This is a genomic window from Kangiella sp., assembly GCF_048265365.1.
Lineage (GTDB): Bacteria > Pseudomonadota > Gammaproteobacteria > Enterobacterales > Kangiellaceae > Kangiella.
The window spans coordinates 230,687-346,029 of the sequence record NZ_JBLXBT010000002.1 but is presented as its reverse complement, the minus strand read 5'-3'; the positions used below and the strand labels follow the sequence as shown (position 1 = coordinate 346,029).

Here is a 115,343-nt window from a genome sequence, read left to right as displayed (position 1 = left end):
AGTTTTAATAAGCCATTCGCCAGAAAACCAATCAGTTTAATGACCGGCGAAAAAAGCGCGGACAGTGGTTTTAGAATCGGTGCTGCAAAAAATGCAATTCGTTCTGGATAAAGTGCTGCTAATGTTTTGGGAGTCACTTCGGCGAAGATTAAAACTACGACGGTCAACATTAATGTTGCAGCAAATATTCCGCCTTCTCCCCAAAAGCGAATGGCAATAACTGTCGCAATGGCCGAAGCCAAAATGTTAACAATGTTGTTGCCGAGCAATATCAGCCCGAGGAGTTTGTCTGGACGCTTGAGCATGTTGTAGACTCGTTTGGCAGCGTGGTCACCATTTTTTGCTCGGTGCTTCAATCGATAACGGTTGAGGGACATCATTCCCGTCTCTGAGCTTGAGAAAAAGGCTGAGAGAAGGATCAGTAAACCAAGAATGATAAACAGGGTGCTGGTCGACAGGGTTTCCAAACACTAACCTCGCTGAAGAATGTAGTCTAGCACCAGCTTACTGCCTACAAATCCAACTGCCAGAATAATAAAGGCAACAATGCATAGCCGAGCAAAGCGAATACCACTTAAACGGGATAATTTATACCCGAGGTAAAATGTACAGAAGCTGAACCAAGCCAAAGCTGAAAGAATAATTTTGTGCAGTGACTGAGCTTTTAGTGCGTCATTGGGTTGCATAAAGCCAAGTACCAGAGCGATGCCCAAACTGATGATGCCCGACAGTACCAAGGCCGAGAGAAATTGCTCCATCTGCATAAGCGGTGGTAATAGCGGGTGAATGGATGCTGGCTTACTACGCAGTTTTTTGTGCAGGAACAGGACTAAAGCACTTTGAAAAGTTGCTACCAGAAGCAAACTAAATCCAATGACAGAGAGCCAGATATGCCAGAAGCCAAGTGCATTACCGGACAAAACTAAAATATTGGGCTTTTCCGGAAGTACATTAAGTAACGACACCACTCCGGCAAATAAGCAGGCGTAAAGCATTAGGTGCGGGGTCTGATGACTTAATCGATAAATGGCTACCAGCAACACCATGATCAGAGAAATAAGCGATAAGGTATTAAGCAGTGATAAATTCTGACCAGCACCAGTTTCTATCGCCAAATAAAGCGCGTACAGATGCAAAGCAATGGGTGCCAGCGGCAACCATTTTCCCCATTCTGGAACTTCTTTGGCCGGGTGGTTAAGGCGGAGAATAAAAAATACCGCCAATACAAGATAAGAAAGCCCGGTAATTATATCGATTAACACTGCCTTAAGGCCTTTAGTTTGTTAGAGTTTTCTTAATCCGCCATTTTAGAGCAAATTAACACTGAAACAAGCGCTATCTATGAGAAATACTACAACAAAGCCACTTGCTTTTCGTTATAATGCCCCTAATTTAATAAAAGCCATTAATTTGAGATAAGCAACAATGTTTGACAGTTTAAGTGATCGTCTCTCCGGTGCCCTGAAAACGCTAAAAGGGAAGGGCAAAATCAGTGAAGACAATATTAAGGATACGTTACGTGAAGTGCGCATGGCCTTGTTGGAGGCTGATGTTGCATTGCCGGTCGTTAAAGCCTTTATTGGTGACGTCAAAGAGCGTGCGTTAGGCGCTGAAGTTGGCAAAGCACTCGACCCTGGTCAGGCTTTCATCAAAATTGTTAATGATGAGTTGGTCAAAGCGATGGGCGAGGCCAATGATGGTTTGAACCTGAGCGCGAAGCCACCGGTTGTTATTTTAATGGCAGGTTTACAAGGTGCCGGTAAAACAACCAGTGCCGGTAAACTGGCTCATTTGTTGCAAACCCGAGAAAAGAAATCGGTAATGGTTGCCAGTGCTGACGTTTATCGTCCGGCAGCAATTAAACAGCTGGAAACAGTAGCTGGTGAAGTGGGCGCTACCTTCTTCCCAAGTACAACCGAACAAAAGCCAATCGATATTGCCAGCAACGCAATAAAAGAAGCGAAAAAGCAATTCATCGACGTGGTCATTATTGATACTGCAGGTCGTTTAGCGATTGATGAAGCCATGATGGATGAGATCAAAGCGCTTCATGCTGCCATCGAACCAACCGAAACCCTATTTGTGGTTGACTCAATGACCGGTCAGGATGCGGCTAATACTGCTAAGGCTTTTAACGATGCCTTGCCATTAACCGGTGTCATTCTGACCAAGGCTGATGGTGATGCTCGTGGTGGTGCTGCGTTATCGATTCGTCACATTACGGGTAAGCCCATCAAGTTTATCGGTATGGGCGAGAAAATCGATCAGCTCGAACCATTCCACCCAGAGCGCGTTGCTTCAAGAATCCTTGGCATGGGTGACGTCTTAAGCTTGATTGAAGAAGTCGAACGCACAGTCGATAAGAAAAAAGCTGAGAAAGTCGCCAAGAAAATTATGAAAGGTAAAGGTTTTGATCTCGGTGACTTCCGTGATCAGCTTTTACAAATGAATAACATGGGTGGTATGGCTGGCCTAATGGATAAGCTACCCGGTATGGGACAAATTCCTGAAGCAGCCAAGAAGAAAGCACTCAATAACAAAATGACCGATCGCATGATCGCCATGATCAATTCAATGACCCCTAAAGAACGCGCGCGCCCAGAGCTGATCAAAGGTTCTCGTAAAAAGCGAATCGCCAATGGTTCCGGCACCCAGATTCAGGATGTTAATCGCCTGCTCAAGCAATTCAATCAGATGCAAAAGATGATGAAGAAGATGAAAGGGCCAGGTGGCATGATGAAGATGATGCGCGGAATGAAAGGAATGATGCCTCCGGGAGGAGGAGGGCCTGGTGGGATGCCCCCATTCGGTCGTTAATCTCTAGTGACTAAAATCACTAATTACTTTATTAAAAACCCTTTTTAACCTGGTTTCTTACTGATGTAAGCGCCCATTTTGAAAAGGGTTTGCCTCGTACTTAGCGATTTTATCTTGTTAGAAAGGTGCTTTTGCGGTATTTTGTGATTATTTTTCTTCTGTAATAATCACTGTCCCTTTTTTCCTTTCCTCTTCGATATACTCTTCCATAAGATCGATATTAGCCTTCATTTTCTTGAGGTTTTCGGGCTGGATTTTGGTTGCAAACTCTAGACAGGCTTTACCAAAGCTACTTGCAAGATCTGGAATTGTGTTGCCCCCCCAAACACTATTTAGGTTGCATGTTACTTGGATTTTTTCACAAGCATTCATATTTACTCTAAGTCTGCTTCCAGTACATTTTGGAAATTCTTTCTTAAGGTATGAAAGATAGCTTTCCGCAACGGCAAGATTGCTGTATTTTTTATAAATATCAGAGGATTCCTTGACGATTGCTTCTTTGTTTTCGGGAGGGATAAGTGATTTCACATACTCAAAATGCTTAGTGAGTAGCTTGCTATTCTCTTCTTTTGCCACTCTTGCCCAAGCATAAGCCTTTCCTAGGCTTTGTTCTCCAGTAAGCCCATTTAAGTAAATAACGGATAAGACATACTGAGCATATTTGTCGCCCGCTTTGGCTAACTTTGAGTATAGCTGTTGTGATTCTGTGTATTGCTCCTTTTGGAACAGCTCATCTGCTCTTGCTATATCGGATTCATTAACCACATAAAACTCTTGGTTATTACCAAAAGTGGCTGAAGAGCAACATAGTAAGACGATAGTTAATAGTAATTTTTTGGTTAGCATAGTCCTTTTTTCCTTTGCTTATTGATTAATTATCATCCCTAAGACGATATTGGAATGAGGAAGGTGACAAAGAAACTCTATTCATGCGCTCCTTGCCTTAACGCATTAAAATATAAGCACCTTATCTGAACTGATTGTTAAGTCAGCCAATTCGTCCATGGTGCTACGTTTGGCTCCTTTTAAAACTTCATCGTCTGTTAGTCCCCGTGCATCCATACAGGTACCGCATAAAAGTACATCGCCTTTTGTAAAAACGCGTTTTAGCATTCTCTCCACATTATAGTAACCGTCTGGGGTTTTTTGACCGGATTTTGCGCCGGATACTGCGTCTGCCATGAGAAACACTGTGACTTTGTGTTCTTTATTGATCAGTGTATGAGCTAAGCGAAGTCCATTAAAGAGGCGCTCGGTGCCGTACGGTGGGTCGTTAATGATGATTAAGTAGGACATGTTCATCTCCGTATTGATTAGCTTCTTACTGAGTATAAAGGCTTTTGTGGTGTATAAAACTGATAGAAGTCATTATTCACCAAGTTAGCCGAGAACAATAAATAGATCTTTTAAATCATATAGATAGTCTTCATTTTAGCTGACTTCATTTTGAAGCTCATAGAGAATTTAATGTGTGTTTAGGCAAGCCGGGAGTATGCCTATTTTGTAAGTGACTCAGATGTTCTGATTCAAATACTCAGAGCATGCTGTAAACTAGCGGAGAAATAAGGATTTTTTAGGTAAAATCGTTTCCAAATGACGTGTATTTAATGTAAAATTCGCGCTCTTAAAATTTTGAAAGCCTTCAAAAGCCTCGATTTATGGCGCTTTTAGGGCTGTTTTGTACTTAAAACAGAGGATTTGAACGATATGGTAACCATTCGTTTAGCTCGTGGTGGTTCTAAAAAACGCCCATTTTACCACGTTGTAGTTGCTGATGTTCGCGCTCGTCGCGACGGCCGTTTCATTGAGCGTGTAGGTTTCTTCAACCCGGTAGCTCGTGGTAATGAAGAGCGTTTACGCCTTGATAATGACCGTATCCAACATTGGATCGGTGAAGGCGCGCAAACTAGTGACCGCGTAGCTGCTTTAATGAAACAAGCTGCAAAAGCTTAATTAAATCGTTCTAACAGACTGATTTAATAGGGTTTTCTATGTCACAAGCTTTTAAGCCGCTAATCGTCGGTAAATTAAACGGAGCTTCTGGCATAAAAGGGTGGGTAAAAGTTTATTCTTATACCGATCCCAAGGAAAATATCCTGAATTATAGTCCCTGGTATTTGAAGCTGGATGGCCAATGGCAAGAGGCTTCAATTATCAATGGACGTGAGCAGGGAAAGACTGTGGTAGCTCAATTGGAAGGTTGCAATGATCGCAATACTGCTGAGAGTTATCGTGGCGTTGAGATTGCTATTGACGAATCTCAACTGCCTCAACTTGAGGAAGGTGAGTATTACTGGCGTGACCTGGTTGGGTTAACGGTAGTGAATGTCGCTGGAGACAAGATGGGAACAGTCGATAAAATGATGGAAACGGGTGCTAATGACGTATTAGTGGTCAAAACTGCTTCGAAAGAAGAATTGCTAATACCTTATGTTCCCGAGTATAGCGTGATGAAGGTTGATCTGGAGTCTAAGCAGATTACGGTTGACTGGGAGTTTGAAGACCAGTCATGAATCACATGAGGTTCAGCGCATGAACATTCATGTGATTTCTTTGTTTCCGACCATGTTTGATGGAGTGATGGAGCAAGGCGTAGTTGGCAGAGCGGTTAAACAGGGCAAGGTACAGTTTGCCGTGACTAATCCGCGAGACTTTACAATGGATAAGCATAGAACCGTTGACGATAGACCTTATGGTGGTGGGCCAGGCATGTTGATGATGACTGAACCGCTAGCTGAAGCAATCCGTTATGCCGAGACTCGTATGAGTCTTGAGACACCATCAGAACCTGTTTACAAAGTGTATTTGTCCCCACAAGGACGCCGCCTGAATCATCAGGTGGTTAAAGAGTTGGCCGGAAAGCCAAACCTGCTATTCGTAGCGGGACGCTACGAAGGGATTGATGAGCGAGTGATTGAGTCAGAAGTTGACGATGAAATCTCGTTAGGCGACTTTGTTCTTAGTGGTGGTGAGATTGCAGCTATGGCTGTGATCGATGCAGTAGTCAGAATGCAACCGGGTGTGCTCGGGCATGAAGACTCTGCAAGGGAAGACTCTTTTGCGGAAGGTTTGTTGGATCATCCGCATTATACAAGGCCTGAAATTTTTGAGGGCCAGCAGGTCCCGCCCATATTGCTCAGTGGCGATCATGAGAACATTCGTCGCTGGAGGCTGAAGCAATCTCTGGGGAGAACCTGGTTGAGACGTAAGGATTTGTTGGACGGCATTCAATTGAATGATGAGCAACAAAAACTCTTACAGGAATTTATTGAAGAATACCAAGCAAACGCTAACAAGTAGTCTTCGACCGATTAATTTTGAACGAGCGAGAGCTCGAATGAGGAGCATACAGCCATGAGTAACATCATCCAGCAATTAGAAGCTGAGCAAATGAACAAAGAGATCCCGACTTTCGGTGCCGGTGATACAGTTATTGTTCAAGTTAAAGTTAAAGAAGGTAACCGTGAGCGTTTACAGGCTTTTGAAGGCGTTGTTATCGCAAAGCGTAACCGTGGTCTTAATTCTGCATTCACCGTGCGTAAGATTTCTTCTGGTGTAGGCGTTGAGCGTACATTCCAATCTTACAGCCCAATGATTGACAGCATTGAAGTTAAGCGTCGTGGTGATGTTCGTAAAGCGAAAATCTACTACTTGCGCGAGCGTTCAGGTAAATCTGCACGTATTAAAGAAAAATTGGTTCTTAAAAAGTAATAACCGTTTTTCGCCAAAAAAGCAGTCCATTGGGCTGCTTTTTTTATGCCTGAAACTTTTATTCTGGTAAAGTTGAAGCTCATTAGGTTTTCGTTGTGGCAATATGAGCGAATCGATTATTGAGCAGTTTTGTGACCAGGTCTGGATGGAGCAGGGGTTATCCGATGCAACCTTATCTAGCTATCGGAGCGATCTCAAACTGTTTAATCAATGGCTACATAAACAAGGAAAAGATCTGGTTAGTAGTTCGGCTTATGATATTCAGCAGTATTTAGCTGAGCGCTATACTCAGCAATACAGTAGCCGTTCTACTGCACGTTTTTTATCTTCGGCTCGAAAGTTTTACCGCTATCTTTTGCAGTTAAATCAAATCAAGGTGGACCCGACTCAGCAAATCGACAGTCCTAAAATTCAACCTCCTGTGCCTAAATCGTTAAGTGAAGATGAAGTGGATAACTTATTGAGTCAGCCTAACCTGGATACAGCTTTGGGTTTGCGTGATAAAGCCATGCTGGAGCTTTTATACAGTAGTGGTCTGCGTATTACAGAGCTGATTTCGGTAGAGATGAATCAGATCGGCTTTCAGCAAGGCGTTATGCGAGTTATTGGTAAGGGTAACAAGGAACGCCTGGTTCCAATTGGTGAGGAAGCGCTGCAGGCGATAGCACAGTACATTAGGCATGGGCGAGCTGAGCTGGCTCATGAGAAGGTTTGTGACTGGTTGTTCTTAAGCACCCGAGGGCAACGAATGACCCGCCAGACTTTTTGGCATCGGATTAAGGTTTATGCCAAAACGGCTGGCATCAGAAAGCACCTTTCCCCGCATACCTTACGCCATGCGTTTGCCACCCACTTATTGAATCATGGTGCTGATTTACGTACATTACAGATGCTGTTGGGGCATAGTGACCTATCAACAACGCAAATCTATACCCATGTTGCTAAAGAGCGGCTCAAGCAATTACACAGTGAGCATCATCCTCGCGGATAGGGCTCTGGTACTCAGTCATCGATACTCTTAGGGTGTAAAGGTTTGTAAATCGGCTTAAAACCCTGGCCGCAGCTCGCTAGAATGAGGATGTTTACAATGCGTCTGTAATCTAAAATGTAGCGGGCGTACATACCAAATTGACTGAACACCTTGGAGTTTCGAACACGATGAAAAAGCTGTTTATTATATTGATGTTAAGCTTGAGCATTCCTCTAGCTTCAGCGGCCAGCAAAGCACTGAGCGAAGACGAAATTAGAGTAATGCTGGAAGCACGCTTTCCTGGCGCATCAATAGACCACGTTGCTCCCTCCGAGGTGGACTCGCTCTACTCCTTTATCCTGCAAGGTGATCTTTATTACATTTCCAACGATGGCAAATATTTGATTGATGGCAAAATGCTGGATATCTCAACAGAGCAAATTCGTAATATCTCGCAGGAGCGAATTTCTCAGCTCGATCAAATGAAATCACCGATGCGCAAGCGTGAAATTGCTAAATTGAAAGATGACGATATGGTTATCTTTAAAGCTCCGAATGAAGAGCACGTCATTAGTGTTTTCACTGATATTGATTGTGGCTATTGTCAGAAGATGCACCGTGAGCGAAATGATTATTTAAGTCGTGGTATCACCATTCGTTACCTGGCATTTCCTCGTTCGGGAATTAATTCACCTTCCGGTGAAAAGCTGAAAGGAATCTGGTGCTCAAGCGACCCTCAAACGGCTATGACCGAAGCCAAGCTAGAGCGTAAATACCGTGAGGGCAATTGTGCGACACCATTCGCTGAGCATATGAGCTTGGTCAGAAAGTTTGGAATTCGTGGAACACCAGGTATTATCCTTGAAAATGGTGATTTAGTGGGTGGTTATTTACCAGCAGAAATTATGCGCCAACGCCTGGATGAGCTTAAGAAAGACAGCAAATAAGTCTAAAACAGACTGATTCTAAGCCTGCTTTGTCCTGTGATGAAGTGGGCTTTTTTATTGCTTCGATTTATGGGTTTAAAGGTTTTAATAGCTTGTTAAGGATAGAGTATAGCCAAAACTTTGCGTCCATCGCTTGCTAGAATAGTGAATGTTCGACAAGCAGCATCGGTTGCCATAATTTCGAGCGGTGTTCCCATTATCTGCGCTTGCTCTAATAGATCCCAGGAGGGAAATTGCTGAGTTTCGCCAGTGCCTAAAATCACCACTTCATAATCGGTAATCTTTAACTCCTCCAGCAATTCTTTATTTAGCTCGCCTAAATCCATCGGCAGCTGATTCTCACGCAACACTTCAAGCCCTACAATAATGGGGTCCTGATATGTCGCATCATTGATGATAATAGAACCTGGGCTATAAGAGCGTATCTTGTAGCGACCAGTGTTATTATCCAGCGAAAGGTCCATGGGTGGTTTTCATCTGTTGAAAGGAGTCCCTATAATAGCAACTCATCGGACGATGGATCAAAGTGTGAATTCGACAATTAGTGATAACTCTATGAAAAAAACGATTCGACAACGACAACCACAAGCAAGCATAAAGCCTTTGACCTCAAGTTCTGTGTTAAACCGAATTTATTCCAATCGAGGAATACAGGATCCTGCTGAGCTTGATTATAATTTAAGCCAACTACTGCCTTATCATGAACTGAAGGGAATTGATGCAGCAGTGGATTTATTGGTCGAAGCCATTACTGAGCAGAAGCGCATATTAATTGTTGGTGATTTCGATGCTGATGGCGCTACCAGTAGCGCCTTAGCCAAACTGGTGTTATCTGCCTTTGGTGCGAAGCAGGTGGAGTATTTAGTGCCTAATCGGTTTGAGTTTGGTTATGGTTTGTCGCCTGAATTGGTCGAAGTTGCCAAGGAATTGAATCCTGACTTGATCGTTACCGTTGATAATGGGATTTCCAGTATCGCTGGGGTGGAAACAGCGCAAGAGGCGGGCATTAAAGTGTTGGTCACCGACCATCACCTGGCGGGCGGTGAGTTGCCGCAAGCTGATGCTATTGTGAATCCAAACCAGCCGAGAGACACTTTTCCCAGTAAGAATATGGCTGGTGTCGGTGTTGTTTTTTATGTTTTATTAGCCTTGCGTGCCCGCTTGCGCGAAAACAATTGGTTTGTATCACAAGATATTGAAGAGCCTAACTTAGCTCATTATCTAGACATTGTTGCGCTGGGAACGGTTGCCGATGTTGTACCGCTTGATAGCAATAACCGTTTGTTGGTGCACAATGGCCTGCGATTGATTCGAGCCGGTCGCTGTCGGCCTGGTATTAGTGCTTTATTACAGTTAGCCAAGCGCCAGTTGGACAAGGTGACAGCCACAGACTTGGGCTTTGCGGTAGGGCCTAGACTTAATGCGGCCGGACGACTGGATGATATGTCGATAGGGATTGAGTGTTTGTTGGCGGAGGACAGCAAAACAGCTAAAGAGCTAGCGGATATGTTGCACAGTTTAAACAGCGACCGCCAACAGGTTGAACAGGAAATGCAGGATGAGGCGCTTTCAAAACTTGAAGAAGTTGACTGGCATACTGGTGAGTTTGCTCATTCCGTGTGTCTGTATGAACCGCATTGGCATCAGGGAGTGGTGGGTTTATTAGCCTCGCGCATTAAAGAAAAAGTGAACAAGCCTTGTATTGTGTTTGCCAATGCTGATGAAACCAGCATTAAAGGCTCAGCCCGCTCGGTAAAGGAGGTGCATATTCGTGATGCTTTGGCGCTGGTTGATAGCCGCCATCCTCAGTTAATTGAAAAGTTTGGCGGCCATGCTATGGCTGCGGGCTTATCATTGGCGCTTGATAAATTAGCAGCATTTCAACAGGCTTTTGAGCAGGCGGTAACAGACTTGCTGAATGGGAAGGCGATCGAGGATGCGATTGAAACGGATGGCGAACTGGAGTCAGGTGAACTAACCATTGAAACCGCTTTTGAATTAACTCAGGCAGGCCCCTTCGGACAGGGATTTCCTGAGCCAGCATTTGATGGTGAGTTTGTGGTGTTAAACCATCGAATTGTCGGCGAAAATCACTTAAAGCTGACCTTGCGTAAATCAGATGAGCAAGCAGCAGTACAGGCTATTGCATTTAGAATCGATGTGGAGGATTGGTTGTCACAGCCCGCACAAACCATACGAGCTGTGTATAAGCCTGATATCAATGACTATTATAATGTGCCAGAATTACAGTTGCTTATTCAATATTTCGAGCGTCTGTCTTAAGCTTGATAAGCCTCTAATTAAGACTCACGCTCAGGAATAGCTGTGTCGCAAGCTTCGGCATCACCGGTCCAGTTAGAGGTGACTACACGACCTTCTTGGTTGTAACCCACCTGCACCCGACAATGAACTTCTTTACGACCACCAAACAGAGTGGTGCCAATACTACCGAAGAAGTTACCACCAAATCCACCAACACCGACGCGCATGGAAGGCTTGTTTTTAATGTCTCGGGTATTCCACTCGGCGTAGGTTAAATTATTAACTTGTTGCTCGCCTGTTGGCAGGCCCCAGGTCTGAACCAGGGTTTCAATATCAGCACCTTGCCAGGCTGTGAGCTTGCTATCTACCTCTGCGGGTTGGACGGTGCTACAGCCTGATAGCATGACTATCAGAGTTGCACTTATAAGGCTCAGTTTTATGGAGGATTTATTCATCATACAAACTTCCAATTGGTTGCTTTTGATACAAAGAGTGTTGCACGAGATATGGTAACTTGCCAGTATTTGCTTGATATTTAGCGCCATTGCGTGACATTTTTGTAAATTTTGCACACGAAGTTCGCAACTTTAATTATCCTTCGCTAGAATGTCCTGCAGAAATTAACAAGATTAAAATCAAGAGGTTAACAATGCAACTACCTGTGGATACAGAACAATTAACAAGTTTTGCTGAGAGCAGCTGGCAAGTAATGCTCGACTATACTCCTAAGCTGATTTCTGCACTTGTGGTCCTGCTGGTTGGTTTGATCCTTATTCGGATGATAGTTAACGCCATTCGCAAAGGCTTTGAGAAGAAGAATTTTGACATTACCCTGCAACGCTTCCTCCTGAGCATGATTGGCATTTTGCTTAAAGCAGCACTGGCCATTACGGTAATTGGTATGCTTGGTATTCAGATGACTACCTTTGTTGCCATGTTGGGTGCCGCCGGCTTGGCGATTGGTTTGGCTTTGTCTGGTACTCTGCAAAACTTTGCCGGTGGCGTGATTCTGTTGATTATCCGCCCCTACAAAGTAGGCGACTTTATTGAGCTACAAGGTCATTCGGGTACAGTCAAAGAAATTCAGATATTTAATACTATTCTGACTACACCGGACAACAAGGTGATCATCATTCCAAACTCGCCTATTTCAACTGGCTCAATGATCAATTACAGCACCATGCCAACCCGCCGTGTCGATTTTACTATTGGTATTGGTTACGACGACGATATTGATACAGCACGCGATGTGATTCTTGCTGTTATCGCCAAAGATGACCGCATTCATCAAGAGCCGGTGCCGTTTATCGCAGTAAAGGAATTAGCAGACAGCTCTGTGAATTTTGTCCTACGTGTTTGGGTTGATAGCGCAAATTACTGGGGTGTGTATTTTGAAAACCTGGAAGCTATCAAAAAGGCGCTAGATGCCAACAATATTAGCATCCCATACCCTCAGCGAGATGTGCACTTGCATACTGTTGAAAAATAGGTAGTTTCAGTGATTAATAAAGGCGCTTTCGGGCGCCTTTTTTTGTGCGGGCATGAAAATCCATTGCAAAAGGTAGTGCCAATAACGGCTAGAAACTGTACAATTGTCGCCCAATTTTTATCGGGTAGAGATGTCTTTCTCTGCCGAAGTTTGTGAAACGAGTCAGGTGGTTATGCAGGTACATTTAAGCGCGTTAGGGTGTCGATTGAATGAGGCGGAGCTTCAAAACTGGGCGAATTCCTTCCAGCGTTTGGGCTTGTCTTTAACTTCTGAGGTCGATGCTGCGGATTTGATTGTATTGAATACTTGCGCAGTAACTGCTGAAGCTGCTCGTAAATCTCGTCAAACAGTTCGTCGTTTCCACCGCGCAAATCCACAGGCTCGTAAGGTTGTTACCGGCTGCTATGCTTCATTGGAGCCAGAGGAAGTTGCCCAGATTATGGGCGTTGATCTGGTGGTCGCTAACGAAGATAAAGATATTTTAGTGGAGCAGGCTAAGCAATTACTGGATATTCCAGCGATGCCAGAGTTTGCCACTGAGCCTGGCGAAAGTGCATTATTTGCCCGCAATCGTGAGCGGGCTTTCATCAAAATTCAGGACGGTTGCCGTTACCGTTGTACCTACTGCATTGTGACGGTAGCACGTGGTGAAGAGCGCAGTCGCACTATTCAAGACTTAGTGGACGAAGTGAATCAGTTACATGCCGAAGGCGTGCAGGAGATTGTCTTAGCTGGTGTCCATGTTGGTGGTTATGGCTCTGACATAGATTCAAGTTTATATGAGCTAGTGGAAGCCATATTGCGTGAAACCGATATGCCGCGGATTCGTTTTGCTTCGGTTGAGCCGTGGGATTTAGGCGAGAACTTTTTTGAATTATTTGCTAACCCGCGCTTAATGCCACATATGCACCTTCCCATTCAAAGTGGTGCTGACACCGTCCTGCGACGTATGTCCCGTCGCTGTAAAACCTCCACTTTCAGTGAGCTTGTGAACCAGGCAAAAACTCAGGTTGCAGGCTTTAACGTGACTACTGATGTGATTGTCGGCTTCCCTGGCGAGACTGACGAAGAGTTTGAGCAAACCATGCAGTACATTGAAGAGGTGGGTTTCGGACATATTCACATCTTTACCTATTCTGATCGTGAAGGAACCAAAGCCGCTCGATTGCTGGGGAAAATTACTAAAGAGGTCAAGAAAGAACGTAGCCATCGATTACATGAATTAGCGGCTAGACTTAAAGTTGAAGAGCTTGGGCGTCAAGTGGGCCAGACCGTTCCCGTGCTGTGGGAGAGTTCCAATCAATACACTGAAGAAGGTAAGCAGCGTTATTTTGGCTATACGCCGAACTATCATAAAATTGCTGTAGAAATTCCTCCAGGGTTGAGTCCTGAGAGAACGATTCTCAATACTAAAATTGAAAGTGTTGATAGTGAAAACGGATATTTAAATGGTGTCATTCTGGATGAGATTCCGCAGCAGGAATCGCCAGCGATTGAGGTTAAAACGATTGGATGATTTGTCACTGTTTTGGTGATTTGAAAAAAGGGGCTGATTTCAGCCCCTTTTTAGTGTGAGCTTCTAATATTTAACTATCTGCTGCCTCGGGTTTCTCTGGATTTAAGAAACGCTCTGCTTCTTTATTGATGATTTCCAGTTCGGCCAGTAGCTGTTCGTGTAATTCTTCCAGCTTGTTGTATTGCTGTTTCTTTAATCGAGTTTCGTAAACATTACTCAGGTGTTTGAGTTTTGGGGTGCCAACGTAACAGCTGGCCCCGTGAAGTTTATGAACATGTTGCAATAATTGATCGAAATCTTGAGACTGATAAGCAGCATGGATATTGCGACCAGTTTCAAAGTTTGAATCTACCAACATTTTAAGCATATCTATGGCCAGTTGTTCATTGTTGTTGGCCAGTTTTAAACTCAAGCTCCAATCCAGAGTTTGGTCCTGTTCTGTTTCGTCCAGTTTCCTTTCTTCGGGCTCTCTTGGTGTGAGGTCGGAAGCTGCTTGTGTCCATTTGAGCAGTAAGTTGATTAAAGCCTGCTCTGACACGGGTTTGGTCATGTAGTCATCCATTCCAGCTTCGAGCAATTGTTCGCGTTCGCTAGCCATGGCATGTGCGGTTAGTGCGATAATCGGAGTAGTCAAATTTGTGCGGTTAGCTCGAATGGTTCTCGTTGCCTCCAGGCCATCCATTTCTGGCATTTGAATATCCATCAGGATGGCATCGTAAACTTTGTTTTTACTTAAGGATACGGCCTGCATACCGCTTTCTGCTGCATCAACTTTGATGTTCAGATCTTGAAGCAAAGTGGTAACTAAGCGAAGATTTGAGGGATTGTCATCAACCGCTAACACATAAATATCTTTTAGTAAGCTGGCATCGCCAACGACGGTTGGAGCAGGTTCTTTGCCAGAAGAGGTTAGCGGTGTTTTAAGTAGTTCGATCAATGAATTATAGAGTGCGCGGTGGGTAACCGGTTTGGTCATAGCGCGAGTTACGCCAATTGAGTGCAGGTGTTCCAGGAAATCAGCGTTGCCAGCCGTACTAAAGGTAATGACCGGGCAGAGTAGCTGAGTCTGGGCCTTATTGCAGATGTACTCAAGCTGTTGTTGGCGACGACGGAAACGCTGACCGCCAATCACTATAAGTTCAATACTTTTACCGCTTTGGCTATACAGATCAATTTCTGTCATCAGGTCATCAATCTTGTCGAAAGAGCGTACCAACATGCTCCAGTCTTCAAGAATTTGAGTAATCGATAATCGGGTCGAAGGATGGGGATCAAAAACCAGCACGGATTTGTTGGCCAGGAACTCGCCTGTCAGGCCATCTTCTGGGAGAGAGTCTGTACGCTCGCATTGCAAAGTAAACCAGAAAGTTGAGCCATCGCCAGCGGTGCTATTTACACCAATATTGCCACCCATCTTTTCAACTAGAGATTTAGATATAACCAATCCCAAACCAGTACCGCCAAACTCACGTTTCGTAGAACTGTCAGCCTGACTGAACGCCTTAAACAGGTTGCGCTGCTGTTCCTGAGTTAAGCCGATACCAGAATCTTTAACCTGAACTTTAAGCTTAAGCCCTTTTTGATTTTCCGATTCAACTTCGGCATACAGCTCAACACTTCCGGACTTGGTGAATTTAATAGCGTTGTTAACAAGATTGGTAATAATCTGTTTGATTCGAATGGGGTCGCCCAGCAAAGCTTTAGGGACATCGGAATAAATAAGCGAAACCAGCTCAATGCCTTTTTTATTGGCGTTAGGGCCTAGCATTCTGAAGATATCATCGACACACTCGCGTAAATCAAACGGATAGCGCTCGAAAGACATTTTGCCCGCTTCAATTTTTGAGTAATCTAGAATGTCATCAATAATTGACAATAAGCTGGTGGCCGAGCGTTTAATATCAAACAGGAAGTCTTTTTGTTTATTGTTAAGCTCCGTTTTCAATAACAGTTCAGTGAAACCAATAACGCCATTCATTGGGGTGCGAATTTCATGGCTCATATTGGCCAGGAATTCTGTTTTAATACGACTGGCTTCCAATGCCTGACGACGTGCAATATCCAGCTCGAGGTTATTCACTTCCAGAGTTTCTAAGGTTTCGCGTAAATCTTCGGTCGCCTGATCAACTGCCAACTGCATCTCTTCCTGATAGTGCTCCATGTTCTCGGCCATCAGGTTGATTCCTTCTTGCAGAGTTAATAGTTCAGCAGTTGCTTCGGACTCAAGACGCGTATCAAGACGGCCGTCTTTGATGCGATTGATGCCTTCGACCATCTTTTCAATTGGTGTGGTGACGCTCATCGACATTCTACGGGCGAGGAAGCCACCAATTAAGAGTCCAATGATGGTAATGAATAAGGTGGTTAAAATAGTGTTGTAACGACTGATTGCAGAAAACTCGTTGGTCATCATCACCGCAACATAACCTAACAGTTGGGCGTTAGCCTGACTGTAATTCTGCCAGGATTCATAATTTTCTGGGAACTTGGAAATGATCGGAGCATAAAACAGTTTGCCATGTTCGCTGTCAGAGGTGCGGGCAAAGCGCATTAAATTATTAGAAGAGCCAGATCTTGCCAGAGAGTAGGGGTTGTCATAACTCATTTCACTGAGCATCTCAGCGGCCCCCACTGATGCCAGAACACGGTTGTTCTGATCATAAATGGCGACTGCCATTAAGTCTTTGTCATTATCGCGCGCAGCTTGCGCCATTTCTGCCAGATTCTTTTCATCCAGCGTAATCAGGCCATATTCGCTGGCTAGGGCAAGGTGAGTGGCGATGGTTTTTCCGCGAGCGGTGAGGGAATATTTACTGTCGTTGATATGGTTGCTGATGAAGAGGGTTCCTAACAATAAGGCAACCAAAATAGTTGGCGTTAACGCCAAAGTCATAATCCTTTTACTGATTCCCCACTCTTTCATCTATTGTTCCATCTCATAATATACATTTTCTAACATCTCGATCTGACCAATTAACTCACCCAAAGTCAATTCTGAAAAGCCGAGTAGTTTGGCAATCCGGCGATTGGCATCCAGTACAAATTTGTCTGGATATTGGTACCGCTCTTTAATTTGCCCCTTTTCAATCTGATATATTAAATCAGCCGTTTGTTCGCCTATTGTATAGGGCTTACTAAATAATGCCAGCATCGCGCCTTCCTGCAACATATTCTGTGAGTTTCCTATTACTATCAGTCTGTGGCGGAAGCTGTTGATCAGCAAGGATTTTCGCGAACGGCCGGGCGGATAAATCCGATCCGTATCATGCAGCATAATACGGCAACAGCTGATTAATTGATTAATGGCATCCAGCGTTTTTAATTGCGGATTAACCACTAATGGTTTGTAAGGTAAATTAAAGAAGCGTGATAGTTGCTGGTAGCGTGTCTTCAGATAGCTGTTCTGGTCGCTGAAAAATGACGCGGTTTGTGCCTGATAAATGTTAAGACTTTTAATCAAAGCAAAGTAGCGAATAAGTGGCTGCTCATGTGTGATGGCATAAAAGTTGTCATGAGGGTGTTGACGCAGTATTTCGATGCTATCTGCGGTATTCATCAGAGCTATAACCGGACGATCTGTTTGCACCCTCATCACTCGGTCTAAGGCTTCCTGACCAACAGTGATAATATAATCTGCTTCCGTATTCTTTATGTAGGTTGCCCAATTGGGTTGTCTTTGCCAGAACAGCAGATTTTGCTTGAGGCTCAGGTCATATTTATCGAGCAGGTTTTGCTTAAGGCTGAACAGTAATTCCTGTTCTTGTGGGCTTGAGTAAGGGCCTAAAACATCAACCGAAATAACCTTGCGAGTTGGGTGTTCGGCCACAGCAGAAGGGCTCTGTAATAACAGGCTAAAGATCAAAGCCGCTGTGTAGAACCACTGCAAAGGTTTCAAAGATGATTTCTCCAAGCTTTTTCTGACAAAGTCGTTATAATGTGGGGCTTTCGTTGCATAATCTACCTTGCCCCATGGATATAGGCAAGTAAAGGCCTTAAGCTCTTACGCCCGAGGTCAGATAACGGCCAGAAAAAGGCTAAATAAGCAGACAGACATTATGAATATATTTGTATTTGATATCGAAACGATCCCTGACATTGAAACCGGCCGTTTGCTGAACGAATTTGAAGGTTTGTCCGATGAAGACGTGGTCACTGCGATGGAGCATTTGCGCTATCAACAAACCGGTAATACCTTCCAGCCTTTGTATTTGCAAAAGGTCGTTGCGATTTCAGCAGTATTTCGTCATGGCGATAAGTTAACGGTCTGGTCTTTGGGCGATGAGCAGGCGGATGAGAAAGAAATCATTCAGCGCTTTTTCGATGGTATAGACCGTTTCACGCCGACTATCGTGTCCTGGAATGGTTCTGGCTTTGATTTGCCAGTCTTACACTATCGTGCCATGAAGCATAATATCGCCGCTCCAAAATATTGGGACACCGGCGAAATGGATAGTCAGTTCAAGTGGAACAACTATATTAGCCGTTATCATAGTCGCCATCTGGACTTGATGGATGTGATCGCTTCTTATAATCCGCGCGCCAATGCACCGCTGGATAAAATCGCCAGTATGTTGGGCTACCCCGGCAAAATGGGCATGAGCGGCGCCAAAGTATGGGAAACCTTCCATAAGGGTGATCTAAAAGCTATCCGCGATTATTGCGAAACGGATGTGCTTAATACTTACCTGGTGTATCTGCGCTTTGAAGTGATGCGTGGCAATTTAAGCCAGCAAGATTTGGAAGCAGAAGAGCAAAAATTAAAAGAGTATTTAGCCAGCGAAAACCAACCGCACTTTACTGAATTTCTCGAAGCCTGGATCTGATCCAGACTCAGGCTTTCCTTTTACTGAATTTTATCAATTGATCTGAGAGTTAATCATGGCAAGAAGACGTCGTAGAAAGCCGTTACCGACCGAACCCGTTAATGCAACCATTCATGCGTTCTCGCACGAAGGTCGCGGGATTTGTAGCGTAGAAGGCAAAACGGTTTTTGTAGACAATGCGCTTAAGGGCGAAGAAGTGTCATTCCAGTACACCGAAAAGCGTGGCAAGTTTGATGAAGGCGTTGCGATTGAGATTCACAGTGCCTCGGAAGACCGCGTAACCCCGCCGTGCGACCACGCAGATATTTGTGGCGGCTGTAGCTTGCAACACATGAGTAACCCAGCGCAGATAGCTCACAAGCAAAATGTATTGGTCGAGCAGCTAGAGCATTTCGGTGGCCACTCGCATAAAACCGGTGATTATGAATTAGTTGAGCCGCTGCAGGCAGATGTTTTAGGCTATCGTCGAAAAGCGCGACTGGGCGTTAAATTTGTGCCTAAGAAAGGTGGAGCATTAGTCGGCTTCCGTGAAAAGCGCAGCAGCTTCTTAGCCACTATTGATTCCTGTGTGGTGCTTGATCCGCGAGTAGGGCAACTGATCACGCCACTGAAAAACATGATCAGTGAACTCGATAGTAACGATAAAACTGCGCAGCTTGAAGTCGCCATGGGCGATGACCAGGTAGCCTTAGTGGTACGTCATCTGGTGCCATTAACCGAAAAAGATCAGAACCTGTGGATTGAATTCGGAAAAGAACATGGCCTCTATATTTACCTGCAACCGAAAGGCCCAGATACGGTTCATTTGCTCTACGGTCCAGATACGCGCGACTGGTTATCCTATCGATTGGATGACTATGATGTGGAAATGCTGTTCCACCCCATGGACTTCACCCAGGTTAACGCCAGCATTAATTCGAAAATGGTTAAACGCGCCATTGAATGGCTAGAGCCAAAAGCAGATGACCGAATTCTAGATCTATTCTGTGGTTTAGGGAATTTCACCATTCCGTTAGCGACTCAGGTACAAAACGTGGTCGGTGTCGAAGGCAGCGAAGCCATGGTTGAGCGTGGACAAATGAACGCCAAACATAACGGTTTGAGCAACGTAGAATTTTACGCCACCAACTTGCAAGACGACTTCACGCAAGAAGAATGGGCACAACAAGGTTTCAACAAAATCCTTATTGACCCACCACGCAGCGGCGCACTTGATGTAGTGCAAAACATCACTCGCTTCAACCCAGAACGCATCGTTTATGTATCCTGTAACCCAGCGACTTTAGCGCGTGACGCAGGTGAGTTGAAGGAGAAAGGGTATAAGTTGGTGAAGGCGGGGGTTATGGATATGTTTCCGCATACCTCCCACACAGAATCCATCGCTCTGTTTGAAAGGGGCTAGTTTTAAATAGTCTTTTCCTTCCAATACTGCGTTATAAGACTTATTTGAGGTGCTCACGGACGACTAGTCCGCTCCGCGCCTCAAAAAGTCTCATGTCTTGTCTTGAAAGAAAAAACCTGCTTTAAAACCCTGTCGGAGAGTGTGTTGCTAGCTTTTTTATGCTTTGTTAAAGAGTTGCTCAAGATGCTCAATGACCTACTAGGTCACCTCCGCTCTTTCGCAACTTTTTGCCGCGAACTTAAGCATTTTAGTTCTTTCTGGTAGCGTTTAGTTAAGGGTTAAAGCTACTAAAAAAATAGGCCTCGTTACTTACTAATTGTAAACTCCCTCGCCAGTTTTTCATTTTACCCCGCCTGTTAGGGGGGAATTCTTTATCGTAACCTAAAAATACTACTTTAATGGATTGCTGGGGTGGATATAACGGTTATTGATCTCAAATATTAATTTATCACTGAAATAACAAGATGTTTTTTCAGTGATAACAGGGTCACCATTGATAAATGAAAGAACTCGGTATTGAGGGTTGAAGAAGTGACCATCTCCAATTGGTAATGGTAAAGTAAACTCCGAACTTACTTGGTTTGTGCTAGTTTGTTCTTTGGGGTTACCTAGGTTTGCTGGATGTGAAGACTTGATCGTACATTTTATTTCTTTATTTTCGGTCATCCCAGTATAATCAAAAGAAAAACCATGCCAAGTACAGGGCTTTACTTGCTTGTTATAAACACACTTTCCTTGTCCTGTTATATATATGTCATTTGTTTCATGGCAAATCCAACCAAATGTTTCACCATCAGTACAGGCTAGGCCTGCTTTAAAGTTTGTTATTTCCACTGATTTAACTGAACTAATTAAAGTTAAAAGTGCTATCAAGATTAACGTTTTCATGAAAGTCCTATTTAAATATTATTCGACACTAGAACTATAGCTTATTATATGTGTAAGAAAAGTACGTTAACTGAAAAGGAGATTAGCTACCTGCGATCCAGTAAGCACCAAAACACTTACTTACACCCTGATTACTTTTCTGTACTTCCAATAAAAATCAATGCTGCTAATATAGGTCTTTCGTCATTGTAGATGGTCCCTGAATTAGAACTATTCCAAGGATAGAATAAGCCTCCAGATTATGAAACGTAAAGATCACGATATATTTGAGCTGGTTGAGAATTCTCAGTTTTCGTTTGAGCAGTGGCTTGAGCTGAATCAACTGACGGTTGATGGTAAGCCTAAGTCTAAGCTGGAGAAAGCGGTGACTATGGCCCAGCAGAATGTATCTGTGACTCCTGTGCTTAAGCTGAACACTTTGGCGGCAGGTCTTGAGCTGGCGGAGGTTTTGACTCATTTCAATGCTGATGCGGACACTCTCACGGCAGCTGTATTATTACCTTCTGTGATTGCCGGTTCGGTTAAAATAGAAACCATCAAAGATAAAGTGGGTTCAACCATCGCTGGACTGGTGGAAGGTGCTGGCCAGATGGAGGCTATGCGTAGCTTGCAACAGGAAACTGGTGCTGAAAATGACCATCAGCAGGTGGAAAGTCTGCGTAAGATGCTACTGGGTATGGTGAACGATGCGCGAGTCGTCTTGTTAAAGCTCGCTGACCGCGTTGTCTCGCTTCGTCATATCAAAGATACTAGTCGTGAAACTCAATTAACTTTTGCCCGCGAAACTAAAAATATTTTTGCCCCTCTGGCAAACCGTCTTGGAATTGGTCAGCTGAAGTGGGAGCTGGAAGATTTGGCGTTCCGTTATCTCGAGCCGGAAGCTTATTTGTCGATTGCTAAAAATCTCAAAGAAAAACGAGTCGATCGCGAAAGGTATATCGAAGATGTTACTCAGTTGCTTGAGAAAAAACTTAAAGAAGAAAATATCAAGGGCGAAGTCAGCGGTCGGGTAAAGCATATTTACAGCATCTGGAAGAAGATGACCCGAAAAAATGTGGGCTTTGAGGAAATTTATGATGTTCGTGCTGTGCGAATTCTGGTTGAACGGGTTCAGGATTGTTATGGGGCGCTCGGCATTGTGCATGGCGAGTGGCAACATATTCCGAAAGAGTTTGATGACTATGTAGCAACACCAAAAGAAAACGGCTATCGCTCGATTCATACCGCGGTGGTGGGACCGGAAGGCAAAATCCTTGAAATTCAGATCCGTACTTTCCAGATGCATGAAGAATCGGAAAAAGGGATTGCCGCGCATTGGGCTTATAAAGAAGGTGCCAACTTAGCCAAAGTAGGTGTCGACGATAAGATTGCCTGGATGCGGCAATTGCTGGAATGGCAAAGTGAACTAGCGGATGTGAATGCTGATGAATTGATGCATGAGTTCCAAAGCTCGGTTTCCGAAGACCGCGTATTTGTGTTTACGCCACAGGGAAAGGTTATCGATTTACCGGCTGGCAGTACGCCGATTGACTTTGCATATCGTATTCATAGCTCAATTGGTCATCGGTGCGTGGGTGCTAAGATTAATGGCCGAATTGTACCGCTGACCTATCAGGTGCAAACTGGCGAAGTCATTGAAATCATGACGCAGAAAGAAGAGTCGCCAAGCCGCGATTGGTTGATTCCACACAATGGTTATATTAATAGCAGTCGCACCCGCCATAAAATCCAACAGTTTTTTAATAAGCTGGATCAAGAAGATAATGCCAATGCTGGCCGTCAGTTATTGGAAAAAGAGTTGGCGCGTAATCATTTGACCAATGTGCCGCATCAAGAACTGGCGCAAAAAATGCACCTGGCCAGTGATGTGGAAATGTATACCAAGATTGGTACTGGTAACCTGGGTATTACGCAGGCTATCAATCGTGCTAAAGAGCTGCTCGAATCCAAGCAGCCGCAACGAGATATTCAGCCGACCCTGCGCAAAAAATCAAAGCGTAAATCTTTCAGTGATGTATCAGTGTCAGGAGTCGGCGATCTGCTGACCAGTATTGCCAGATGCTGTAAGCCCGTGCCGGGTGAAGATATTATCGGTTACGTCACTCAGGGGCGAGGCATCGTCATTCACCTGAAAGACTGTACTCACGCTAGAAAGGCTTTGCGCGATAAGCCCGAGAGAATTATTCCGGTGCAATGGGAGGCTGAATCAACCAATGCCTATGCTGTCGATTTGGTGATTGTGGCGATGGATCGGAAAAGCTTGCTCAAAGACATCACTACTGTTCTTGCTAACGAAAATGCTGGTGTAACAGACTTATCCACTAGCAAACGCAACGAACAGGTGCAGATTTCGATAGAAATTGAGTTGTCGCAGCTTGAAGATCTACAACGTATTATTACACTACTTAAGCAATTGCCCAATGTATTAAAAGTTGAAAGACGACGCGGATAAATAGTTAACTTATGAGTGATACAACCGTTCTTACTGCACTTCCACAAACGCAACGACTGATGACCATCATGCAAGCTTTGCGTGATCCTGTTTCGGGCTGCCCCTGGGATCGTAAACAAACTTTTGAAACCATTGTTCCTTATACGCTGGAAGAAGCTTACGAAGTGGCGGATGCTATTGAGCGTGGCGATTTTAAGGAGTTACATGGCGAGCTGGGTGATTTATTGTTTCAGGTTATTTTCTATGCTCAGATAGGCCAGGAAGAAGGGCGCTTTGATTTTGAGTCTATTGCCGAAAAGGTCTCTGACAAGTTAGTCAGTCGTCATCCCCATGTGTTTGGTGATAAAGAATTTACCACTGATGAAGAACTGAAAAAGAACTGGGAGCAACAAAAGCATCAAGAGCGGCAAGGTAAAGATGAGTCCAATACCAGCTTGCTGGATGACCTGCCTAAACACTTTCCAGCCTTGTCCCTTGCCCAGAAAATGCAAAAGCGTGTTGGTCGTCATGGCTTTGACTGGCCTGAAGTCAGTGGTGTGATTGAAAAAATAGAAGAAGAAATCGAAGAACTCAAACAAGCTATTGCTAACAATGACCAACAAAACATTGAAGAAGAAATCGGTGATTTACTATTTTCCTGCGTAAACTTGTCGCGCCACCTTAAAGTTGATGCCGAAGCAGCATTGCGTAAAAGCGCCCGCAAGTTTGAGAGTCGGTTCAGAAAGCTTGAAGACTATTTAGCAGAAAGAAAGTTGACGGTAGATAGCGCGACTCTTGAACAGTTGGATAAAGGTTGGTGTGCAGTTAAACAGTTATAGCAAGCCATCCATTTTCTATCCCTTAACCCTTCGCTAAAATCCTATCCAAATGATTGGCAAAACTCATGCGGTCACTTTGGCCAAGCGGTGGTGGTCCGCCGGTGTGAATACCACTGGAGCGCATGGTATCCATAAAGTCTCGCATATTGAGCCGTCCTCGAATATTATCCTTTGTAAAGAGCTCACCGCGTGGACTTAATGCCTGGCAGCCTTTTTCAATGACCTCGGCAGCCAATGGAATATCCGAAGTAATGACCAAATCACCTTTCTCTGCACGTTGCACGATTTCATCATCAGCCACATCAAAGCCAGAGCTGACCTGTATTGCCTTGAGATAAGGCGACGGAGGCGTGCGAATAAACTGATTTGCGACCAGTGTTAGTGGTGTTTTGGTGCGCTCAGCTGCGCGAAACAGAATATCTTTGATGACTACGGGGCAGGCGTCAGCATCAACCCAGATTTTCATGATGATTCCAGCAATTTAATATTTATTCTATTTTACACCATTTAATGCCAAGTCACTGTTTTATTGAGTAAAAGAATATCTCTGTCATTGAGTGTCGTAGGTGTTGCCGTAAAATTGTCGTAACTATTGTGCCCAAATTTCTTTATATTAGAGCTTCATTCAGGGAATAAGAGTTAGCTAGATGAGAATCAATTCAGAATTGGTTAAACAATTACGTGCGGATAGACATTGGTCGCAGCAGCAACTAAGTGATGCATGTGGTCTTAACTTAAGAACCATTCAGCGCTTAGAGAGCTCAGGGAAGGCTTCTATTGAGACTGTCCGAGCTTTGGCCGCAGTTTTTGAGGTTTCGCCGGATGACTTAACTTTTCCCGAAAGCGGGCAGGCTGAAAGCGACAAGCTCGAAACCGGTGAGCCTCCGATGTCTCTCTTTTCGGCAGCTAAACACTGTCTTATCAATTATGCGAACTTTGAAGGCAAAGCTTCCAGAGCTGAGTATTGGTGGTTTTTCCTGTTTGTTTTGCTCATTGCGGCTGTTTCGAAAGTCCTGCATGAGAAGTTGTACCTGATTATTGCCATTTTAGCTCTGTTACCATTGTTAGCTGCTGGTACCAGGCGTTTTAATGACGTTGGCCATAGTGGCTGGTGTCAGCTATTGTTTTTAGTACCTTTCGGCTTTGTGCCTGTGTTTATTATGTTAGCTTTGGAGAGTAAACCTCAAGAGCAGGAAGTTGCCAGTGAGGAGGGCGTGACCTTGAAACCCTGATCTTGAAACTCTGACTTAAGAAAGGCCATTGCCCCCTAAATGGCCTTCATCACAAGCCCTCAATCTCCAGGCACTCAATTTTAGGCTCAAGTAAATTTACAAAAACTCCTCGCCAATGCTCCGACCTTTTTGATATACTGCCTTCCCGTCTTGAGACCCTTTCTTCTCATCGACATTTGGCCGAGTTCCTTGGTCGATTTAAAGTGTGTCAGAATTCGAAAAGCTACGATATATAAGGCCTCCAGGCCCATTTTCGCATTGGCGAATTTTGTATATTGTTGTTTATGGTGTTTTTGAGCAGGGCTAGCTGCTCGCAATTATTTAAGTTGGGTTAGGCTTATGACCAAGTACGTATTTGTTACCGGTGGTGTTGTTTCTTCTTTGGGTAAGGGTATCGCAGCGGCTTCGATTGCTGCACTTCTAGAGTCGCGTGGTCTAAAAGTGACCATGTTGAAACTGGACCCTTATATTAACGTGGATCCCGGCACTATGAGCCCATTCCAACACGGTGAAGTGTTTGTGACTGAAGATGGCGCAGAAACCGATATGGATTTGGGCCACTATGAGCGTTTCGTGCGTACACGTATGCATCAGCGCAACAACTTCACCACTGGCCGTGTCTACTCGGACGTTTTGAAGAAAGAACGTCGCGGCGACTATCTGGGCGGAACCGTTCAGGTTATTCCTCATATCACTGACGAAATTAAGCATAAAATCATCGAAGGCGCCAAAGGTGCTGATATTGCGATGGTTGAGATTGGTGGTACCGTAGGTGACATCGAGTCATTGCCTTTTATGGAAGCAATTCGTCAGTTGCGCTTTGAAGTAGGCAAGGAAAATGCCATGTTTGTGCATTTGACCTTATTGCCTTATATCGCCACCGCCGGCGAGTTAAAAACCAAGCCTACCCAGCACTCAGTAAAAGAATTACGTTCGATTGGTATCCAGCCAGACATGTTGATTTGTCGCTCTGATCGTTCCATCCCAGCCAGTGAGCGCGGCAAAATTGCCTTGTTCACTAACGTTAAAGAGCGCGCTGTAATTTCTTTGCAGGACGTTGACAGTATTTACCGTATTCCTGCGATTCTCTTGAATCAGCACGTAGATGACTTTATTTGTGAGCGCTTTGAAATCACTGTGCCAGAAGCGAATTTGTCTGAGTGGGAAGAAGTCCTGTACCGCGAAGCCAATCCAAAAGGCGAGGTTAATATTGCCATGGTTGGAAAATATATGGACCTGACCGAAGCCTACAAATCCTTGACCGAAGCTTTAAAGCACGCTGGTTTGCATACCCGTCAATCCGTAAAAATTCATTATATCGACTCTCAGGATATCGAAAAGAAAGGCACTGTTTTACTAAAAGACATGGATGCCATCCTGATTCCTGGTGGATTTGGCGAACGTGGCGTTGAAGGCAAGATTGCTACCGCCAAATATGCACGTGAAAACAAAATTCCTTATCTAGGCATCTGCTTAGGTATGCAAGTGGCTGTGATTGAGTATGCCCGTCATAAAGCTGGCCTTGAAAATGCTAATAGCTCAGAGTTTAACCCTGAAAGTCCTTACCCTGTTGTTGGTTTGATTACTGAATGGATTAACCGTGATGGCTCTAAAGAAGAGCGTGCGGATGACTCTGATTTAGGCGGCACTATGCGACTTGGCGCACAGCCTGCGGATATCAAGAAGGGAACTAAAGCCTTCGAAATCTACCAAAGTGAAGTAGTCAATGAGCGCCACCGTCACCGTTACGAAGTTAACAATAACTTGCTGCCAAAGCTTGAAGAAGCTGGCCTTGTGGTATCATGTACCTCTACTGAAAAGCATTTGGTAGAGATGGTAGAGCTGAAAGATCACCCTTGGTATGTGGCTTGTCAGTTCCACCCGGAGTTCACTTCGACGCCTCGCGATGGACATCCTTTGTTCAGTGCATTCGTGAATGCGGCGAAAGATTACCACGCGAAACAAACAGCTGGTTAATCAAATAGTTACTAAGGTGAGACTAGTTATTAAGGTGAAAGTATGAAATTACTGGATTGGGAAGTTGGTCTGGATCAACCGTTTTTCTTGATTTGTGGTCCCTGTGTCATTGAAAGCGAACAGCTGGCGATTGATACTGCGGGCTTCATGAAAGAAATTACCGACAGATTGGGCATTCCTTATATTTACAAATCATCGTTTGATAAAGCGAATCGCTCATCCAGTAAAAGCTTTCGTGGGCCAGGCCTTGAAGAAGGCTTACGTATCCTGCAAAAAGTCAAAGATCAGGTGGGCGTTCCGGTACTAACCGATGTCCACGAAGACACACCGATGCAAGAAGTGGCGGATGTGGTTGATGTGATGCAGACGCCTGCTTTCCTGTGCCGTCAAACTAACTTCATTCGTAAAGTGTGTGAGCCGGGTATTCCGGTTAACATCAAAAAAGGTCAGTTTTTATCGCCATGGGATATGAAGAACGTGGTTGATAAAGCGCGCGAAACCGGTAACCAGAACATTATGGTTTGCGAGCGCGGTGTTTCCTTTGGTTACAATAATCTGGTATCAGATATGCGTTCGCTGTCGATTATGCGCGATACCGGTTGTCCAATCGTTTATGATGCGACCCATTCTGCGCAACTGCCGGGTGGTCAAGGTTCTACTTCTGGTGGCTTGCGTGATGTGATTCCTGTGTTGGCCCGTGCTGCGATTGCTGCTGGCGTTTCTGGTGTATTTATGGAGTCACACCCGAATCCTGAAGTGGCTAAGTGTGATGGCCCGAACTCTTTCCCCATGTATCGCATCGAAGAAATGCTACGTGTTATGAAAGAGTTGGATGATGTGGTCAAAAAGACTGGCTATATTGAGGACTCGATCCACGAATTTGGTAAGGGCGACTTGCTCTAAGTTTCTAACACTCCTGTTCTGAGGAGTGTTTTTTTATGTCTATTCGATTTTTTCTTTATTTTGGTTTTGGTTGAAACAATTTAAGAGGGTATTGGCTTGAAAATTACAGATATCATCGGTCGCGAAGTATTGGACTCACGCGGCAATCCAACAGTTGAAGCAGAAGTGGTGTTAGAGAATGGCGTGCGCGCTATGGCATGTTCACCATCAGGTGCATCAACCGGTTCACGCGAAGCATTGGAATTGCGTGATGGTGATAAGTCTCGTTACCTGGGTAAGGGCGTGTTAAAAGCCGTTGGTCATGTTAACAATGAAATCAAGTCAGCCTTAGTTGGCAAAGATGCCACTGACCAGGTTGCTATCGATCAGGTCATGCTGGATCTGGATGGCACAGAAAATAAAGAAAAACTCGGTGCAAACGCGATTCTTGCTGTTTCTTTAGCGAATGCTAAAGCTGCAGCGCAGGCATTGGGCAAGCCTTTGTATGAACACATCAGCCGTGATGGTAAATTCTCTATGCCGGTACCAATGATGAACATCATCAATGGTGGTGAGCACGCGGATAACAATGTTGATATTCAAGAGTTTATGGTCATGCCTGTTGGTGCACCAACTTTCTCAGAAGCATTACGTATGGGTGCGGAAATTTTCCATCACTTACGTAAAGTATTGCAGGAAAAAGGTTTGAACACTGCGGTGGGTGATGAAGGTGGTTTTGCTCCAGATTTAGGTTCAAATGAAGAAGCGATTCAAGCCATTGTTGAAGCGGTTGATCGTGCTGGTTATAAGTTGGGTGACGATGTTGCATTAGCATTGGATATTGCTTCAAGCGAGTTCTACAAAGACGGCAAGTATCACTTGTCTGGCGAAGGTAAAGTATTAAGCTCAGCTGAGTTTACCGATTATTTAGCAGACTGGGTTGAGCGTTACCCAATCGTGTCGATCGAAGACGGTATGGACGAAAGTGACTGGGAAGGTTGGAAGTTACTGACTGATAAGGTTGGCAGCAAGTGCCAGTTAGTTGGTGATGACTTGTTCGTTACTAACACTAAGATCTTGTCAAAAGGTATTGAGCAGGGCGTAGCCAACTCGATTCTTATCAAGGTAAACCAGATTGGTACCTTGACTGAAACTCTAGCAGCGATTGATATGGCGCATGCGGCGGGTTACACCGCTGTGATTTCACACCGTTCGGGTGAAACAGAAGATACGACTATTGCTGATTTAGCTGTGGCAACTGCTGCTGGTCAGATTAAAACCGGTTCATTGTGCCGCTCTGATCGTGTTGCCAAGTACAATCAATTGTTGCGCATCGAGTCAGCTTTAGGTGAAAAAGCACCTTACCCTGGCAAGAAAGCCTTCAAGTTCTAATAAACTATAGCCTTATGGGGCAAGTAAGTACTATCATAACTACTTTATTTGCCCCCTATTTTCTGGCATTGTTACGTTTATGAAATGGGTTGCCCTGACATTACTGGTCATTTTGACTAGTCTTCAATACCGAATGTGGTTCGGGCAATCTTCTTTTCGTGAAATAAGGCAACAGGAAGCCAGAGTCGAATTAGTCAAATCTGAAAACGCTGAACTGGCATTACGCAACCAAAAGATTCTCGCTGAAATTCATGACTTGAGAGAAGGAACCGACGCTATAGAAGAGCGTGCGCGTTATCAATTAGGCATGATCAAAGAAGGTGAGACCTTCTTCCGCATTCTCGACTCGAGAGAAGACTCTCGCCAAGAGAGCCGCCAAGGCTCTTCTCAAGAGCAACGTTAAGACTGATCAAAAACAATATGAATGAGAATAAAACCAAGATTTGGGCACTGATTCCAGCCGCGGGAATTGGCAGTCGCATGAAAGCTCAATTACCTAAGCAATATCTCGAAATCGATGGTAAAACCATTCTCGAGCATAGCCTCTCCAAGTTTCTCGAACATCCTTCCATTGAAAAAGTCGTAGTTGCTTTACATCCGAATGACCATCATTGGTCAATGCTTAAAATCGCTCAGCATCCTAAAATCATTACCGCTGAGGGTGGTGAAACGCGGGCAGAGTCAGTGCTTAATGGCCTACATGCCATTAAGCAGCAGAAGGCTGGCGATGATTGGGTGATGGTGCACGATGCCGCCAGACCGTGCCTTGATGCAGGTAGTATTGATGCGCTGATACAGGCAGGTAAAGACTCGAAACATGGCGCTATTCTGGCTATTCCCTCAGTGGATACGGTCAAACTCGCAAACGCCAATCAAACGATTGAGAAGACACTTAACCGTGAAGAAATCTGGCTAGCCCAAACACCACAATACTTTCCCGTTGAAGCCTTAGCGACAGCAATCGAGGCAGGTTTGCAGCAAGGATTGCCCATAACTGATGAAGCCTCCGCTATTGAAGCGCAAGGTATGAATCCAGCATTAGTTATTGGTACCCGCAAAAATATTAAAGTCACTGAGCCAGAAGATATGCTGCTCGCTTCTGTCTGGTTATCCCACCAGTAAATAAACCCAACTTTAAAATTACCCCTATCTGGAGCGCACCAATATGGTGCGCCCATATTAAATAACCATATTGCAATCTGGTCAGACCACGCTTTTAATAAAAGTCATCGCAAGAAATTTCAAATTTGTTTTTTATTTGGGGGGAAAGCATGGATTTGTCTCTGGTTGCCAGTCAGACCGTTTCTGAGCTGAGTTACGCATTAAATACCTTTTATATCTTATCTTTTGCTGTGCTTGTTATGTGGATGGCCGCTGGTTTCAGCATGCTTGAAGCGGGCTTGGTAAGATCAAAAAACACCGTCGAAATATTGACTAAAAATATCGCTCTTTACTCGATCGCTAGCCTTTCTTATTTACTCATTGGCTACCAACTAATGTATCCCGAGTCCGCCCTGAGTAGTTGGTTTTCTGGATTTGCTTCGCCTGATTTTTCAGATTTGAGTGCTGAGCAAATTAGCCCTGAGGGTTACTCGAAAGTTGCTGGAATCTTTTTTCAGTTGGTGTTTGTGGCAACGGCCATGTCTATTGTTTCTGGGGCGGTAGCTGAGCGAATGAAATTATGGTCCTTCCTTTTGTTCTGCTTCTTTATGACTGCGTTTATCTACCCTATTCAGGGCTACTGGAAATGGGGATTGGGATTTTTAGAGACGGCAAAGTTTTATGATTTTGCTGGAGCAGGGGTCGTACACCTGTGCGGGGCCATAGCTGCTTTAGCAGGGGTTTTGCTGTTAGGATCAAGAAAGGGTAAATATGGCCCAGGAAAAATGGTTAATGCATTTCCCGGTGCAAACATCCCAATGGCTACACTAGGAACCCTGATACTGTGGATGGGCTGGTTTGGCTTTAATGGGGGCTCGCTACTTAAAATGTCAGACTCAGCAAGTGCTAATGCTGTGTCCTTGATTTTATTAAACACCAACACGGCTGCTGCTGCAGGTGGGTTATCTGCATTGATATTTTCCAAGCTGCGTTATGGTCGGGCAGATTTAACCATGATTTTGAATGGTGTTTTGGGCGGACTGGTTGTCATTACAGCTGATCCATTATCACCAACTCCTATTCATGCATTACTTTATGGAGCGGTAGCAGGCGTCTTGATCATGGTGTCGATTGTAACGTTAGATCGATGGAAAATTGATGATCCGGTGGGTGCTATTTCAGTGCATGGACTCGGTGGAATAGTGGGCTTATTGCTGGTCCCTATAGCTAATGGTGATGCAAACATCTTAAGCCAGTTGCTGGGCATTGGAGTGATAGTTGTATGGACTTTCATTGTCAGCTTTATAGTTTGGTATCTGATTAAGTGGCTTGTCGGAATAAGAATTGATGATGAGTTCGAGTATACCGGCGCCGATCAGGAAGAGTGTGGTTTGGAAGCATATCCAGAATTTACCAAAAGTTAGGAGTTAGCAATGAAATTGATTACTGCAATAGTAAAAACCTTCAGGCTGGATGATATTCGCCAAGCGTTGACGGACATTGGTGTTACTGGAATGACCATAACTGAAGTTAAAGGTTTCGGTCGACAAAAAGGGCATACAGAACTTTATCGTGGGGCAGAGTACACTTTAGACTTCTTGCCTAAAACTAAAGTCGAAGTTGCCGTTGAGGAAGATGAGGTTGATCGAGTGGTTGAAACCATCATCAACACCGCTAAAACCGGAAAGATTGGTGATGGTAAGATTTTTGTAGTCAACCTCGATACCGTCATTAGAATTAGAACAGGCGAGATGGGGAGTCACGCTCTGTAATTGGATGAATGCAAAATATGAGTTCAATTCGATGTTGACACGACGATGGTTATGGGTTTAAATCAGCCACATGAAAACAGTAATGACGCAAATTCACCACCATCACCACCATTCAGACCGATTGGCGGTATTGCTTTATGTGTGAAGTTTACTGATTAGGAATTTCTAAAAGCCCCGCCAAAAGCGGGGCTTTTTTTATGCTTGTAACTTTTAACCGATTATTTATAACTGACGACTAAAACTGATTAACTGAGATAAAAACATGTTTTTAAACAAGAGCTTACATCATCACCATCATCATACACTGCGCGAGCGACGGTGGCGGTGCTTTTGTTTAAGACTTTATCAGGATTCAGTTTAAACAGTTAAGACACCCAGGTATAAGAACCCCGTTGCTCCGCAAGGTCAACGGGGTTTTTTATTGGCTTTAATAAATGATGATTTTGAAACTTTAACAATTTGAAACTTTAGGAGAAATGACATGGCTTTAAAAATGGTAATCCCAAAAGGTAAGTTATATGACAAAGTGGCTGAGCTACTTTCTGATATTGGCCTGACGCTGGTTGGCGACAGTCGCAATTATCGCCCTCAATTATTTGGCTGTGATATCGAGGTTAAGTTACTGAAAAGCCAGAACATTCCAGAAATGGTGGCGTTGGGGCAACACGATATTGGCTTTGCCGGTATGGATTGGGTTTTGGAGCAGGAAGCGGACGTTGAGGTGCTTGAAGATTTAGGATTTAACCCGGTTCGCTTGGTTTCCTGCATTCCTGAAGATTGGGATTGGAACGAAGTGCAACAACGGAAAATCATTGTCGCTTCTGAGTACAAAAAGATTTCAGCTAAGTACCTCGATAAGTTAGGCGTTCAATATCAACTGCTCCGTGCTTATGGCGCGACCGAAGTATTCCCGCCTGAAGATGCGGACATGGTGATTGATAATACTAGTACCGGTTCAACCATTCGTGCCAATCGTCTGAAGATTGTGGATACCGTGATGGAAAGTTCAACCCAGCTTATTGCCAATAGAAACGTACTTAATGATCCAGAAAAGCGACAGCAGATTGATGATTTATTGTTGTTAATGCGCGGTGTTTTGAATGGTCGTAAGCGTGTCTTGTTAGAGATGAACTGTTCAGAAGAAAGCATTGACCGAGTAGTTGACTTACTACCAGCAATGCGTGCACCAACTGTAAGCCGCTTATATAACGCTGACGGTTTTGCCATTAAAGCTGCCATTGAGCGTAAGCTAATTAAAGATTTGTTGCCAAAGCTGATTACTGCCGGTGCGACGGATATTTTAGAAACGCCAATTCGCAAAGTGCTGTAGCGTCTGCTTAAAAGGATAAGTGTGATGAATATGAAAGAAATCAAAACTGAGCCTTTAAAGCTCGATTTTAATGAGCGGGCGGATCGTTTTCCTGAGTGGCTGGATATCAGCAAACTATCGCCACAAAATTATTGGCGCTATCCCGATCAGTCACAGTTGAAGTTAGCCATGAGTAAGCAGTTGGGCTTGGCCCCTGAACAGGTTTTAGTAACCAATGGCGGTGACGAGGCGATTGAACTGATGTTCAAACTGGCAACCCTAGAGCAGCGAGAGTTGGTCATTCCTATGCCCGCTTTTAGTCAATACTTATCTGGTATCAAGGTCTGGAACAGTAAAGCAAAGCTGATTCCTGCCAAACCGGATTTGAGCATTGATTTAGAAGCAAGTTTGAATGCGCTAAGCGAGAACTCGATTCTGGTGTTGACCAGTCCTAATAACCCTACCGGGGAAACATTAGAACTGGATGTGTTAAGAGACGCCTGCAAACGCGCAAAAGCTATTGGTGCGGAAGTGTTTCTTGATCAGGCTTATATTGAGTTTACAGGACAGGCAGAAGAGTCTCTTTGTTTGCTAGAAGATTTCGACAATCTGGTGCTGCTACGCACTTTATCCAAAGCCTATGGGTTGGCAGGCATTCGTTGTGGCTATCTATTGGGCAACGAAGCTTTTATTCAGCGATTTGCTGAGCGCAAGATGCCATTCAATGTTCCGCAGCCAACATTGGATATCGCACTCCAGGCATTCTCTCAAGCTGCACAGCGTGATGTTGCAGACTTTACTCAACGCATCGCAGAGAACCGTGATTTGTTAGTGCAGTTTTTGCGTCAGCGTGGTTTGAACGTGTTAGACAGCCAGGCCAATTTCATTCTGATTGTTGATAACTCGCAACGACTGCAACTGATAACGGCGGCTTGCCAGCAATATAATATTCAGATCAAAAGTGATTTAGTTGGACTTGAGTTACAGAAACGGGGTTTGCAGGAGCAGTCAGCCATTCGTATAGCCATACCTTATGAATTTGAACCGCTGAGACAGGCTTTGATTTTGGCGCTTAAACCTGAATTGATTTGCTTTGACATGGATGGTGTCTTGATCGATACCAGTAAGAGCTATGATGCTGCAATTAAACAAACCGTAGAGTTTTTTACCAAAACAAAAACTGAGCAGGAAGAAATCGATAGATTACGTTCACGTGGTGGCTTCAATAATGATTGGGTGCTGACTTATGAATTAATAAAGTTGCAATCGGAAGGGCCATTGCCAGACTACGTTTCAGTGGTGGAACAGTTCCAACAGTTTTACCTGGGTAACGGTGAGCAGGCAGGACTCAATCAATTAGAAGAGGCGCTATTAAGCGCAGATCTTTGTACCCAATTATTTGTGCAGAACAGCAAGCAGTTTAAAACAGCAGTGGTGACGGGGCGTCCTCGTGGAGAAGCGGAAATTGGTCTGAAGCTTTTGGGTATTCGAAATACCTATCTGGTCAGTGATTGTGATGTTATTGAATCGAAGCCGGCACCAGAGGGCATCAATCAATGCAAAACCTATTACGGCGCAACTTACTGTTGGATGCTGGGTGATACACCAGATGATATTCAGGCAGCTAAAGCTGCGGGCGCACTGGCCATCGGTATTGCCGAAAGCGAGAGCGCAAACAATTTATACCAGGCGGGGGCCGATCTTGTTGTGGCTTCTGTTAATGAATTAGAGAGGTTGTTATGACAGAACAAACTAAAAATCCGGCGATAGTTTCAATTGTCCGTCAGACTAAAGAAACAGCGATTCGATTAGAGCTGAATATTTATGGCGCACAGCAACTCAAAATCAATACCGGTTTACCTTTTTATGATCACATGCTGACTCAGTTAGCGCTTCACGCTGGCTGGGATTTGCAGCTTGAAGCAAAAGGCGACTTAGAGGTTGATGATCACCACCTGATTGAAGATGTAGCGATTTGCTTAGGCCAAGCTTTGCAGCAGGCATGGCGTCAGCAGGAATCGATTACTCGTTATGGCCAACGTCTTTTACCAATGGATGCCAGTCTGATTATGGTTGCGGTAGATGTCTGCGGTCGAGGGTACGGTGTGACTGATTTGCCTTTTACGCGTGAAATGATTGGCAAGATTGCTACCGAAATGTGGAAACACTTTTTCTACACTTTTGCGATAAACGCACAAATCAGTCTGCACATTAAAGCAGAGTATTTTGATAATAATCATCACTTGATTGAAGCCAGCTTTAAAGGCTTGGCTTTTGCATTACAAGAGGCTTTAACTCCCAAGCAGGGTGTTAACAGTTCAAAGGGTTGTTTATGAGTGATTCGTCAATGACAGAAGCAATACAAAAAGTCGGAGTCATCAATACTGGTGCCGGCAACTTGTATAGCTTGAATGGTTGTTTACGTCGCATTGGTTTTTATCCGGTTACTATCAATCAATCAAGTGATCTGGAGCGTTACGACATTTCGGCTTTGGTGATTCCAGGGCAGGGTCGCTTTGGTACCGTGATGGCCAATTTGAATATCAGTGGTTTGGATGAGGTTATAAAGAGATGGTATCACGACCACAAAAAACTGATCGGTATCTGTGTCGGCTTACAGATTATGTTTGAGGAGTCAGAAGAAGATCCCGATGTTTCAGGGCTGGGATTATTGCAGGGTAAAGTCACTCTCCTACAAAGTCCAAAGCAGCCGATGGTGGGATGGGCCGATGTTCAGTCTAGTGAAAACTGGCTCAACAACCAGACGCTTTATTTTGTGAATAGTTATGGAGTTAGCACCAGCGATAAATCCATTGCCAAAGTGACTTATGGCGAAACATTTGTGGCTGCTGTTGCGAGCAATAATATGATTGCATTCCAATGCCACCCAGAAAAATCGGGTATAGCGGGCGAAGAGGTATTAAAGCAATGTCTGAGTTAAGCAAAAACAGTGAGCAAGGACTCAAATCGCGCGTCATTGTTTGTCTTGATGTAGCCCATGGTCGTGTGGTGAAAGGTGTCAATTTTAAGGGCTTGCAGGATATGGGTGACCCCGTTGAATTAGCAATTCGTTATCAGGAGCAGGGCGCTGATGAGATTGTATTTCTTGATATCAAAGCGACTCTTGAACAGCGCGCTAATGCCTTAGAAACGGTAACCAGAGTAGCAGAAAATTTGTCGATCCCTTTTACCGTCGGCGGTGGACTCAATACTTACACCGATGTTGCGCAGTTCCTGAATGCAGGTGCCGACAAAGTGACGCTGAACAGTGCTGCAGTCAAGAACCCTGATTTGATCAATCAGATTGCAAAAGGTTTTGGTTCGCAGTGTGTAGTTGTGGCTGTCGATTTGAATCAAGTGCAGGACCGGCAAACAAAAGATGTAGGCGAATATCGAGTCTTTATTAATGGTGGCAATACCCCAACCAATTTAGATGCCATCCAGTGGCTTACAGAAGTCGAGCAACGCGGAGCGGGAGAAGTGTTGCTGACAGCGATGCACCGCGATGGCACTGGCCTGGGTTTTGATAATAAGTTGATGAGCACGGTCAGCCAGCAACTTGGTATTCAAGTGATTGCTTCGGGTGGTGCGTCAAAACCTGAACACTTTACCGAAACCTTTTTGGCTGGCAGCGATGCAGCGCTTGCTGCAGGTATGTTCCATCGTGGTGAGTATACGGTTGGGCAGGTTAAAGATGAATTATTGAGAAACGGTGTTGCCGTTCGAAACGAATACTTAAAAGGTTAAAATTATGTTGATTCCAAGTATTGATTTATTAGATGGCAAGGCAGTGCAATTGCAGCAGGGCGATGCTAGCCGAAAGATTGTTGAAAAAGATAATCTGTTCGAACTGCTGGAAGAGTTTTCTTTGTTTGGCGAAGTGGCCATCATTGATTTAAATGCCGCATTGGGGAAGGGCGACAATAAAACATTAATTAAGCAATTAATTAAGAAGTTCCCGTGTCGTGTGGGTGGGGGGATTCGAGATTATGATACAGCGAGAGATTATCTTGCCAGTGGTGCTAAAAAAATTATTTTAGGGACTTGTTGTCGCGAAGACTTTGTTAAGAAGTTGCCTAAATCTCAACTGATCTTTGCTATTGATGCAAAAGGCGATGATTGGGTGACCCACGGTTGGCAATCATCATCCAATAACAAAGTTGCAGCCATGATTGATGAGTTGCAGCAAAACTGCTCAGAGTTTCTTTATACCCAGGTGGAAAAAGAAGGCATGATGCAGGGCATTGATCGCGAGCGTATTGAGCAGGTGATCAAACAGTCGAATATTCCGGTAACAGTCGCTGGCGGTATCACTGATCTGGATGACATCAAGTATATTAACAAGCTGGGTGCCAACAGCCAGCTCGGCATGTCGATTTACACTGGCAAGTTGAAACTGGATGAAGCAGTTATTGCCTGTCTTGATTTTGAGAAAGCGCCATTGATTCCAACTATTGTACAAGATGTGGAGACCAATAAAGTGTTAATGCTGGCTTACTCTAATCAAGAGTCATTAGAAGCTGCTATTGGTAAGCGTGCGGGAGTTTATTTCAGTCGTTCGCGTAATGAGTTATGGGAGAAAGGCTTAACCAGTGGCAATCAACAACAACTGGTGAATGTCGATTATGACTGCGATGGCGATACTTTATTGTTCAAAGTCAGACAAACCGGTAATGCTTGTCACCTCGAACGCTACAGTTGTTTTGCTGGTCAATCAGCTTCCTTTGAGCTGGACACTTTGGATCGCATTTTTGAACAACGCATGCAAAATCAGGAAATAAAAACCTTTAGTCAAAAGCTATTAGCTAGCGATGCTCTGCAGCAAGAGAAGTTACGCGAAGAATGCGAGGAGTTAATTGAGGCTGATGAGCAGGGTGAAGTACGCTGGGAAGCTGCTGACCTGATTTTCTTTGCCTTGGCTCGCGCTAAGTCTAAAGGTGTTTCATCAAGCGATATTATTAATGAATTAGGAGCGCGTAATGGCGGGTAAATCTTATATAGAATGCTCCACTAATTGGAAGCGTCCCAATCTCACCCAATCACCAGAATTGTTTCAGCAAGTGGCAAAACTGTTGCAGGAAGTTGAGACCGGTGGCGATTTAGCTATTGATAGTTTGAGCAAACGTTTTGATGGCTTTCAACCGCGAAGAATTGCACTGAAACCTTATCGTGATTATGCGCTCGATCCGCAACTGTTGAATTCAATTGAGCAGGCTGCGCAACGCATTGAAGCTTTTTGCACTTTGCAGAAAGAGACCTTGCAGCCGCAGCAGATTGAAGAAGCCAATGGCGTGTTTGGATTTCAGTACAGTCCAATTGAAGCGATTGGTGCTTATATTCCTGGGGGGCGTTTCCCACTAATCTCTACCGCTTTGATGACGCTGATGCCAGCACGTGTCGCAGGTTGTGAGCGCCGAGTTGCCTGCTCGCCATCAGTGCACCCTGCAATTTTGGCAGCGGCTTCACTGGCTGGAGCTACTGAGTTCTGGCACATTGGCGGAGCGCAAGCCGTTGCTGCCATGGCATTTGGTTATCAAAACCTGCAACCCGTGCAGATGATCGTTGGGCCGGGCAATCAATACGTCAATGTTGCAAAGCAGCTGTTGCAAAGTCGTATCAAAATTGATGTTGCTGCAGGCCCCAGTGAGTTGCTGATTTTAGCTAATGCAGAGGTTAATCAGGAGTGGTTGATCGCTGATATGGCAGCGCAGGCGGAGCATGATCCACAGGCGCAAAGTTTATTGGTTAGCGACGATGATTCTTTCTTGAGATCCATCGAGCAGCAGTTAATGAACAGCGACGAGTTACGCGCTTTGCTCGCTAGTGAGCAGATTGTGTTATTACAGGCGAGGCATGTCGATGACATGATTAAGTTCAGCAATCGTTATGCGCCAGAGCACTTGTTGCTGGCCGATGCAAGGATTCAAGCAGAGCAATTGAAGCACTATGGCTCACTCTTTATTGGCCAGAACAGTGCGGTGGCTTTCGGTGATTATTGTGCAGGACCTAACCACACCTTACCGACCATGGGCAGCGCTAACCGTTCCAGTGGTTTGTGTGTGCAAAGCTTTATGAATATTCAGTCGTACCAGCAAGTGACTGATGCGGGGTGCAAGCAACTGGCTGAAATTGGTCGCCCATTAGCCGAGGCGGAGCAATTGGTTTGGCATGAACGCAGTATGCAGGTAAGATCCTAGCATTCAGTTTTTGTCAAAGCGCAAGTGCTAGGATTTCTATGTTTCGAATTGGTCATGGTTATGACGTTCATAAATTTGGTGGCGATAGCCCATTAATTTTGGGCGGTGTCGAATTTCCGGGTGAACAAGGTTTGCTCGCTCATTCGGATGGCGATGTGGTGTTGCATGCAGTTTGTGATGCGCTATTGGGCGCAATTGCTAAGGGCGATATTGGTCATCACTTTCCCGATACCGATGAGAAACTCGCTGGTGCCGACAGCCGAGGGTTATTGGTTGCTGTGATGCAGCAGGTACACGAAGAGGGTTTTGAGCTTGGCAATCTTGACGTCACCATTGTGGCGCAGGCACCTAAAATGGCCGCGAAAATATCTGACATGCGACAGGTCATTGCCAATATCTGCAAAGCTGAACTAAACCGCATTAACGTCAAAGCAACCACCACAGAAAAACTAGGCTTTGTTGGCCGCAAAGAAGGGATTGCAGTGCACTCTGTTTGTTTACTTGAATCCATCGAACAATAAGATGGAGATACACGTTCAGGATTGGCCCAGAGCCTACGGCACCCCATTAGCCACCGCCACTTTCCGCCAGAAGTTGAGCGACTTCTGTGTTGATGAAGATTTACGTTTCGAACCATCGGGCGAAGGTGCGCACCATTTGCTTTTGATCGAAAAGCGTAATATCAATACTGACATTGTTTGTCACAAACTGCGTCGCTTTGCCGAAGTTAATCCCACAGATGTTGGCTATGCCGGCAAGAAAGATCGCTTTGCCATTGCACGTCAATGGTTCAGCGTACAGTTACCATTGCTTAAAGAGATCGACTGGTCTGAATTTAATGATGATGAAGTGACTGTTCTGAAAGCGACACGTCATGACAAAAAACTACGTATTGGTGCGGTTAAGCAAAACCACTTTGCCATTACCTTGCGCGATCTGAACTTTAATCCGGGCTCTGATCAACAGGCACTACATCAGCGTATCGAGCAGATTCAGGAGAATGGCTTCCCCAATTATTTTGGTGAGCAACGCTTTGGTCATAATGGCGATAATTTAACCCGTGGCGCTGAGCTGCTGCTGGCCAATAAAAAACTCAAAAATCGTAATTTGCAGGGATTGTTATTCTCTGCGGTGCGTTCCTTTTTCTTTAATCAGGTTCTGGCCAAGCGTATTGAAGCAAATAAGTTTTCAGAATTGCTGGATGGCGACTATGTACAGCTTGATGGTTCCGAAAGTGGTTTCACGGTTCAGGATATGGAGCAGGAGCTACCACGTTTTGTAGCTAAAGATATTCATCCCACTGCACCCATGCCCGGACGGGGTCGTTCGCAGCTGTTGGCTGAGGCTGCTGAGTTTGAAGCAGAAGTGCTTGAGCCTTATCATGAGTTGATTGCTGCTTTGGAGCGCAAAGGGCTCAATGGTGAGCGCCGTGCGATTCGTGTTTTTCCACAAAATGTCACGTTGCAATGGCATAATGAGCAAACGCTGGAACTAAGCTTTAGTTTGCCCAAAGGAGCTTTCGCGACCAGTCTGTTGCGTGAATTATTTGAGCTTAAAACCAATCTTTAACCACACTAATACATATTATGAAAATACTGCTGAGTAATGATGACGGCTTTTTTGCGCCGGGAATTAACGCCTTATATGACCATTTGCAACGTATTGCACGGGTGACCGTGGTTGCACCAGACCGTAACCGCAGTGGGGCCAGTAATTCATTAACCTTGGATCACCCGATTCGCGCCTGGCAAACTGACCGTGGATTTTTTGCCGTAACCGGTACGCCAACTGATTGTGTGCATCTGGGAACCCATCATCTGATGGGCGCAGCACCTGATATGGTGGTTGCTGGCATTAATACAGGCGCAAATCTGGGCGATGATACCCTCTATTCCGGCACTGTTGCGGCTGCGATGGAAGGGCGTGCTCTAGGTTATACTGCCGTTGCCGTGTCATTAGTCGGTCATGACTGCCAGCACTATGAAACCGCTGCACGAGTTGCTGCTGAGATCATTGAAGGCTTAATTGAGCACCCGCTGGGCAAGGATCGAGTGCTGAATATCAATGTTCCTGACCTGCCTTATGAAGAATTAAAAGGAATTAAGCTAACACGCTTGGGAAATCGCCACCGTGCTGATACTATTATTCCGGATAAGGATCCAAAAGGGCGTCAGGTTTATTGGCTGGGGCCTTTACCGAGTGGGCAAGATATTGGGGAAGGAACGGATTTTCATGCCGTTGAGAACGGCTACGTTTCGATTACGCCCATCAATGTGGATCTGACCGCGTATAACAGCTTCGATGAAGTGGAAGACTTTTTGAGTACTTATGACAGCCCATTAACGAAAAGCTGATAGGCTCAATCGATAACAACAATATAGAACAGACCGACAACTATGAATGCAGCTCATTTTTCTGGCATTGGCATGACTTCAGCGAGAACGCGTGGCCGTTTGGTGCAACGTTTGCTTGCCGAGGGGATTTCCAATCAGCAAGTTTTAAAGGCTATTGAAGACACGCCTCGTCATGTGTTTATTGATGAGGGCTTATCCCACCGTGCCTATGAAGATACAGCCCTACCCATAGGTATGGGGCAAACCATTTCGCAGCCTTATATTGTTGCCCGTATGACTCAGGCTTTGCTTGAATCCGGCTCAATGAACAAGGTGTTAGAAATTGGTACTGGCTGCGGCTATCAAACCGCCATTTTGTCCAAACTGTGCAAAACCGTATTTACCGTTGAGCGTATTCGCGCACTTCATATGCAGGCCCGCAAAACCCTCGGCCAACTATCCATTCACAATGTGCAGTACCTGTTCGCTGATGGCTTTAATGGCTGGCAGCAAAACGCACCTTTTGACGCAATCATCGTGACCGCGGCACCTTCGCAAATTCCTGAAAAGCTGATGGTGCAATTGGCCGATGGTGGACGCATGATTATTCCAGTAGGCCAAACTGAAACTGCGCAAGAGCTGATTCTGGTTGAACGTCAGGGAGACGAGTTTAAACAAACCGTTGTTGAGAAAGTTAAATTTGTACCGTTAGTCAGTGGCGTTGCTCGATGAAAATTTTTACCAAGATGTACGACGCTTGTATGCGTTGGGCGCGTCATAAGTACGCAGTTTATATTTTAGGCTTAATCAGTTTTATCGAATCCATCTTCTTTCCGATTCCTACAGCTGCCATGCTGGCACCGATGGCTTTGTCGACCCCGCACCGTGCCTTGAGCCTTGCAGGACTTGCCACTGTGACTTCCGTGTTAGGCGGGATCGTAGGTTATCTGGTGGGGGCCTTTGCTTTTGAGTCCTGGGTCTTGCCAGCGATTGAAAAGTTCGGTTATTTAGCAACTTATGAAAAAGCAGTAGTCTGGTTTGCTGACTTTGGTGTCTGGGTGGTGTTGATCGCTGGATTTTCTCCAGTACCCTACAAGATATTTACTTTAACTGCTGGCGCACTCAGTATGTCGTTTTTGCCTTTTGTACTGGCCTCTATCATCGCTCGTGCTGCTCAATTTTATCTCATTGGCGGATTAGTGAAGTGGGGCGGGGAACCAATGCAGCATAAATTGCGTCAATATGTAGACTGGATTGGCTGGGGCTTCTTAATCCTTGCGGTCATCGCTTATATTATTTATAAATACGTGTAAGCTAGAACAATCAATAACTCATTGTAAAAACAAGGATTTTTAACTAAAGCATGCGACAGGAAACAAAAGACATACTTAAACGTTCTGCCGTCCGCTCACTCTGGATCGTCGCTATCGTGTTAGTGATCTTTTGGTTGCAGGGTTGTGGTAATGAACGCCTGGCCCCTGTCGAAGAGCGCGAAGCCAACAATTATAAAGCCCAATTACACAGCTTTTATCCGCCTTCCGAAGTGGATAACAGCCAACAATTTTATTATGTACGTCCTGGTGACACCCTTTATTCTATTGCCTTTCGTTATGGCCTTGATTACAACATTCTTGCTCAGGCTAACGATATTGATAGCAATTACACCATCCACGCTGGCCAACGCCTGAATCTTCAGAAAGCCCGCGATATAACGCCAGCAGAAGAATATGAAGTGGCAGGCACGGAGCCACCGGGTACGCAACAATCCAGCGATGCTTCACGTCGTACCCCGGTCAGCGTTGCCAGAAGACCGGTAGCAGAAGTTCCAAGAACGCCTGTCACTAGCCAGTCTCATCAGCAGGTTAATGAGCCGCAACAAGAGCCGAAAAAAGAACCCAAGAAAGAGCCTGTTAGCAGCTCGAATACTATGGGGGGCAGTAAAGAGCCTGTCGCCTATACGCCTAACTCGCCTGTGAAATACTGGATGTGGCCAACCATGGGCCAAATTCTGCAAGGCTTCTCAGGCGCGAGCAAAAGCTCCAAAGGGATTGATATAGCCGGTAATCTAGGCGATCCGGTGCGAGCTTCCGCCGCTGGCAGAGTAGTCTATGCAGGCCGAGGGCTTCGTGGCTATGGCAACCTCGTTATCGTCAAGCACAACAACGACTTCATTAGCGCATACGCCCACAATCGAATCTTGCTGGTTAAAGAAAACGAAATCATCAAAGCCGGCCAGAAAATCGCCGAAGTCGGCAACACCGACAGTGAAGTTCCCAAACTACACTTTGAAATTCGCTTCAAAGGTAAACCCGTCGATCCAATGCGTTATTTGCCGAAGCGGTAGAGGATATACAGCAAAACACTATAGCAAGTTGATCAGAAGGGATATTTATGAATTGGGAAGATGACAAATTAGATAGAAAAGCTGAAGCAGAATATCTAGTTAAATACATAAACAGAAAATATGAAGCTAGTGACGCCACATCTCTTTCGATAAACCTTAATGCTGAATGGGGACAAGGAAAAACTTTTTTCTTAAGAAACTTAAGACGCGATCTTTCTGAGCAAGGTTATCCTACTGTATATTACGATGCATGGCGTAATGACTTTTCTAACGAGGCGCTCGTATCCTTTATTTCTGAGATTTCTGATGAGCTTGCCAAAGCTTTAGATGCAAATCCCAAAATTAAGGAAAAAATACACACTTTCAAGGAGAAAGGGAAACAGATCATCAAGTCCTCAGTACCAATACTTTTATCCGCCTTAGTGAAGCATCTACTAAGAACGGATGACTTAAGTGGTCTGATTCCTGAAGATGAGGACAAACCTGACTCTAATCAATCAGATAGTACTTCTGATTTTTCAGATACTGTATCAAAACTCACTACCTCAGCAGCCACAAGCATGTTAGAGCAACATAAAGAAAGTCAGAAAAGTATTGGGGAGTTTACAGAGGCGCTGAAAGAATTAGTCAAGGAGTTAGGAAAGGGAGATGGGAAGCTAAAAGATAAAAAGTTACCGATATATATTCTAGTTGATGAGCTTGACAGATGTAGACCAACATTTGCCATTGAGCTACTAGAAGCTATAAAGCATTTATTTGGAGTTCATGGGGTCGTGTTCCTTGTGGCTACCAATACTTCTGAGCTCCAAGCAAGTGTCAAAGCCGTATATGGTGGGGAGTTTTCTGCTAAAGCATACCTAAGAAGGTTTTTTGATATTGAATATTCTTTCAGAAAGCCAAGCCGTAAAGAGTTTTGTCGGCAAGTGATCTCTGATATTGAATTTGGAGATAACGTTAACTCTTATGAACCGAATGGACAAGATGACTTCGAGTCCATTCTAGATATGTTTTGGAGATTCTGCGACTATTTTAATTTGGGTTTAAGAGATATCGAACAATTAAGTATATCTCTTGAAGCATGTATTTATACAGCAGAGGATAAAGTTGAGTTACCATTATTATTGTTTCTACTTATATTAAAGCAACAGGAGTTTGGTGACTATTATGAGCGATTTAAGCAACAAGGAGGAAAGCTCGTTTTAGAAAACTTCTTTAAAGAGAATAGCTTTAACAACACTATTTTCTTACAGACAAAGGAAAGATATCATAAAGCGCACACCTATCATAATAGTAAGATAGCGATTAAAGATGTTCTTTCAGTATATTTTCATAACTTAGGAAGAGCCAATGGAGATAACTTCTTTTTTTCAAGTAGCAGTTTTAGTATTCAGGAACGTATTGTGGAGAATTTAAGAAGTGAACTTATGAGGTCGAATAGTAAAGATAGAAATAAAAGGTTAATATTTTATAAGTATTTTGAAATGGTTCAACATGCTGGCCAGTTTTCTGAAATTGATTAATAAGATATGCAATGTAGGGTGCGTCGTGACGCACCGTTTTACTATTTAATGACTTTTATCGCTAAAGCATGGATATCAGTTTCCATCATGTCGCCTAGCGCTTCATAAACCATTCGATGCTGTTGCAGCATTCGCTTTCCTTCTAACGCTTCACTTTTTATTACTACGGTGAAGTGTCCTTTGCCTTCTTTAGCGCCGGCATGACCAATGTGTTTATGACTGTCGTCAATGACTTCAAGTTGTTCTGGTTTAAGTGTGTTTTGAATCATTTGTTGCATGCGTTCAAGGCGTTGTGAGTTGTCCATTGTTGGCTCCGTTTATAACTATTTAAGGTAGTACTTTCTTATAAGGCTTTACGATGACCGACTCGTAAACCCCTGCGTCAAAGTAGGGATCGGCGTCGGCCCAGGCTTGAGCATCTTCGAGTGAATCGAATTCGGCGACGATCATACTGCCGGTGAAGCCTGCTTCGCCGGGATCTTCTGCATCGATGGCTGGACAGGGGCCGGCGATTATTAAGCGCCCCTGTTCTTTGAGTGCCTGTAGCCGCTCTACATGCGCTGGGCGAACTTGAGCACGCTTTGGTAATGAGTTTTCTACGTCTTGTGAAAAGATGACATATATCATAATTTATTCCTGAGACTCTTTTTCTTAGGGATCGTTCTTATCTGAATTGGTTTCTTCAGGACCTGGTTTTTGGGGCTCGTCCAGATTAACGTGTTCTTTTAACATGATAATGCTGATGATAAATAGCAGCATGGTCGATGCGAAGAGGCCGATAATTTTAAACCAGAACCATACATCGGTGCTAAAGGTATAGGCGATATAGATATTTAAGAAACCGAACCCTGTTAAATAAAGGATCCATAACCAATTAATTTTAACGAGCAGGCTCTGCGGTGCTGTATCTTTTAGCACATCATTGGCTTTGAGTAGATCCTGAATGATGTATTTCTTACTGAAAACCTGGCGGAATAAGATAAACAATGAGCCAGCCCATAAAATGATACTGGTTTTCCATTTGATGAAGTTTTCATCATCAAAATAATAGGCTGAGGCAACTAAGATAATGCCAAGAACAAAATAGGCTATGTGGCTTTTTTTAATCGGTTCCTTGTTGAATACGCTGGTTAAAATTTGCACTAACGAACCTGCGCTCCAGACTGCCGCGGCGAGAATTAAGTTTTTAGTGATGAGGTAAACCGCGATAAATGCGACTAAAGGATAATTTTCTTTCAAAAAGGTCATATTAGACTCCAAAAAAGTGCTCGCCAAGTTTACCTGAATGCAAAAGATAGGCAAACTGGTAACCGTTTTCATTTGATACCTAATACCAAGCAGGATTGAAGTGCTGAGAGATTTACACAACCACACGCATGCCTCAGACGGCAGTTTGTCACCGGTAGAGCTGATTGAGTTAGCCATTGAGCGCGGTGTGGATGAGCTGGCGATTACCGATCACGATTCAGTGGCTGGCGTACTGGCATTGCGCGAACAAGCGGATGATTTTGCCATTAACCTTATCGAAGGGGTGGAGATTTCAGCCGGTTGGGGCAAGCATACCTTGCACATTTTGGGCTTGAACATCGACCCTGAACATGCAGGCTTATCCTCATTTTTAAAACTTCAGCAGCAGAAACGTCATACACGAGCGCTGGAAATGGCGCATAAGATGCAGAAAGCAGGGATTGAAGAGGCGGTAGCGGATGTGGAAGTTATGTTGCAAGAGCAGAATATGGTCTGCCGCACCCATTTAGCTCAGTATTTGCTCGACAAAGGTGCGGTCAACAATTTTGCCAATGCTTTTAAAAAGTATCTGGCTAAAGGCGGCAAGGCTTTTGTCAAAGATGAGTGGTTTGAACTGGAGGACGCCATAGCGATTATTAAGCAAGCGGGCGGCGTACCTGTGCTAGCACATCCGACACGCTATAAAATGGGTTCTAACCAGCTGCATGAGCTGATTCAGTCATTCCAAACGATGGGCGGCGAGGGTATTGAGGTATGCTACCCTAATATTCATCCAGGCAAGAAAAACCTATTGGCAAACTGGGCGCAAAAGTATAACCTGCTCGGCTCACAAGGTTCCGACTTCCACTCTCCGGATAAACCGTGGGCCTTGCTTGGAAAGTTTCCGCCGATGCCTGTCGACGTTACACCTGTATGGACGGCATGGCAGTAATCGAACAACAGACCCTAAAGATAGATTATGACTCAACTGATTGAAATACATCCTGAAAATCCCCAGCCACGGTTAGTGAGCCAGCTTGTTGCCATCATTCGTAATGGCGGCGTTGTGGTGTATCCGACGGACTCAGGGTACGCGCTCGGTTGTCACATTGGTGATAAAAAAGCGCTGGATCGCATTCGTCAGATACGTGATCTGGAAAAAGATCATAACTTTACTTTAGTGTGCCGTGATTTATCGGAATTGGCATTCTACGCACGCGTGGACAACACCGCGTTTCGGCTGATTAAAAACAACACACCAGGCCCATACACCTTCATTCTGCGCGCAACAGCCGAAGTGCCCAACCGTCTTAAGCATCCGAAAAAGAAAACCATTGGTATTCGTGTGCCAGATAACGCTATTGCACAAGCAATTTTAGAAGCACTTGGCGAACCCATGATGAACACCAGCTTGATCTTGCCTGGCCAAGACGAAGGCGAGGTGTTGGCACCATACGAAATTTTTGATGAACTGAATGGCCGTGTCGATGCGGTGATCGATGGTGGCTATTGTGGTCATGAAGAAACCACAGTAGTGGACATGACTACAGGCTATCCAGAAATTATTCGTTATGGCGCTGGTGATGCGACTGTATTTGAATAATAAAATTATTCGTAATGGGTAATGTGCCAATGGAGAAAAGCCGGAAATAGTAAGATGAAAAGGGGCGTTAAGCCCCTTTTAGCATTACATTTACTTAGAACTAAAAATTGTAAACACCTAAACGCCTTAAGTATTGAGCTGCTCGATCATCACCATATTGATGAGCGAGCTTTAGATAGCGTTCAGCCTGCTTGGTGTCTTTTTCAACAAAGGTCCCATTGTAGTAAATCATACCCACGTTAAAGTTATCATTTCCCAGTACACTATGGTCTTCTTTTGGGTAAGACTTGTTTTTGCCTATATGCCGATCTAAAAACTCAACAATGGTCACATATTGGTGAATGTCGCCACGCCAGTTTTTGTGTCCATGCCCGGAGAGCGTATACTCATGATATTGAACTTCTGTATTACCGAGTTCTGTTAGTACATAGTTTAGGCGACGACTATGTTCGGGATGAGCAATTTCATCACGGAGGCCTGAAAAAATCAGAGTAGGCACTTTGATCTGAGAAGCCTTATATAAAGGTGAATTCGCTTTCAACTTACTATAATCCGCATCAATATCGCCAACAATAAAGCTGATTGCGTCTTTACGGCTTTCAGTTTGGTTAAGATTGGTAGCACTGAATAGTAAAGGTAAGTCAAAAACACCAAAAGCGGTGATGGCGCATTTAAAATTCTGCGGATAAATGATCGTTGAGGTTACCGCTGAATAACCACCGTAACTGGTACCATAAATGCAGGCATTGTTTTTATCTACAGATGGATGAGCAAACGCTTTTTGAGTTAGTAGGTTAATATCTGCTTCAATACCCTCGCCAAACTGTTCGCGTCCAGCGTTCATGTATTCTTTACCATAACCAGCACTTCCTCTGAAGTTAATGGTTAGGACTGCATAACCTCTATTGACTAAGAACTGAGTGGCTTGATCAAATTCATTGCGGTCCTGTACGCCAATTGGCCCTCCATGAGGCATAACAACTAAGGGATGTTTGTTAGGTGCTTCCGGTAGGAACAAAAAGCCTTCAACGACATTGTCGAGCTCATTTTTGGCTGTAAGAAGCCTGCCTTTTCTGAAGGTATAAGGGTGTAAGTCTGGCATCTCATTTTGTAAGAACCGTAACTTATCAAGCTTCTGATTGTAGTGATAAAACTTTCCGGGGTGCGTCGAATCATAAGCAAAAATAACTAAATCATTGTTATTTAATGAGCTATCAATAATGAAGATAGAATCCAAACCAATTTGCTGGTGAAGCTCTTTTTGCAGTGCCTGGTTAGGTTTGTCTAAAAATTTCTGTTTTTTTACTCCTCTATCAACATAAGTTACCGATGTCAGCTTGTTTTGGATAGTATCAAATGTTGCTGACTTAATATCGTAACTAGGTGATTCGTATAAAACATCGACTTCTTTTTGCAAGCTTGCATCAAACTTGATAACTGCAGTTTTATCTCTTCCCATGTTTGAGAGCGCCACGATAAAGCGCTCATCTATAGCTCCGACAGGTTCAAATATATCAAGCCTTGAATAGTTTTTATCTTCATTGGTGTTTTTGTTAACTCTAAAAAATTCTCGCCAGGAGTCAGTATTCAAGTCATAAATTGAATAGGTATTATAATCTTCAAAATACTGACCAATCATCTCCAGTTTATAGTCTTTGTTAGAGACAAAAAATTCAAATGTATTGTCAAGGCCATCGCTAAGATTTCTGAAGCTATCAAAGATTTTCTGGTGATTTTTCTTAGTTGCCTTAACGCTTTTTAGCTTCTCAATATCGATTTCTAAAAGATCAAACTTCTCATCATCTGAATTGAATTTCGCATACAAAGCCTTATTGTCTTTCGTGGACATCGGATTGATCACAAAGCCAATTGCTTCGACATCAAAGTAATCGATATCAAAAGTATCTTCTTTAAAAGTAAAGTCGATAAATCGGGTGTAATATTTATTGAAGTTGCCTTTGAAAGTAACATAGGCGGTATCTGAATCTATCCAATTATAATCAATAATTTCCAGTGAGCCTGAGTTCTGTAATTTAAATATTTCAGCGGCTTCATTAGTTGTTGACTGAAAAGCAAATAACTGGTGGAACCCATCAAGATAGCTTTTACCAATGAATGTTTGCCCAGAGGGGGAAATGACAAAGTTATTAAACTGAGGGTTTGCAAAAATCTCATTACTTTTAACCAGCTTTGCTTGAGCACTGATGGAAAATACAATAATTGCCAATGTAAGGAGGGTGTTTTTAAAGGTCATTATTCTTCTCCTTCTAGTGTTTTTATATAGCTAAAAAAGTCATCGCGGGTACCATCTTTTGCATAGACTAGCGGATATCGATTCATAAGAGAGGGGTAGTTTTCTTTTAAGAAGGAAAGGGCCAATGTGGACTCATTCTTAGTCTGAACTTTGAATCCAGCCCCTATTCTGTCTAGATTGAAATGACCTATGTAATTTATTTTATTAGGCTCAATGTTTACTTTCCAGTTACCACCGTCATCACTTCCAAGTTCAATGTAGTTATAGCGATTATAAACTTTAGCACGAATAATATCGTAGGTTCCTGCAGGCATTGTGGTGACTACATAGTTATGCTTTTGATCATATAGAGTGTGCTCAATCGCAACCTTCGCTGGTCCTGAAAATATTAAGCTGTGAATTGCTGTGTCCGATTCATAAGCAATAACGACAACACCTTTGCGATCATCTGGGTTAAGTGTCGAGTTGTCTTTAAATTGCTCGAGTTTAGTTGCACAGCCTGTTATCAATATCGTAAGCAGAATTGCAGATATAGCGATAATTCGCTTCATTATTATTCCCTCCATTTTCTTGTATTAGTAACCCCAAAATATTGGAGTATACATAAACTCAATAACTATGTTGAGTATTTATGGAGTTACCGGCCAATACTATTCACTTAGCCCTACGCATTCAGGCATAGCGTTTTGACGCGATATCGTTATAATGGGCAGTCTTATTATTTCTACGATTTCGACATAATTATAAGGGTATTTCTTTGAGTTCTATTACTGTTGGCCAGAAACGCGTTTTATCTGGAATGCGTCCTACCGGCCCTTTGCATTTGGGACATTACCACGGGGTTTTAAAAAATTGGGCACAAATGCAGCATGAGTATGAGTGCTTTTTTATGGTTGCCGATTGGCACGCTCTAACTACCAATTATGATGAGACTGCAAATATTGAACAATATGTGTGGGATACGGTGTTGGATTGGTTGGCGGCGGGTATTAGTCCCACAGCAGCGACCATTTTTGTGCAATCTAAAGTTCCTGAGCATGCTGAATTACACTTATTATTGTCGATGGTGACGCCTTTAGGTTGGCTAGAGCGTGTGCCAACCTACAAAGAGCAGCAAGAAAAGTTACAAAACAAAGATTTATCGACTTATGGCTTTTTGGGTTATCCATTGTTACAGGCCGCTGATATTCTGGTCTATCGCGCTGGTAATGTGCCGGTTGGCGCGGATCAGGTACCGCACGTGGAAATGACCCGCGAAGCAGCTCGTCGCTTTAATCACTTCTATGGTAAAGAGCCTGGATTTGAAGAAAAAGTAACCGAAGCCATTAAGAAGATGGGCAAGAAAAATGCCAAGCTATACAATAACTTGCGTAAAAAGTTCCAAGAAGAAGGCGATCAGTCTTCGCTGGAAATGGCGCAAGCATTAGTTGAGTCACAGGCCAATATCTCGATTAATGACCGAGAGCGCTTATACGGTTATCTGGATGGTGAGGGTAAGATTATATTGCCAGAACCACAGGCGTTATTAACACCTGTCTCAAAAATGCCGGGCCTAGATGGACAAAAAATGTCCAAGTCGTATGGCAATGCGATTGCGATGCGCGAACCTCGCGAATCGGTGGAAAAGAAAATTAAGACCATGCCGACTGACCCAGCTCGTGTTCGTCGTACTGACCCAGGCACTCCAGAGAAATGTCCGGTGTGGGAGTTCCATAAGATATATTCATCAGACGAAGTTAAAGATTGGGTGCAGAAAGGTTGTACAACTGCGGGGATTGGCTGTATTGATTGTAAAGGCCCAGTGATTGATGCGGTTTGTGCTGAACAACAGACTTTTGTTGAGCGCGCTAAAGAATACCAGGAAAGCCCTGAAATCGTCCGTAATATTGTGTCTGAGGGTTCCGAGCGTGCGCGTGACGTGGCTCGAGAAACCATGGATGATGTGCGCCAAGCCATGGGGTTGTCCTATAAATAGGCGTATAAGTAGTCTTGTAAATAACACGATAAACAAGGTAATTGAGAAGAATCTATGAGCGAACCAACCAGCGAACAGCTTTCGAATGCCAATGAGCATTCATCCGAAGCAGGGCATTTGCAGGAAGAAATGCCTTTTGCGCTGATCGATGGTGAGCAACTCGCAGATTTTCCCAAAGATCTTTATATCCCACCGGATGCACTCGAAGTTTTCTTAGAAGCTTTTGAAGGGCCGCTCGATTTATTGCTCTATCTTATTAAGCGTCAGAACGTAGATATTCTGAATATTCCGATTGCTCATATCACCGAGCAATATATGGAATATGTTGAGTTGATGAAGGTTCTACATCTTGAGCTGGCTGCCGAATACTTGGTGATGGCTGCGATGCTGGCTGAAATCAAAAGCCGTGTGCTATTGCCTCGCCCTAAAGATGAGGATGATGAAGAAGACGATCCTCGTGCAGATCTGATTCGTCGCTTACAAGAGTATGAGCAATTTAAGCAGGCCGCTGAAGATATTGATGAGTTACCGCGCATGGGACGTGATAACTATGCAGTCAGTGCTAAAAAACCAGAATTAAATATAGTCAGGCCCGATCCCGATGTGGATATGAAAGAACTTCTGTTGGCCTTGCGTGATGTTTTGCGTCGCGCTGAAATGTTTACCAGCCACCACATTCAGTTCGAAGCCTTGTCAGTCAGAGAAAAAATGGGCTTTGTGCTTGAGCGTTTATCGGCGCAGAGCTTCTGTGATTTCTCGCAGCTGTTTAATGTCGAAGAAGGGCGTATGGGTGTGGTGGTGACTTTCCTGGCGATTATGGAGCTGGCGAAAGAATCTTTATTAGAAATTATTCAAACCGAAGGTTACGGCCCGATTCACGTCAGAGCAAAAATCAGCTCTGGAGTAGAAGGGGAGGATGATTCGGTATCTGTTGAGGACAAGTTGGCTGATATTGAGCCAACGGTCGATTAATTGAATTGATTGGCAGTGGGTATGAATCAAGAAAAAATCGTTCGCATTATTGAAGCTTCGCTTTTAGCTGCCGGTAGCACCTTGTCTAAAGACAGGATACTGGAGCTTTTTGCTGAGGATGAAAACATTAAGCCAGAGCAAATTAAGACTGCTCTGGAACAGTTACAGCAGGAAGCGGAAGGTCGCGGTATCGAGCTGGTCGAAGTAGCCAGCGGTTTCCGTTATCAGGCACGCCAAGACTACGCTGAGTGGATTGCCCGCCTGTGGGAAGAGCGCCCGGCTCGTTATTCGCGTGCGCTACTTGAAACCCTGTCTTTGATTGCATATCGCCAACCTACCACACGCAGCGATATTGAGCATGTTCGTGGTGTCAGCGTTAGCTCATCCATTGTGAAAACTTTACTAGAACGTGAGTGGATCCGTGTGGTTGGGCACCGTGATGTGCCGGGTAAACCAGCATTGTATGCCACCACTAAAGGTTTTCTTGATTACTTTAATCTGAAAAGTCTTGATGAATTACCCTCATTATCCGAACTGAAAGATTTGGATAACTTGAACCCTGAGTTCAAGTTCGATGGCGATGATGAATCGGAAAGCTCTTCTGAGCATTCAAACGCAGCTGAAGGGCATGATCACAATTCAGCAGAACCAGGTGACGGATCAGAGCCAAGTGCCCCAGAGAGCGCTGAACCAGAAACTGCCGATCCTGAGACCATTGATCCTGAGACCATTGATCCTGAGACTATTGATCCTGAGACTATTGACCCTGACTCTGGCGAAGAAGGCTACGAAGGGGTTGAGCAAGTTGATGAATCGATTGATGATGCTCATTATCCTGAAGGGATTGAGTCGGTTGAAGATGATCAAACAGACTTTGACGGTACTGAACTGGATAGCACTGAGTTCGATGATAATCACAATGATGATTACGAAGATGAGAGCTCAGACACAGATTCAGAACAAAAAGCAACTTATCCAATACATTAATTTGCCTAATTGATAATTGGATCTAGGTTTTTAATATCCCCCAAAATTATAATGGCCCCAAGTTTTACAGCTACTTGCAAAAAATGTTAGTGGCTTTGTAAACCAAGCCGGGGGAAACATTGAACATTATAAACAGATTGCGCACATTGGTAGACCAACGCCAGATTAGTGGTTTAGGGCGCAGTGACGATTCCAATAATCAGCAAGTCTTGAAGCAAAGTTCAGATGGTAGTTTGACTGTTGAGCGTCGCACCAAACGTCGTCGCAATGCAGTACCTGGTAGCAAAATTCTTGTCATTGATGACTCAAAAACCATTCAAGTCACTCTTCGTAAAATGCTTTTACAGAATCATTATGACGTGCATCCAGCACTAGATGCTGAAAAGGGTTTAGAAGTTGCGCTTCGCGAAAAGCCTGATCTTATCTTCCTGGATATCGTCCTACCCGGCATGAATGGATTTGCGGCATTACGTCAATTGCGCAAGGACCCACGTACTCGCGATATTCCAGTAATTATGATTAGTGGTAACGTCCAAGCCACCGAAACCTATTATGCAGAGCGTATCGGAGCCGATGATTTCATGCGTAAACCCTTTAATCGACTTGAAGTCTTTAGACGGATAGACCGATTGCTGGATGAAAACTGTGTGTTAAGACGCACAGGATTTAGAGCAAAAGCCGCTGTTTAAGTGGCTTTTTTCATTATGGGTGTAAATCTATTCCTAATCTTCGCTGATTTCTTGATATTCCTCGACTGATCCCTTTCTAGCCCTTAAAATGCGGCTATATTCTTGAAGTGGTAATATCATGTCTGAAAAATTACAGAAAATTCTTGCGAATGCCGGTCTTGGTTCTCGTCGAGAAATCGAGAAGTGGATAGAGGGCGGTCGCGTCAGCGTTAATGGCTCGATCGCTAAACTCGGTGAGCGAGCGACCGATAAAGATACCATCCGTGTTGATGGCCGTATCATTAATATTATATCTGCAGAAGAAACCTACACCCGCGTATTGGCTTACAACAAGCCACTAGGGGAAGTTTCAACTAAGAAGGATCCAGAGGGTCGCACAACTGTTTTTGATAATCTGCCGAATACAAGTTTTGGTCGCTGGATTAGTATAGGTCGTCTGGATATTAATACGACCGGACTTCTGTTGTTTACCAACAATGGTGAACTGGCTCATCGCTTGATGCATCCCTCTTATCAGGTCGAGCGTAAATATGCAGTACGTGTGCATGGCGAAGTAACTCCTGAAATGATCACTAATCTACAAAAAGGCGTCTTGATCGAAGGTGATATGTGTCAGTTTACCTATGTTCAAGACAAAGGTGGAGAAGGGGCGAATCATTGGTATGAAGTTGGTTTGGCCGAAGGTAAGAACCGAGAGGTTCGTAAGTTGTGGGAATCTCAGGGTGTTGAAGTTTCGCGCTTGATGCGTGTCCAGTATGGGCCAATTAGTTTGCCGACACGTTTAAGCCGTGGCCGTTGGATTGATTTGGAAGAGCAGGAAATCAATGATTTGGCAAAGTTGGTTGATCTGGAAGTCACGCCGCGTCGTGCTCGCCCAGAAGTTCAAAAGCGTCAGAAAAAAAATATCTGGAAGAAGCGTTAATTTATTTCCTTCCTACTATCAGCGGTTGGGCTTGTATCATAACGAGTTCAACCGTTATCAAATTGTCATAGAGTCCCCTAGTTTTAATATCTGTTAAAGGCTATTATTGAGTGGTTACAGCTTAATTAGACCACTCAAGGAAAGCTATGGGATCCGCTGCAGATAAATCATCAACTGTTAGTTTAGACGATAAGCCACAAGAGTCGGCTTTGTCGATGGATGATTTAAACAAAATACCTCTAAACCATCCCGAATATTACCTTAATCGCGAATTGAGCCTTTTGGCTTTTAATTGGCGTGTTCTTCAACAAGCACTGGACCAATCAATTCCACTACTTGATCGGATGCGTTTTATTTTCATTTGCAGTAACAACCTTGATGAGTTTTTTGAAGTGAGAGTAGCAGGGTTGCGTCATAGCCTGGCGCGCGGAGAGGCCCGCTTTGGTCTTAATGGCCTTTCTACTGAAGAAGTACTGCGTCAGGTTAATGAGCAGGCTCATAAGCTGGTTGAAGAGCAGTACCGAATCTTCAATCAAGAGTTATTGCCACGACTAGCTGAAGAAGATATTCACTTCTTATCGCCCAAGCATTGGGACGATGAGCAATACAAATGGCTGAAGAAATACTTTAAGCAGCAGGTCACCCCAGTCATCAGTCCAATCAGTCTTGATTTGACTCATCCATTTCCTCGCTTGGTCAATAAAAGTTTGCACTTCTTGTTGCACCTACATGGCAATGATGCCTTTGGCCGTGACCTTGAGTTTGCGGTTTTGCACATGCCGCGTTCTTTGCCCCGAATTATCGAGCTGCCAGAAAAGATAGGGGGCAGTGAAGGGCATAATTTTGTTTATTTGTCTGCGATTATTTCCGAATTTGCTGAAGACTTATTCCCTGGCATGGAAATAAGCGGTTGTTATCAATTCCGGTTAACTCGCGATAGTGATTTATTGCTAGAAGAGAAGGGAATAGAAGATTTAGCCAGTGCGTTGAAGCGCGAGTTGCAATCGCGCAATTTTGGCGCAGCGGTGCGTTTGGAAGTTGGCGAATCATGCCCGAATAAGATCGTCAATTTTCTGTTACAAAAGTGTAATTTAACTCCTGATGATTTATACCGTGTGAATGGGCCAGTTAATTTAAATCGATTAATATCCTTGCCTGATTTAGTGGAACGGCCTGATTTAAAGTTCAGCGGATTTACACCGAAAGTGCCAGATGATATTCAGCGTCGAGGCGTTTTTGATGTGGTCTCAGAACGTGACATTCTTTTGCACCATCCTTATCAAAGTTTTCAGCCCGTTATTGATTTTGTACGTCAGGCTGCCAGTGACCCAGAAGTTCTGGCAATTAAGCAAACCTTGTATCGAACAGGCAGTCAGTCAGCTATCGTTGAAGCTTTAATTGAAGCCGCACAATCGGGTAAAGAGGTGACCGCTGTAGTAGAGCTGCGTGCGCGTTTTGATGAAGCTTCTAATATTGAGTTGGCTCAGAAATTACAAGAAGCAGGGGTGTTGGTGGTTTATGGCGTCGTAGGTTATAAAACGCACGCAAAAATGACATTGGTTGTAAAACGTGAGAAGAAACACTTAACCCGCTTTGTTCATCTTGGTACCGGTAATTACCATGCGGGTAATGCACGTTTATATACTGACTATAGTTTGCTAACCAGTGACCCTGAAATTTGTGAAGATGTTCATAAAGTATTTCAGCAGTTAACGGGAATGGGTAAGGTGTATCAGTTGCATAAATTATGGCATGCGCCATTTACACTGCATGACAATATTATGAAATCGATTCAAACCGAAACAGAAAATGCTCTGGCTGGCAAGAAAGCTGCAATTATCATTAAAGTGAACTCACTGACCGATCAGTCATTAATCGAAGCGCTTTATCGAGCATCGATTGCCGGTGTTAAAATCAAATTGATTGTACGCGGCGTTTGCTGTTTACGACCCGGCATCGAAGGTGTTTCAGACAATATTGAAGTGATTTCCATCATTGGACGTTTTCTTGAGCACTCTCGGGTTTATTATTTCTATGCAGATGATGCTGAGAATGTTTATGCTGCCTCAGCAGACTGGATGGAGCGAAACCTCTATTACCGCGTTGAAACATGCTTCCCGATTTTAGCGGATTCTGCAAAGCAACAAATGATCAAGGAATTAAAGCTGATGACCTCGGAACGAATTCAAAGTTGGCACTTGCATGCCGATGGCGAGTATCGCTTTAGCCATATTAAAAACAGTAAAAAACTGCATGATCTTTTGTTAGCAAAGCTGTCTTAGAAGATGATTAATTAGCGCCTTCAACAGTCCAATCCAGTTGAATCTTGTGATATTCAAGATAGGCTTTTTCTTTGTTCAACTCAGCTAAGAGCAACTGGTGCTTGTAAGCCCACTGCTGTGGTATTCGAATGGTTAATTGATTGTGGCTAGAAGCAGCAAAGGTTAATCCAGAGATATCAACTTGATCGCGCTTGATGTTCAGTAAGATTGCCAGCCGTAAAATTTGCGTAATGGCTAACAGGGCACAGGAAGGATCATACTTGTTATCGAACTGTTCTGGGTAAAGCTTCTTGCGTTGATTAGCGATGATGGCGGCTAATGATTCTTTGGTTTGCTGACTAAAGCCTGGCATGTCACCGTACTGAACAATATACGCACTGTGCAGGCGTAATTTGGAGAAGCTGATAGATAAGCCAATTTCATGCAACAAACAGGCCCAATCAAGATAGTTTTTATAAATAGGGTGGTTTATTTGCCAGATATCAGCCACCTGATCAAAAATATGTTGCGCTGATCTCTTTACCTGAATCGCATACTCTTGATCCACATTAAATCGGCTCATCAATGATAGCGCTGTATGATGCCGGTTATCGTTACCTTTTAATTCTTCCGCCAGTTCGATCAAAATTCCTTCACGCAGTGAGCCATTGGCCACATACATCTTGTCGATATTGAGTTCTTGAAAGAGTGCTATCAGGATTGCTAACCCAACAGCAAAGGTATTTTGGCGGCTGAGTGACAATTCACTAAACGTAATCTTTTCAAAATAACCCATCTGAATCAGTTGGTCTTTAAGAATTTGTAAATGGCTTGGTCGAATGAAACCTTCGTCAAAACCTAGCTCAACTAATACTTTATAAACTGCTTCGATACTACCAGAAGAGCCGAGACAGTGTTGCCAGCTTGAGGAGAGGTAGCGCTTTTCAATGCGAGATATTTCGGCAGCAGCGGTGAGAATGGCATTTTCGAAATGCTTTACGTTAATCTCACCATTGGGGAAGTAGCGTTGATAGGTAACGCAACCAATCGATAAACTATCCAGATTAATCGGTTCAAATTTATCACCTAAAATAATTTCGGTACTACCGCCGCCAATATCTATCACTAAGGCTGTTTCAATATCGGGATGGTTATGTGACACCCCTTCATATATCAATCGGGCTTCTTCTTTTCCGGGTAAAATCTCAATGGGGTTATTCAGAATCATTTCTGCAGGCTCAACAAATCCTTTGGCATTTTTAGCTTCGCGCAAAGTATAGGTTGCGACAACTTTGGTGTATTTAGCAGGGATATTTTTGATACGTTCCTGAAACAGTTTCAGGCAGTTTAACCCACGCTCAATGGCTTCTTGCGAAAGAACATCGTTATCATCAAGACCAATTGCGAGCTGAACTTTATCTTTAAGGCGGCCAATAACACGGAACGAATGGCCATCGTATTCTGCGATGGCCAGATGAAAGCTGTTGGAGCCCAAATCGATGGCGGCATACTGAACGGGCTGTGCCTGCTCTGCGGCCTCAAACTGCTCCTTGATAGCGTCCTCTGTTAATCCCGTGAAATTCAAATTGACGGTTCCTTGTGAACTACTTTATAAAATCTCTAGCATTGATCGCCTGACCAGTTTTAGGGCATGCCTCACTATCCATCAGCCACAAATAAGCTGGCATCAGATCGGCTGGAGTTGGCAGAGTGTTTGGATCTTCTCCGGGATAAGCATTAGCGCGCATTTTGGTGCGAGTTGCACCAGGGTTGATACTGTTAACGCGAATGTTGGCGCTTTCCAGTTCATCCGCTAACACCTGCATCAGGCCTTCTGTTGCGAATTTAGATACTGCGTAAGCTCCCCAATAGGCACGCCCCTGACGGCCTACACCAGAAGAGGTGAATAGAATAGAAGCATCATCTGATTTGCGTAGCAAGGGCATGCAGTATTTGGTTAATAAAAATTCAGCGTTAACATTAACCTGCATAACACGGAACCAGGTTTCTTCATCGAAATGTTCAATTGGAGATAACAGACCGAGATCACCTGCATTATGCACCAGGGCATCAAGGTGACCGAATTCTTTTTCAATCACTTCGGCAACTTGTTGATACTGCTGTGGGTCATTATTCTGTAGATTGACTGGGAGGAAAGCTGGTTGCGGATAGCCAGCTGCTTCAATTTCATCGTAAACCTTCTCCAGCTTGCGCGTGTCGCGTGATAGGAGGATGACTGTGGCACCATGTTTGGCATAGGTCATGGCAATTTCTTTGCCAATACCAGCAGTTGCACCAGTGACTAGAATCACTTTATCTTTTAATGAATCGGGTGCGGCTTGATAATGTTGCATGAAAACTTCTTACAATAGATTGGTTCAAGGAATTCAGGTATTCTACCTTACTTAATGATTAACGAATAGCCCACAGTAGCAGACCAAATAAGGCTCAGCGCCCTATTGCGAAACGAAGTGGCAAATAGAAATGGCAAATAGAAATGGCAAATAGAAATGGCAAAACGAATCGCTTTAGTTGAAGACGAACCCATTTTACAGCAGAACTACAGCATGGCTTTAAAAAAAGCCGGTTATGAGGTCATGATTTACGGCACAAAAAAAGAGGCCACTACCGCGTTCAGCACGCGTCTGCCTGATCTGGTCTTACTGGATATTGGGTTGGGTGATGATTCTGAGGCGGGCTTTGAAGTTTGTCGTAATTTACGACAACAGTCATCACAACTGCCTATTATTTTTCTTACTGCGCTGGATAGTGACTTCGATATCATTTCTGGTTTGCGCCTGGGAGCTGATGATTATTTAACCAAAGATATCAGTATGCCGCATTTGCTCGCGCGAATTTCTGCGCTGTTTCGCCGCTTAGATAGTATAAATTCTCCCGGCTCTGGCAATAGCGTACAAACCGTTGGTGATTTAGAAATTGATAATGAGCGATTGGCGCTGACCTGGAAAGGGGCTCCAGTCGATTTGACAGTCAGTGAGTTCTGGATCGTCAATGCGTTGGCGCAAAAGCCGGGCCACGTTAAAAATCGTGATCAATTGATGCAGGCGGTTAAAGCTGTGGTCGATGACAGCACCATTACTTCGCATATAAAGCGTATTCGTCAAAAGTTCCAGCGCATTGATCGGGAATTCGACTCCATCGAGACCGTTTATGGTATGGGGTATCGCTGGAATCATCGTTAATGAATTCATTGTCTTTAACAAGCCGTCTGCTACTGCTGAGTCTACTATTTGTTTTGATTCCGCTGATCAGCTGGTTGTTATTGGCAAAATTTGAGAAAGATATCGAACGAAATGCTCTGGACCAAAGCAAAGAGCAGGCTCAGATTCTCGGCGGCTTTGTCAATCAGTTGCTGCAAACCGATAGAAGCCTGCGACAACAATTTCTGAATAAGACTCAGCAAAAGCAATTCCCAATCGCACTCAAGGAAACAGCACTTTTGATCGATGGCTTTTCCGATGAGTGGTATCCCTATCAATCAGCTACCACTAAAATTCGTAATTTTGGGCAAGATGCCAAGCTAACGGTGATAGAAGACAAAGACTTCTTATATGGATTGTTTGAGGTGGAAGATAATTCCATCGTTTATCGTAAGCGGCTCGATTTGGCTGACCTGTCCGACAAGATTTCTCTGGTGCTGGGCTCCTACCAAATGCAATTTATTCCTATGGCTCCCGGTAAAGTGCCCGCGCTACGGCAAACAGCCGACGGTTATCGCGAGGTCACGCCGGTATATGCGGTGTGGCAAGAACGAACAGAGGGTTATCAGCTGGAATTTCGCGTGCCACAGAGCTTGGTGGGTAAGACCATTTCCGCCGAAATTACTGATATTGACCAGGCACAAAGTGGAGTAGCTTTACAGGGGATTTATTCTTTTACCGATTTTGAGTCGTTAAGTTTGCACAGTCGTCTGCAAAGTGGTGTGTTAAGTTTGCTTGAGCCTGAATTGTACCGACTGACCTTGACCAATAATCAAGGTGAGGTTTTATACCAGTTTGGACAATTACATACTAATATTCGGGCCAATTGGCGTAATCGAATCTGGTCCTCGGCTATTGAAGAAGGATCGAGTGACAGCTTACTGGGCAAAAAAAGCATATCAAGTATCAATATGGACCTGGCACTGACTGGACGCACTCAAAGTGAATTAGTTAATGAGACCCAACTATCGGCTTTCTCACGAGTTTATAAGCCGCTTTATAGTAAGCAGCAAGTCGTCGGAGCTATGATTCTGGAGTCTTCACCGGTTAATGAAAAACTGCAGTTACGCGACTTTTGGTTACGCTTCCTGCTGTTATTAGGGCTTATCTGGGGCATATTCATCTGGTGGGTGATCAAGCAAAGTCGCCGCTATAGTCAGCGTATTATGGAGCTTAGGGATTTAACTGAGGGTTCTATCAGTGAAGAAGGACAGATCCGCTATGTGATTGATATGGATGAAGAGTTTGATGATGAGGTTTCCGATCTGACCAATAGTTTTTCGCTGTTGACCAACCGTCTCAAGCAATATCACGACTATCAGGAGAAGCTGGTTTCTCGACTTAACCATGAACTGAGAACGCCGATCGCTATCATTCGCAGCTCGCTGGATAATATCAACCGGGAAACTTTACCGGCGGATGAGCTGCAGCTGATTGATAATGCACAATCCGGTGCAGTACGAATGAGCCAGACCATTAGCCGGTTGAGTGAAGCCAATAGGCTGGAACAGGCCATTCGAAGTGCTGATAAAGAGCCTTTTGACATGATTCCTGTTTTGCAGGACCTGGTCGTTGCTTATCGAACCAATTGGGTTGACCATGCCTTCAAGCTGGTTATTGAGCTGGATGAAGCGCGAGTTTTGGGCTCCAAGGAGCTGTTTGTACAGATGCTGGATAAGCTGATTTCCAATGCGGTAGACTTTGATGATAAGTCAAAACCGATCAAGATTTCATTGCAGCGAAAAGATCGCCAGCTGGTGTTAAGTGTCAGTAATGCAGGCCCCAGTATTGCGAAGAAAAATTTACATGATGTATTCAGCTTGATGCATTCAAGTCGTAAACACAGCAACCAGCATTTGGGTTTGGGCTTATACGTTGCTCGATTGATAGCCAGTTTTCATGGCGCCAAGGTGCATGCTGAAAATGAGCTTGACGAATCCGGCGTCTCCATCAATATTGTCTGGAGAAATAAACATTTTACCGCATCTCCTTAAGGTATTATGATGGGCATGAGGGTAGGTTATGGAATTTGAATCTATTAAGGCCAATCATTTAACGTCAATTCAACAACTTGCAGTAAGTATCGCGAAAGCTGATGACTTGCAGGGCATGCTTGATGGTATTGTCGAGCATATATTCACTCAACTTGAGAGTTTTGATTGCGCACTTTTTTTATACGAAGCCAGCCACCAAGAGCTCATTTGTTATTCCTACTGCAAGCAAGGCGTCAGCGAAAAAGAATCTTTCAAACTCAAACCGGTAAAACTTGGCTCAGGCATCATCGGACATACTGCTGAAAATCGGCAGACCATGCGTATTGATGACACCGATCAAAGCAAAATATTTGTTCAAGATCTGCAGAAAAACTACTCTGAGCTGTGCGTTCCTATTGTGCTGAATGATGAGTTGATTGGGGTGATTGATATGGAGCATCCTGACAATGCCTTTTTCACCAAGCAAGATGCACGTTATGTCGAAACCATTGCTTCAATGGTCGCTTACCTTATCAAACAATACCAATCCAACGAAAAACTGTACCTGACCATTGAGAAATTAAAGTTTGACGAGAAAAAACTACGTGATAAGGAAGTTTTTTATCGAAACCTGATGGAGCAGGCCAGCGACAGTATCTTTATCCATGACCAGGCGGGTCGCTTCCTGGATGTTAATCAGCAGGCAGTTCTAAGTTTGGGTTACTCGCGTGAAGAACTATTGCAGATGCGGGTTAAAGATATCGATATAAGCAGTGGACAAAACACAAACAGCGGCACCGAGTTTTATAAAAGTTTGCGCCCAGGCGAACCAGTTATTGTTGAGTGTAAGCACCAACGAAAAGATGGCAGCGTATTTCCAGTAGAAGTTAAAGTCGGCTTGCTAAGTGATGATAATATTATTGCGGTAGCAAGAGATGTTTCAAAGCGTCAGCAAGTCATTGACGAGCTCGATACTTCAAAGCGATTCATGCAGGATATTATCAATACCTCTCCGGATGTCATTTATGTTTTTGATTTCGAAAAAGACTTGATCATTGATGGTGCTGATCGCTTTGCACGTTACCTTGGCTATGATGGTGAGGAATTTGAAAGTTGGAGTTCAGTATTAAAGTTCATTCACCCGGACGACTCTGATATTTTAAAAGATCGGGGTGCTAAAATCATGAGCTCAAGCTCTGATGAAGTTATCAAGTCTGAAGGACGGTTTAAGAACGCAAAGGGTGAATGGGTTTGGTTAAAAAATCACTGCAAAATAGTAAAGCGAACCAGTCAAGGTGAGCCTTTAATTGAAGTTGGCACTATCAGTGATATTACGCATCGCAAAGTAATGGAGCGGGAACTGATCAACAAGGAAGAGTATTACCGGGCCTTGGTTGAAAATGCATTTGATGGCATAGTTCTTTACGATGAGAAGGGGCGAGTCCAATTCCTATCAAAAAGTGTTGAAAAGCTACTAGGTTACAAGGCTGAAGATGTAACCAACAAAACCGGTATAGATTTTATTTTCCCCAGCGATGTAGAGCTGGTTCGCAAGGCGTGGCGTTGGGTCATAGCACATCCTAATCAAATTTATCGTATTCCGGACTATCGTTTGGTTAAGAAAGATGGTGGTCTCATCTGGGTTGAAAATACCCTGATAAATTTGCTAGATGATCCTGTAGTTAACGGTATTATCAGTAACTTCCGTGATATCAGTCATAAGAAAAGCGCTGAGCAATCAATCTATAAAATCTCAAACTACGACACCCTGACAGAGCTACCCAATAGACACTTTTTGCGTCAGCAGATAGAGCGTCAAATTAAACGATCAAAAAAAGAGCCGCAATCGATCAGCCTAGTTTATTTTGATATTGTTCAGTTGAATGGTATTAACAATGCGATGGGACACTGGGTTGGCGATCAGGTTCTGCATTATGTTGCCAGGGTCATCCGCGAAAACCTGGATGAGTTTGACCTCATTGCACGTTCTGGTAATGATGAGTTCGCGGTGGTGCTTACTGAGCAGGAGCCCTTTGAAATTTCACAGCTTGTCGAGCGAATACTGTCTTCTTTCGAGAATATCATTCGTATCGGCGAATTGGAGCTGAAAGTATCCATTAGAGCCGGTATTGCGCGCTTCCCAGAAGATGCAGATAGTGCCGAGGACCTGTTGAGCCGGGCTGAAATTGCTGTGGGTCGCGTTAAAAATCTCAGTACGCAATATACCTTCTTCCAGCCCCAGGACAGCGAAAGTATCCGCTATAGAATTAATTTGGAACGCGAGCTGGTGCAAGCGATTGATGACGAGTCATTGGAATTATTTTACCAACCCAAGGTGTGCCTAAGAACCGGTGTTATTGAATCCGTGGAGGCTTTGCTACGTTGGAATCATCCAGAAAGTGGTTATATCTCACCGCAGACGATCGTTAATATTGCTGAAGCGAATAGCTTGATCTATAAACTGACCAGCTGGGTGGTAGAAAACGCTATTAAGCAGATTAAGGATTGGTTAGAGAAAGGATTGAATACACGAATCGCGGTTAATTTATCAGCGCGAGATATCCAGCGAGCTGGATTTGAGGCCGATATCAGGCAGTCGCTGGAAAAGTATCAGGTCGATAGTACTTTACTTGATATTGAAATTACTGAAAGCGCAGCGATGGCTGATATGGAGCACTCAGTGCAAACTCTACGACAGCTTTCGGATTTAGGTATTGGTATTAGCCTGGATGACTTTGGTACGGGCTATTCATCCATTAGTTATTTGGCAAGTTTGCCCGTTGACCTGGTGAAAATTGATCAGACTTTTATCCAGGGTCTAAAACAGGCTTCTGCGCAGGCAGTTAAAGATAATCAACTTATTATAAAAAACATTATCCGTCTGGCGGAGAGCTTCAAATTGGTTTCTTTAGTGGAAGGCATTGAAACCATAGAGCAATGCCGCTTATTGCAAAAATACAACTGTGACTTAGGGCAGGGTTTCTTATTCAGTAGGCCGAAGTCGGCAAAAGACATAGAGCCGTTGTTGCGTAAGGGTTACATTGACATGGATATATTTAAAATTGCCAAGCCCAGTGTTAACGATTAAGTAGCAAGCTTTTCAGTTCAGTTGATTCTTTGACAATAACATCTGCTCGCCATTCATGAATCATATCTTCCGGTTGAATATAACCATATTCAGCAACAACCGTTTTCATCCCTGCAGCGCGACCCGCTGCAATATCACGCCAGGCATCGCCAACATACACTGCTTGAACCGGTTTAACACCAGCTTGCTGTGCAGCAGAGAACAGAGGGTTAGGATGTGGCTTGGAAGGCTTTACGGTATCACCACAGACCAGTGCGCTGCATGAATCACGAAGCTTTAAAGCTTCCAATAAAGGCACCGTTAAAAACTCAGGTTTGTTGGTAGCAATGCCCCAGGCGATATTACTTTTGTTCAGCTCATCAAGTAATTCTTGCAGGCCATTAAAGAGCTCAGTATGGACAGCAATATTATCTGCATAGATATTTAGGTACTGCTTTCGAAATTGATCAAATTCTTTATGTTGCGGTTCCAAGCCAAAGCCGATTCTTAACATGGCAGCGGCACCATGCGAAACGTAGGGGCGAACTTCAGAAAAGGGGAGTGGTTCTGTGCCATGAGCTTCACGCTGGATATTTAAAGCCAAAGCCATATCCGGCGCAGTATCCAATAAGGTACCATCTAAGTCGAAGAAAACTGCGCGGGGTTGAGTGTTCATTGCTGTCTCAATATTATTCTGGTCGAGTATGAACCAGATAGTTCACATCAACATTATCACTAAGCCAGTACTTTTTGGTCAGCGGGTTGTAGTGCATGCCAATAATGCTGTGGAAAGGCAGTCCGGCTGGGCGACTCCAGGCTTCAAGTTCTGACGGACGAATAAACTTCTTAAAGTCGTGCGTGCCCTTAGGAAGCATCTGCAACAGATATTCTGCACCAACGATCGCAAACAAGAAGCTTTTGGGATTACGATTAATGGTCGAGAAGAACACATGACCATCGGGCTTAACCAGCTTGTGGCAGGCTTTAATAATCGAGGATGGGTCGGGAACATGCTCCAACATTTCCAGGCAGGTCACCACGTCATATTCGCCAGCATGCTGCTCAGCAAACTCTTCGGCAGTAATTTTTTGATAATCGATATTCAGGCCTGACTCAAGCATGTGCAGCTTGGCAACTTCAAGCGGCATCTCGCCCATATCGATACCGGTTGCTTGTGCACTTTCTTTAGCCATGGCTTCGGTTAAGATACCGCCACCACAACCAATATCTAACACCTTTTTACCTTGCAAGCCGTTGGCATTATCCAGAATAAACTGTAAGCGTAGCGGGTTAATATCATGCAGCGGCTTAAAGTCGCCTTCTTTATCCCACCAGCGCGAAGCCATCTGTTCAAATTTGTTGATTTCGTGTTGATCAACATTCGCTTGCTTTTCAGTTGTTTTACTCATGATTAGGCTTGACCTTGAATTGCGTTTTTCCAATGGTTAGCTCGTTGAATCACTTCATCAATATCGATTCCAACCAGCTGTTGGTTGTTGAGTTTTATCACGCCATTAATCCAGACATGGCTCACTTGCTCTCGGCCAGCAGTATAAACGATTTGTGAGACCGGGTCATAAACCGGTTGTGACTCAATGCTGTTTAAGTTGATGGCGGTTAAGTCGGCGGCTTTGCCGACCTCTATGGAACCGATAGTATCTTCCTGGCCTAGCGCTTTTGCGCCGCCATAGGTTGCCGCATGCAGAATATCGTGCGCTGAGCAGGCCTGAGCCGAGCCAGTAAAGACTTTGCCCAGCAAGGCGGCAGATTTCATCTCAGCGAGCATATTTAAGTCATTGTTGCTGGCGTTACCATCAGTTCCGATCGCTATATTGACACCAGCTGTCATCAGTTCTTGTACTGGGCAAATGCCGCTGGCGAGTTTCATATTGGATTGAGGGCAGTGCGCAACGGATACGCCGTTTTGTACTAATAATTCTATTTCGCCTCGCTGCAGTTGCGTCATGTGCACTGCAATCAGGTTTGGGGTAATCAAGCCCAGCTCCTGCAAACGCTTGATAGGGCGCTTACCAGTGGCTTTGAGGGCCTCTTTTACTTCATGCGCCGTTTCATGCACATGCATGTGCACTGGAATACCAAGCTCATTACTTAAGGTGGCGATTTTCTTGAGCGGTTCATCAGAAACTGTGTAGGGCGCATGTGGGGCAAAGGCAAACTGGATCATATCGTGATGTTTATAATCATCGCGCAGTTGCAGACCTTTCTTGAGATAATCCTCCGGGCCATTACCCCAAACTGACGGAAAATCAAACATCAACATCCCCACCGTTGCGCGCATTCCCAGTTTGTGTGCAACCTTGGCGGTCATATTCGGCTGGAAATACATGTCATTAAAGGTGGTGGTGCCGCAGCGAATCATTTCGGCTATCGCCAGCTTAAGGCCATCTTCGCAAAATTCATCACTGACCCATTCGCGTTCTGCGGGCCAGATATGGTTCTCCAGCCAAATCATCAGTGGCAAGTCATCGGCCAAGCCTTTGAACAGGCTCATGGCTGCGTGAGTATGAATATTGACTAAGCCGGGAATGAGGGCGTGATCGGTGAGCTGAAAGTGATGGTCAGTGGTGTATTTCGATAATACCTTGGCGGTTGGAACCAGCTCGAGAATGATGCCTTTGTCCACCACAACAGAATAATCGTTGAGAATTTTGTTCGATTTTCGACCATCGCGACTGACGGGAATGACCCATTTGGCGCTAATGATTTGTTCAACAGTTTGGCTCACAGTCAGCTCTACAATATTTCAATAACTTAGGGTTGATGATTATACCTAACAAGTGACAAAAGCTCACCTTTTAGTCAGTTTGTTTCGGTCAGAGTGAAAAGCACGTCAAAGTCCAGCCATGACGGGGCTTTTAGCTGGATATTTAGTGGAATAAAATTAGCTTGAAAGAGGGCGTTGTGTTACAATTTTGCGCTTAAAAACATAAACCATACTGTTTGTGATAATTAATTATAACTATCAGATTTTAAAGGGTTTTTACAATGGGTGAACTTGCCAAAGAGATCCTCCCGATCAATATTGAAGATGAACTAAAAACTTCCTACCTTGATTATGCAATGAGTGTTATCGTCGGACGTGCTTTACCGGATGTCCGCGACGGTTTAAAACCGGTTCACCGCCGTGTTTTATACGCCATGAACGTGCTTGGAAATGACTATAATAAAGCCTATAAAAAATCCGCTCGTGTAGTGGGTGACGTTATCGGTAAATATCACCCGCATGGTGATACCGCCGTTTACGACACTATCGTGCGTATGGCTCAACCTTTCTCCTTACGCTATATGCTGGTCGATGGTCAGGGTAACTTCGGTTCGATTGACGGTGACTCAGCAGCTGCGATGCGTTATACCGAAGTCCGGATGGACAAACTGGCTCACCAGTTACTGGCTGATCTGGAAAAAGAAACCGTTGATTTCGAAGACAACTATGACGGTTCTGAATCCGAGCCAACGGTACTGCCCACTCGTGTCCCTAACTTATTGATCAACGGTTCTTCCGGTATCGCTGTCGGTATGGCAACCAATATCCCGCCGCACAACATCACCGAAGTTATTGATGGCTGTCTGGCTCTGATTGACAACCCTGACATCACGATTCCTGAGTTGATGGAATATATCAAAGGCCCCGATTTCCCAACTGCGGCAATTATTAATGGTCGTGCTGGGATTATTGATGCTTACCACACTGGGCGCGGTAAAATTTATCTGCGTTCGCGTAGCCATGTCGAAACCGATGAAAAATCAGGCAAGCAATCGATCGTTGTGACTGAGTTGCCTTATCAGGTCAACAAGGCGCGCTTGATTGAAAAAATTGCTGAGCTGGTCAAAGAAAAGAAGATTGAAGGTATTACCGGTCTGCGCGATGAGTCAGATAAAGATGGTATGCGCATGGTGATTGAATTGCGTAAAGGTGAAGTGCCAGAAGTGGTACTTAATAACCTCTATGCACAGTCGCAAATGCAAAATGTTTTTGGTATTAACATGGTGGCGTTAGATAACAATCAGCCACGTTTGTTTAACCTTAAAGATGCTATCGATGCTTTCGTTACTCACCGCCGTGAAGTGGTTACAAGGCGTACCATTTTTGAATTACGTAAAGCGCGCGAAAAAGCTCACGTGTTAGAAGGTTTAGCGATTGCGTTAGCCAATATTGATGCAATTATTGAGCTGATAAAAGAGTCGCCGACACCGAAAGAAGCGAAAGAAGGATTGATGGCACGCGGCTGGGAGCCAGGTCAGGTTAGCACCATGTTGGCGCGTGCAGGTACAGAAGCCTGTCGCCCAGAAGAACTGGCTGCTGAGTTTGGTTTCCATGATGGTTTCTACAAGCTTTCCGATGCACAGGCGCAAGCCATTCTTGATTTGCGTTTACACAAGCTGACTGGTCTTGAGCACGACAAAATTCTAGGCGAATACAAAGACTTATTAGGTCTTATCGAAGAGTTATTGCGTATTCTTATGAGCACTGAGCGTTTGCTTGAAGTGATTCGCGAAGAGCTAGAAGAAGTCAGAGAAAATTTTGGTGATGAGCGTCGCTCAGAAATTCTTGATAGCAAATTAGATTTAACCATTGCTGACTTGATCACTGAAGAAGATGTGGTGGTGACTTTATCGCACGAAGGCTATGTGAAATACCAGGCCTTGTCCGAGTATAAAGCGCAACGTCGTGGTGGTCGCGGTAAGTCTGCAACCAAGATGAAAGACGAAGATTTTATTGAAAAATTATTAGTTGCTTCGACTCATGACACGATTCTTTGTTTCTCCTCAACCGGTAAAGTCTACTGGCTGAAAGTATTTGAATTACCTAACGCGGGTCGTGGTTCGCGTGGTAAGCCGATTGTTAACGTCTTGCCATTGGAAGCGGATGAAAGAATTAATGCTATTTTGCCAATTCGTGAGTTCTCTGAAGACAAGTTTGTCTTTATGGCTACGGCCAATGGTACGGTTAAGAAAACGTCACTTGAACAGTTCTCACGTCCTCGCTCGAACGGCATTATTGCGCTGACCATTGCTGATGATGATGAGTTAATTGGCGTAGTTGAAACCGATGGTACCAACCACATCATGATGTTCAGCGATGCTGGTAAAGTGATTCGATTTGATGAAGCAAACGTCCGTGGCATGGGTCGTACAGCACGTGGTGTTCGCGGTATGAAGTTACCTGAAGGGGCGAAGGTCATTCAGATGATTGTTGCTGAAGAAGATGGTTCGGTGCTTACTGCTACTGAAAATGGCTACGGTAAACGCACTGCGATGGAAGACCATCCATTGCGTGGTCGTGGTGGCCAAGGCGTGATCTCAATTCAGATGAGTGAGCGTAATGGTGCGGTAGTTAGCGCGGTTCCCGTCATTGATGGCGACGAAGTAATGCTGATCAGTAAAGGCGGAACCTTGATTCGAACCGGTGTTGACGACATTCGCATCATGGGTCGAAACACTCAAGGCGTACGTTTAATCAAGTTGGACGATGGTGAAACATTAGTCGGCCTACAACGTATCGTTGAAATCGAAGATGATGAAGATGAGTTTGAAGGTGCCGAAGTTGTTGAAACGGCCGACAATGCAGATAGCGTTGACGAAGTTGATGGTCAAGAGACTGATCGTAAAGAGACAGGTGATGACGAGTAAGCTGCTAAAGCTTACTCGCACTTTTTGATAAAAGTAGAGATCTGAATAACGATATGAATCGCGGTTATAATTTTAGTGCTGGCCCAGCCGCCATACCGACGGAAGTGCTTGAGCGTGCGCAAGAAGAGCTTTTAAACTGGAATGGTCACGGTTGTTCAGTGATGGAATTTGGCCATCGCACACCTGAGTTTCAACAGCTTCTTGAGCAAACTGAAGCCGATCTTAGAAAGCTACTTAATATCCCAAACCACTACCGCGTATTGTTTATGCACGGTAGTGCTTCTCATCAGTTTGCTATGGTGCCCATGAATTTCCTGGCACCGGATGATACTGCAAACTATCTTGAACAAGCTCATTGGTCCAAAAAAGCTATTAAAGAAGCTCAGGGCTTTGGCAACATCCATGTTCAGCAAGGTTTTCATCAAACTGAAGAAGGCTTAGCGATTGTTCCTGAGTCAGAATGGCAGTTGGATGAGGCTGGGAAATACCTGCACTTTACCTCCAATGAAACTATTGTCGGAGTACAGTTCAAAACGGAACCCAAAGCATTTGCTGGAAATTTAGTCTGCGACATGTGTTCTGACATTTTGTCGCGTCCCATTGATATTGAGCAGTATGCTTTAATTTATGCCGGCGCACAAAAAAACATCGGGCCATCGGGGATGACGGTGGTGATTGTGCGTGAAGATTTGTTCGAACAAATGCAAACCCATCGTGTGCCTTCGTTATTTCAATATCCATTGATGGCCCAACATAAATCCTTATTCAACACACCGCCAAGCTTTGGTATTTACCTGGCCGGGCTGGTGTTCGAGTGGTTGTTAGAGCGGGGTGGCGTTGAAGCGGTTGAAAAATTGAACCAACAAAAAGCCCAGCTGCTTTATGATGCGATTGATGCTTCTGATTTTTATCATTCGCCAGTAGCAAAAGACTCACGCTCGGTGATGAATGTAGCCTTCACGTTGAAAGACCACAGTTTGGATTCAGTCTTTTTACAGCAAGCACAAGAGCAAGGTCTACTTGCTCTGAAAGGTCATCGTGATTTCGGGGGCATGCGAGCGAGCATTTACAATGCAATGTCGTTGGAAGGAGTGCAAACCTTAGTTGAGTTTATGCGGGAATTTGAACGAAAAGTTTAGTGGCCAAGTACCGGTAAGTATAAAAAGGCAGTCAATTGACTGCCTTTTTTTAATTGGGGGAAAAATTATCGTTGCTCTGGGGGGATGTTACCCAGTTTTTCGATTAGCTTGGCCTGCGTATCTAAGTTGATGGGAGAGTATACCTCGCGCGCACCTGCAGGCTGATGTTGTAAAGATACGTTTTCAATATGAGCAGTTTTAGGCCTTATAGGACGGGGAACAAATCCTCCACCACAATTCGGGCAAACATTGTGTAATATTTTTTCGACACAGTCTCGACAAAAAGTACACTCATAAGTGCATATCATGGCCTCTGTTGAATCTGGTGGTAAAGACTTTCTACAGTTCTCGCAAGTGGGTCGTAATTCCAGCACTAAAAATCTCCTCTAATAAAAAAGGCGACGGATTGTCGCCCTAACGTGTTCAATAATTATTTCAGTTATTTCAGTCGTTAATTCCAAGCAAATCCAAGAAGAAGGCATATTCCATTGCAGTTTGTTCAAGCCTTTTAAATCGACCTGAAGCGCCGCCATGGCCTGCTTCCATATTAGTATGGAAGAGTAGTTTATTATCATCTGTTTTATAGTCACGCAATTTAGCGACCCATTTCATCGGCTCAAAATATTGGACCTGTGAGTCGTGCAATCCGGTGGTGACTAACATGTGCGGATAGTCTTGTGCTTTGACGTTATCGTAGGGCGAGTAAGACAACATATACTTATAAGAGTCTTTATCGTTGGGGTTACCCCATTCGTCATACTCATTGGTGGTTAACGGAATGGATTCGTCTAACATGGTGGTTACCACATCTACAAAAGGTACATGGGCAGCAACACCTGCGTACTTTTCTGGCGCCATGTTAATGACTGCACCCATCAATAAACCACCGGCGCTTCCGCCTGCGATAAAGACTTTATCTTTGGCTGCATACTGTTGCTTAACCAAACCGTCAGTGACATCAATGAAGTCGGCGAAGGTATTAATTTTATTGAACATTTTCCCGTCTTCATACCACTGACGACCTAACATTTGGCTGCCGCGAATATGAGCAATGGCCACTACAAATCCACGATCAACCAGCGATAGCCAATTGGAGCGGAAGTTGGCATCCATGGTTGCGCCATAGGAGCCATAACCGTATTGATATAGAGGGTTGGTGCCATCCTTTTTAAACATGTCTTTACGATAGACTAGCGACACCGGAACTTGCACGCCATCTCTGGCATCAATGAATAAACGCTCACTTTGATAGTCGTTGCTGTCGAATTCACCTAGGACTTTGTCTTGCTTAAGCAACGTACTGTCACCAGTGACCATATTAAAGTCATAGATCGAGTCAGGGGTGGTTAGACTTGAGTAAGTATAACGCAAGGTTTCGCTGTCGAAGTTTTTGTTGGTAGAAAAACGGGCCGCGTAGGCAGGGTCATCAAAGTTGACGGACTTGAAGCTGCCATTTTCTATGTTCATGACACGAATGCTGGTTAAGCCATTACTGCGTTCGGTTAAGGCAATAAAATCTTTAAAGGCTTTTACATCAGTAATTTGTGTATCTTCACGATGAGGAATCACTTCTTTCCAAGCCGAGAAGTCATTATGTTTACTTTGATGCACTTTCATCAAACGAAAGTTCTTAGCCTCTTTATTGGTTTGTACATAAAAGTATTGGCCTGACTTGTAGGTCGAATATTCATGTCCAGTTTCTAAAGGATAGAATTTTTTGAACTCACCGTCAGGTGCGTTAGCATCAAGAATACTCTCTCCTTTGGTTTCAGTACTGTAGTGTCCAATCTTGATGAAGCTACCATCTAATGACTTGGTTAGCCCAGTGTAATAACTGGTATCGGTTTCTTCGTAAACTAAGGCATCGTCTGTTTGTTCTGTACCTAGTTTGTGACGGAAAACCTGGTAGCCAAGTAAAGTTTGCGGGTCTCTGCGTATATAAAAAATGGTTTCGTTATCATTGGCCCATACAATCCCGCCGTCAGTCTCTTGGAGTGTGTCTGGCAATAGTTTGCCTGTCGAGAGATCCTTAAAGCGCAGAGTGTAAACACGACGGCCAATACTATCGTCTGAATAAGCTAAGATAGCGTGATTAGGGCTGACCTCAGTGGATGCTACATTAAAGTAATCATGCCCTTTAGCTAGCTCATTGACGTCAAGCAGAATTTCTTCATTGGCTTCCAGCGAACCTTGCTTACGAGCATAAATCGGATACTCACTATCTTCCTCAAAACGAACATAATAAAAGTAATCACCTAAACGGTAAGGTACTGTCGACTTGTCTTTTTCAAGACGGCTCACCATCTCGTTGTAAAGCTTTTCCTGCAAGCTCTTGGTATCCGCCAACATAGCTTCTTTATAGTTATTCTCAGCTTCAAGATGCGCCAGTATCTCAGTGTCTGTACGGCTATCGTCACGCATCCAGTAATAGTCATCAATACGGGTGTCGCCATGAATAGTCATTTCATGAGGTACTTTCTTGGCTACGGGTGGGATGACTTCTGATTTCTCTGAATGTGGCATTAGTTGCTCCTCGACTGGAGTGGTTTTAGGCGATTCAGACTCTTTATTGATTGCCATTAGGTAAACGCCAGCTATCAGTAAAATAAGACTGAGCAAAGCAAATAAATACTTCATTGGACTATTCCTTGCTAATTGAGGAGTTCAAAAAAACTCACTATACAGTAAAAATTATTATCCAAACCATATAATCTTTTTGCATAACAAAGGCTTTTTTTCATAATTTAGCCGCCAAGTCAATACTGCATTCATTAGTATTATTTATTTATTATTTAAGAGCTTTTCTAATCTTTGCAGTATCGTCTTGCTTGCAATGTTTGCAAGCCTTATTAGTTTGGTTTATTACAAGTCACATTCGATATAAGCATCTGTCATATAGGTCTTTGGTGGTTTATTGCTATTTACACAACGCATCAGTAGTTTAGCTGCGGAAGTCAATAAAAGCATTATAAGAACTTCTTACTCAATCAAAAATTATGTACCACTATATAGCTATGGAGATGTTTATGGGGAACTATTCCTTTAAAAAAATAGTCGCACATACTGCTGTAATTGTTGCGCTGGGCTTGGCCTCTGGGCACTTACAGGCAGCAAGTAACGTTAACGGTGTCATTGCTGGTGATGTTGCTGCTGGAGAACAGCAGTTGGGTGGTGCGACAATTACTGTAACCAATGAAAGCACTGGTTATACAAAATCGATCCAATCTGACGTAAACGGTGAGTTTGTGTTTCCAGCTTTACCCGTTGGTTTGTATAAGGTAAACGTGTCTAAAGAAGGTTATGAGGTTTACACTGCTGACGTTCGTGTTGGCATTGGCGGGCGTACAGAAATTGATGTGAGTCTTGCCCAGGAAGGTGTCGAAACAGTTGTTGTTACAACAGGTCGAATTCGTCTGGATTCAACTACTGCAGAAGCAGCCTTGAATGTAACAGAAGCAGAAATTGATGCGTTACCAGTTGGCCGGAACCTAACCGCTGTATCATTGCTCGCACCGGGTACACTTCAAGGAGACTCTGCATTCGGTAATCTCGCTTCATTTGGTGGCGCGACTGTTGGTGAAAATGCCTACTATGTCAACGGCTTCAACGTAACCAATTTCCGTAATGGCTTGGGTGCTAGTACTATTCCGTTTGAATTTTATGAACAGTTCCAGGTTAAAACAGGTGGTTACAGCGCAGAATTTGGGCGCTCAACGGGTGGTGTTGTAAACGCGGTTACTAAATCCGGTGGCAATGAGTTTGAGTGGGGTATCGATTATTTCTGGGAGCCCGACAGCTTAAGGGGTGATCGACAAGATATTATTCGACTTAGCGACGGTACAACGATCATTACTGATAACAGTCAGGACTACGATGATTATAAGAATGTCGTTCTACACGCAAGCGGACCAATACTTGAAGACAAGTTATTCTACTATGTCATGTATAACCCACGTGATAATAAGTCAGAAGATTTAATCAGTGGTGGAACCGAGTTACAAACCGGTCAAAGTGATGATGCTTTCTGGGGTGCCAAAATTGACTGGCAGATTAATGCTGACCAGTTACTTGAATACACAGGGTTTTCTGATGCGACAGATACCCAATACACTACAGTGGATTTAAGTGGTAATAATCCCCGAGTTGCCTTCCAGAAGTCTGGTGGTGATAACCATATTTTGAAGTACACAGGACAGTTTAATGACTTAACTGTGTCTGCCTTGTTTGGTCAAAGCGAATACGATCGTACTTCATACAGTTCTCTTGATGGGAATCCAGCTATTTATGATGGTCGTTCTGGTGTTCTTGTTCCTTTAGGTAACTGGGCTAATTTATCTGTTGGGTCATCGCTTGATGAAAAAGATGCCTTCCGATTAGATTTTGATTGGTATCTCGGAGACCATCAACTTCGTTTTGGTTTTGATGAAGAAAACTACACTGCAACGGACACCTCTCAGTATTCCGGTGGGGTTTACTATCGTTATTATTCCGATACCGACAGTTCAACTGGCGAGTCAGTACGTGAGCGTTTCTATTTTAACGGCGGCTCTTTCGAAACGATTTCTCGAGCATTGTATATCGAAGATATCTGGTCTCTTGGTGATGTTACTTTGACGTTGGGGCTGAGAAATGAGTACTTTGATAACAAGAATGTAAACGGTGATACCTTTACTAAAATTGACAACCAGATTGCACCACGCTTAGGCATGGCTTGGGATATTAATGGTGATGGCCGGTCTAAGTTCTTTGTAAACTATGGTCGTTATCACTTACCTGTAGCAACTAATACAAATATTCGTTTGGCTGGTGCTGAATTTTTCACGCAGCAATTCTTTGAGCTGAATGGTGTTAATGCTGATGGCACACCAGTTGTAGGTCCTGCAATGGAGCCTGTAACTGTGTATGCAAACGGCCAGGTTGCGGACGAACGCGCTATTGTTAACCAAGATCTAGATCCGATGTATCAAGATGAGTTTGCTATCGGTTATCAATACGCATTTGATAATGACTGGACTGCCGGGGTACGCTTCATTCGTCGTGATCTTAAGTCAACACTTGAAGATGTAGCGATTGATGCTGCTGTTCTCGATTGGGCTGCCGAAAATGGCCTAACGCAAACGGTTGATGGCGATGACCCAGCAGATGTTTGGAGTGGCTTCCATCAATATGTTCTAACTAATCCGGGTCAGGATATGCGTATCTACCTGCCTGAGTTTGAGCAGTTTGCTAATCTGACTGCTGATCAGCTAGGCTATCCAGAGTCAAGTCGTAAGTATAACTCTGTAGAGTTTAGTTTTGAGCGTCCATGGGACGGTGATTGGTCATTGCAAGGTTCATACGTGTGGGCACAAAGCTACGGTAATAATGAAGGCTTTGTACGAAGTGATAATGGACAGGCCGATGCCGGTTTAACAACTTTGTTTGACCAACCTGGATTGTTAGATGGTGCTTATGGGTACTTACCAAATGATAGACGTCATACCTTAAAGTTATGGGGGCGCACAGCATTAACTGATAACTTGCACTTGAGTGGTAACTTCTTGTGGCAGTCGGGTCGTCCTGTAAATGCATTTGGGGTGCATCCGACAGACTTCTTTGCTTCTCTTTATGGTGCTGAGTCATTCTACGATAATGGACAGCTAGTACCTCGTGGTAGTCGTGGTCGTACACCATCTGTTAAGGACCTTGATTTAGGTTTGGCTTATATGCCTGAGTGGGGAGATTTGGATATGACTATTCGATTGGATGTATTCAATATCTGGACTACAGAAACCTATACAGAGGTTTATGAGAGAGCTGAGCAAGATAATGGTGATCCAGATCCAAATTATCTAACACCTACTAGCTACCAAGCTCCGCGCTCGGTACGCTTAGGAGTGTCAGTAAACTTCTAATAATATAAATGATTCACCTATAGATTTAGGCCGCCTTGTGCGGCCTTTTTTGTTGAATACCACTAAAGAAATCAGAAGGGGTGAAAATCTGGTGAGTTTCAAGGATAATGGCGGCCATTTCGAAGTATTGAACGAGACGCCTAAGGTTCGGGCGTATTATGTTTAAGAGACTGGAGTAAGTTATGAGTTGTGATTTTATCGCTTTGGCGAATAAGGGTGTTCAGGAACTTCATCCATACCAGCCAGGCAAACCAATTTCGGAGTTGGAGAGAGAGCTAGGTATCACCAATATTGTAAAGTTGGCCAGTAATGAAAATCCAATTGGTATCAGCGCTAAAGCAAAAGCTGCCATGGAGAAAGAATTTGCGGACTTGGCTCGCTACCCGGATGCCAATGGCTATTATTTGAAAGCCAAGTTGGCTGAGCGTCTGGGTGTTGGGATTAGCCAGATTACGCTAGGTAACGGCTCGAATGATGTACTTGAGTTGATTGCACGTGTATTTGTCGCACCAGAGCATGAAGTGATCTTCTCGCAGCACGCGTTTGTAGTTTACCCGATAGTGACTCAGGCAATTGGTGCTAAGAAAGTCGTTATCCCGGCAAAAGACTGGGGGCATGATCTCGAAGCGACAGCTGCGGCAATCACACCGAACACGCGTATGATTTTTATCGCTAACCCGAACAATCCTACCGGCACCTGGGTTAATAAAACTGACCTGAAAGCTTTTATGGATAAGGTTCCAGAAGACGTGATCGTGGTGGTAGATGAAGCCTATTACGAGTATGTCGAAGATGCGGAATACCCACAAACAGTGCCCTGGATTAAAGAATATCCTAACTTGATTGTCACTCGTACTTTCTCAAAAGCGTATGGCTTGGCAGGCGTTCGAGCTGGCTATGCGGTAGCCAATGAAGAAATAACCGGTTTGATTAACCGTCCTCGCCAGCCTTTCAATATGAACTCTTTGGCACTGGCAGCGGCAGAAGCGGTGCTAGATGACCATGCTTACCTGCAAAAAGCCTTAGATGTTAATAAGGCTGGTATGCAGCAATTAATCTCAGTATTTGATGAGCTTGGTTATGATTATATTCCGTCTGTCACTAACTTTATCACGGTAGATATGAAACAGGCAGCAGGTCCTTTATATCAGCAAATGTTGGAGCAGGGCGTGATTGTCCGTCCAGTGGGCAACTATGAAATGCCGAATCATTTGCGTATCAGTATTGGCCTAGAAGAGGAAAATGCTAAGTTTGTCCGCGTCTTGCGCGAAATGACTAAGTAATAAGCCATGAATGCAGATAATAAGCAGGTGCCTGTCATAGCCATTGACGGGCCTAGTGGTTCCGGCAAAGGTACCATAAGTCAAATTCTTGCAACAAAACTGGGCTATCATTTGTTGGATAGTGGGGCCTTGTATCGTTTAACGGCGTTGTCAGTGATTGAGCAGGAGATTGATCCTGAAGATACTCAAGCCGTGGCGCAAGCTGCTTTGAACCTGGATGTGGTGTTCGAACCACAAGCTGATGGCGAGCAGTTAGTCCTGCTTAATGGCGAAGATGTTGGAGTTAAACTGCGTTTGGACGAAATCAGCGCTATGGCCTCTAAAATTGCGACAATTCCAGAGCTCAGAGAAGCCTTGTTGACTCGTCAGCGGCAGTTTAGGCAGAAACCCGGTCTGGTTGCTGATGGGCGAGACATGGGGACAGTGGTTTTTACCGACGCCGATTTTAAGGTTTTCTTGACCGCAAGCCCCGAGATACGGGCGGAAAGGCGCCATAAACAGTTGATCGAAAAGGGCGTAGATGCTAACATTTCGCACCTTTTAAAAAGCATCATCGATAGAGATGAGCGTGATCGCACTCGTACTGTGGCTCCATTGGTGCCAGCAGAGGGTGCTCTTGTTATTGATAGCTCACAATTATCTATTGATGAAGTGGTTCAGCAAATTCTTGATTTTATAGGGTTTTCTGAGTAATTATTTTACGCTGGCTCGCACGGATGAATGAGTTAGCTTAACTAACTGACCCATCACTATAGGACCATAGTGTGGTGATTTAAACAAGCCTTTGTTCGGTTTACTAATACTCTGTATACCGACAAAGAATATCAGGTACTAACGAATGAGCGAAAATTTCGCACAACTTTTTGAAGAAAGTTTAGCAAACGTAGAAATGCGTCCAGGTGCAATCATCACAGGTGTGGTGGTTGATATTGATAACGAAGTCGTTGTTGTAAACGCTGGTTTGAAATCAGAAGGCGTTATCCCACGTAATCAATTCTTAAGTGATTCGGGTGAGCTTGAAGTTTCTGTTGGCGACGAAGTACAAGTTGCTTTGGACGCGGTTGAAGATGGTTTTGGTGAAACACGCCTATCACGTGAGCGCGCGAAGCGTTTTGCGGCTTGGGGTGTTTTGGAAGCTGCCCATGAAGCGAATGAAACTGTTAAAGGTGTTATCACTGGCAAAGTTAAAGGTGGTTTCACAGTTGACGTTCAATCAATTCGTGCGTTCTTACCAGGTTCATTGGTAGACGTTCGTCCAGTACGTGATACAACTCACCTTGAAAGCATTGAGCTTGAATTTAAAGTTATCAAGCTTGATCAAAAACGTAACAACGTAGTGGTTTCTCGTCGTGCTGTTATCGAATCTGAAAACAGTGCTGAGCGTGAAGAGCTTCTTGAGAACCTGGAAGAAGGTTCAGAGCTTAAAGGTATCGTTAAGAACCTTACTGATTACGGTGCGTTCGTTGACTTAGGTGGTATTGATGGCTTGCTTCACATCACCGATATGGCTTGGAAACGCATTAAGCACCCAAGCGAAGTGGTTCAAGTTGGTGACGAAATCGACGTAAAAGTTCTTAAATTTGACCGTGAGCGTAACCGCGTATCACTAGGTATCAAGCAATTGGGTTCAGATCCATGGGTTGATATCAATGACCGTTACCCAGAAGGCGCACGTCTACAAGGTCGTGTCACTAACCTTACTGATTACGGTTGTTTCGTTGAAATCGAAGACGGTGTTGAAGGTTTGGTTCACGTTTCTGAAATGGATTGGACTAACAAAAACATCCACCCATCTAAAGTGGTTAACTTGGGTGATGAAGTTGAAGTTATGGTTCTTGATATCGATGAAGAGCGTCGTCGTATTTCACTAGGTATCAAGCAATGCGTACCAAATCCTTGGAACGAATTTGCTGCAACTCATAACAAAAATGACAAAGTTAAAGGTAGCATCAAATCTATCACTGACTTTGGTATTTTCATTGGCCTTGACGGCGGTATCGATGGCTTAGTTCACTTGTCTGACATCTCTTGGACTGTCGCTGGTGAAGAAGCTGTTCGTGACTACAAGAAAGGTGACGAAGTTGAAGCAGTTGTTCTAGCTGTTGACGCTGAGCGTGAGCGTATTTCTCTTGGTATCAAGCAAGTTGATTCAGACCCATTAGCTGAATACTTGTCAGAGCATCCAAAAGGTACACTTGTTAATGGTAAAGTTAAGGAAGTTGATGCGAAAGGTGCATTGATTGAATTAGCTGACAACATTGACGGTTATGTACGCGCATCAGACATCAGCACAGACCGTGTTGAAGATGCAACTAAACACCTAAGCGTTGGTGATGAAATCGAAGCCAAGTTTATGGGCGTTGACAAGAAAAACCGCAACTTGAACCTTTCTATTAAGGCGAAAGATGCTGCTGAAGAAGCTGCTGCAATTAAAGAGTTCAGCAACGATGCTTCTGCTCCAGCAACTCTAGGTGACTTGTTAAAAGAGCAATTAGGCGACGAATAATCGTATATTGATTGCTTTTAGCATCATGATCCAAATCAAGCCCGACTCCAGTCGGGCTTTTTTTTGCTTAGAAAAGTGTAAAAAAGATCATATAATTAAAACAGTTAGGTGCATTTTTCGGTAAAATCCACCATACTGTAGGCAATAAAGGTAGAACGACGTAAGGATATTGACCATGACTAAATCGCAATTGATAGAGCGCTTAGTGGATAAAAATCCACAGCTATCAGTACGTGATGTCGAACTGGTAGTGAAATCCATGATTGATCAAATGTCGGAATCTCTGTCTGATGGAGACCGCATTGAAATCCGTGGTTTTGGCAGCTTTTCGCTTCACTATCGCGCGCCACGCGTAGGCCGTAACCCAAAAACTGGTGAGTCGGTGAAGCTAGACGGCAAATATGTCCCTCATTTCAAGCCAGGCAAAGAGTTGCGTGAGCGAGTGAATGACGGCCAGGATAAGCCAATCAAACCTTAACAGCCTCTGAAATAGTTATTTCTGACCAAAACGGAGAATACCTTGCGACAACTCTTCGCGATTATACTCTTCATTGCTTTACTGATTCTCAGTACTGTATTTGCCTTAAATAATAATCAGCCAATTGTGGTTGATTACCTGTTTGCTGAGTCTGAATTGGCCCTTTCTACATTGATTTTCTGGGTTGCCTTAATTGGCCTGGTGCTTGGCGTGTTAGCTATGACCGTTTTAGTGCTTAAGTTGCGCGTACAGCTAAAGCGTAGCCAAAACCGGCTAAGAAAAGCCGAATTAGAATTAAATAATTTGAGGACTGCACCGGTCAAGGATACGGTTTAGCATGAACGAATGGTTCCTGTATGGGGTGTTGTCGCTACTACCCATCGCAGCATATTCTGGCTATCGCCTTGGCCGTAAGCAACGAAAAGACTCTAAAAGCTCCGGTTCCGGCCTTTCTAGCAACTATATCAAAGGCCTTAACTACTTACTTAACGAGCAAGCCGATAAGGCAGTAGACACCTTTATTGACCTGTTAACGGTTGATACCGACACCGTTGAGACTCATTTGGCTCTGGGTAACCTATTCCGCAAACGTGGTGAGGTTGATCGCGCCATTAGACTGCATCAAAACCTGATTGCCCGCCCACAACTTTCATCCGATGATCGTAATACCGCTCTCTATCAGTTAGGCCTCGATTATAATGCCGTTGGTATGTATGACAGAGCCATCAGCCTGTTTACTGAGCTATTAGATGATCCTGAACATAAATCTGAGTCCTTGCACCAATTGCTTAATATTTATCAGTTAACTAAAGACTGGGATCAGGCAGCAAAAGTTGCCGAGCAACTCCAGTCCAGTATGGGTGAGGAACAATCTAAGCCATTGGCCCACTTTTACTGTGAGCTAGCCGATCAAAAGCGCTCCGAAGGTGATATTAAAGCTGCGCTGGCTAACCTTAAAAAAGCACTTTCCATCAACCCAGATTCGGTGCGGGTGAGTATTTTGCAGGGCGATATTTATCTGCAGCAAAAGAGCTTCAAGCAGGCCATTAATTCCTATCAAAGAATTCTTAAACAAGACATTGCGTTTCTACCCGAGGCACTGCCTAAAATTGCTGAGGCTTACACAGAGCAGAAGGATCCAAAAGGCTACAAGCAGTTCCTTAATGAAAGCTTAGAGCAGGACGCTGGGGTTTCAGTGCTTATAGAGCTTTCCAAGCTCATTCAAAGAGAAAAGGATGACAAAGCGGCAGCGATGTTAATTGGTCACTATTTACAAGAAAAACCATCCTTAAAGGGGCTTCACAGGCTGATAGCGTTGCATATTGAGCACGCGCAAGAATCAGCTAAACCGAGTTTGCAGCTACTTGATGATATTGTTGTGAAATTGCTCCTTAGAAAGCCACGCTATGAATGTCAGAACTGTGGTTTCCAGACAAAAGCTATTTATTGGCAATGTCCTAGCTGTAAGGAGTGGAGTTCCGTTAAACCCATAAAAGGTATAGAAGGCGAGTAAGAGTATGTCCGATCCCAAAATTCTGGTTGCGCTGGATTATGATAATCAGGCGCAAGCATTAGAGCTTGTAGATAAGTTAAAGCCAGAACTGTGTGGCTTAAAAGTAGGCAAGGAAATGTTCACTCTGTTTGGCCCCGAGTTTGTAAAGACACTGGTCAACAAAGGTTTTAAAGTTTTCTTAGACCTCAAGTTCCATGATATCCCTAATACGGTCGCAAAAGCGTGCAAAGCTGCTGCAGAGCTTGGTGTCTGGATGATTAATGTGCATGCTTCCGGTGGTAGCAAAATGATGCATGCAGCACGCCAAGCCATTGAAGAGTACGACAATCGCCCCTTGTTGATAGCTGTTACCTTGCTCACCAGTATGGACGAGGTTGCTTATAGTGAGATAGGCTTCAAACGCGATCTACCAGAGCAGGTAGAACATTTAGCGAGCATATCGAAATCAGCTGGTTTAGATGGGGTTGTTTGCTCAGCCTGGGAAGCCAAAAGGTTAAAAGAGCAATTAGGTAATGACTTTAAGTTAGTGACGCCTGGTATTCGACCACCGGGCAGTGACATTGGTGATCAAAGCCGTATTATGACCCCTGAGCAAGCCGTTGCTGCCGGCTCAGATTATCTGGTTATAGGGCGGCCAATAACCAAAGCAAGTGATCCACTAAAAGCGCTGTACGACATTTCTGAAAGCATTGTAAGCTAGTTGTAAAGCAACTCTCCTCTGACTATCCTCTTGTCTGTCGCGTGACAGTGACAATAAGGATATCAATAACAAGGAGATATATGATGAAAAAACTAGCTTTAATCCTATCATTAATTTTAGCTGTAAATACTCAAGTTTTAGCTGCCAAGGAACGAGGTGGCTTAGCTGCTGCAGGAAGTCAGGGAGCAGGACAAGAAGTTTCTAACACTGTTAATATTAATTCGGCTGACGCCAAACAGCTGTCTAAAGTGTTGGTTGGTGTCGGTGCTAAAAAAGCAGAAGCTATTATTGAGTATCGACAAAAGTTTGGCCCTTTTAAATCAGCCAATGAGTTGACTGCAGTAAAAGGTATTGGTCAGAAAACTGTCGATAAAAACAAAAGCAAGATTAAGCTAGAGTAATTAGCGGTTAATCCATCTAAGGCCCAAAGTTTCTTTGGGCTTTTTTATATCGAATCTATTGTGCTACGCAACAGAAAATAGAGAGTGGGGCCTAATCTAATGAGCGTAGCACCATCGAATAAATGCTCTAAGCTTTTTTTGATTGCTTAGATTTAAGAATTGATTGAAGGGCAGGGCCTTTCAGCAGACTTTTGGGCCAAACCAGACCTAGGATTAGGCCCTGTACGAAACCGATGATATGCGACTCTTCCACAACAGCACCGCCTAGCCAATTGTCGTACTCTGATTGAACGCCCATTATTTCAGGCAGGAATATTTTGACTGCGACAATAATTAACAGCAAACCACTAAGCTTTACACCCAGTCGCAATTCAGCTGTGGCGCAAGCGGCAATCAAGCCATACAAAGCTCCTGACATACCAACATAATGAACAATATGTGGAGTCCATAAATGCATCGCTAAAATATTAACGAAATAAAGTAGAAGGACCCAGCTCATCCAGTGAGACATTTTTAACAGAGGTTGGAAGATAAAACTAATTAGCCACAGGCTGGCCAAATTCATGAGTGTGTGCCAACCGCCAAGGTGAACCAGATTGGCAGTGATTAAACGCCACCACTGTCCCGATTCAACCAATGCACGATCGTAAGCCATCCATAAGTTAGATTGAGGCAAAAGTAAGTAGCTAATAATGCAAATATGACTTAGCGCCAATGCAAATGCGTATGTTCTGAGAAATTGGGTCATAAAATATTTTTATCAAATGTAAAATTTAGTTCACACTTTTGATCATCAACTCTGGCTAAAATTTGAACAAGCAAAACGGATTGCAAAAATATGAATTGTAAGAAATTTCTTTTAAAAGCAATTAGTTACAGAGCTTTGATGGTGCAATTTGTTTTTCTGAATGCTATGTGAGTAAATTCTATAGGCTTTTTTTATGTAAATCATCCAATAAAGAGGAAAATATTATGTTTGAAACTATCGCTATGATCTGCTATTTATCTATATCAGAACCACAATTTTTAGAAGCTCCTGAGTTTGAGCAGCCTCCTATTACGCGTATTTTTACTGGTAGCGGTGGTGGCGAGCCAGGAGATGACCCGACAAAAGAGAAAGAGAATTGATTCAAAGCATTATAAATAACTTTGATCTTAACAATCTAATGAGTGACATTTTTATGATGTCACTCTTAGGTTGTGTATTTTTGCATCTGTTATTTACAAAAAATAACAGACTTCTCACATTCTCCGTTGTCATTTTAGTGATCCAGTTTATAAACTGGAATTTGACATCATTTTTATGGAACCATCAGTCTGCTAAGTTTATCTGGTACATAACTTGGATGGTAACGGATATTTTTATCCTGCTTTATGTTGCTTTTAAAGCAGTAACAACAGGTAAGGTTTTAAAGGCAGAGTTTGCAGTAACTGTAGTAACAACTATTGCAATAACAATAAATATACTTAGATTTATAGAAAGACATTTCACTGACTTAGAAGTGATAGTAAGTGTACAATCGTTTGCTATCAATTCAGTGAACTTCTGCATCATATTAGCTTTATTAACGCCAGTAGTTAAACAGCTGGTGGTAACTTTAGGAAGAAAAATCAATGGCATTACTATTTTTGGCCTACGGTTTAGTGTTAGCAGCGTTCGCAGCAGCGCTGTTTTGGCTAATCCTGAAAGCTTATCGCGGACGAATAGACGTACCTTATGATGAATATTCGCTAGACAGCGAGTACCAATCTGATGGCAACGTTATAGATCTATCGGCTTTTAAACGAGCTGATATGATTGGTTTGCGCTTGCTTCAGGAGTATTCACAGATTGAATCCAGTAACTTACCTGAGAAGGACAAGCTACGTGAGATTTTATTGTGGAATCAAAAACTACAAGAGTTCGAGATAAATAATCGACGCATTATTCAGTCTCGTGGCTTTTTAAAGCCTATTCAACTACAGAGCAGTAAAGCACCCACTGAGTTTACTCGAACTTAGTACAGCCAATAATTGAACCCAAGAATTAAAAAAGGCCTGCATTTGCAGGCCTTTACTTTATGTATCTAATCTTTCTCAGCGATTACTTCAGGTTAGCAATCCGAACTCCCAATTCTTCCTTACTGCTGTTCGCGCGGTAATTTGAAAGAATCAGCTCAGCTTTTTCTTCTGGTGAAAGGTTAATGCCTCGAGTAGTCGACAAGGATTCTACCAAGGCAATGATTTTGCCTAGAGTATCGACTTCTGCGCCGTAGTCTACCTGAGTATAGTATTCACTCATCGGAACCAAGGACAGGCGATAACCAAGTGCTCTCGCTAAACCATCGATTTTGTGAACACCTGGGTCAGATGTTTTCCCCTCCAAAATACGATAAATGGTTGATTGGCTAATATGGGCCTTATGCTGCATCGAATAGTCCGTTTCACCAAGGCTTTGCATAAGTTGCTTCAGTTGATCAATTATTTCGCTCATGAGATTTCCTAAAAAAAGATGCAAATTCGGTTTGATTTCTATGCATACTTGCATTATTATTTAAACCAAGTTCTGAAATGCAATCGTTAGCTATTTGTAACACAGAGTGAAATACAAATAAAGTATTGATTTGTAGCGAAACGAAAGTTTGACTTTCAGAAGCGCGGTAATAACCGCAATCAGTTTTCCTTCAGCTATATGGTGGGATTTGGCCGAGACAAGTTCTCGGCTTTTTTTTTCCTAAAATTAATGAGTTACACGCCTCTTACATACTTAATAAAAAAGTCGATAGTCTTTGTGTTCCGAAATGTCTCCGGCTGTTCCTGTGATGGTTCAGGCTATTATCTGACTAATAAAATACCCATTAAGTCGAATCTGCTTTACTTATTTGGTCAAATCAGACCATCGATTCATATTTGACTCACATCAAGTCAATTTGTAATCAATGCAGGGGGCTGGTAAACTCCGCGCTCTTTTTTGGCCAGATACTGAGTTCTATGCTCATTAGTCCACCATAGCGCACCTTTTTCCTATGATAACAATCTTTGTTATCACTCCAACTCGCCACTAGCCGCGAGTATTTCCTATTGAGTTTTTATAACGACATTATTGTTGTTGTTCTTATTTTACGGTTATTACAATGTTACAAACTATCAAGAGAGACTGGTTCTCAAACATCAGAGGCGATCTGCTCGCCGGTTTAGTGGTCGCACTAGCTTTGATTCCAGAGGCTATTGCCTTTTCAATTCTTGCTGATGTTGACCCAAAAGTAGGGTTATACGCATCATTCTGTATTGCAGTTATCATTGCCTTTGTTGGAGGTCGCACAGGAATGATTTCAGCGGCAACTGGTGCCATGGCATTATTAATGGTGACTCTGGTTAAAGAACACGGCCTTCAGTACTTATTAGCTGCTACAGTGCTAACCGGTATTTTGCAGATTGCAGCGGGTTATTTGCGTCTTGATGGCTTAATGCGTTTTGTTTCGCGCTCAGTGGTGACAGGCTTCGTTAATGCCTTGGCGATACTGATCTTTATGGCGCAAGTTCCAGAGCTGATTGATGTCACCTGGCATGTCTATTTGGTTGCTGCAGTAGGCTTGGCAATTATTTACCTGTTTCCGCTGATTCCAGTTGTTGGCAAAGTGATACCATCTCCACTTATTTGTATTGTTGGACTTACCATCGCCGTGGTTGCTTTGGGCTGGGAAATTCCAAATGTTGGCAGTAAGGGTGAGTTACCGGATACCTTGCCTATTTTCTTATGGCCTGATGTGCCACTTAACCTAGAAACATTGATAATTATTTTCCCAACGTCGGCTGCGCTGGCTGTGGTTGGTTTGCTTGAGTCATTGATGACGGCAGGCATTGTTGATGATTTAACCGATACCCCAAGCAATAAGAACCGTGAGTGTAAAGGCCAAGGGATTGCTAATATCGGTGCTGGATTAATGGGTGGTATGGCAGGCTGTGCGATGATTGGGCAGTCGGTGATTAATGTTAAATCAGGTGGTCGCGGTCGACTATCTACTTTTATCGCAGGTGTGGTTTTAATTGTTCTAGTTGTCTTCCTTGATGAGTGGATCAGTTTGATTCCAATGGCGGCGTTGGTTGCTGTGATGGTAATGGTATCTATTGGTACCTTCTCATGGTCATCGATCAAAGACATGAAGCAGCACCCGATGTCGACTAATCTGGTGATGGTAACAACCGTTGTTGTGGTTGTTTTTACGCACAATCTTGCAATCGGTGTGTTCGTGGGCGTGCTGATGGCAGCATTGTTCTTCGCTAACAAAATCAGCCGTTTTATGGTTATCAAGCGTAAAAGTGAACAGGATACGAGTTCGCGCTATTATGAAGTAGTGGGTCAGGTGTTCTTTGCTTCTTCGGAGAAGTTCATCGGTGCTTTTGATTTTAAGGAAGCCATTGAAGAGGTTACGATTGATCTAACCCACGCGCATTTCTGGGATATTTCAGCGGTCGGGGCACTGGATAGTGTGGTGATCAAGTTTCGTCGCGAAGGTACACACGTCAATGTTGTTGGCTTGAACGAAGCGTCGAAAACGGTTGTGGATAAATTTAGTATTTATGACAAGCCTGAAGAAGTTGAAAAGCTGATGTCTGGGCATTAGTCTGCACCTAAGGAGAATGATATGAAAAACATAATTGCCTGTATTGACGGCTCGGCCATGTCAGCTTCTGTGTGCGATGCAGCGGCCTGGGCGAGCAACAAACTGGATGCACCATTAAGTTTGCTTCATGTATTAGAAAAAACGGTCAGTCCTGAGAATGAAAACCTGTCAGGCTCGATCGGATTAGGCGCAAGAGAAGCTTTGCTGGAGCAGCTCACCGAGCTGGATGAGAAGCGAAGTCGTATTGCATTAGAGCATGGTAAGCATATGCTGGAAGATGCGCGTCAGCGTGCTGTGGAGCAGGGCGTTAATGATGTCTTCATGCAGCAACGTCATGGCAGTTTGCTTGAGTCATTGACCGAGCTTGAATCCGATATGCGTTTGTTGGTATTGGGCCGTCTGGGTGAAGACCATGATGTCTCAGCTCATACCATCGGTTCGCAGCTGGAAAGTGTGATTCGTGCCATGCATGTGCCCATTCTGGTTGCAGTGGGCGAGTTCAAGGCACCAAAGAATTATATGATCGCGTATGATGGCAGTGACACCGCCAATAAAGCCATTGACCGCGTCGCAGCCAGCCCATTGTTGAAAGGGTTGGAAGGCCACATTGTCATGGTCGGTGATGATAACGACAAGAATAACCAAATCCTGAACCAGGCCACTGATATTTTAAAAAAGCATGGACACAATGCTCAGTCAGCATTAGTTGAAGGGGAGGTTATCGAAGCATTGAAAGCCTATCGCCATAAAGTCGGTATCGAAATGATGATCATGGGCGCTTATGGCCATTCCCGGGTTCGCCAATTCTTCCTTGGTAGCAACACGCAAACCATGATCAGCAACAGCAATATTCCTTTGATTCTATTGCGTTAAGCCTTTCTCTTTTTTCTTAACTACGTTGCTTGTAGAAGTGGGCAGCGTAGTTCGTATTATGTTCTTGCAACATAGCCTATAAACTCAAACTATGGCTACATACTGCCTACATGACTTATTTCCCGGCTAATAAAAAAGGCCTTACATTGCTGTAAGGCCTTTTGAATTTGGCTCCCCCTGCTGGACTCGAACCAGCGACATATGGATTAACAGTCCACCGTTCTACCAACTGAACTAAGGGGGAATTATTCGCGCATCACTTTGTGTGCTGAACGGGGCGAGATAATAGACATATTTCGCTTAACGGTCAACACCCAAGTGATGATTTTTTTAAATTTAAGCCATTTTTCTGAGTCTTACGATGGCTTCCTCAAGCGTGTCCATGCTGGCGGCATAGGATAAGCGCAAGTGGCCAGGTGCCCCGAACGCTGAACCAGGCACCAGTGCCAGATCCACTTTTTCGATTAACAGTTCTGCAAAATCAAGGTCAGATTCGCAGCCATGTTTCTCTATTAGGCCCTGCATATTTGGGAAGGCGTAGAAGGTGCCATCGCTTGGTAAGCAGGTGACTCCCTCAATGCTATTTAAAGCATCAACAAGGTAATCATGGCGTCTTTTGAAGGCTTCAAGCATTGGCTTAATGCACGACTGATCGCCAGCCAATGCAGCGGTGGCCGCAGCTTGGCTTGGAGCGGCTGGATTAGAGGTACTTTGTGACTGAATCTTCTTCATCGCGCCTATCAGGCCTGCTGGGCCGCCAGCATAGCCAATGCGCCAGCCAGTCATGGCGTAGGCTTTGGAAACGCCATTCAATACAACCGTTCTGTCGTAAAGCTCCGGGCACACATTGAGAATATTGACGAATGGCTGCTTGGTCCAAAGAATATGTTCATACATATCGTCGGTGGCGACTACAACATTTGGATATTCAAGCAAAACATTTGCCAAGGCTTTAAGTTCTTCTTTGCTGTAGGCAACACCGGTTGGATTGCTTGGGCTATTAATGACAAACAATTTGGTTTTGTCAGTAATGGCGTTTCGCAACTGCTCCGGGGTGATTTTTAGGTGCTGCTCAATGGTGGTTTCAATAATAACCGGTTTGCCACCTGCCAGAATGGCCATGTCAGGGTAGGAAACCCAGTAGGGAGCAGGGATAATGACCTCATCACCATCATTGATTAGAGCTTGGCAAAGGTTGTAAAAACTTTGTTTGCCCCCACATGATATAAGGATCTGGTTGGCTTGATAGTCAAGATTATTATCACGCTTGAACTTGTCGATAACGGCCTGTTTAAGCTCAGGTGTACCATCAACCGGCGTGTATTTGGTTGCACCGCCTTTGATGGCTTCAATAGCCGCTTGCTTAATATGGTCCGGTGTATCAAAGTCAGGTTCACCAGTTCCCAAGCCAACGATAGGGCGGCCCTGTGCTTTAAGCTCTTTGGCTTTAGCTGCCACCGCAAGCGTTGGTGATGGTTTAACAAGTTTTACACGTTCGGAAAGTTGAATAGCCACCGTATCCCCTTAATTTGTTTGATCGATGTTGAGTGTGCGAGAATATCTGGCAATGATACTCCAACTTTTTCGCCCACCCAAGTTTTAGCAGCGTAGTTTTACAAGAGTGTATAAGTAAACGTCATGAGCCAACAATTTGATATCCATTCACCTTTCCCGCCAGCAGGCGATCAGCCGAAAGCCATCAAACAGCTACTGGAAGGTCTGGAAGACGGTTTATCCTGCCAAACCCTGCTGGGAGTGACGGGCTCAGGTAAGACTTACACGATGGCCAATGTGATCGCGCAAAGTGGCCGCCCAGCCATCATCATGGCACCGAATAAAACATTGGCAGCGCAGCTATATGGTGAAATGAAGGAGTTTTTCCCCAATAATGCGGTTGAATATTTCGTTTCATACTACGACTACTATCAGCCTGAAGCTTATGTTGCCGCTTCAGACACCTTTATCGAAAAAGACTCTTCGATTAATGAGCATATCGAGCAAATGCGATTATCAGCAACGCGGGCGTTATTAGAGCGTCGCGATACCATTATCGTGGCTTCGGTATCTGCGATTTATGGTCTGGGCGATCCAAAGGCTTTCCACAGCATGGTGATGCATTTGAAAGTTGGCGATGCCGTTGACCAGCGCTTTATTTTACGACGTCTGGCAGAGCTACAATATACGCGTAATGAATTTGATCTCGAGCGGGCAACATATCGTGTTCGCGGTGACTTGATCGATATTTATCCCGCAGAGTCGGATAAACATGCGATTCGAATCGAGTTGTTTGATGACGAAGTGGAAACCATTCAAACCTTTGATCCATTAACTGGCGAAGTATTGAAACGACTAACACGAGTAACCATTTTCCCGAAAAGCCACTATGTGACCTCGCGCCAAACCATTCTCGACGCGATTGAGCAGATCAAAGTTGATCTAAAAGAGCGGTTGGCTCAGTTTTATGAACAAAATAAGTTGGTTGAAGCACAGCGTCTCGAGCAGCGGGTTAAATTTGATATAGAGATGATGCAGGAGCTGGGTTATTGCTCAGGCATTGAGAACTACTCCCGTTACCTGTCTGGCGCACAACCTGGCGAAGCGCCCCCTTGTTTGCTGGACTATTTGCCACCAGATGCTCTGATGATTATTGACGAGTCGCATGTCACGGTCTCCCAGATCGGTGCCATGTATAAAGGTGACCGCTCGCGCAAAGAAACCCTGGTCAACTATGGTTTCAGACTGCCCGCAGCACTGGATAACCGACCATTGAAGTTTGAAGAGTTCGAGCGGATCACTCCCCAAACCGTATTTGTTTCTGCTACTCCCGGCAAGTATGAAGAAGAGCATGCAGATCAGGTTGTTGAGCAGGTGGTACGTCCCACAGGCTTGATTGACCCGGAAGTTGAGATTCGTCCGGTAGGAACGCAGGTGGATGACCTCTTATCCGAGATTCATTTGCGCGTAGAGAAAAATGAGCGCGTCTTGGTTACAACTTTAACCAAGAGGATGTCAGAGGACTTAACTGATTACTTATCTGAGCACGGTGCTCGAGTGCGATATCTTCACTCGGATATTGATACCGTAGAGCGAATGGAGATTATTCGTGATTTGCGTTTGGGTGAGTTCGACGTATTGGTCGGGATTAACTTGTTGCGAGAAGGCCTCGATATGCCAGAAGTTTCATTAGTCGCAATTTTGGATGCGGATAAAGAAGGTTTCTTGCGCTCCGAACGCTCATTGATACAGACCATTGGGCGTGCGGCACGGAATTTAAGTGGTAAAGCTATACTCTATGCCGACAGAATAACTGGCTCCATGGAAAGAGCCATTAGTGAAACTGATCGTCGCCGCGCGATTCAGGTGGAGTACAACAAAAAGCATGGCATTACTCCTATTGGTGTCAGCAAGAAGATTACTGACGTCATGGATACCGGCCACAGCAAGAAAAGTCGCAAAGTTGCTGAAAAGCTGGGGCAATACAAGGTCAAATCTCTTGCTGATGCGGTTAAAGAGATTGCCCAAATGGAAAAACAGATGCTTGAGTACGCTAAGAACCTGGAGTTTGAAAAGGCTGCCAAGCTACGCGACGAGATACAAAAACTTCGAGAAGCGAGTTTGGCTACCTGATTATTGCTGCACACTGAGGGTAAACTACATCGGGTACATAACCGGCATACGAGTCGTTAAGAGCCAAGTGCCGATTTTGTATCGGAGTCCGCAATGGCAAGTGGGAGGAGCATGGCGCTCGCCCTCAGTCCTTCGCTTTAATTAAGCTAAACTCACAAAATAGAAAATGCTTTCACAAATAAACAGAGCTTCATTGAACCTTTGTTTAACTCCTTGCTCAGATGCTACAATGTGTCGTTAAGCTCGCGGTTGTATAGTCAACCTCAAAAGAGCATTAAGCCGAGGTTCATCGGTTTCGGCTACAGTGGTTGTTAATAGCCAGTAATATTATTTAACTTGTTGATTTGACAAGTGGAGTGTCTGGAGTGGATATGACAAAGACAGTGAAGTTAAGCTTGCTTGTGATGTTATGGTTGTTTAGTCAGCTTGCAAACGCGAGCCTGGATAAACAGGATCTAAAGCAGTTTTTTCAGCATAAATTAGACACGATTAACCACTTCATGCAGGAAAACCACCAAAAAGCCCTGGAAAACCCTTCTAGTTTGATGACATTCGTAGATGAAGAGCTACTCACAGTCTGGTCAGCAAAAAATACCATTCGTGCCATGCTCGGAGCCCAACGCTGGTCAAAGCTGACAACTCAACAAGAAGCTATACTCATTAAAGCCTATGAACAGACCATGCGTCGTTACTTATACGAGGTAATGAGTCGATATCAAGGCCAGGTAGCGGCAGTGGACTCCATTCGTCTGAATGACAAGCAGAATAAGGGCTGGCTAACCGTTGTGTTAGAGAGTCAGTCCCTCCCAGATATATCGATTGATTTAAAAATCTACAAAGAAGATACCGATTGGACTATTTATGATTTTAGTTTCCAAGGGATTAGTTTTATTAAAATGAAGCAAAATTACTTCCAGACAACTTTTGATGCTAAGGGATTCGAGGGTGTATTGGCGGATCTGGATAGCAAAAACCAAGAATTTAATAAAAAACTGAAGGTTGCAAAGAAGTGAGTGAGTGTGAGAAGAGTTGGTATTTAATCAACTCAAAACCCAAGCAAGAGCTAAGAGCCGAAGAGCACCTTAAAAATCAAGAAATTAACTGCGTATTGCCGGTTTTAGAAGTCGATAAGATTATTCGAGGCAAAAGGCAAAAAGTCACTGAACCATTATTCCCCGGTTACTTATTCGTTGAGCTGCAGACCAATGGGCAGGATTGGTCAAAAATCCGCTCAACGCGTGGCGTGCGTGATTTTGTCCGCTTTGGAGGCGTACCAGGCAGGGTTCCAGATTCAGTGTTAGAGCATTTGCAGCTACTGGATACTTCAAATACTCCCATGGAAACGAATGCACCAAGAGTGGGTGACAAAGTTGTTATTACAGAAGGCCCTTTCAAAGATCTTGAAGGTGTTTTTAAAATTAGTAACGGAGAAAAGCGTTCCATCGTCCTGTTGACTATATTAGGCAACATTACGGAAATGGAGCTCGAGAATACAAAGTTAAGGAAGGCCGAAAGCTAATTTATTTTAAGTCAAATTAATTAGATTTGGCGGTTACAATCGTGACCTATTTGACTATATAATAGCGCGCGCTTTGAGATATTTGTAAAAAAACTGGACAAAATTAAAACAGGTAGCTATTACCAAGAAGGTGCTTTGGGAACCGAAACCCACGGGCGGTAGCGTACCTGAAAGACATAAAAAATATGGAAGCAGAAACTTTTTTAAACCAAGAATTTGTTAGTAAAATTAATAAGATAGCCATTGATTCAGGAAAGAAAATCATGGCTGTTTATGAAAGGGACTTTGATATTTACGAAAAAAAGGACGAGTCCCCTCTCACTGAAGCTGACCTGGCTTCGCATCATCATATTATCAATGAGCTTACCGCATTAGATGCTGGCTTTCCTATATTGTCTGAGGAATCTGCGGATATTGATTGGAGTGAGCGTCAGTCATGGCAAACCTATTGGCTGGTTGATCCGCTTGATGGCACCAAAGAATTTATTAAGAAAAATGGTGAGTTCACGGTGAATATTGCCTTAATTCATCAAAACAGACCTGTTCTTGGTGTTGTTTATGCACCGGTTATCGATATCCTTTATTATGCGTCAAATGAGATTGGTGCTTGGAAACTTGACTCTGGCACTACAAACAAAATTAATGTGTCAGTCAAAGCAGAAAACCCGGTACGAGTGGTTGGTAGTCGCTCACACCAATCCGATGCTATGACAGAATATTTAAGTCAGTATCCTAGTCACAAATTAATTCCTATGGGAAGTTCGTTAAAATTGTGCCTGGTTGCTGAAGGTAAAGCAGATCTGTATCCTCGACTTGGACCAACATGCGAGTGGGATACTGCAGCGGCACATGCCATAGTAAATGCAGCTGGTGGGCGTTGCGTCATATTTGATGAAAAAAATAATTCCGAAGCTGAAGACCTAACTTATAACACTAAAGAGTCTTTGCTGAATCCGTACTTTATTGTTAAAGGGCCTGTTATCAATGAATAAGTTATTGGGTGTACCGCTGAGTTTAGTACTTGGTTTCGTAGCTTTGGCGTCTCAATCGAGTCATGCTGCACAAGATTTATCACAAGCCAAGCAGTTATGTGAAAATGCCTCAGCTCAACAAAGAGAAATGGCGCGTGCTGCTGGCTATGACGTTGATGCACTTTGCGCCTCATTGAAAAATCAAACATCAAGCAGTAATCAGAAGCAAACTTCAGCTAACCCAATCTTGCCAAGGGAGTTGGAACAGTTCCCATTAGAGGAAGACAAGCAAGAAACAGAAGCTAAAGATAAAGAGGATATTCCGCGCGTAGAGCAAAAACTGGAAAAATTCGGTTACGATCTATTTGCAGGTGTACCAACAACTTATACTCCAGTGTCGGATATCCCTGTCCCATCGAATTACGTGGTGGGCCCTGGCGATGTAATACAAATTCAGCTTTATGGTAAAGAAAATAATAGTTATGAGCTCACTGTTTCTCGCAGTGGAAATATCCAATTCCCTCAGCTTGGTCCAATCAACGTGGCAGGACTGTCTTACACCGAATTAAAGGAATCTTTAACACAACAAATCAATGAGCAGTTTATTGGTGTGAAATCGAATATAAGCTTGGGTGAATTGCGCTCGATCCAGGTGTTTGTGTTAGGAGAGTCGTTTAAGCCTGGTGCCTACACTGTTTCATCGCTCTCTACAGTTATGAATGCTTTATATGTCAGTGGAGGCGTTAAAGAAATTGGCTCATTACGAAATATTCAGCTTAAAAGAAATGGCCAGCTTGTTAGTACCATAGATCTTTACGACTTCTTATTAAAAGGTGACACAAGAGCTGATCGTCGACTGCAATCAGGCGATGTAATCTTCATTCCTTCTGTTAAAAAGACAGCTTCAGTTGCAGGTGAGGTCGTTCGTCCAGCGATCTATGAAATCAAGAATGAGAAAACAATCTCTGAACTAGTAGAGCTGGCAGGCGGTTTGTTACCTACTGCTTATGCACAAGATGTTCGAATTGAAAGAATAGATGAGAAAAATAGAAAAACTGCAATTGATGTTAACTTATTGATGGCAGCAGGAAAGTCAGCTTCGATTAAAAGTGGTGACTTTCTGAAGATTTATCCCGTTGCAGATAAAAATGAAAATGTTATTGAGCTATTAGGTCATGTACTCCGCCCAGGATTGGTTGCATGGGAAAAAGGACTTCGGGTCAGCGATGTTATCCCAGGTACTGAATACTTAAAGCAAAATGCAAACATTGACGCTGCATTAATTATTAGAGAAGCAAACTTACTAGGTGAGTTGCAACCAATAAAAATTAGTCTAAGAGAAATACTAAAAAATCAATCCAATGATGAAAATATAGCATTAAATCCTCGCGATAGGTTGGTTGTATTGGCTAATGTTGTTGATAAAGATGAGTTAAAGGTTAAGCTCGAAGAATTTTTAGAAAAAGAAAAAGTAAAAGGAAAAGAAGAGCCAACGGAGCAAGAGCTTACAGAGCAAGAACTATCAGAGTTGAGGTCAAGACTAAGCTTAGAGTTGAGAAGTCAGGAGTTAGTGTTAATAAACCAGGAGTTAATGAACCAAGCGGGGTTCGATTCTCGCGCGAAATTAGTTTCAATAGATGGCTCGGTAAAGTTTCCCGGTAAATACCCTTTGGCAAGAGATATGACTATTGTTGATTTAGTTCAGTTGGCGGGAGGGTTTGCTGAATCAGCCTATACACTGGAAGCTGAGGTAACGAGGCAAGACCTTTCTAATCCTCAGCAAGCTGATATTTCTCATATGCCAATTGATTTACAACAAGAGTTTCTTGGTACCGTACAGTTCCAGTTAAAGTCTCATGATCAAGTGGTAATTAAATCAACACCAGAATATAGAGATGTAGCAAAAGTTGATGTACAAGGCGAAGTTAAATTTCCTGGCCAATACACGATTCGTCGCGGTGAAACACTTTCTCAGTTAATGAAGAGAGTGGGAGGTTTTAGCGAGTTTGCGCATGTTAAAGCAACTGTGTTCTCTAGAAAAGAATTAAGAGAAAGAGAGCAAGAGCAAATTAAAATATTACAAGACAGATTGCGCCAAGAAATAGCCACAACAGAACTTGAACAGTCCAACATAGGTAAGGCTTCTGATGCCACTAAAGCACAGTCCTTACTAGATGTGCTTGATACGACAGAGGCGACTGGGCGGTTAGTTGTAGATTTGAATGCTGTTATGGAGGGTACATCAGCCGACGTCGTTTTGAAGGACGGTGACCGATTAATTATCCCGACGTTCAGGCAAGAAGTCACAGTTGTTGGTGAAGTCCAAGTCCCAACGTCTCACCTTTATAATCAGAATTTAGATTTTGAAGATTATATCGATCGAAGTGGGGGAGAAAAGGATACCTCTAACAGTGATGCAATTTATATCGTAAAAGCTGACGGTTCAGTAGTGTTGCCCAATAAATCTTCATGGCTGACTCATAGCCAAGCGAATATAGAGCCTGGTGACACTATTGTTGTTCCATTAGATACTGATAGAGTCAATAGCTTAGAGCTCTGGACTAAAGTCAGCCAGATCGTTTATCAAATGGCACTCGGCGCAGCAGCTATTAATAGCTTCTAATAATGCTTCAATAATAGGTATGGGAAAACCTGTGTGTTTGCTCTGTAATATACATAATGAAAAAAACTCTAATAACATTACTAATACTTAGCGCATCAATATCAAAAGCCGAGCCATGGATTGATACCCGGGATGCGTGGCTTCGAGCAGATATTGAGTTATTAGCGAATGAGGGAGTTATAAAAAGTCCAATCACTACTTGGCCACTGCCTTGGGCACCGATCATAAAAGATTTAGAAGGTGCCTCCAGAGCAGAGCTAGACGAACATATACTACCGGTATTTCTTCGTGTTAAACGTAAAGCTCGACTGGAAACCGATACTGAAACCTATAAACGGATTAGCCTTAAAGCTGGTAATCAGTCAAAATTACTGCGCCATTTTGGTGATGACCGTCGTGAGAAAGCAGAGATTTCAAGTCGAGTCACGGGCGTAAGCAAAAATTTTGCATGGAATCTAGAAGCTACTAAAGCGTTTGATCCGCTTGATGGTGAAGAACAACGACTCGATCATTCTTATGTTGCGACTATCTGGGGTAACTGGATTATTTCTGCTGGGACACAAGAGCGATGGTATGGACCTGGTTGGGATACTTCTCTGCTTCTAAGTAATAATGCTAGGCCTGTTCCTGGCGTGTCACTGCAAAGAAATTATAGCGATGCTTTTGAAACGCCTTGGCTTTCATGGATAGGTCCTTGGAGCCTAAATGCTTTTGCAGGCCAGTTAGAAAGTGATCGATTTATTCCTCATGCTAAATTATTGGGTATGAGCGTTACATTCAAGCCATTTGAGTCATTAGATATTGGCTTGCGCCGAACAGCACAATGGGGCGGTGAAGGCAGGCCAGAATCACTATCAAGTTTAGTTGATTTAGCTATTGGAAGAACAAACTGCGACCAAATAGAAGATGGTTGCGATGATCGCCTTAGCGGAAATGAGGCCGGAAATCAGCTAGCTGGTATTGATTTCAATTGGAGGCTTCCAACTGAAAGTTATATGGGAAGCTTATATGGTCAGCTGGTAGGGGAAGACGAAGCAGGTTATGCACCTTCAAGAAAGTTTTATCAGTTAGGTTATAAAACAAACTTTCATATCAGTGATTTTGCAGTAACAGGTTACTTTGAATATGCTGATACCGAAAATGAGTATGCTCCTAACGTGACCTATGAGCATGGTATCTACCAAACAGGTTATAGAACTAAAGGGCGAAGCATCGGGTCGACCTTTGATAGTGATACACAAAGTTTGTCACTTGGGTTGTTAGCGACCCATAAAAACGGTGACAGGTATAAACTCCGTTTTGCAAAGATAGATCTAAACAGCGATGGCACTGGTAACCATACCATTAACGAAACGGCTGTTAGCTTTAATCAAATTGAACTTAAATACCAGCACCCAACCAAATATGGTCTTCTCGGAATTGAGTTGGATGTTAAAGACAAGCTGATCGACTCATTTGGCTATCAACAGGATAAATATAATATTGGAATATCCTGGACTATGGAGCTGTAAGTCTAATGCTTGGTAGGGGAATTCCAATGTGCCTGTACAAGTTAGAAAACAGTTGGTGTGGCACCTATAAGCCCACCCAGCATGGCAAACCCGTACAGGCATTCATGAACAACTGACTTAACGCTTGTCATCCTGATGAAAATCAGGATCTGCTCTTAAGCCTGACGAAAGTAAAGGATAAATCGACTAGTAGGGCCAATTTGCGAACTGCCCAAATAAAGAAAACAAATTATGAACACTGAAAATAAGCAGCAAAATATGCAACCCCAAACTCCGGGCTACCCCCACCCATCGCACTACCAAGAAGGCGAAGTAGATCTTCGTGAGCTTTTTTCTATGATTTGGAAAGGTAAATGGTTAATCATTGCGATTACTTTTGTGTTCGCAATCGGATCCGTAATATTTGCTCTTTCTTTGCCAAATGAATATAAAGCCACTGCTTTAGTACAACCTAATGATAGTGGAAGTGGGGGGAAATTAGCTTCTATAGCTGGTCAATTTGGAGGACTGGCGTCTCTTGCTGGTATTAACTTAGGAGCTGGAGAATCTTCTGATGCGGTAATAGCAATGGAAATATTAAAAAGTTGGGGCTTCGTGGAGCAATTCATTAAGAAACATGACTTGGCGGTTCCGATATTTGCTGCAAAAGGGTGGAATCAATCAACAAATAAACTGATCATTGATGAAGAACTCTATGACCCCCAGCAAAACAAATGGGTAAGAGAAGCTCCAAAAGGAAAAACCGTTAAACCAACAAGCTGGGAGCTTTATGAGAAGTTCAAGGACAGATTAGCGATAAGTCAAGACAAAGAGACCGGCTTAGTCAGTATCTCTATAACTCACTATTCGCCAGTCATTGCAAAGCAATGGACAGATTGGTTAGTACAAGATATCAATCAACACATGAAAGAAAGAGCTCTTCAGGAAGCAAATGAAAGCATTAAATACCTAGAAGAGCAAATTAATCAAACATCGGTAGCTGAGATAAGAGCAGTTTTCAGTGAGCTGATTCAGGAGCAACATAAAACGAAAATGCTAGCTCAAGTGTCAGATGAATATGTATTTAAAACAATCAGTGAAGCAAAAGTACCAGAAGAAAAAAACAAACCTAAAAGAGCATTGATTGTGATCTTAAGTGTTCTGCTAGGCAGTATCTTATCCGTGTTTGTTGTGCTAATCATGAGTTATTTTAAAACTGATAAGAAGCATGATATGTAACAAAACCTCAGTAGATTTAATTTAGAGCATATAAGCAAAATGAAGGTATTAACAATTTTTGGAACGCGTCCTGAAGCAATAAAAATGGCACCAGTGGTACATGCATTAAGTGTCGATAATCGATTCTTGTCAAGAGTATGTGTCACTGCTCAACATAGAGAAATGCTTGATCAAGTTTTGGAGCTCTTTGATATTGAGCCAGATTATGATTTAAATCTAATGCGGTCAGGACAGACCTTGTCAGAAGTTACTAGCCGTATATTGTTAGGAGTTACCTCTGTCTTAAAAGAGTTCAAGCCAGATGTAGTTTTAGTACATGGTGATACAGCTACAACTTTTGCGGCTAGTTTAGCAGCATATTACGAAAAAATTCATGTTGGGCATGTTGAGGCAGGGTTGCGAACAGGAAATATCTACTCACCATGGCCAGAAGAAGCTAATAGAATGCTAACAGGCTCACTAACAAAGTTTCACTTTGCTCCGACACAAACAAGTAAAGATAACCTACTGAAAGAAAATCATGTGCAAGAAAACATATTTATTACTGGAAATACAGTAATCGATGCTTTACTTATGGTAAAGAGCAAGCTTGAAAACGATTATCATCTTCAAAAAAAACTTACATATGAATTTCCATTCTTAGATAGCTCTAAGAAATTAATATTAGTTACTGGTCACAGACGTGAAAGTTTTGGCGATGGATTTGAGAGTATTTGCGAAGCCTTAGCAAATATTGCGAAGTCAAACAGCAATATTCAGATAGTTTACCCAGTTCATCTAAATCCAAATGTTCAGGAGCCGGTAAATCGCATACTAGCGGGCATAGAAAATATTCAATTAATCCCGCCACAAAAGTATCTTTCTTTTGTATATCTTATGAATTGTGCCCATATAATTTTAACGGATTCAGGAGGAATACAGGAAGAAGCTCCAAGCTTAGGGAAACCAGTACTTGTGATGAGAGAGACTACTGAAAGGCCAGAGGCGGTTAGTGCTGGTACTGTAAAGTTAGTAGGAACCAATAAAGAGCTGATTATTGATTCAGTTAATACCTTACTCCAATCCGAAGATGAATATAACCGTATGAGTTTTGCTCATAACCCATACGGTGATGGTAAGGCCTGCGAACGAATTTTAAACGCATTAATACAAACGAATAAGTAGAGTTAATAATAATATGTCATTCAACACTATATCGGTAGTAGGACTCGGATATATCGGGCTGCCAACTGCCGCGATGTTTGCATCACGCAAGAAGAATGTGATTGGTGTAGATGTTAATCAACATACAGTTGATACTATTAATCGTGGCGAAATACATATCATAGAGCCAGAGCTGGATATGATAGTGCATGCTACTGTGAAAGAAGGCTATCTAAAAGCAGTAATTAAGCCTGAGCCTGCAGATGCATTCTTAATCGCTGTACCAACCCCATTCAAAGATTCAAAAAGTGCTATCCCTGAGCCCGATCTTTCGTATATTGAAGCGGCTGCAAACGCTATTGCGCCAGTTTTAAAAAAAGGTGATTTAGTAATTTTAGAGTCTACGTCACCAGTGGGAGCTACAGAACAATTGGCTGAGTGGTTGTCTCAAGCTAGAACTGACTTAAGTTTCCCACATAAGGTCGGCGAAGAAGCTGATATTAATGTTGCTCATTGTCCAGAACGAGTACTGCCCGGTCATGTTGTACGCGAATTAGTAGAAAATGACCGTGTTATCGGTGGCATTACCCCGAAATGCTCAGAGCGGGCTATTGAGCTTTATAAAACCTTTGTTCAAGGTCAGTGTGTAGTAACTAATGCTCGTACTGCAGAAATGGCTAAGCTGACTGAAAATTCTTGTCGAGATGTCCAGATAGCTTTTGCTAACGAGTTATCTATCATTTGTGACAAGTTAGACATTAATGTATGGGAGCTTATTTCTCTAGCAAATCGTCATCCTCGAATTAATATTTTACAGCCTGGTCCAGGTGTTGGGGGGCATTGTATAGCAGTGGATCCATGGTTTATTGTCAGTAAAGCGCCTGATGAATCAAAATTAATTCATACCGCCCGTAAAATAAATGATTTCAAGCCTAACTGGGTAATCAATAAAGTTAAAATAGCTATAACCGATTTTTTGCAAAAGAATTCAAACAAATCTTTAAAAGAAGTGACTATTGCTTGTTATGGCTTAGCTTTTAAACCTGATATTGATGATTTGCGAGAAAGTCCTGCAATGGCTATTACTCGCGAGCTCGCAAAATTTCACAAAGGTCAAGTGATTGCAGTTGAGCCTAATATCCACACCCTAGAAGGTGAAAATTTTCGATTATGCTCACTTGAACAAGCTGGAGTACAGGCTGATATCGCGGTGTTGCTCGTAGATCACAAAGAATTTAGAGCAATGGAAAGACCTCCAATTGACTCTATCGTTGATACGAAAGGAATTTGGTGATGACTCTAGATAAAGCTAACGTTGGGGTTATAGGTTTAGGCTATGTTGGATTGCCTTTGGCTGTTGAATTTGGAAAAAAGTACAATGTTGTTGGTTTTGATATTAACAAATCTCGAGTTCAACAATTAGTTGATGGACATGATTTTACACTTGAGGTGAGTGACGAGGAACTTAGCTCTGCTTGTAACTTGTCATTTTCATCGGATATAGCGGATATAGAAGATTGCAATATATATATAGTCACTGTCCCAACTCCTATTGATGAGAATAATGCTCCCGATTTAAGGCCGTTAGAGAATGCTAGCAAGATGCTTGCAAGCAGAATAAAACATGACGATATTGTTATTTACGAGTCAACAGTTTACCCAGGCGCAACAGAAGAAGTATGTATTCCTATTTTAGAGAAATATTCAGGCCTGCAATACAACAAAGACTTTTACGCTGGCTACTCCCCCGAACGAATAAATCCTGGTGATAAGGTTAATACACTTACTAAGATTTTAAAGATAACTTCTGGTTCTACACCGGAAGTTGCCGATTTTATTGACCAACTTTACGGCTCAATTATTACTGCTGGAACTCATAAGGCAAGCTCCATCAAAGTGGCTGAAGCAGCAAAGGTGATTGAAAATACTCAACGAGACTTAAATATTGCGGTTATAAACGAGTTTGCAAAAATTTTTAATAAGTTGAATATAGATACAGAGGAAGTCCTTAATGCGGCAGGAACAAAATGGAATTTTTTGAAATTTAAGCCTGGTTTGGTAGGTGGCCACTGTATCAGCGTAGACCCTTATTATCTTACTCACAAAGCTCAAGAAGTCGGTTATAGACCTGAAGTTATTCTTGCTGGCCGCAGAATAAATGATGGAATGGGAGAATATGTCGCAACTCAGTTAGTTAAAAAGCTTTCGAGTAAAAAAATTCATATTGACGAGGCAAAAGTTATAATCTTAGGGTTTACTTTCAAAGGTGACTGTCCTGATGTAAGGAATACCAAGATAATTGATATTGTCACTGAGTTAAAAGATTTTAATATGAGTGTTGACGTCTACGATGACTGGGCAGACCCATCAGAGGTATCACAAGAATACGGTATTGATCTGATAAATGAGCTAAAAGAAAATTATTATGATGGAATAGTTATCGCAGTAGATCATAGTCAATTTAAGAAATTGGGTGCTTCCAAAATTAGAAAGTTAGGTAAAGAGTTACATGTTCTATACGATGTAAAACATGTATTGCCCAAAGAAGAATCAGATTTAAGGTTATAAGAATGAAAAAGTTTGCATTAATAGGTGCTGCTGGCTATATAGCTCCACGTCATTTGAAAGCCATTAAAGATACTGGCAACGATCTTGTGGTAGCTATGGATGTTAATGATTCGGTGGGAATTATGGATAGTCATTTCCCAGACGCTGAGTTTTTTACTGAGTTTGAGGCGTTTGAGGCGTTTGTTCAAGATAAAGCAATGAACGGGGAAAAGCTTGACTATATATCTATTTGCTCTCCTAATTATTTGCATGCACCTCATATAAAATATGCTTTAAAAAATGGCATAGATGTCATTTGTGAGAAGCCTTTGGTTTTGAGTATCAAAGACTTAGATAGCATATCGGCTTACGAAAACAAATATAAAGCAAAAATAAATTCAATTCTGCAGTTACGACTCCACCCCTCAATTATTGCACTACAGGAAAAAGTGCAAGCGGCCCCAAAAGGTAAAATTTTTGATGTCGACCTAACCTACTTGACCTCACGCGGTAAGTGGTACCTAAAATCATGGAAAGGTGTGGATGAAAAGTCGGGTGGTGTAGCAACGAACATCGGTGTCCACTTCTACGACATGTTACATTTCATCTTCGGGAAAGTGACCCACAATGAAGTGCATTATCGAGATGAGAAAACAGCTTCTGGTTATCTTGAATATGAAAGAGCTAGGGTGAAATGGTTCTTATCAATAGACTCAAATAACCTTCCTGAAAATGCTGTGCATGGTGAAAAACTTACTTACAGAAGTATCACTATCGAAGGTGAAGAGCTCGAGTTTTCGGGCGGTTTCACCGATCTTCATACACAGAGTTACCAGCGTATTCTAGCTGATGAGGGCTATGGGATTGAGGAAAATAGAACGGCCATAAAAACAGTTGAAGTTATTCGAGATGCTGTGATTGCGAGCAATTCAAACAATACTCACCCACTGTTGCAAAAGGTAAAAAGCGCATGAGCTTTTATCAACATGAATCCGCTATAGTAGATGTAGGTGCACAAATAGGTGATGGTAGTCGCGTTTGGCACTTCGTGCATGTTTGTGGTGGCGCTAAAATCGGCAAAGGTGTATCACTAGGTCAAAACGTCTTCGTTGGTAATCGTGTAAAGATTGCTGATTACTGCAAGATTCAGAATAACGTATCGGTCTATGACAATGTGTATCTTGAGGAGGGGGTTTTCTGTGGTCCAAGCATGGTATTTACTAATGTATACAACCCCCGTTCATTGATCGAACGTAAAGAAGAATACAAAGATACTATTGTCAAAAAAGGTGCAACTCTAGGAGCGAACTGCACTATTGTATGCGGTGTAACCATTGGTGAGTATTCTTTTGTTGGTGCTGGAGCGGTCGTAAACAAAGATGTCCCTGCTTATGCTTTAATGCTTGGCGTTCCAGCTAAACATCGTGGGTGGATGAGCGAATATGGTGAGCAGCTCGATTTACCACTAACTGGGGAAGGCGAAACTGTATGTGAACATACTGGTGACCGGTATGTACTAAGTGGAACCACTGTCACAAAGATTTCTTCAAGGGTCTAATTAAGAATGATGCAATTTATTGATTTAGCAGCACAATATAAACACCTTAAGGAAAGAATAGATAAAAGAATACAAACTGTACTTGAGCATGGCCAGTATATTATGGGGCCAGAAGTTCAGGAGCTAGAGGAAAAACTGGCAGACTATGTTGGCGTAAAGCATGCTATTACATGTGCAAATGGAACAGATGCTCTTACATTGGCTCTAATGACATTAGAGATAAAAGAGGGGGATGCGATCTTTTGTCCTACCTTTACCTTCTTTGCCACAGCCGAAGTAATTGCTTATGAGGGTGCGACTCCTATATTTGTTGACTCCGATCCTGATACTTTTAATATATGTCCAATAGATCTTGAGAACCAAATCCAAAAAGTGATAGAAGAAGGAGCACTAAATCCAAAAGCAATTATAGCGGTTGATCTTTTTGGCTTACCGGCAAATTATCCAGAAATAGAAGCTATAGCTAATAAATATAACCTAAAGTTAGTCGAAGATGCAGCGCAAGGTTTTGGTGGCGAGATTAGTGGCAAACGGGCAGGTAGTTTTGGTGATATAGCGACAACAAGTTTTTTTCCTGCCAAGCCCTTAGGCTGTTATGGTGATGGGGGGGCAGTTTTCACCAACAGTGATGGCTATGCCGAATTAATCAAGTCGTATAGAGTTCATGGTAAGGGTAAAGACAAGTACGATAATGTGCGAATTGGAATGAATAGCCGCCTTGATACAATTCAAGCAGCCATTCTTCTTGAAAAATTACAAGAGTTCCCTACTGAATTAAAAGCTCGCAATCTGGTCGCGCAAAATTACACAAAAGAGCTCATGGGTAAATATAAAACACCATTCACTCCTGAAGGTTACATAAGTTCTTGGGCACAATATACACTACAACATGAGTCACGTGATGTAATTATGGCTGAGTACAAGGCAAAGGGCATACCAACAATGGTGTATTACGGAACCTGTATGCATCAGCAAACTGCATTCGAATATTTAGGGTACAATAAAGGTGATTTCCCTGTGGCTGAGGCTTTAAGCGATTCAGTGTTTAGTCTTCCGATGCACGGTTACCTGAAGTAAATTTAAAATTGTATAATGAGTAGTTTTCAATCTGGCACTAAAATAAAAACAATGCTGACAGGGACACTTTTGTCTCAAGTAATCCCTCTTTTGGCTTTACCAATTTTATCTAGGCTATATTCTCCTGCGGAGTTCGGCTATTTTTCTTTGTACTTCGTATGGGCGTTAATTTTGGGGAACTGCCTTTCGTTACGATATGAAATGTCAATTGTTTTTGCACAAAGCAATAGGCTAGCAAGTTTAATTTGCCAAGCATGCTTAATTAATATAGCGCTTGCGTCAGTAGTATGTTGTGTTTTGGTGTCATTATACTTAATAGTCAGCGCTCACGTTTTTAGTGAAGATTATGATCTTATCTTGATATTAAGTATTCTATTGAGTGGTGCAGCAATAGCTTTAGCAAATATAGAAATTAACTTTAGAAATCGTCAAGGGCATTATAAGGAAATGTCCTTAATAATGATTTCACAACAATTCTTGTCTGCAGTGATTAAGATCTTTTTTGGGGCGGTCTTTGCGCTCGGAATTGGTATCTATTTAGGGCACACTATAGGCTTGGCTGTGGTATCTAGTTTTTGTTTATATCTTTTAGTGAAAAGGTCCTCAAAGAAGTTAATACGCAGGACAGATTATTTAGCTATACTGAAAAGATATAAAAAGCTACCACTGTTTAACCTTCCTTTAACATTGTTGACTTCATTTTCAAATGGTTTCCTTATTATAGTTCTAGCTGCATTTGAAATGTTTGTAGCAGCCGGATTGGTCGGATTAAGCCGAACATTGATAAATGCACCAGTGGGTATAGTGACTAGATCGATAGGGAAGGTTTTTTTCGAGTTGGCAGCAAAAGGACTAAAAAAAGAACACTCTACAGTAGAGACTTTCGTAGATAAAATGATGGATATAATTTTACTACTAGGAGTTGCTCCTGCAGTTTTTGTATCTTTTTACTCAGAGACTCTTTTAGTTTATTTCTTAGGGCAAGACTGGGTTGGCGTTGGGGCTTATGCATCATTTCTGATTCCAGTAGCTTTCATGTTATTACTTACAGCTTGGCCTGAAAGAGTTTTTGAAGTAGCAAATAAGCAAGAGGTTATATTAAAGTACCAAGTAGTATGCGATGCCATCACAATTATAAGCTTAGTAGCGGTTAGCTTCTTATTTAAAGAACCAATTTATACTGTCGCATCATACTCTGTTTGTGCTGTCCTTTATAATTTAGGTTATCTATATCTGGTATATAAAGTTGGTAATTTTGATATGAGAGGCCTTCGAGATAAAATTAATAAGTTGCTATTATTGTGCATTATCAATTTTGTTGCTCTCTATTTAATAAGCTTTTTAATAGACTCTAGTCTCATATCTATATTTGCATCCGCATTTTATATGATAATAGTCACTTTTTTGATGTTTCTTACTTTTATAAAGAAACGCAAATTATCTTCGGAGTAATAAATGAACAGCCTGTGTAAAGTTGCAATTATAGACTATGGGGCAGGAAATATTGGTTCGGTTCAGAATATGTTGAAGAGAGTTGGTGCCGAATCTCGTTTAGCAAAAAGTAGCTCAGACATATTGTCTGCAAACCTTTTAATACTGCCAGGAGTAGGTTCTTTTGATCATGGAATTACGAAACTGAGAGAGTCCAAGCTTCTTCCGTATATTGAGGAGGCTGTTTTCGAAAAGAAGGTACCCATATTGGGTATTTGCTTAGGTATGCAACTATTGACTAAAGGTAGTGATGAGGGGAGTATTCCTGGGTTGGGTTGGATAGATGCACACGCTTATAAAATAGAAAGGGATGATAGTTATAGAGTTCCGCACATGGGGTGGAATATAGCAAAACCAATAGTAGATATCGAGTTAACTAAAGGTCTTCATGATGCTGCTAGATTTTATTTTGTGCACTCATATGAAGTTCATTGTAATAATGCTGAAAATATACTGTTCGAAACAAATTATGGTAATACATTTAGTTCGGGTATCTACAAAGATAATATATTTGGTGTACAGTTTCATCCCGAGAAAAGCCACAAATTTGGTATGCAGCTATTAGAAAATTTTCTTGGATATAGTCATGCTTGAAAAAAGAGTTATACCTACGTTGCTATTAAGTAAAGGCAAACTTGTTAAGACTGTAAAGTTTCGAGATCCTATGTATATAGGGGACCCCATTAATGCTGTTCGTATATTTAATGATAAAGAAGTAGATGAACTTTGTTTGCTTGATATAGCGGCATCTAAAACTAATGCTAAAATTAATTTCCCTCTAATAGAGTCCATAACTAGAGAGGCATTTATGCCAGTATGTTATGGCGGAGGTGTTAAGACTATTGAAGATATAGATAAGTTATTTGCATTAGGCATAGAGAAGGTTGCCCTAAACAATATGCTTTTTAAAGACAAGCGATTAGTTGTAGAGGCCGTTAGAAAATACGGAAGTCAAAGTATAGTTGCTTCTATTGATGTTCAAAAAAATATTTTTGGAAAATACATAATTAAGCGGATGTCAGGCACCAAGAGCTTAGCAATAAATTTGGATCAGGCTATAGATTATTTACATGATGTGAAAGTTGGCGAAATATACTTAACATCAATTAATAGAGAGGGGACGATGACGGGATTCGATATGAATCTAGTAAAGTCTTTTAGTGAAAAAACGAAACTTCCAATGATCGTAAATGGCGGCGCTGGAAGTTGTGAGGATATAGCAGAAGTTTTTAGAAGTACAAATATTACCGCCGTTTCATGCGGTAGTTTCTTTGTATATAAGGGTAAGCATCGAGCAGTACTGATTAACTACCCAAAAAGTAAAATGTTAAGTTATTTAGGTGATATTTAAATGAATAATTCTAGTTTTAAGCAATGTACATACTGCGTAATGGACTCTAGTGATCCTGATATTATATTTGATAATGATGGTGTCTGTAATCATTGCAAAAATCACCGAAAAGTGCTGTCCGACATGCCCTCTGGAGAGGATAAGAAACAAAAGTTAGAACAGCTGGTTACTACAATCCAGAAATCAGCTAAGAACAAAGAGTATGACTGTATTATTGGAGTCAGTGGAGGTGTTGATAGCACCTATCTTGCATATAAAATTAAAGAGCTTGGCTTAAGGCCACTAGCCGTTCACTTAGATAATGGCTGGAATTCTGAGCTAGCAGTCAGTAATATCGAGAAAACATTAGATAAGCTTGATATTGATCTCTTTACATACGTAATTGATTGGAAGGAATTTAAAGATATCCAACTTAGCTTCTTAAAAGCATCAGTGCCGGACGCAGAAGTTCCAACCGATCATGCGATATCAGCGATACTTTATAAACTGGCGGCCAAATACAATATTAAATATATATTGAATGGTAGCAACTTTACAACTGAGGGGATACTTCCAAAATCTTGGACTTATGGAGTCAAAGATTTTAAATATATAAGTGGTATTCAGAAAAGATTTGGAACAGAAAAGATATCATCGTTTCCTCATTATGGACTTATAAAGTTGGCGTATTATCGTTTAATTAAAAAAATCAAGCTGGTTAGAATTCTAGACTTAATTGATTACGATAGAGATAAAGCTATGGATGTTCTCCAAAATAATCTGGACTGGGTTTATTATGGTGGCAAGCATTATGAGTCAGTTTATACGAGGTTCTTTCAGTCATATATTTTGCCTACAAAGTTCGGTATTGATAAAAGAAAGGCACATTACTCTACGTTGATTAACACTGGTAATTTAACTCGTGAAGAAGCTCTTAATGAATTAACTAAACCATTATATGATGAAAATATTATGCGTGATAAAGAGTTTGTAGCTAAGAAATTCGAAATATCAGTAGATGAACTTGAAAATATTTTAAGTTTACCTTTGAAGACATATGCTGACTATGAAAATTCTGAGAAATTACATGCGAAATTTTTAAAAGCAACTCGTGAAAATTCATTACTTACGTTTATGAAACCGCATTCATAATCATGAAAATTCTGATAATTACTAGAACTAATTGGAATGAGCCTCCTCGTATCCGTCATCAACTTTGCAACATGTTGCTTAAACGCGGACATAAAGTGGTTTTCTTAGAAAAGCCAACCAATAAACTTTTATCACCACTTAGATTGCAAACTGTTAGTGAGAATTTAACTTTGGGCGTATATCCTGAGCTTCTACATCATCAACTAAAATTTTTTGGGCTTTTTCAATATTTAAATGCGAAGTTTGTAATGGTTAAGTTGAAGTCGTTTTTGAATAAAAATAAGTTTGATTTAATTTTCAACTTTAATTATGACTACTCTTATATAACTTCATGCATTGACGCTGATAAGTTCGTTACTATTATTAACGATGACTTTATTGCTCAAGCAAAACCTTGGATGAGACGAGCTATTAGAGAACAAATGGTTATGACATGTAAGGTTTCGAGTTCCGTGCTTTCCGTATCATATCCTTTAAAAAAACTGGTGGACAGTTATTGTGACAACTCATTTCTGTTTTTACCTTGGTGTGATGATAAGTACGAACAGCCAACAAAGTCCAAAGTTAGAAATGTAGTACTTTATTATGGCTTTATAAACAACAGGTTAGATTGGCAAATAGTTAAGGGGTTGCTGGATAAAGACATTACTATTAGATTTGTTGGACCGATTAATGAGGAAGATGCTAAAAATCAAGTTAATTCTCTATCTAATAATTATGATAATTTTGAATATATATCCCCACGTTGCTTAAGTAAATTAGATTTAGAAGATGTATGCTGTTCAATCGCCCCTTACGATATAAGTATTGAATCGATAAAAGCTTGCACTGTAAGTAATAGAGCATTTAGGTTACTCGCGAAGGGTATTCCTGTAATTTATCCTAACCTTCCACATATATTGGAGGCACCAGTTGAAGCAATATCTACAGCAAGTAAGTTATCCGAATACATAGAGAATATTACATTCTACAAATGTAATTTCTATAACTGCCAACCTATTATTAAGGACTTTCTTCCCGCTCATTATAGCTCTGCTCGTTATCAACAACTAATGAATGTAGTTTCTAGCATAGTGTGAATTTATATATGAAAGCCTGTGGGAGCTCAGAATACGAAAGGCGTTTGATTAACTTCGCAATTGCAATTATTGCTGCAGTGTACACAGTAGCGCCGGTAGCAAACTATTATTTATATTCATTTGGAATCACATTTCTAAATTTATCTATC

Annotated in this window: 106 protein-coding genes and 1 tRNA gene (2 of these 107 running past the window's edge); 81 read left to right on the top strand and 26 right to left on the bottom strand. The window is 43.1% G+C overall.

All coding sequences use genetic code 11. The features are described 5' to 3' along the window. Positions 1 to 467 carry the 5' end (the start) of an HlyC/CorC family transporter gene (locus ACN0VI_RS10815; RefSeq protein ID WP_331890246.1) on the bottom strand. It extends 814 nt beyond the left edge of the window, so 467 of the gene's 1,281 nt are visible here — the first part of the coding sequence; it begins with the start codon at positions 465 to 467; the stop codon falls past the left edge of the window. Between the two features lie 3 nt (positions 468 to 470). Further along, positions 471 to 1,262: a cytochrome C assembly family protein gene (locus ACN0VI_RS10810; RefSeq protein ID WP_417446804.1), complete on the bottom strand. Its 792-nt coding sequence runs from the start codon at positions 1,260 to 1,262 to the stop codon at positions 471 to 473. Positions 1,263 to 1,425: 163 nt separating this feature from the next. Between ACN0VI_RS10810 and ffh the strand changes: the two genes are divergently transcribed. Beyond that, positions 1,426 to 2,817: a signal recognition particle protein gene (ffh, locus tag ACN0VI_RS10805; protein WP_331890242.1), complete on the top strand. Its 1,392-nt coding sequence runs from the start codon at positions 1,426 to 1,428 to the stop codon at positions 2,815 to 2,817. Positions 2,818 to 2,964: 147 nt separating this feature from the next. On the opposite strand, the gene ACN0VI_RS10800 is transcribed toward ffh, so the two are convergent. Together ACN0VI_RS10800 and ACN0VI_RS10795 are read right to left on the bottom strand one after the other, a co-directional pair. After that, positions 2,965 to 3,663: a hypothetical protein gene (locus tag ACN0VI_RS10800; protein ID WP_331890240.1), complete on the bottom strand. Its 699-nt coding sequence runs from the start codon at positions 3,661 to 3,663 to the stop codon at positions 2,965 to 2,967. Positions 3,664 to 3,768: 105 nt separating this feature from the next. Continuing rightward, a complete protein-coding gene (locus tag ACN0VI_RS10795; RefSeq protein WP_331890238.1) occupies positions 3,769 to 4,113 on the bottom strand; it encodes a DsrE family protein in 345 nt (114 codons plus the stop codon). A gap of 411 nt (positions 4,114 to 4,524) precedes the next feature. On the opposite strand from ACN0VI_RS10795, the gene rpsP reads away from it, so the two are divergent. The 6 genes from rpsP (at position 4,525) to ACN0VI_RS10765 (ending at position 8,445) form a co-directional block, all read left to right on the top strand. Then, positions 4,525 to 4,770, top strand: coding sequence for a 30S ribosomal protein S16 (gene rpsP, locus ACN0VI_RS10790; RefSeq protein ID WP_331890236.1), 246 nt, complete (start codon positions 4,525 to 4,527; stop codon positions 4,768 to 4,770). 38 nt (positions 4,771 to 4,808) lie between these two features. Continuing rightward, a complete protein-coding gene (gene rimM, locus ACN0VI_RS10785; RefSeq protein ID WP_331890234.1) occupies positions 4,809 to 5,330 on the top strand; it encodes a ribosome maturation factor RimM in 522 nt (173 codons plus the stop codon). Positions 5,331 to 5,349: 19 nt separating this feature from the next. After that, a complete protein-coding gene (gene trmD, locus ACN0VI_RS10780) occupies positions 5,350 to 6,117 on the top strand; it encodes a tRNA (guanosine(37)-N1)-methyltransferase TrmD (protein ID WP_417446803.1) in 768 nt (255 codons plus the stop codon). A gap of 54 nt (positions 6,118 to 6,171) precedes the next feature. Further along, positions 6,172 to 6,528, top strand: a complete 357-nt coding sequence (rplS, locus tag ACN0VI_RS10775; RefSeq protein ID WP_012800765.1) for a 50S ribosomal protein L19 — start codon at positions 6,172 to 6,174, stop codon at positions 6,526 to 6,528. 103 nt (positions 6,529 to 6,631) lie between these two features. Next, positions 6,632 to 7,519, top strand: coding sequence for a site-specific tyrosine recombinase XerD (gene xerD / locus ACN0VI_RS10770; protein ID WP_417446802.1), 888 nt, complete (start codon positions 6,632 to 6,634; stop codon positions 7,517 to 7,519). Between the two features lie 167 nt (positions 7,520 to 7,686). After that, positions 7,687 to 8,445, top strand: a complete 759-nt coding sequence (locus tag ACN0VI_RS10765; RefSeq protein WP_331890221.1) for a thioredoxin fold domain-containing protein — start codon at positions 7,687 to 7,689, stop codon at positions 8,443 to 8,445. 95 nt (positions 8,446 to 8,540) lie between these two features. Here the strand turns inward: ACN0VI_RS10765 and ACN0VI_RS10760 are convergent, their stop codons facing one another. After that, positions 8,541 to 8,909 carry an MTH938/NDUFAF3 family protein gene (locus ACN0VI_RS10760; RefSeq protein ID WP_331890219.1) on the bottom strand — a complete coding sequence of 123 codons (369 nt, stop codon included), beginning with the start codon at positions 8,907 to 8,909 and terminating at the stop codon, positions 8,541 to 8,543. Between the two features lie 91 nt (positions 8,910 to 9,000). Between ACN0VI_RS10760 and recJ the strand changes: the two genes are divergently transcribed. Continuing rightward, positions 9,001 to 10,728: a single-stranded-DNA-specific exonuclease RecJ gene (gene recJ / locus ACN0VI_RS10755; protein ID WP_417446801.1), complete on the top strand. Its 1,728-nt coding sequence runs from the start codon at positions 9,001 to 9,003 to the stop codon at positions 10,726 to 10,728. Positions 10,729 to 10,745: 17 nt separating this feature from the next. Here the strand turns inward: recJ and ACN0VI_RS10750 are convergent, their stop codons facing one another. Continuing rightward, positions 10,746 to 11,165: a hypothetical protein gene (locus tag ACN0VI_RS10750; RefSeq protein WP_417446800.1), complete on the bottom strand. Its 420-nt coding sequence runs from the start codon at positions 11,163 to 11,165 to the stop codon at positions 10,746 to 10,748. 191 nt (positions 11,166 to 11,356) lie between these two features. Here ACN0VI_RS10750 and ACN0VI_RS10745 point away from each other — a divergent pair, with 191 nt between their 5' ends. Beyond that, a complete protein-coding gene (locus ACN0VI_RS10745; RefSeq protein ID WP_331890213.1) occupies positions 11,357 to 12,196 on the top strand; it encodes a mechanosensitive ion channel domain-containing protein in 840 nt (279 codons plus the stop codon). Positions 12,197 to 12,368: 172 nt separating this feature from the next. Then, positions 12,369 to 13,712, top strand: a complete 1,344-nt coding sequence (gene mtaB, locus ACN0VI_RS10740; protein ID WP_417447048.1) for a tRNA (N(6)-L-threonylcarbamoyladenosine(37)-C(2))-methylthiotransferase MtaB — start codon at positions 12,369 to 12,371, stop codon at positions 13,710 to 13,712. A gap of 70 nt (positions 13,713 to 13,782) precedes the next feature. On the opposite strand, the gene barA is transcribed toward mtaB, so the two are convergent. Then, positions 13,783 to 16,635, bottom strand: coding sequence for a two-component sensor histidine kinase BarA (gene barA / locus ACN0VI_RS10735; RefSeq protein WP_331890209.1), 2,853 nt, complete (start codon positions 16,633 to 16,635; stop codon positions 13,783 to 13,785). Next, the gene (locus ACN0VI_RS10730; protein WP_417446799.1) at positions 16,636 to 17,607 is read right to left on the bottom strand and encodes a hypothetical protein; all 972 of its coding nucleotides are present in this window, start codon (positions 17,605 to 17,607) and stop codon (positions 16,636 to 16,638) included. It lies immediately after the preceding gene. A 160-nt stretch (positions 17,608 to 17,767) separates the two neighbouring features. Between ACN0VI_RS10730 and ACN0VI_RS10725 the strand changes: the two genes are divergently transcribed. Beyond that, positions 17,768 to 18,535, top strand: a complete 768-nt coding sequence (locus ACN0VI_RS10725; RefSeq protein ID WP_417446798.1) for a 3'-5' exonuclease — start codon at positions 17,768 to 17,770, stop codon at positions 18,533 to 18,535. Positions 18,536 to 18,590: 55 nt separating this feature from the next. Beyond that, the gene (gene rlmD, locus ACN0VI_RS10720) at positions 18,591 to 19,937 is read left to right on the top strand and encodes a 23S rRNA (uracil(1939)-C(5))-methyltransferase RlmD (RefSeq protein WP_417446797.1); all 1,347 of its coding nucleotides are present in this window, start codon (positions 18,591 to 18,593) and stop codon (positions 19,935 to 19,937) included. A gap of 390 nt (positions 19,938 to 20,327) precedes the next feature. Here the strand turns inward: rlmD and ACN0VI_RS10715 are convergent, their stop codons facing one another. Continuing rightward, a complete protein-coding gene (locus ACN0VI_RS10715; protein ID WP_417446796.1) occupies positions 20,328 to 20,825 on the bottom strand; it encodes a hypothetical protein in 498 nt (165 codons plus the stop codon). A gap of 241 nt (positions 20,826 to 21,066) precedes the next feature. On the opposite strand from ACN0VI_RS10715, the gene relA reads away from it, so the two are divergent. Both relA and mazG read left to right on the top strand, forming a co-directional pair. Beyond that, the gene (gene relA / locus ACN0VI_RS10710) at positions 21,067 to 23,277 is read left to right on the top strand and encodes a GTP diphosphokinase (RefSeq protein ID WP_417446795.1); all 2,211 of its coding nucleotides are present in this window, start codon (positions 21,067 to 21,069) and stop codon (positions 23,275 to 23,277) included. 11 nt (positions 23,278 to 23,288) lie between these two features. Then, positions 23,289 to 24,095 (top strand): nucleoside triphosphate pyrophosphohydrolase, encoded by an 807-nt coding sequence (gene mazG, locus ACN0VI_RS10705; protein WP_417446794.1) that lies wholly within the window; start codon positions 23,289 to 23,291, stop codon positions 24,093 to 24,095. Positions 24,096 to 24,117: 22 nt separating this feature from the next. Here the strand turns inward: mazG and ACN0VI_RS10700 are convergent, their stop codons facing one another. Further along, positions 24,118 to 24,561, bottom strand: coding sequence for a YaiI/YqxD family protein (locus tag ACN0VI_RS10700; protein WP_331890193.1), 444 nt, complete (start codon positions 24,559 to 24,561; stop codon positions 24,118 to 24,120). 181 nt (positions 24,562 to 24,742) lie between these two features. Here ACN0VI_RS10700 and ACN0VI_RS10695 point away from each other — a divergent pair, with 181 nt between their 5' ends. The 22 genes from ACN0VI_RS10695 to ACN0VI_RS10590 all read left to right on the top strand — a co-directional run bounded on the left by ACN0VI_RS10695 (position 24,743) and on the right by ACN0VI_RS10590 (position 46,154). Next, positions 24,743 to 25,327 (top strand): DUF805 domain-containing protein, encoded by a 585-nt coding sequence (locus ACN0VI_RS10695; protein WP_417446793.1) that lies wholly within the window; start codon positions 24,743 to 24,745, stop codon positions 25,325 to 25,327. Positions 25,328 to 25,666: 339 nt separating this feature from the next. Next, positions 25,667 to 27,304 carry a CTP synthase gene (locus tag ACN0VI_RS10690; RefSeq protein ID WP_417446792.1) on the top strand — a complete coding sequence of 546 codons (1,638 nt, stop codon included), beginning with the start codon at positions 25,667 to 25,669 and terminating at the stop codon, positions 27,302 to 27,304. 42 nt (positions 27,305 to 27,346) lie between these two features. Next, a complete protein-coding gene (gene kdsA / locus ACN0VI_RS10685; RefSeq protein WP_417446791.1) occupies positions 27,347 to 28,207 on the top strand; it encodes a 3-deoxy-8-phosphooctulonate synthase in 861 nt (286 codons plus the stop codon). A 96-nt stretch (positions 28,208 to 28,303) separates the two neighbouring features. Beyond that, positions 28,304 to 29,578: a phosphopyruvate hydratase gene (gene eno / locus ACN0VI_RS10680; protein ID WP_417446790.1), complete on the top strand. Its 1,275-nt coding sequence runs from the start codon at positions 28,304 to 28,306 to the stop codon at positions 29,576 to 29,578. A 79-nt stretch (positions 29,579 to 29,657) separates the two neighbouring features. Further along, positions 29,658 to 29,981: a cell division protein FtsB gene (gene ftsB / locus ACN0VI_RS10675; protein WP_417446789.1), complete on the top strand. Its 324-nt coding sequence runs from the start codon at positions 29,658 to 29,660 to the stop codon at positions 29,979 to 29,981. A 17-nt stretch (positions 29,982 to 29,998) separates the two neighbouring features. After that, positions 29,999 to 30,700: a 2-C-methyl-D-erythritol 4-phosphate cytidylyltransferase gene (gene ispD, locus ACN0VI_RS10670; RefSeq protein ID WP_417446788.1), complete on the top strand. Its 702-nt coding sequence runs from the start codon at positions 29,999 to 30,001 to the stop codon at positions 30,698 to 30,700. 149 nt (positions 30,701 to 30,849) lie between these two features. After that, on the top strand, positions 30,850 to 32,103 hold the full coding sequence (locus tag ACN0VI_RS10665; RefSeq protein WP_417446787.1) for an ammonium transporter: 1,254 nt from the start codon (positions 30,850 to 30,852) through the stop codon (positions 32,101 to 32,103). A 9-nt stretch (positions 32,104 to 32,112) separates the two neighbouring features. Continuing rightward, entirely contained in the window at positions 32,113 to 32,451 is a 339-nt protein-coding gene (locus tag ACN0VI_RS10660; protein ID WP_417446786.1) for a P-II family nitrogen regulator, read from the top strand. Between the two features lie 481 nt (positions 32,452 to 32,932). After that, positions 32,933 to 33,781 (top strand): ATP phosphoribosyltransferase, encoded by an 849-nt coding sequence (gene hisG / locus ACN0VI_RS10655; protein ID WP_417446785.1) that lies wholly within the window; start codon positions 32,933 to 32,935, stop codon positions 33,779 to 33,781. Between the two features lie 24 nt (positions 33,782 to 33,805). Continuing rightward, positions 33,806 to 35,503, top strand: coding sequence for an aminotransferase class I/II-fold pyridoxal phosphate-dependent enzyme (locus tag ACN0VI_RS10650; RefSeq protein WP_417446784.1), 1,698 nt, complete (start codon positions 33,806 to 33,808; stop codon positions 35,501 to 35,503). Continuing rightward, on the top strand, positions 35,500 to 36,096 hold the full coding sequence (gene hisB / locus ACN0VI_RS10645) for an imidazoleglycerol-phosphate dehydratase HisB (protein WP_417446783.1): 597 nt from the start codon (positions 35,500 to 35,502) through the stop codon (positions 36,094 to 36,096). The genes ACN0VI_RS10650 and hisB overlap by 4 nt, the downstream gene beginning before the upstream one ends. After that, positions 36,093 to 36,701, top strand: coding sequence for an imidazole glycerol phosphate synthase subunit HisH (gene hisH, locus ACN0VI_RS10640; RefSeq protein ID WP_417446782.1), 609 nt, complete (start codon positions 36,093 to 36,095; stop codon positions 36,699 to 36,701). Before hisB ends, hisH (ACN0VI_RS10640) begins: the two co-directional genes overlap by 4 nt. After that, entirely contained in the window at positions 36,689 to 37,507 is an 819-nt protein-coding gene (hisF, locus tag ACN0VI_RS10635; RefSeq protein WP_417446781.1) for an imidazole glycerol phosphate synthase subunit HisF, read from the top strand. Before hisH (ACN0VI_RS10640) ends, hisF begins: the two co-directional genes overlap by 13 nt. Before the next feature lie 4 nt (positions 37,508 to 37,511). Beyond that, positions 37,512 to 38,750, top strand: a complete 1,239-nt coding sequence (gene hisI, locus ACN0VI_RS10630) for a phosphoribosyl-AMP cyclohydrolase (protein WP_417446780.1) — start codon at positions 37,512 to 37,514, stop codon at positions 38,748 to 38,750. Then, entirely contained in the window at positions 38,740 to 39,957 is a 1,218-nt protein-coding gene (hisD, locus tag ACN0VI_RS10625; RefSeq protein ID WP_417446779.1) for a histidinol dehydrogenase, read from the top strand. Before hisI ends, hisD begins: the two co-directional genes overlap by 11 nt. Positions 39,958 to 39,995: 38 nt before the next feature. After that, positions 39,996 to 40,478: a 2-C-methyl-D-erythritol 2,4-cyclodiphosphate synthase gene (gene ispF, locus ACN0VI_RS10620; protein WP_331890161.1), complete on the top strand. Its 483-nt coding sequence runs from the start codon at positions 39,996 to 39,998 to the stop codon at positions 40,476 to 40,478. Position 40,479: 1 nt separating this feature from the next. Then, positions 40,480 to 41,526, top strand: coding sequence for a tRNA pseudouridine(13) synthase TruD (truD, locus tag ACN0VI_RS10615; protein ID WP_331890159.1), 1,047 nt, complete (start codon positions 40,480 to 40,482; stop codon positions 41,524 to 41,526). 17 nt (positions 41,527 to 41,543) lie between these two features. After that, the gene (gene surE, locus ACN0VI_RS10610) at positions 41,544 to 42,311 is read left to right on the top strand and encodes a 5'/3'-nucleotidase SurE (protein WP_331890157.1); all 768 of its coding nucleotides are present in this window, start codon (positions 41,544 to 41,546) and stop codon (positions 42,309 to 42,311) included. Between the two features lie 42 nt (positions 42,312 to 42,353). Beyond that, the gene (locus tag ACN0VI_RS10605) at positions 42,354 to 43,022 is read left to right on the top strand and encodes a protein-L-isoaspartate(D-aspartate) O-methyltransferase (protein WP_417446778.1); all 669 of its coding nucleotides are present in this window, start codon (positions 42,354 to 42,356) and stop codon (positions 43,020 to 43,022) included. Then, positions 43,019 to 43,603, top strand: coding sequence for a YqaA family protein (locus ACN0VI_RS10600; protein ID WP_417446777.1), 585 nt, complete (start codon positions 43,019 to 43,021; stop codon positions 43,601 to 43,603). The genes ACN0VI_RS10605 and ACN0VI_RS10600 overlap by 4 nt, the downstream gene beginning before the upstream one ends. A 50-nt stretch (positions 43,604 to 43,653) precedes the next feature. Continuing rightward, positions 43,654 to 44,634, top strand: coding sequence for a peptidoglycan DD-metalloendopeptidase family protein (locus ACN0VI_RS10595; RefSeq protein ID WP_417446776.1), 981 nt, complete (start codon positions 43,654 to 43,656; stop codon positions 44,632 to 44,634). A 47-nt stretch (positions 44,635 to 44,681) separates the two neighbouring features. Further along, a complete protein-coding gene (locus tag ACN0VI_RS10590) occupies positions 44,682 to 46,154 on the top strand; it encodes a KAP family P-loop NTPase fold protein (protein ID WP_417446775.1) in 1,473 nt (490 codons plus the stop codon). A gap of 41 nt (positions 46,155 to 46,195) precedes the next feature. On the opposite strand, the gene ACN0VI_RS10585 is transcribed toward ACN0VI_RS10590, so the two are convergent. The 3 genes from ACN0VI_RS10585 to ACN0VI_RS10575 are packed head-to-tail and all read right to left on the bottom strand — an operon-like array spanning position 46,196 to position 47,402. Next, on the bottom strand, positions 46,196 to 46,459 hold the full coding sequence (locus ACN0VI_RS10585) for a BolA family protein (protein WP_417446774.1): 264 nt from the start codon (positions 46,457 to 46,459) through the stop codon (positions 46,196 to 46,198). A gap of 22 nt (positions 46,460 to 46,481) precedes the next feature. After that, the gene (locus ACN0VI_RS10580; protein ID WP_331890145.1) at positions 46,482 to 46,781 is read right to left on the bottom strand and encodes a YciI family protein; all 300 of its coding nucleotides are present in this window, start codon (positions 46,779 to 46,781) and stop codon (positions 46,482 to 46,484) included. Between the two features lie 24 nt (positions 46,782 to 46,805). Continuing rightward, the gene (locus ACN0VI_RS10575) at positions 46,806 to 47,402 is read right to left on the bottom strand and encodes an inner membrane-spanning protein YciB (RefSeq protein WP_417446773.1); all 597 of its coding nucleotides are present in this window, start codon (positions 47,400 to 47,402) and stop codon (positions 46,806 to 46,808) included. Between the two features lie 100 nt (positions 47,403 to 47,502). On the opposite strand from ACN0VI_RS10575, the gene ACN0VI_RS10570 reads away from it, so the two are divergent. Continuing rightward, positions 47,503 to 48,333 (top strand): PHP domain-containing protein, encoded by an 831-nt coding sequence (locus tag ACN0VI_RS10570; RefSeq protein WP_417446772.1) that lies wholly within the window; start codon positions 47,503 to 47,505, stop codon positions 48,331 to 48,333. 27 nt (positions 48,334 to 48,360) lie between these two features. Beyond that, positions 48,361 to 48,984 (top strand): L-threonylcarbamoyladenylate synthase, encoded by a 624-nt coding sequence (locus tag ACN0VI_RS10565; protein ID WP_417446771.1) that lies wholly within the window; start codon positions 48,361 to 48,363, stop codon positions 48,982 to 48,984. Between the two features lie 100 nt (positions 48,985 to 49,084). Here the strand turns inward: ACN0VI_RS10565 and ACN0VI_RS10560 are convergent, their stop codons facing one another. Both ACN0VI_RS10560 and ACN0VI_RS10555 read right to left on the bottom strand, forming a co-directional pair. Beyond that, complete coding sequence (locus tag ACN0VI_RS10560; RefSeq protein WP_417446770.1) at positions 49,085 to 51,238, bottom strand: prolyl oligopeptidase family serine peptidase; 2,154 nt, start codon at positions 51,236 to 51,238, stop codon at positions 49,085 to 49,087. Continuing rightward, positions 51,238 to 51,789 (bottom strand): hypothetical protein, encoded by a 552-nt coding sequence (locus ACN0VI_RS10555; RefSeq protein ID WP_417446769.1) that lies wholly within the window; start codon positions 51,787 to 51,789, stop codon positions 51,238 to 51,240. Before ACN0VI_RS10555 ends, ACN0VI_RS10560 begins: the two co-directional genes overlap by 1 nt. 248 nt (positions 51,790 to 52,037) lie before the next feature. Here ACN0VI_RS10555 and ACN0VI_RS10550 point away from each other — a divergent pair, with 248 nt between their 5' ends. From ACN0VI_RS10550 to ppk1, 6 genes are all read left to right on the top strand, one after another. Beyond that, positions 52,038 to 53,213, top strand: a complete 1,176-nt coding sequence (locus ACN0VI_RS10550; protein WP_417447047.1) for a tryptophan--tRNA ligase — start codon at positions 52,038 to 52,040, stop codon at positions 53,211 to 53,213. A 54-nt stretch (positions 53,214 to 53,267) separates the two neighbouring features. Further along, the gene (locus tag ACN0VI_RS10545; protein WP_331890135.1) at positions 53,268 to 54,185 is read left to right on the top strand and encodes a ScpA family protein; all 918 of its coding nucleotides are present in this window, start codon (positions 53,268 to 53,270) and stop codon (positions 54,183 to 54,185) included. Positions 54,186 to 54,206: 21 nt separating this feature from the next. Then, complete coding sequence (gene scpB, locus ACN0VI_RS10540; RefSeq protein WP_417446768.1) at positions 54,207 to 55,172, top strand: SMC-Scp complex subunit ScpB; 966 nt, start codon at positions 54,207 to 54,209, stop codon at positions 55,170 to 55,172. A gap of 119 nt (positions 55,173 to 55,291) precedes the next feature. Then, positions 55,292 to 55,861: a response regulator gene (locus ACN0VI_RS10535; protein ID WP_417446767.1), complete on the top strand. Its 570-nt coding sequence runs from the start codon at positions 55,292 to 55,294 to the stop codon at positions 55,859 to 55,861. Between the two features lie 118 nt (positions 55,862 to 55,979). After that, the gene (rluB, locus tag ACN0VI_RS10530; RefSeq protein WP_331890129.1) at positions 55,980 to 56,783 is read left to right on the top strand and encodes a 23S rRNA pseudouridine(2605) synthase RluB; all 804 of its coding nucleotides are present in this window, start codon (positions 55,980 to 55,982) and stop codon (positions 56,781 to 56,783) included. Between the two features lie 146 nt (positions 56,784 to 56,929). Continuing rightward, positions 56,930 to 59,065: a polyphosphate kinase 1 gene (ppk1, locus tag ACN0VI_RS10525; protein WP_417446766.1), complete on the top strand. Its 2,136-nt coding sequence runs from the start codon at positions 56,930 to 56,932 to the stop codon at positions 59,063 to 59,065. A gap of 7 nt (positions 59,066 to 59,072) precedes the next feature. On the opposite strand, the gene ACN0VI_RS10520 is transcribed toward ppk1, so the two are convergent. Next, positions 59,073 to 60,629 carry a phosphatase gene (locus tag ACN0VI_RS10520; RefSeq protein ID WP_417446765.1) on the bottom strand — a complete coding sequence of 519 codons (1,557 nt, stop codon included), beginning with the start codon at positions 60,627 to 60,629 and terminating at the stop codon, positions 59,073 to 59,075. A gap of 19 nt (positions 60,630 to 60,648) precedes the next feature. After that, positions 60,649 to 61,398, bottom strand: a complete 750-nt coding sequence (locus ACN0VI_RS10515) for a YciK family oxidoreductase (RefSeq protein ID WP_417446764.1) — start codon at positions 61,396 to 61,398, stop codon at positions 60,649 to 60,651. A gap of 156 nt (positions 61,399 to 61,554) precedes the next feature. On the opposite strand from ACN0VI_RS10515, the gene pdsR reads away from it, so the two are divergent. The 3 genes from pdsR to ACN0VI_RS10500 are packed head-to-tail and all read left to right on the top strand — an operon-like array spanning position 61,555 to position 67,326. Beyond that, positions 61,555 to 62,247, top strand: coding sequence for a proteobacterial dedicated sortase system response regulator (pdsR, locus tag ACN0VI_RS10510; protein WP_417446763.1), 693 nt, complete (start codon positions 61,555 to 61,557; stop codon positions 62,245 to 62,247). Continuing rightward, positions 62,247 to 64,259: an ATP-binding protein gene (locus tag ACN0VI_RS10505; RefSeq protein WP_417446762.1), complete on the top strand. Its 2,013-nt coding sequence runs from the start codon at positions 62,247 to 62,249 to the stop codon at positions 64,257 to 64,259. Before pdsR ends, ACN0VI_RS10505 begins: the two co-directional genes overlap by 1 nt. A gap of 28 nt (positions 64,260 to 64,287) precedes the next feature. Next, positions 64,288 to 67,326 (top strand): EAL domain-containing protein, encoded by a 3,039-nt coding sequence (locus tag ACN0VI_RS10500; RefSeq protein ID WP_417446761.1) that lies wholly within the window; start codon positions 64,288 to 64,290, stop codon positions 67,324 to 67,326. Here the strand turns inward: ACN0VI_RS10500 and gph are convergent. Genes gph through ACN0VI_RS10485 form a run of 3 tightly spaced genes read right to left on the bottom strand, consistent with a single transcriptional unit; the run spans position 67,316 to position 70,051 of the window. Next, the gene (gene gph, locus ACN0VI_RS10495; protein WP_417446760.1) at positions 67,316 to 67,981 is read right to left on the bottom strand and encodes a phosphoglycolate phosphatase; all 666 of its coding nucleotides are present in this window, start codon (positions 67,979 to 67,981) and stop codon (positions 67,316 to 67,318) included. The two genes, ACN0VI_RS10500 and gph, sit on opposite strands and share 11 nt — an antisense overlap. Before the next feature lie 13 nt (positions 67,982 to 67,994). Continuing rightward, on the bottom strand, positions 67,995 to 68,714 hold the full coding sequence (ubiG, locus tag ACN0VI_RS10490; protein WP_417446759.1) for a bifunctional 2-polyprenyl-6-hydroxyphenol methylase/3-demethylubiquinol 3-O-methyltransferase UbiG: 720 nt from the start codon (positions 68,712 to 68,714) through the stop codon (positions 67,995 to 67,997). A 2-nt stretch (positions 68,715 to 68,716) separates the two neighbouring features. Continuing rightward, a complete protein-coding gene (locus ACN0VI_RS10485) occupies positions 68,717 to 70,051 on the bottom strand; it encodes a TRZ/ATZ family hydrolase (protein WP_417446758.1) in 1,335 nt (444 codons plus the stop codon). Positions 70,052 to 70,311: 260 nt separating this feature from the next. Between ACN0VI_RS10485 and gyrA the strand changes: the two genes are divergently transcribed. After that, complete coding sequence (gyrA, locus tag ACN0VI_RS10480) at positions 70,312 to 72,957, top strand: DNA gyrase subunit A (protein WP_417446757.1); 2,646 nt, start codon at positions 70,312 to 70,314, stop codon at positions 72,955 to 72,957. 53 nt (positions 72,958 to 73,010) lie between these two features. Continuing rightward, positions 73,011 to 74,096 (top strand): 3-phosphoserine/phosphohydroxythreonine transaminase, encoded by a 1,086-nt coding sequence (gene serC, locus ACN0VI_RS10475; protein ID WP_417446756.1) that lies wholly within the window; start codon positions 73,011 to 73,013, stop codon positions 74,094 to 74,096. Positions 74,097 to 74,161: 65 nt separating this feature from the next. On the opposite strand, the gene ACN0VI_RS10470 is transcribed toward serC, so the two are convergent. Then, entirely contained in the window at positions 74,162 to 74,470 is a 309-nt protein-coding gene (locus tag ACN0VI_RS10470; RefSeq protein ID WP_417446755.1) for a DUF1272 domain-containing protein, read from the bottom strand. Between the two features lie 70 nt (positions 74,471 to 74,540). After that, positions 74,541 to 76,619 (bottom strand): S9 family peptidase, encoded by a 2,079-nt coding sequence (locus ACN0VI_RS10465; RefSeq protein WP_417447046.1) that lies wholly within the window; start codon positions 76,617 to 76,619, stop codon positions 74,541 to 74,543. 503 nt (positions 76,620 to 77,122) lie between these two features. On the opposite strand from ACN0VI_RS10465, the gene ACN0VI_RS10460 reads away from it, so the two are divergent. The 9 genes from ACN0VI_RS10460 to ACN0VI_RS10420 all read left to right on the top strand — a co-directional run bounded on the left by ACN0VI_RS10460 (position 77,123) and on the right by ACN0VI_RS10420 (position 86,871). Further along, positions 77,123 to 79,990, top strand: a complete 2,868-nt coding sequence (locus ACN0VI_RS10460; RefSeq protein ID WP_417446754.1) for a TonB-dependent receptor — start codon at positions 77,123 to 77,125, stop codon at positions 79,988 to 79,990. Between the two features lie 182 nt (positions 79,991 to 80,172). After that, positions 80,173 to 81,273: a histidinol-phosphate transaminase gene (gene hisC, locus ACN0VI_RS10455; RefSeq protein WP_331890099.1), complete on the top strand. Its 1,101-nt coding sequence runs from the start codon at positions 80,173 to 80,175 to the stop codon at positions 81,271 to 81,273. A gap of 6 nt (positions 81,274 to 81,279) precedes the next feature. Continuing rightward, positions 81,280 to 81,966, top strand: a complete 687-nt coding sequence (gene cmk, locus ACN0VI_RS10450) for a (d)CMP kinase (RefSeq protein WP_417446753.1) — start codon at positions 81,280 to 81,282, stop codon at positions 81,964 to 81,966. A 145-nt stretch (positions 81,967 to 82,111) separates the two neighbouring features. Further along, complete coding sequence (gene rpsA, locus ACN0VI_RS10445) at positions 82,112 to 83,779, top strand: 30S ribosomal protein S1 (protein WP_417446752.1); 1,668 nt, start codon at positions 82,112 to 82,114, stop codon at positions 83,777 to 83,779. A 175-nt stretch (positions 83,780 to 83,954) separates the two neighbouring features. Next, positions 83,955 to 84,257, top strand: coding sequence for an integration host factor subunit beta (gene ihfB / locus ACN0VI_RS10440; protein ID WP_012800833.1), 303 nt, complete (start codon positions 83,955 to 83,957; stop codon positions 84,255 to 84,257). Positions 84,258 to 84,299: 42 nt separating this feature from the next. After that, the gene (locus ACN0VI_RS10435; RefSeq protein WP_417446750.1) at positions 84,300 to 84,593 is read left to right on the top strand and encodes a LapA family protein; all 294 of its coding nucleotides are present in this window, start codon (positions 84,300 to 84,302) and stop codon (positions 84,591 to 84,593) included. 1 nt (position 84,594) lies between these two features. Next, positions 84,595 to 85,770 (top strand): lipopolysaccharide assembly protein LapB, encoded by a 1,176-nt coding sequence (lapB, locus tag ACN0VI_RS10430; protein ID WP_417446749.1) that lies wholly within the window; start codon positions 84,595 to 84,597, stop codon positions 85,768 to 85,770. A gap of 4 nt (positions 85,771 to 85,774) precedes the next feature. Next, the gene (pyrF, locus tag ACN0VI_RS10425; protein ID WP_417446748.1) at positions 85,775 to 86,470 is read left to right on the top strand and encodes an orotidine-5'-phosphate decarboxylase; all 696 of its coding nucleotides are present in this window, start codon (positions 85,775 to 85,777) and stop codon (positions 86,468 to 86,470) included. An 83-nt stretch (positions 86,471 to 86,553) separates the two neighbouring features. Then, positions 86,554 to 86,871, top strand: coding sequence for a ComEA family DNA-binding protein (locus ACN0VI_RS10420; protein WP_417446747.1), 318 nt, complete (start codon positions 86,554 to 86,556; stop codon positions 86,869 to 86,871). Between the two features lie 127 nt (positions 86,872 to 86,998). On the opposite strand, the gene rrtA is transcribed toward ACN0VI_RS10420, so the two are convergent. Next, a complete protein-coding gene (rrtA, locus tag ACN0VI_RS10415; RefSeq protein ID WP_417446746.1) occupies positions 86,999 to 87,619 on the bottom strand; it encodes a rhombosortase in 621 nt (206 codons plus the stop codon). Positions 87,620 to 87,843: 224 nt separating this feature from the next. On the opposite strand from rrtA, the gene ACN0VI_RS10410 reads away from it, so the two are divergent. Together ACN0VI_RS10410 and ACN0VI_RS10405 are read left to right on the top strand one after the other, a co-directional pair. Beyond that, complete coding sequence (locus ACN0VI_RS10410; protein ID WP_417446745.1) at positions 87,844 to 87,999, top strand: hypothetical protein; 156 nt, start codon at positions 87,844 to 87,846, stop codon at positions 87,997 to 87,999. A gap of 486 nt (positions 88,000 to 88,485) precedes the next feature. Then, positions 88,486 to 88,872, top strand: a complete 387-nt coding sequence (locus ACN0VI_RS10405) for a hypothetical protein (RefSeq protein ID WP_417446744.1) — start codon at positions 88,486 to 88,488, stop codon at positions 88,870 to 88,872. An 82-nt stretch (positions 88,873 to 88,954) separates the two neighbouring features. On the opposite strand, the gene ACN0VI_RS10400 is transcribed toward ACN0VI_RS10405, so the two are convergent. After that, positions 88,955 to 89,344: a helix-turn-helix transcriptional regulator gene (locus ACN0VI_RS10400; protein WP_331893087.1), complete on the bottom strand. Its 390-nt coding sequence runs from the start codon at positions 89,342 to 89,344 to the stop codon at positions 88,955 to 88,957. Positions 89,345 to 89,984: 640 nt separating this feature from the next. Between ACN0VI_RS10400 and ACN0VI_RS10395 the strand changes: the two genes are divergently transcribed. Further along, positions 89,985 to 91,475 (top strand): SulP family inorganic anion transporter, encoded by a 1,491-nt coding sequence (locus ACN0VI_RS10395; protein WP_331893089.1) that lies wholly within the window; start codon positions 89,985 to 89,987, stop codon positions 91,473 to 91,475. A gap of 21 nt (positions 91,476 to 91,496) precedes the next feature. After that, positions 91,497 to 92,348, top strand: a complete 852-nt coding sequence (locus ACN0VI_RS10390; RefSeq protein WP_417446743.1) for a universal stress protein — start codon at positions 91,497 to 91,499, stop codon at positions 92,346 to 92,348. 168 nt (positions 92,349 to 92,516) lie between these two features. On the opposite strand, the gene ACN0VI_RS10385 is transcribed toward ACN0VI_RS10390, so the two are convergent. Both ACN0VI_RS10385 and ACN0VI_RS10380 read right to left on the bottom strand, forming a co-directional pair. Then, positions 92,517 to 92,592, bottom strand: a tRNA-Asn gene (locus tag ACN0VI_RS10385). 92 nt (positions 92,593 to 92,684) lie between these two features. Further along, entirely contained in the window at positions 92,685 to 93,863 is a 1,179-nt protein-coding gene (locus ACN0VI_RS10380) for a pyridoxal phosphate-dependent aminotransferase (protein ID WP_331893091.1), read from the bottom strand. 123 nt (positions 93,864 to 93,986) lie between these two features. On the opposite strand from ACN0VI_RS10380, the gene uvrB reads away from it, so the two are divergent. The 19 genes from uvrB to ACN0VI_RS10285 all read left to right on the top strand — a co-directional run. Continuing rightward, the gene (uvrB, locus tag ACN0VI_RS10375) at positions 93,987 to 95,975 is read left to right on the top strand and encodes an excinuclease ABC subunit UvrB (RefSeq protein WP_331893092.1); all 1,989 of its coding nucleotides are present in this window, start codon (positions 93,987 to 93,989) and stop codon (positions 95,973 to 95,975) included. Positions 95,976 to 96,346: 371 nt separating this feature from the next. Further along, on the top strand, positions 96,347 to 96,988 hold the full coding sequence (locus ACN0VI_RS10370) for an MlaC/ttg2D family ABC transporter substrate-binding protein (protein ID WP_417446742.1): 642 nt from the start codon (positions 96,347 to 96,349) through the stop codon (positions 96,986 to 96,988). After that, entirely contained in the window at positions 96,985 to 97,494 is a 510-nt protein-coding gene (gene rfaH / locus ACN0VI_RS10365; RefSeq protein ID WP_417446741.1) for a transcription/translation regulatory transformer protein RfaH, read from the top strand. Before ACN0VI_RS10370 ends, rfaH begins: the two co-directional genes overlap by 4 nt. Before the next feature lie 185 nt (positions 97,495 to 97,679). Further along, positions 97,680 to 98,486, top strand: a complete 807-nt coding sequence (gene cysQ / locus ACN0VI_RS10360) for a 3'(2'),5'-bisphosphate nucleotidase CysQ (protein WP_417446740.1) — start codon at positions 97,680 to 97,682, stop codon at positions 98,484 to 98,486. After that, positions 98,479 to 101,088, top strand: coding sequence for an SLBB domain-containing protein (locus ACN0VI_RS10355; protein WP_417446739.1), 2,610 nt, complete (start codon positions 98,479 to 98,481; stop codon positions 101,086 to 101,088). Before cysQ ends, ACN0VI_RS10355 begins: the two co-directional genes overlap by 8 nt. A gap of 56 nt (positions 101,089 to 101,144) precedes the next feature. After that, positions 101,145 to 102,599 (top strand): capsule assembly Wzi family protein, encoded by a 1,455-nt coding sequence (locus ACN0VI_RS10350; RefSeq protein ID WP_417446738.1) that lies wholly within the window; start codon positions 101,145 to 101,147, stop codon positions 102,597 to 102,599. Positions 102,600 to 102,830: 231 nt separating this feature from the next. After that, positions 102,831 to 103,817, top strand: a complete 987-nt coding sequence (locus ACN0VI_RS10345; RefSeq protein WP_417446737.1) for a Wzz/FepE/Etk N-terminal domain-containing protein — start codon at positions 102,831 to 102,833, stop codon at positions 103,815 to 103,817. A gap of 30 nt (positions 103,818 to 103,847) precedes the next feature. Beyond that, positions 103,848 to 104,981 (top strand): non-hydrolyzing UDP-N-acetylglucosamine 2-epimerase, encoded by a 1,134-nt coding sequence (gene wecB / locus ACN0VI_RS10340; RefSeq protein WP_417447045.1) that lies wholly within the window; start codon positions 103,848 to 103,850, stop codon positions 104,979 to 104,981. Between the two features lie 13 nt (positions 104,982 to 104,994). Beyond that, on the top strand, positions 104,995 to 106,254 hold the full coding sequence (gene wecC, locus ACN0VI_RS10335; RefSeq protein WP_417446736.1) for a UDP-N-acetyl-D-mannosamine dehydrogenase: 1,260 nt from the start codon (positions 104,995 to 104,997) through the stop codon (positions 106,252 to 106,254). Then, complete coding sequence (gene tviB / locus ACN0VI_RS10330; RefSeq protein WP_417446735.1) at positions 106,254 to 107,528, top strand: Vi polysaccharide biosynthesis UDP-N-acetylglucosamine C-6 dehydrogenase TviB; 1,275 nt, start codon at positions 106,254 to 106,256, stop codon at positions 107,526 to 107,528. Before wecC ends, tviB begins: the two co-directional genes overlap by 1 nt. Before the next feature lie 2 nt (positions 107,529 to 107,530). Then, a complete protein-coding gene (locus ACN0VI_RS10325; protein ID WP_417446734.1) occupies positions 107,531 to 108,481 on the top strand; it encodes a Gfo/Idh/MocA family protein in 951 nt (316 codons plus the stop codon). Next, the gene (locus ACN0VI_RS10320) at positions 108,478 to 109,065 is read left to right on the top strand and encodes an acyltransferase (protein WP_417446733.1); all 588 of its coding nucleotides are present in this window, start codon (positions 108,478 to 108,480) and stop codon (positions 109,063 to 109,065) included. Before ACN0VI_RS10325 ends, ACN0VI_RS10320 begins: the two co-directional genes overlap by 4 nt. A gap of 9 nt (positions 109,066 to 109,074) precedes the next feature. Then, positions 109,075 to 110,142 (top strand): DegT/DnrJ/EryC1/StrS family aminotransferase, encoded by a 1,068-nt coding sequence (locus ACN0VI_RS10315; RefSeq protein WP_417447044.1) that lies wholly within the window; start codon positions 109,075 to 109,077, stop codon positions 110,140 to 110,142. 15 nt (positions 110,143 to 110,157) lie between these two features. After that, positions 110,158 to 111,594 (top strand): lipopolysaccharide biosynthesis protein, encoded by a 1,437-nt coding sequence (locus ACN0VI_RS10310; RefSeq protein ID WP_417446732.1) that lies wholly within the window; start codon positions 110,158 to 110,160, stop codon positions 111,592 to 111,594. 3 nt (positions 111,595 to 111,597) lie between these two features. Beyond that, positions 111,598 to 112,227: an imidazole glycerol phosphate synthase subunit HisH gene (gene hisH / locus ACN0VI_RS10305; RefSeq protein WP_417446731.1), complete on the top strand. Its 630-nt coding sequence runs from the start codon at positions 111,598 to 111,600 to the stop codon at positions 112,225 to 112,227. Continuing rightward, positions 112,220 to 112,984 carry an AglZ/HisF2 family acetamidino modification protein gene (locus tag ACN0VI_RS10300; RefSeq protein ID WP_417446730.1) on the top strand — a complete coding sequence of 255 codons (765 nt, stop codon included), beginning with the start codon at positions 112,220 to 112,222 and terminating at the stop codon, positions 112,982 to 112,984. Before hisH (ACN0VI_RS10305) ends, ACN0VI_RS10300 begins: the two co-directional genes overlap by 8 nt. Then, the gene (locus tag ACN0VI_RS10295) at positions 112,985 to 114,115 is read left to right on the top strand and encodes an N-acetyl sugar amidotransferase (RefSeq protein ID WP_417446729.1); all 1,131 of its coding nucleotides are present in this window, start codon (positions 112,985 to 112,987) and stop codon (positions 114,113 to 114,115) included. Positions 114,116 to 114,117: 2 nt separating this feature from the next. Next, positions 114,118 to 115,194: a hypothetical protein gene (locus ACN0VI_RS10290; RefSeq protein WP_417446728.1), complete on the top strand. Its 1,077-nt coding sequence runs from the start codon at positions 114,118 to 114,120 to the stop codon at positions 115,192 to 115,194. A gap of 8 nt (positions 115,195 to 115,202) precedes the next feature. After that, positions 115,203 to 115,343, top strand: the 5' portion of a protein-coding gene (locus tag ACN0VI_RS10285) for an O-antigen ligase family protein (RefSeq protein ID WP_417446727.1). The gene runs 1,050 nt beyond the window's last position; only the first 141 of its 1,191 coding nucleotides appear in the window; the start codon lies at positions 115,203 to 115,205; the stop codon falls past the right edge of the window.

Bases quoted from the DNA above. Each gene is read 5' to 3' on its own strand.
- ACN0VI_RS10760 (WP_331890219.1), bottom strand. From the start codon at position 8,909: ATGGACCTTTCGCTGGATAATAACACTGGTCGCTACAAGATACGCTCT.
- ACN0VI_RS10690 (WP_417446792.1), top strand. From the start codon at position 25,667: ATGACCAAGTACGTATTTGTTACCGGTGGTGTTGTTTCTTCTTTGGGT.
- ACN0VI_RS10345 (WP_417446737.1), top strand. From the start codon at position 102,831: ATGAACACTGAAAATAAGCAGCAAAATATGCAACCCCAAACTCCGGGC.
- recJ (WP_417446801.1), top strand. From the start codon at position 9,001: ATGAAAAAAACGATTCGACAACGACAACCACAAGCAAGCATAAAGCCT.
- hisD (WP_417446779.1), top strand. From the start codon at position 38,740: ATGGCGGGTAAATCTTATATAGAATGCTCCACTAATTGGAAGCGTCCC.
- mazG (WP_417446794.1), top strand. From the start codon at position 23,289: ATGAGTGATACAACCGTTCTTACTGCACTTCCACAAACGCAACGACTG.
- ACN0VI_RS10290 (WP_417446728.1), top strand. From the start codon at position 114,118: ATGAAAATTCTGATAATTACTAGAACTAATTGGAATGAGCCTCCTCGT.
- ACN0VI_RS10465 (WP_417447046.1), bottom strand. From the start codon at position 76,619: ATGCCACATTCAGAGAAATCAGAAGTCATCCCACCCGTAGCCAAGAAA.
- pyrF (WP_417446748.1), top strand. From the start codon at position 85,775: ATGTCCGATCCCAAAATTCTGGTTGCGCTGGATTATGATAATCAGGCG.
- tviB (WP_417446735.1), top strand. From the start codon at position 106,254: ATGACTCTAGATAAAGCTAACGTTGGGGTTATAGGTTTAGGCTATGTT.
- ACN0VI_RS10600 (WP_417446777.1), top strand. From the start codon at position 43,019: ATGAAAATTTTTACCAAGATGTACGACGCTTGTATGCGTTGGGCGCGT.
- hisG (WP_417446785.1), top strand. From the start codon at position 32,933: ATGGCTTTAAAAATGGTAATCCCAAAAGGTAAGTTATATGACAAAGTG.
- ACN0VI_RS10320 (WP_417446733.1), top strand. From the start codon at position 108,478: ATGAGCTTTTATCAACATGAATCCGCTATAGTAGATGTAGGTGCACAA.
- ACN0VI_RS10580 (WP_331890145.1), bottom strand. From the start codon at position 46,781: ATGATATATGTCATCTTTTCACAAGACGTAGAAAACTCATTACCAAAG.
- ACN0VI_RS10590 (WP_417446775.1), top strand. From the start codon at position 44,682: ATGAATTGGGAAGATGACAAATTAGATAGAAAAGCTGAAGCAGAATAT.
- rlmD (WP_417446797.1), top strand. From the start codon at position 18,591: ATGGCAAGAAGACGTCGTAGAAAGCCGTTACCGACCGAACCCGTTAAT.
- ACN0VI_RS10325 (WP_417446734.1), top strand. From the start codon at position 107,531: ATGAAAAAGTTTGCATTAATAGGTGCTGCTGGCTATATAGCTCCACGT.
- ACN0VI_RS10500 (WP_417446761.1), top strand. From the start codon at position 64,288: ATGGAATTTGAATCTATTAAGGCCAATCATTTAACGTCAATTCAACAA.
- ACN0VI_RS10750 (WP_417446800.1), bottom strand. From the start codon at position 11,165: ATGATGAATAAATCCTCCATAAAACTGAGCCTTATAAGTGCAACTCTG.
- ACN0VI_RS10370 (WP_417446742.1), top strand. From the start codon at position 96,347: ATGACAAAGACAGTGAAGTTAAGCTTGCTTGTGATGTTATGGTTGTTT.
- ACN0VI_RS10295 (WP_417446729.1), top strand. From the start codon at position 112,985: ATGAATAATTCTAGTTTTAAGCAATGTACATACTGCGTAATGGACTCT.
- uvrB (WP_331893092.1), top strand. From the start codon at position 93,987: ATGAGCCAACAATTTGATATCCATTCACCTTTCCCGCCAGCAGGCGAT.
- ACN0VI_RS10800 (WP_331890240.1), bottom strand. From the start codon at position 3,663: ATGCTAACCAAAAAATTACTATTAACTATCGTCTTACTATGTTGCTCT.
- ACN0VI_RS10390 (WP_417446743.1), top strand. From the start codon at position 91,497: ATGAAAAACATAATTGCCTGTATTGACGGCTCGGCCATGTCAGCTTCT.
- wecC (WP_417446736.1), top strand. From the start codon at position 104,995: ATGTCATTCAACACTATATCGGTAGTAGGACTCGGATATATCGGGCTG.
- hisH (WP_417446731.1), top strand. From the start codon at position 111,598: ATGAACAGCCTGTGTAAAGTTGCAATTATAGACTATGGGGCAGGAAAT.
- gph (WP_417446760.1), bottom strand. From the start codon at position 67,981: ATGAACACTCAACCCCGCGCAGTTTTCTTCGACTTAGATGGTACCTTA.
- scpB (WP_417446768.1), top strand. From the start codon at position 54,207: ATGAATCAAGAAAAAATCGTTCGCATTATTGAAGCTTCGCTTTTAGCT.
- hisC (WP_331890099.1), top strand. From the start codon at position 80,173: ATGAGTTGTGATTTTATCGCTTTGGCGAATAAGGGTGTTCAGGAACTT.
- ACN0VI_RS10460 (WP_417446754.1), top strand. From the start codon at position 77,123: ATGGGGAACTATTCCTTTAAAAAAATAGTCGCACATACTGCTGTAATT.
- ACN0VI_RS10545 (WP_331890135.1), top strand. From the start codon at position 53,268: ATGAGCGAACCAACCAGCGAACAGCTTTCGAATGCCAATGAGCATTCA.
- rimM (WP_331890234.1), top strand. From the start codon at position 4,809: ATGTCACAAGCTTTTAAGCCGCTAATCGTCGGTAAATTAAACGGAGCT.
- ACN0VI_RS10420 (WP_417446747.1), top strand. From the start codon at position 86,554: ATGAAAAAACTAGCTTTAATCCTATCATTAATTTTAGCTGTAAATACT.
- ACN0VI_RS10715 (WP_417446796.1), bottom strand. From the start codon at position 20,825: ATGAAAACGTTAATCTTGATAGCACTTTTAACTTTAATTAGTTCAGTT.
- ACN0VI_RS10395 (WP_331893089.1), top strand. From the start codon at position 89,985: ATGTTACAAACTATCAAGAGAGACTGGTTCTCAAACATCAGAGGCGAT.
- ACN0VI_RS10315 (WP_417447044.1), top strand. From the start codon at position 109,075: ATGCAATTTATTGATTTAGCAGCACAATATAAACACCTTAAGGAAAGA.
- ACN0VI_RS10665 (WP_417446787.1), top strand. From the start codon at position 30,850: ATGGATTTGTCTCTGGTTGCCAGTCAGACCGTTTCTGAGCTGAGTTAC.
- trmD (WP_417446803.1), top strand. From the start codon at position 5,350: ATGAACATTCATGTGATTTCTTTGTTTCCGACCATGTTTGATGGAGTG.
- ACN0VI_RS10310 (WP_417446732.1), top strand. From the start codon at position 110,158: ATGAGTAGTTTTCAATCTGGCACTAAAATAAAAACAATGCTGACAGGG.
- ACN0VI_RS10300 (WP_417446730.1), top strand. From the start codon at position 112,220: ATGCTTGAAAAAAGAGTTATACCTACGTTGCTATTAAGTAAAGGCAAA.
- rplS (WP_012800765.1), top strand. From the start codon at position 6,172: ATGAGTAACATCATCCAGCAATTAGAAGCTGAGCAAATGAACAAAGAG.
- ACN0VI_RS10695 (WP_417446793.1), top strand. From the start codon at position 24,743: ATGAGAATCAATTCAGAATTGGTTAAACAATTACGTGCGGATAGACAT.
- ubiG (WP_417446759.1), bottom strand. From the start codon at position 68,714: ATGAGTAAAACAACTGAAAAGCAAGCGAATGTTGATCAACACGAAATC.
- ACN0VI_RS10605 (WP_417446778.1), top strand. From the start codon at position 42,354: ATGAATGCAGCTCATTTTTCTGGCATTGGCATGACTTCAGCGAGAACG.
- ACN0VI_RS10765 (WP_331890221.1), top strand. From the start codon at position 7,687: ATGAAAAAGCTGTTTATTATATTGATGTTAAGCTTGAGCATTCCTCTA.
- hisB (WP_417446783.1), top strand. From the start codon at position 35,500: ATGACAGAACAAACTAAAAATCCGGCGATAGTTTCAATTGTCCGTCAG.
- ACN0VI_RS10700 (WP_331890193.1), bottom strand. From the start codon at position 24,561: ATGAAAATCTGGGTTGATGCTGACGCCTGCCCCGTAGTCATCAAAGAT.
- barA (WP_331890209.1), bottom strand. From the start codon at position 16,635: ATGAAAGAGTGGGGAATCAGTAAAAGGATTATGACTTTGGCGTTAACG.
- rpsA (WP_417446752.1), top strand. From the start codon at position 82,112: ATGAGCGAAAATTTCGCACAACTTTTTGAAGAAAGTTTAGCAAACGTA.
- ACN0VI_RS10660 (WP_417446786.1), top strand. From the start codon at position 32,113: ATGAAATTGATTACTGCAATAGTAAAAACCTTCAGGCTGGATGATATT.
- cmk (WP_417446753.1), top strand. From the start codon at position 81,280: ATGAATGCAGATAATAAGCAGGTGCCTGTCATAGCCATTGACGGGCCT.
- ACN0VI_RS10745 (WP_331890213.1), top strand. From the start codon at position 11,357: ATGCAACTACCTGTGGATACAGAACAATTAACAAGTTTTGCTGAGAGC.
- ffh (WP_331890242.1), top strand. From the start codon at position 1,426: ATGTTTGACAGTTTAAGTGATCGTCTCTCCGGTGCCCTGAAAACGCTA.
- rpsP (WP_331890236.1), top strand. From the start codon at position 4,525: ATGGTAACCATTCGTTTAGCTCGTGGTGGTTCTAAAAAACGCCCATTT.
- ispD (WP_417446788.1), top strand. From the start codon at position 29,999: ATGAATGAGAATAAAACCAAGATTTGGGCACTGATTCCAGCCGCGGGA.
- ACN0VI_RS10595 (WP_417446776.1), top strand. From the start codon at position 43,654: ATGCGACAGGAAACAAAAGACATACTTAAACGTTCTGCCGTCCGCTCA.
- hisI (WP_417446780.1), top strand. From the start codon at position 37,512: ATGTTGATTCCAAGTATTGATTTATTAGATGGCAAGGCAGTGCAATTG.
- ACN0VI_RS10560 (WP_417446770.1), bottom strand. From the start codon at position 51,238: ATGACCTTTAAAAACACCCTCCTTACATTGGCAATTATTGTATTTTCC.
- ACN0VI_RS10565 (WP_417446771.1), top strand. From the start codon at position 48,361: ATGACTCAACTGATTGAAATACATCCTGAAAATCCCCAGCCACGGTTA.
- ACN0VI_RS10400 (WP_331893087.1), bottom strand. From the start codon at position 89,344: ATGAGCGAAATAATTGATCAACTGAAGCAACTTATGCAAAGCCTTGGT.
- ACN0VI_RS10575 (WP_417446773.1), bottom strand. From the start codon at position 47,402: ATGACCTTTTTGAAAGAAAATTATCCTTTAGTCGCATTTATCGCGGTT.
- kdsA (WP_417446791.1), top strand. From the start codon at position 27,347: ATGAAATTACTGGATTGGGAAGTTGGTCTGGATCAACCGTTTTTCTTG.
- hisF (WP_417446781.1), top strand. From the start codon at position 36,689: ATGTCTGAGTTAAGCAAAAACAGTGAGCAAGGACTCAAATCGCGCGTC.
- relA (WP_417446795.1), top strand. From the start codon at position 21,067: ATGAAACGTAAAGATCACGATATATTTGAGCTGGTTGAGAATTCTCAG.
- ACN0VI_RS10795 (WP_331890238.1), bottom strand. From the start codon at position 4,113: ATGTCCTACTTAATCATCATTAACGACCCACCGTACGGCACCGAGCGC.
- rrtA (WP_417446746.1), bottom strand. From the start codon at position 87,619: ATGACCCAATTTCTCAGAACATACGCATTTGCATTGGCGCTAAGTCAT.
- ihfB (WP_012800833.1), top strand. From the start codon at position 83,955: ATGACTAAATCGCAATTGATAGAGCGCTTAGTGGATAAAAATCCACAG.
- ACN0VI_RS10515 (WP_417446764.1), bottom strand. From the start codon at position 61,398: ATGCAACATTATCAAGCCGCACCCGATTCATTAAAAGATAAAGTGATT.
- cysQ (WP_417446740.1), top strand. From the start codon at position 97,680: ATGGAAGCAGAAACTTTTTTAAACCAAGAATTTGTTAGTAAAATTAAT.
- ACN0VI_RS10550 (WP_417447047.1), top strand. From the start codon at position 52,038: ATGCGTCCTACCGGCCCTTTGCATTTGGGACATTACCACGGGGTTTTA.
- xerD (WP_417446802.1), top strand. From the start codon at position 6,632: ATGAGCGAATCGATTATTGAGCAGTTTTGTGACCAGGTCTGGATGGAG.
- ACN0VI_RS10725 (WP_417446798.1), top strand. From the start codon at position 17,768: ATGAATATATTTGTATTTGATATCGAAACGATCCCTGACATTGAAACC.
- rluB (WP_331890129.1), top strand. From the start codon at position 55,980: ATGTCTGAAAAATTACAGAAAATTCTTGCGAATGCCGGTCTTGGTTCT.
- ACN0VI_RS10585 (WP_417446774.1), bottom strand. From the start codon at position 46,459: ATGGACAACTCACAACGCCTTGAACGCATGCAACAAATGATTCAAAAC.
- ACN0VI_RS10355 (WP_417446739.1), top strand. From the start codon at position 98,479: ATGAATAAGTTATTGGGTGTACCGCTGAGTTTAGTACTTGGTTTCGTA.
- ACN0VI_RS10650 (WP_417446784.1), top strand. From the start codon at position 33,806: ATGAATATGAAAGAAATCAAAACTGAGCCTTTAAAGCTCGATTTTAAT.
- hisH (WP_417446782.1), top strand. From the start codon at position 36,093: ATGAGTGATTCGTCAATGACAGAAGCAATACAAAAAGTCGGAGTCATC.
- gyrA (WP_417446757.1), top strand. From the start codon at position 70,312: ATGGGTGAACTTGCCAAAGAGATCCTCCCGATCAATATTGAAGATGAA.
- serC (WP_417446756.1), top strand. From the start codon at position 73,011: ATGAATCGCGGTTATAATTTTAGTGCTGGCCCAGCCGCCATACCGACG.
- ACN0VI_RS10505 (WP_417446762.1), top strand. From the start codon at position 62,247: ATGAATTCATTGTCTTTAACAAGCCGTCTGCTACTGCTGAGTCTACTA.
- lapB (WP_417446749.1), top strand. From the start codon at position 84,595: ATGAACGAATGGTTCCTGTATGGGGTGTTGTCGCTACTACCCATCGCA.
- ppk1 (WP_417446766.1), top strand. From the start codon at position 56,930: ATGGGATCCGCTGCAGATAAATCATCAACTGTTAGTTTAGACGATAAG.
- mtaB (WP_417447048.1), top strand. From the start codon at position 12,369: ATGCAGGTACATTTAAGCGCGTTAGGGTGTCGATTGAATGAGGCGGAG.
- ACN0VI_RS10555 (WP_417446769.1), bottom strand. From the start codon at position 51,789: ATGAAGCGAATTATCGCTATATCTGCAATTCTGCTTACGATATTGATA.
- ACN0VI_RS10410 (WP_417446745.1), top strand. From the start codon at position 87,844: ATGTTTGAAACTATCGCTATGATCTGCTATTTATCTATATCAGAACCA.
- ftsB (WP_417446789.1), top strand. From the start codon at position 29,658: ATGAAATGGGTTGCCCTGACATTACTGGTCATTTTGACTAGTCTTCAA.
- ACN0VI_RS10405 (WP_417446744.1), top strand. From the start codon at position 88,486: ATGGCATTACTATTTTTGGCCTACGGTTTAGTGTTAGCAGCGTTCGCA.
- ACN0VI_RS10350 (WP_417446738.1), top strand. From the start codon at position 101,145: ATGAAAAAAACTCTAATAACATTACTAATACTTAGCGCATCAATATCA.
- pdsR (WP_417446763.1), top strand. From the start codon at position 61,555: ATGGCAAAACGAATCGCTTTAGTTGAAGACGAACCCATTTTACAGCAG.
- surE (WP_331890157.1), top strand. From the start codon at position 41,544: ATGAAAATACTGCTGAGTAATGATGACGGCTTTTTTGCGCCGGGAATT.
- ispF (WP_331890161.1), top strand. From the start codon at position 39,996: ATGTTTCGAATTGGTCATGGTTATGACGTTCATAAATTTGGTGGCGAT.
- truD (WP_331890159.1), top strand. From the start codon at position 40,480: ATGGAGATACACGTTCAGGATTGGCCCAGAGCCTACGGCACCCCATTA.